A 91,913-nucleotide genomic window follows, 5' to 3' on the forward strand; every position below is an offset into this window, starting at 1 on the left:
ACGCAGCACCCCGTTCGGGTAGTGAAGCGCACCCCGCACGCCCGCCAGGCGCCCGAGGCAGGCCACACTACCCCGAACCACCGACCACCCCCGGCTCCCTCGCCCGACCTGGGTGGCCCCGAGACGGCTATGGCGCCTCGGGGCCACCCCCAGACGACCAGAGCCCTCAAAAGCCGATGGGGGCGACAAAAAGCCGATGAGGGAGACACGCACCAGACAAACCCCCACCCAACCCCCCGGGAAGCGCCCCCTGCCCGGCCCGGCAGGCCGCCGCCCCCACCACACCCCCCGCACCACTGACGGCGAGATCATCGAAGATGCCCAGTTGGTGGCCAGCGAACTGGGCACCAATGCGATCCAGTGCACAAAACCCCCATCAACGATCTCGGCCGCCCGCGGATGCCGGACAATCGACGCCGGTTCCGGGTTCACCTCGGCGAGCTGGATTCGGACCGCCATCCCGCATGTTCGGCGTGCAGCCCCCGCCTCCCCGCCCGAAAAGAAGTCGCCATGATCGAAAAACCGTGCGAGAATCCCCCGGCTTGTCACCATTCATCCCGCATACGACCGGAAATCCGTATTCCGACATGAGCCAACCATTCCAGCAGCCACACCCGGCCCCACCCCCCGCTGGCACCGGTCCAGCTCCTGGTTATCCTCCCCCCACATCTCCGCACCGTCCCTGGGCTCTCCCGGCCGCGCAGCTTCCGGGGCCGCCTCCCGCCGGGTACGGAGCCCGGGCGGGTGCCTACGTGGTGGACCTCCTTCTGGTGGTGGCGATGTTCCTCATCGTCTTCTACGGGGGCATGTTCCTCGTGATCGACCTGACGGGCGCCCAGGGCCAGCAGATGGAAGACGCACCGGAGCCGGCGATTGCCATGGTCCTGCTGATCCCGGGGACAATGCTGTTGGCCTTCGCCTACTTCTGGCTCATGCACGCCCACTCGGGGCGCACCGTGGGCAAGCTCCTGTTCGGCATCAAGGTGATCTCCATACAGACCGGCGAACGGCCCTCCCCAGGCCTGGCTGCCGGCCGGGTGCTGGTGCACTGGGGGCTGAGCTGGGTCGGCTGTGTCGGCTGGTTCCTCGACGTGCTGTGGCCGCTGTGGGACGAACCGTACCGCCAGGCCGTGCACGACAAGGCGGTCCGCACCCGTGTCGTGCGGGTGCGGGGATCCCAGACCTGGGATCCACCGCCGTACCCGCAGCCCCCGGCAGCACCACCCCAGTCGCCCCCGCAGGCGCCGGCGCCACCCCGCTAGCGGCACGCCGGCCCCGCGGATCGGCGCGCCCCGTGGGGCCGCCGGTCAGGAAGATGCGCCGGTTGGGTGGGACCCCAGTGTGGTCAGGACCTCCCGGGCCACGGACCGCGCTCTCGTGGGGTTGTCCCAGAACACCATGTGGCCAGCGTCCTCCACCGCGACCAGGGCCGCGGCCGGGTTGGTGGCCGCAGCCTCGGCGGCCCCCTCGGCGGTGACCACCGGGCTGTCGGCCCCGTACACCAGCGTCGTGGGCGCGGGCACGGACGGCCAGGTCGCGAAAAAGTCCTCGGTTTCGAACCCACGGTGGGTGGCGTCGATGGATTCCGGGTCGCAGCTGGCGAGCCAGCGGGCGCGCAGTTCCCGCTCCCGTTGGGACCACCGTGGCCAGGACTGGGCGACCTCGGCCGCGGTGGTGCCTCGTTGGGCCTGCTGTAGCTGGCTGCGGAACATCTCCAGTGTGGTGGGGTAGGGGCCGCGGCCCGGCCCGCTCATGGGCGGGTCGACCAGGATGCTGCCGCGCACCGAGGTGGGCGCTCGAGCCGCCGCGACGGCGGCGATACGGGCGCCCAGGGAGTGGCCGAGCACGATCGGACGGTCCAGTTCCAGACCGGTCATGATCGCGTCGACGTCGTCGGCGTAGGCGTGCAGGGTGTACTCGGGTGCGGCGTCGGACAGGCCACGTCCGCGCAGGTCCACCACGATCGGCCGGACGAGGTCGGTCAGCTCGCGGGCAACGAAGTCCATGCTGATGGCGGGGCTGGTGATGCCCGGAAGTACGAGGAGGGGCACACCGTCTCCGCCGTAGTCGAGTAGGTGCAGTCGCAGGTCACCAGAACGGACCCACCGCCCGGTGGCGGGAACGTCGGCGAGATCGGCGAGGGCCTCCTGGGTGAGCAGGCGGTCAGTCATGGCGGTTCCTCCGGAACGCGGGGTGGCGGGTCAGGCGGTGGTGAGCGCGGTGAGGTAGGAGCACGCGTCGTCGAGATCGATGACGTCGCCGTACTTGGCCTGGATGTCGAACAGGTTCGCCTCGTGGGGACCTTGGGCACGATCGCCCACGCACGCGCGGGGCACCAGCACCGAGAATCCCGACTGAACGGCGTCCACGGCGGTCGCGCGCACACAGCCGCTGGTGGTGGCACCGCAGATCAGCACGGTGTCCCGGTTGAGTCCGGTGAGCATCGCCGCGAGCGCGGTGCCGAAGAACGCGGATGGCCCCTTCTTCACCAGCAGTGGGTCGGTGTCGTGGATGGGTAGGCGTGGGTCCAGGGCGACCGCGTCACTGTTCTCGGTGAGTGCACGCATGCCGCGTGCCTTGTCGAGCCAGCGCACCGTGTCCCCGGCCAGCTCGGCGGGGGTGTAGGCGATCGTGGTGTACAGCACCGGTATTCCGGCGGGGCGGGCGGCCGTGATGAGGCGTGCCGTGGCGGCGACGACGTCGGTGAGGTCGGCGCCGGACGGGTAGCTGTCCTCGGTGAAGCCGCGGGCCAGATCCACCACGACGATGGCGGGGCGGCTACCGCGTCGAACGTCGCCGCCGAAGCCCGCGTGGGCGTAGGTGGCGTCCGTGTGGTGGCCGTGGGTCGATGTCTCCTCAGCCACGGTGGACCTCCCGGAAGTACCGGAGCTGCTTCTTCTGGGCGGAGAGCCGGCCCAGCAGCCACCCCTGGAGCACGCCGACGCCGAAGGCGGCCACGTGCGGGAGGTAGCGGGCGGCTGGCCCGAGGACGAGGCTCAGGCCGTCGAGCTGGTCTGTGGTCGTGGTCGCCGCGCTCGGTGGTGCTGCGGGGGCGGGGACGGCCCCCGTGGCGTCCTCGCCCCCCGCGGTGTCGGTGGATGTGACGGTTCCGGTGGCCGGTGGGGTTCCCGGCGCGGTGTCGTGACTGAGGAGTTCGGCGAGGTTCGTGGCGAACTGGGTGAGTAGCCGTTCGGAGACGAGGGCGATGGCTCCCTTCCCGAACTGTGCGATCTTGCCGCGGATGAGCAGGTCGGCGTCGATCGTGAGGAGCGATCCCTCCCCGTTGTCGGTGATGGCGAGGCGCACTTCGGCCTCGGCGTCGCCGCTTCCGTGGGTGTCGACGCCACGCGCCTGTGCGTGCAGGCTGCGGTTGGTGGCGTCGACGTCGAGGAAACGCACGGTTCCGGAGTAGCTGGCGGTGACCGGGCCGACTTTGACGGTGACGGTTCCGTGGTAGGTGTCCCCGTCGCGGCCGTCGAGGTGAGCGCCGGGGACGCAGCCCGCCACCCGCTCGACGTCGTTGACCAAGGCGAAGACCTGGTCCGGTGGGGCGTCGACCGCGACTGTGTTCTCTAGTTTCATGGTGGGTTCCTTAGGGTGACCGGGGCGTGTCGGGCTGGCCGTGTCCGGGATCGGCCGCGGCCCTGGCCGGGCCGGCAGGAGTGGTGGTGTCTGCTGCCTGCGTTGCGCTGGGTGCGGCGGCTGGGCCTGGTGCGCAGCGGCGTTTCCGCGCACAGTCGTCCACGGCCTCCACGATGGGCTGGTAGCCGGTGCAGCGGCACAGGTTGGCCGAGACCGCGGCCCGGATCTCGGATTTGGTGGCGTGGGGATGTTCGGTGAGGAAGCCCTCGGCGAGCATGAGGAAACCGGGGGTGCAGAATCCGCACTGCAAGGCGTGGTGTTCGGAGAAGGCACGCTGGAGGTCGTTGGGGGCCTCCGGGCTGCCCAGCGACTCCACTGTGCGGATATCGCGTCCCTCGGCTTGGACTGCGAACATCAGGCAGGCGCGTGCGGGCGCTCCGTCGACGAGGATGGTGCAGGCGCCGCAGACGCCGTGTTCGCATCCCACGTGGGTGCCGGTCAGCCGCAGGTCGTGCCGGATGGCATCGACAAGGGTGCGGCGGGCGGCAACGAGGAGTTCGTGGTCGTGGCCGTTGACGGTCAGGGTGATCAGGTGCTGCTCGCTCATGGGCGGGCCTCCAGGGCTCGTTGCACCGTCTGCGGTGTGATGGGCGTGGCGTCGAGCTCGATGCCGGTGGGCCGGAGTGCGTCGTTGACGGCGTTGAGTACCGCGGCCGGGGCGCCGATGGTTCCGCCCTCCCCGACACCTTTGGCGCCGCTCTCGGTGAGCGTGCAGGGGGTTTCCAGGTGGTGGATCTCGACGTCCGGGATCTCGGCGGCGGTGGGGACCTTGTAGTCGATGAAGCTGGCGCAGGACGGTTCACCGTTGCTGTCGTAGGTGATCTGCTCGAAGAGGGCTCCGGCGATGCCCTGGGCGATGCCGCCGCGACACTGCCCCTCCACAATCTGGGGATTGATCGTGACGCCGCAGTCCTCCACGCACAGGTACCGCAGAATCTCCACCTGCCCGGTTCCGGGGTGCAGCTCCACGACCACGGCGTGCGTGGCGTTGGCGAAGGTGCCGTCCCCGGCAGGATCGAAGCTGGCTTCGGCGGTGAGACCGGGCTCGGTGTCCTTCGGCAGTAGGTCGGCGCGCAGGTAGGCCACCGTGGCGATCTCGGAGAAGGGAAGCTTCCTGCTGTGGTCGTCGCGTTGACGCACCGCACCGTTGTGCAGCTCGACGTTGTCGGGCTGGGTCTCCAACAGGTGTGCCCCGATGTGCAGGAGTTTCGCACCGAGCCGGTCGGCGGCCAGCGATGCGGCGCTGCCCCCGATCGTCACCGAGCGGCTCGCGAAGGTCCCCCAGCCGTAGCTGACGCGGTCGGTGTCGCCCTGCTGGAGCTTCACCCTGGCCACGTCGATACCCAGGCGACTCGCGACGATCTGCGCGAACGTGGTCTCGTGGCTCTGACCGTGGTTCATGGTGCCGGAGGTGACGACGATCCCGCCGCTGGGGTCCATCCGCACCTGGGACAGGTCGAACCCGGGAACCACGGTCATCTTGCGCTTGGCGAAGGCATCGCTGGCGTATCCGGTGCGCTCGTTGAAACAGCAGTAGCCGATCCCGAGAATGCGCCCCGCGTCGGCCAGCTGTTCCTTGCGCTCGTACCAGCCCTCGTCCCGCACCAGCTGTTCACACAGGTTCAGCGACTCCAGATAGGTGCCGGGATCGTAGGTGACGGCGTTGACCCCGGTGTAGGGGAAGGTGGTGATGACGTTGCGCCGCCGGATCTCAACCGGGTCGAGGCCGAGCTCGCGGGAGGCGCGCTCGAACAGCCGCTCCATCACCATCACGTACTGGGGGCGGCTGACCCCCCGGTAGGGCGCGCTGGGAGCCTTGTTGGTGGTGACCGCCCGCCCCCGCACCCGATAGGCCGGGACCCGATACACCCCGGGCATCTCGGCGGAGGCCATCAGCGGCTCGATGCCGGCGGAGAACGGGTAGCAGGAGTAGGCACCCATATCGCAGACGATGTCGGCGTCCAGGGCGAGGATGTGCCCCTCGGCGTCGAAGGCGGCGCGGGCGTCGTAGCGCTGCTCCCGGGCGAGGAAGGCCGCACTCAGCGCGTCTCTCCGGTCCTCGATCCACTTGACGGGGCGTTCCAGGCGTAGGGCCGCGGCCGCGGCGGCGATCTCCTCCCGGCCGACCACACACTTCTGCCCGAAACCACCCCCCATGTCGGGGGCGAGCACCCGCACGGTGCGCTCGTCACGGCCCAGGCAACGGGCCAGCACCGTGCGGACCTGGTGCGGCACCTGGGTGCAGGTCTGCACCATCAGCTGTTCGTCCCGGTCGTCCCAAGCGGCAACGACCCCGCGCGTCTCCAGCGGGAGCGCGTTCTGTCGGCTCGAGCTGGCTTCGACGTGCACCACGTGGTCGGCGGCCGCGAAGACATCGTCGATGCCTTCGGTGGCGAACAGGGACACGTCCAGCAGGGTGTTGTTGGGGGCGTTGTCGTGCACGAGCGGGGCGCTGTCAGCGAGGGCTTGGTCCGCGGAGACCACGGCCGGGGCGGTGTCGTAGGTGACCCGCGCGGCCTCCACTCCGTCCTCGACGGCGTAGGGGTCCTCGGCAATGACGATGGCCAGGGGCTCGCCGACGAATCGCACCCGGTCGCGGGCCAGCACCGGCATATCGGTGGGTACGAACTCCGCGGCCGGGCGTTCCAGGATCGCGGTGATATCGCCCAGGTCGAGGTCGACGGCGCTGAACGCGGCGATGACACCGGGGGTGCGCCGGGTCGCGGTGAGGTCGAGTTCGGTGACCGTGCCGGCGGCAACGGTGCTGCGTACGAACTGGGCGTGGGCCATACGGGGCAGTGCGATGTCGTCAACGAAACGGCCGCGGCCCGTGAGCAGGCGGGGGTCCTCCCGGCGGCGAACGGAGGCACCCACCCAGGTTCCGTCGCGGTCGAACCGGGGCTCGGTGTGGTGCGGCGCGGTGGTGCTCATCGGGCAAGAGCCTCCTCACAGGCGCGTTCGATCAGGTCCCGGGCCAGGTTCCGGTGGTAGGCGGCATCGCCGTTGGGGGTGTCGGGCGGGTCGATCTCGGCAGCAGCCGCGGCGGCGCACTCGGCGAACAGGTCCACACTGGCGACCTCGCCCCGCCGGAGCACCTCCTCGGCGGCACGGGCCCGGACGGGAACCGGGGCCACGCCGCCGAGTGCGACCCGGCCGCCGCGCACGGTGTCCCCGTCGAGGTCGAGGTCGACCGCTGCGGCAACGGTGGCGAAATCCCCGTGGCGTTCGGCGAACTCGGTGAGGGCTGCACGAGGTGCGGGCCGCGGAAAAGTGACCTCGGTGATGAGCTCGTCGGGTTCGACCGTGGTGGTGTAGAAGCCCAGGAACAGATCCGCGGCGGCGATGCTGCGCTGGCTGCCGCACGGCCCCCGCACGGTGACGCTGGCGTCCAGCAGCACCGCCAGGAGGCACCACTCGGCCGTGGCGTCCGCATGGGCGAGGCTGCCACCGACCGTTCCCAAAGCGCGGATCGGGGTGTGGCCCACCCAGGACATGGCGGCCCGCAGTACCTCGAACTCGGGCCCGAGCTGCCGCCCTGCGGTCTCCACGGTGTGGTGGGTGGTCAGGGCCCCGATCCGCAGGGCGGAGCCGTCTCGGGTGATGTGGTTGAGCTCGTGCAGTCTCCCGATGTCCACGAGATGCCGTGGCCGAGCCAGGCGGAAGTTCATCATCGGTACCAGGCTCTGGCCACCGGCGAGAACCTTGGCGTCCGCGCCGAGTTCGGCAAGCAGCGCGGTCGCACCGTCAACGTCGCGGGCTCGATGGTAGGCGAAGGCAGCTGGCTTCATTTCGGCTCCTCGGCCACGGGGTCACCCCGGTGTGGCGGGGCGGCCCGTGGTGTGCTGTCCCGTGCTGGTTAGCGAACGAACTGGTAAGTGAAGGACTCGGTGTCCTCGTCGCGTAGCGGCGTGCCACGCCACAGCAGGTCGTAGGAGATCGCCGACTCTCCGTGGAAGTCACGTAGTTTCGCGTCGCGTTCGCGCTGCCGCGGGCCGTCGTGCAGGTGGTACAGCTCCATGTTGCGCAGGGAGGCGTCCTGCACCATGGCGGCGCGCGTGGCGCGTCGCGATACGTAGCGCATCAGGGCGTCCGGGGCGTGCGCCGCGGTAACGGCCCCCAGCTCCTCCGCGAGGACGGCGGCATCCTCCATGGCCTGCGAGGCCCCTTGGGCCTGGTAGGGCAACATCGCGTGGCAGGCGTCGCCCAGCAGGGCCACCCGGCCGTCCACCCACACCGGATCGGGGCGGCGATGGTACATCGCCCAGGCGCTGACAGTTTCGGCCTTCGACAGCATGGCCGACACCCGGTCGTCCCAGCCGGGAAAGGCATTGACGAGTTCGTCCGCACTGGCCGGAGCGGACCACTGCTGATCCAGCCCCGGAGTGGCGGGCACGATGGCGACAATGTTCAGGTAGGCGCCGCCGCGGATCATGTAGTGCACCAGGTGCCGGTCCGGCCCGTACCAGATGGTGCTCTGAAAGCGGTCCATCAACCAGCGGGTGGCGGGATCCGCAGCGATCCGGTCTCCGGGGATCAGCGCCCGGTAGGCCATCTCGCCGGAGAACCGCAGCGTGTCCGGGAACCCCGCGGCGTCGCGTACCCGCGACTGGATACCGTCGGCGCCGATCAGGACGTCACCAGGGATCCGCTGGCCGTTGCTGGTGACGGCGGTGGGTCGTTTTGGGGTGCTCTGGTCGATCTCAACGACCCGACTACCGGTGCGCACCTGCACCACCGGCCCGGGCCCCTCCGGGGCGAGGCAGGCATCCAGGATGACACGGTGCAGGTCGGCGCGGTGATAGTGCCAGTACGGTGCGTTGTACTCCCGTTTACACCGGTCTCCCAGCGTGGTCTGTCCGATGACGCTGCCGTCTTGCCAACGGCGGCGCACCTGGTCCTGCGGTTCGGTGTGGATCGCCTCCAACTGCTCCCGCAGCCCCAGCCGCATCAGGATCCGGCTGGCGTTGGGAGCGGTCTGGATTCCCGCGCCGACCTCCCCGAGCTGGGGGGCCTGCTCCAGCACGGTTGCCTGAATCCCCTTCTGGCGCAGCGCGAGGGCGGCGGTCAGGCCGCCGAGACCGCCTCCCGCGATCGTCACCTCGTGGGACTGGCTGGATGGCATTCTTTCCTCCAAGCGATCTGCACGAGCCGGCCCGCTGCCGGCCCAACTGCGAGGTGCGGTGGGCCTATCCCTGGTGAATCAGCTGGTCGCCTTCCCTGATCCAGGAGATGCGCCGCAGCGCAACCGAGAACCCCCAGGCGAGCAGGGCAGGCAGGAGCACGTGGAACATGGCGATCAACGCGAGCAGCTGGTAGCTGAAGCCCATGGTGGTGATCGTCATGATCTGGCCCACGAGCCCCGCTGTTCCCATTCCGGCTCCGGCGGCGTTGTTCTCCATACCAAAGATGATCACGGCGAACGGAGCGAGGATCGCGCCGGCGAGCGTCGGGGGAATGAGGATGCGCGGGTTCTTCAGAATGTTGGGCACCTGCAACATCGAGGTACCGATTCCGAGGGAGGCGAGGCCACCCCAACGGTTCTCCCGGAAACTGGCCACGGCGAAGCCGACCATCTGCGCGCTACACCCGATGGTAGCGGCGCCGGCCGCGAGGCCTCCGAGATCCAGCATCACGGCGATGGCGGCGCTGGAGATCGGAAACGTCAGCGCGAGCCCCATCAGCACGGCGATCAGCACACTCATCACGAGCGGTTCCTGCTCGGTCGCCCAGTTGATCATCCCGCCGAACTGGCGCAGGCCACTGTCGATGGCGGGGCCGATGGCCCAGGCGAGCGCGAAGCCGACGAGGATAGTGACGGCGGGCGTCACCACGATGTCCAGTTTCGTCTCTTTGGAGATCAGCTTTCCGACCTCCACGGAGAGCACCGCGGCGAGGAAAGCGCCCGCGGGGCCGCCCAGCTCGGCACCGGCAGCGCCCGTGGCGGCTGCCGAGAACAGCACCAGGGGTGGGGCGTTCAGCGAATAGGCCACGGCCACGCCGATGGCCGGACCGAGCATTCCCATGGCCAGGGTGCCGGCGTCGATCAGGAATCCCGCTCCGGTCTGCTCCCCCACGGTCTGGATGATCAGCCCGATAATGAGGGACGAGAACAGGCCGAGCGCCATGTAGGACATGGCGGTGATGAAGTAGGTGTGCAGCGAGGGACGCACACCCTTGGTTTCGAGAAAGCTACGCATGCCTTCCCCCGATCGGTTGGTGTACACAGCAGCTCGGGTCGTGGCCCAGGGACGTGCCGGGCCACGATTCAGCCACCCTGTGGCTGGTTGTCGTGTGTCGTCACGGGGGCTTCATCGCCGCCCTGTTCTCGTCGCCGAACCCGCCGGTGTGGCCTCCTCCCGAGACGGGCCGGGCTGGTGTCGCCGGCCCCGCCGGGCCTCGACGGCGGGGGCGGCGGGGCGGATCCGCCCTATGCGGGGGACACCGCCCCACTGAGGAGGTGTCCGGCATCCGGCACGGTCGTGGCCACACCGAGCTCGCGGAGCACGCTGAACGTGGTGGCCGTGGCCGCGGAGAGCACCGGAACGGGCGCCTGGTCTTCGATCCGTTGGATCACGGGCAACGACGGCATCTGTACGCACGCGGAGACCACGAGCGCCTCGGCGCGCCGCAGATCCAGCCTGCGCCAGTGCTCCTCCAGGTCGGCCGGATCCAGTCGGGCGACCGCAAGGTTGTCGGGAACCTCGAGGCTGAGCGAGTCAACAACCTCGAATCCCGCGTTCTCAATGTAGGTGATAACCGTCCTGGTCAGCGGTTTCAGGTACGGCGTGAGGATCGCGACCCGACGAACCCGCAGGGCGGACAGCGCCGTGAGGAGTGCGCCGGCGCTGGAGACGACGGGCGCCGTGGCGTTGTGGGTGCGTAACACCGTGGAGATCGCGTCCTCGGCGGTGCAGTGGTAGCCGGGGCCCTGCGCCATGATCGCCACCAGGCAGGCCGAGGTCACGATGTCCGGGCGGGCGTCGGCCAGCTCCGCTGCCGCCCGGTCGCTCTGGGCGTTCATCTCCCGTAGCTCCTCGGGCGTGACCTGGCGCATCCGGGTGCGCGCACTGTGGAACGTGAAGCGTTCCTCCGGGTGCAGGGTCTCCCGGGCCCGCAGCATGCGGGGAATCTCGGTCTCCATGGTCAGGTTCGAGCTCGGCACGATCATGCCGATGCGGTGATCCGGCACAGCTGTCTCCTGTCCTCTCCGGCGCCGGTGGGAACGTGGCCTCAGCGGCGCCGGGCTGGGCGCATCTCGGGTACGACGATGTCGCCGTCCCGCACGATCGGCTCGTCGTCGAGGAAAAGGCTGCACCCGCGCATCGGGATATCGAAGTGGCACGGGGTGTCGTTGGGGCCGCCCAGCTCGTTGTTCGGGCCGATGGAGAACATGACGTTGCCGTAGAACGAACGCAGCTCCATGCCCATGCCGCCGGGAAACTGGGTCAGCCCGTGCCACTGGGCACGCTCGTCGAGTCCCCAACCCACGTGCGACATGCCGTAGCCGCGGGGATCCTCGAACGAGGCGATGTAGGAGGCCAACAACTCCGCGTCCAGACCGCCACGGATGTCGGTGATGAAGCCCTTCTCGATCGTGAGGGTGACCGGGCTCTGTACATAGGTGTTGAACGGCAGCAGCACGTCCCCCGGCGAGAGCACGATGGTGCCGTCCACGCCGTCGTCGGCGCCACCGGTGAATACGAAGGCTGCCGGCCAGTGGTCCCAGCGGCCGGGGATGTCGGTATACCCGTACTCGCTCATGGTCGGGTAGACGCCGAGCTGATAGACGACGTCGGTGCCGCCGGGGCTGGTGATGCGCATGGTCTGGGCTTTGGCGAGGATCTCGGCGCCGACCTCAACCCGCTCCCTCAGCTCGCGGGTGGGCATGAGGCGCCCCAGGAGGGGAGCGGGTTCGACGACCGTGAGGATGCGCGTATCGGCGTCCTGAATGGCGAACTGTTCCTTGCTGAACAGGAGAAAGGTGAGGTCGATCAGCATGTCGGCCTGCTTCAGGGCCTCCACGGCGACCGGGTTGCCTGCCAGCCCGGACTCGCCCACCGCCCAGGCTCCGGAGGTGTCGCGGGCCGTGGGCAGGCGCATATGGAAGGTGTTGGCACCGAGCTCCTGCGCGGCGAACAGGAAGGCGTCGGCGTAGTCGCTGCGCTCGGCGCCGCGGGAGAGTACCGCGAGTGTCTCTCCGTCACGGACCCCGCTGAGCGTGAGCTGGCGAACGCAGAGGTCGTTCAGGCTGTTCTGGTCCATGAGTGCTCCACCACAGATTTAGTCCGGATGCTGATAATCCGTACTCGGACTATCCGGACACCAACTATCATGGACGAGCTTGGGCATCGTCAAGGGTGTGGCACGTTGAATTGTGATTCCGTTCACGTTGCGCGCGTGTGTCTCCCCCACCCACAGCGGTGTCACACCACGGCCGAGGCCCGGAAGAACCACCGTGGACCCCGCAGGCGATACCTCCGCACACACGCATCCGCACTGCCACACCGGCGGACCGGGGACCAGGCAGGTGGCTGTATCGGGCGTCGTCCCACCCGGAAGACGGGTACATTCGCCGCAGCGTGGCCTGCCGCCGAAGGCCCGAACCGCACGGAAATCCGGAAGGGAAGCGAACTGTGAACGGTGACGACCGCAGCGACAGCACCGCCGTCGAAACCGGCAGGACCGCGGACCCGGGCACCCCCTCCACCCCACCGGAGCTGATGGCAGCTCCCGGGTACCTGGTGCGGCGGCTGTACCAGGCCTACATCGCGGTATGGGCCCAGACCGTGGACGCCACCCTGACCGGCCCCCAGTTCGCGGTACTGACCGCGATCCGGCACTACCCCGGCGTGGATCAGGGGTCCCTGGCCTCGGTAACGGCGCTGGACCGCTCCACCATGGCCGACATCTCCCGCCGTCTCGAAGACCGCGGGCTGATCCGCCGCGAAACCTCGCCCACGGACACCCGACGCAAGCTCCTCCACCTCACCGAGCACGGCGCCACAGTGCTCACCGAAACCAACCACCGCGCCCGCGAACTCGACGAGCGCCTCCTCGCGGGCTACCCGCCCGAGGCGCGCGAACAGCTGATGAACCAGCTCACCCGCCTCGCCCACGACTGGGAAGACCTGAGTCAGCGATAACCGCTCCGGGCAGGCCCCATCGGACTACCACAGCCCCGGGCGAACCTTCCCAATTCGCCGAACCTCCGAAAACCCACGGTTACCGCCGCTAACCTTGCGTCATGCCTGATTCCCCCCACGAGGCCCTGCACCAGGTGATCCGGGATCACGCCGAGGTACTCGGCCGCCTCTACACACAGGTGTTCGACGAACCACCGCCCGTCCTGGGCGCGGCGACGGTACTGAACGTGGACCTCACCGAGGTTCGACCCATGATCCGCTACCCCGACACGGTGCTGCACTATGCGGGCCCGCCCGAACACATCGTGGTCGTGGAGTCCCAGACCGACCCGGATCCCGAGAAGTGGGACGCGTGGCTCTACTATCTCGCCTACCTGCGCACCCGCTACGGCTGCGACGTGACAGTGCTGGTACTGAGCCCTAACCAGAGCACGGCCAACTGGGCACGGCAGCCGTTCCGGATCGGTCCGGCACGTCGCCCCACCAATGTCTTCCAGGCCATCGGGCTGGGGCCCCAGGACATTCCGACGGTCGCGGACGCCACCGAGGCGGGACGGGACGTGGTCTATGCGATGTTCACCGTGCTGGTGCACCGCTTGGACCCGGCCCCGGAAAGCGAACTCACGGCTCTCGCCGAGGCGTTGGCTACCATCGATATCGAGACCGCGAAGTCGCTGGCGCTGTTCACCGATGCGGGGCTGGGCGCCACGGTCGCCCAGCAGATCTGGAGGAGTCTCATGCACACCCAGGAGTTCGACTACCAGTCCGGGCTTGCCGCCGAATACGAGGCCCGCGGGGAAGCCCGGGGTGAAGCCCGGGGTGAAGCCAGGGGGCGGGCCGCGGATGTACTGCGAATTCTGGAACGCCGCGGGGTAACCGTGCCGGAGGAGGTACGCGCCCGCATCCTGGACTGCCAGGACCCCGCACAGCTGACCACGTGGCTCGACCGCGCACTCGACGCCCACACCGCCACCGACCTCTTCGCCTGAGCGCTCCAGGCCACCGCCGGCACGAGACCGCCCCGGCCGGTCACTTCCTGAACCCGGTAGTGAACCTGCGGGCCGTGGCACAGTGCAGCCAGCACCGGCGCCCAACCACCAGGCACACGGCACGGGCAATCGCCCGGTCTCGTCCTGGCCGCGGCCACGCCGAACCCAGACCGGATGCCGGCCACGCATCCGGCGAGCCCGAGGATCCCGCCACCCTCCCCGCACCCGCGGTCCGCATGCACGGCGTGCTGGCCGTATCCGGCCATCGTGATCAGCCTCCCGGCGCCACACGGGGGAATCGCTGTCGGTGGATCCGTGCACCGACAGGAGGGGAATCGCAATGCACCGGCAGGGCCTCGGAGCACTCGTCCACAACGACCAGTGGACCCACCTACTCCGAGCGGGGGCGACCCGCTGGTTCGACCCGGGCGAGCGACTGATCCGCCAACACGACCACGACCGGACCGTCTACCTGCTCGTCGAGGGAACCGTGAAGGTCTACACCCACCGCCCCGACGGGGCCGAATCCCTCCTGGCACTCCGCGGCCCCGGGGAGTCCCTTGGCGAATTCGCCGCGCTGTCCGGACTTCCCCGCACCGCCACGGTCGCAGCCTCCGGCGGCCCCTGCCTGACCCGAGCCCTGCCCGCGGACCGGTTCCGGGAGATGATTCGCGAACTGGCCCTGGACCAGGTGCTGTGGCAGCACATGGTTCGTCGCCAGAGCGAGAGCGACTCCATGCGGGCGGTGGTAGCGGGACTTCCCGCGAGCCGACGCCTCGCGAGTGCGCTGGTGTGTATGGCGGGCATGCTGGGCCTGGACGTCACCGGGTGGCCGAACCGGTGCGCCCCCGAGCGGAATACCGCCCCCAGGGGCACCGTGTTGCAGTTGGGACTCTCCCAACAGGAGCTGGGCGAATGGATCGGCCTGTCCCGTGCTTCGGTTGCCGCCGAACTCTCCCGGATGCGCAGCCAGGGCATCATTCGCACCGGGCGCCAATCCATCGCGGTACTGGATCTGGACCGGCTGTACCGTCTCGCGGCGAGCGAGAGCTAGACCGTACTTCGGGGCAGGTTTGTGGGCCGGGTTGTTGGTCGGGCGGCTTCGGTGGGTGTTGTCGGGGGCGATGGCCGTGTTGCTGCTGGTGTGAGCTTGGCGGACCCTTCTCCCCGAGGGTGGGGGTGGTGTCACAGTTGGGTCAGCGCGGCGATCCGGGTCCGGATCCGTGCCGGTGTTCCCGGGCGGCGCCCCGGGAGTTGTGGTGTCGGTACGTACGCACCCGCACGCGCCGGGGTGGCCGCCGGCGGCGTCGCACCACGGTAGTCACCCGTGGCGTCCTGTTCCGGGGCGCTCCCCAACACGACGCCCAGCGGACTGTGGGTGCGGTGGGCGTGGGGCGCAGGGCATCGGTGCCGGGGCCTGGGGATCGTGTCGGGGTGGGGTTACGGAGATTCCGGCAACTCTGGGTGCTCCCCAGCGCATGGGGCGCCGGACGGGCCGCTGGGGAGCAGTAGCGCAGTGGCACTGTTGGGGCGGGCAGCGGGCACTGTCAGCACGGCGAGTAGGGGCGATGTGTCGAATTCTGGACAGAGTCCACGTGCGATAGCCACCAGAGTCGGGCGGGACCGCACTGTGAACCGACCGAGGAGCCATCGATGGACACGTCCGTCCGACACAGCACCAGCAGCTACATGCCCACCTACCGCGCCGTTCTGGCTGTGGACGCCGAGAAGTACAGCCGGGCCAGCTCCCGGCACCAGCGTCTGCTCAACCAGTGCCTGCTGGACTCACTCGGCGAGGCCTTCAACCGCAGCGGTCTGGCCGAGCAGTGGCGTACCGCCGCGTTTCCGCAGCACACCGGAGACGGCTACCTGGTGGGGGTGGAGCCGCCCTATCTGCCGTTGCTGGTCTACCCGCTCCTGGACGAGCTGCAAGCAGTCCTCGCCGCGGCACAACCCCAGCTGGCCGCCGAAGACCGGTCGCTTCGGCTCCGTCTACGTGCCGCGCTGGGCATCGGGCCGCTGCCCGACAGCGGCGGAACCGAAGCCGGTGACGGAATCGGCACCCCCATGAACGAAACCCACCGGGTACTGGACTCGCCTGTGCTGCGGCGGGCCCTGGACGACTCCGACCCGGACACCACCTTCCTCGCCGCGGGGCTGACCGGACGTGTCTACGACGACGCGGTCCTCGGCGGCTATGTGGCCCTGAACCCAAGCCTGTTCCATCCGGTAACCGCCGAGCTTCCCGACAAGAACTTCCGTGCCGAGGCGTTCATTTACGTCCCACGCCCCTCCACCCGCCCCACCCAGACCGACACGGACGCCGATCAACCACAGCCGCCCGGTGCTACGACGGCCGCCGGCCCCTCCCCCATTCCGGGCGAGGACGGCAGCGCCGCAAACACGGGCAACACCCCCGCGGCCCACACCCTGAACACGGTGCGCGACGTCTCCGGGCGGGCGGTCCAGGAGGCCCACGCCGGCGGCAACATCAACCTCGGGGACCAGACCAGTGTGGACACGCAGAACAACCTCGGTGGGATCACCGGAAACGTCGGCACGGTCGTCAACGGGACCGCCACCAACGTGAACACGGGCAGCGGCCACCAGGTGAATCACCTCGGCCCCAGGCACGGAACCGCACCCAGCGACGAGGGCGACCAGCCTACCCGCGACGGGGAATAGCACCGCCCCGATCGCACAGCCCGGCCGGCCACGTGCCGGTCCGACCGGTCCGGTGGTGCCGTGTGTCGCGTCGCCACCGGACGAGCCGCTTGTCCCCGGTGAGCCCAAGGAGACGTGTGCATGGCCACACACCCCGGCACCCATCCCCCACCACTGACGGCGGACCCCCGCGACCCACGACCGACCGTGGGCACGCACGTCCAGGGCACTGCGGAGAACGTGAACAGCGGCTCCGGGACCCAGGTGAACCTCAACGTGTCCCTGGCAGACATGCCCGAAGAGCAACTGCGCGAGTTGCTGAGACTCCCCGGAACCCAACGACGCCGCCGCCAGGACGGGGTACTGACCGCGCAGGACGTCACCTGGCACACCACGCGTTTCGTCGCTCCCCGCGGATTCCCCGCACTGTCAGCCGACACGACGCCCGACTCCACGACGCTGTACCTCACCGGACCGTCCGGCAGTGGCCGGTGGGCCGCGTCCCTGTACTGGCTGACGTGCACAGGCGCCACCGGGGCGGGAATCCGGCAGGTGCGAGATTCCGAAACCGAGGACGGGCCCCAGGAGCAGTTCTTCACCGAGCCTCCGGAGGAGGGAGAACTACTGCTGCTGGATCTCCGCGGCGTGGGCTCCACGCGGCTGTCCCGATTGGCCACGGAGCTCCCCGGATTCCAGCGCGAGGTCCAGTCCGCCAACGCCCGCCTCGCGATCGTTCTGCGGCCCGAGCAACAGGTGGTGCTGGGGCCGGAGGCATCCGGCCGCACAGTCCATATCCATGCTCCGGACGCAACCGCAGTGGTGCGCTCCCACCTGCGGCACGGGGGGCTTCCGGCGGACGAGACCGTGCTGGCCTCAGCGGAGGCCCAGCAGCTGTTGGTGCAGGCCACCGCGGGACAGGCCGCCGAGCTCGCCGAGCTCACCGTGCAGGCACACATCGCTCGACACGGCCGGGCCGGCTTTGCGGAATGCTTCACCGAGGCCCAGGCATCCTTCCAGGACTGGAGCGAAGCACTGCACGAGCTGCTGCACCAGCACAGCTCCACCACCGAACGGACCGTGCTCCTCGCGGCCGCGGTGTGTGCGGGCATGCCGCTGGAACAGGTGCACCGGGCCGCGCAGGGTCTGCTTGCCCAGGTGCGGGCTCCTGACGCGGAGGAACCGCCACCGCTGGAGCGGGCCGGGTTGACCACACTGCTGCGCCGCCTCGGTGTCACAGTGCACCCCAGCCGGCGTGTGTCCTTTCCCAAACTCAACTACGCGGCGGCAATCCGGCACCGGTTCTGGGATGACCATCCGGACCTGCATCCGGTATTCGTGACGTGGCTGTCGAGTCTGGTTCGGGACACGGCGTGGCCGCAACGCGATCGCAACACCATCGCGGGCCGTCTCGCCGAGATGTGCCTGCGGGGTGACCGACTGGACCTGGTACTGGGCCTGGTCCAGAGCTGGACGCCTGCTGCCAAGGACAACGAGTCTGGGCACACGTCCGAGCCGGAGGCGGTGCTCCTCCTGACTTCGGCGCTAACCGATCCGACAGCCGGGCGGGAGGTACGCCGCCAGCTCTACCAGTGGTCACGGGATCGGGATCTTCCCGGTGCCAGAGCCCGAGTGGCCACACTCGTGTGTGCCCGGGTGCTGCACCATAGTCACCCCCGGCAGGCCATCGTCCGACTGTTGCACCTGGCGCGTGCCGACAGCCAATCCGCGAGGTTCGCGGAACAGGAGCTCGTTGACCTGGTGCGGGATCCCCCGTCGCGCTGGCTGGCGCTGCGGCAGCTGACTCACCGGGAGACCCCCCGTCCCCGGGACTGGGAGCTGTTTGCGCGGATCACCGCGCCGGAGGTGCTGGCCGCGGACGGCGGTGCCTTTCCTCGCTGCACGCGGGAACGCGATGCCTTTCTGACCTGCGCGGAGCGGGCGATGCGCACCGACCCGGAGGCGGCACGACTGCACACCCGCCGATGGCTGGCGGCAGCCGCCACCGACTCGCGATGGCGCCACATGCTCGATCTGGTGCTGCGGGCTGGGCGCACGGCGGGCCGTACCGATGTCCTCTACGCCACGGCACGACGCTGGGTGCTGGCGGCGCCCGACGCACAGACACGGGCCGAGCGTAGGGAACCTGCCCTGTCCCTCATCGGGGAGCTGCGGTGCGGCCGTTCCCGTCCGGACCGCAGCGAGGCCGGTTCTCGTGATGCACCCACACCACAACGGTAAGGAGAGTCTGCGATGACGGTACGTCTTGGCATGGCGATCGGAGCCGCGACGGCCGCGGTGGTGCTCGCCGCGCTCCTCGTCGGCTGGTGGGCCCTGGTGGGCGTGGCCGGCCTCCTCCTCGGCGGCGGCCTGGTCTGGGCCTCCCGCTCGACCAGCCCACCACCACAGCCGGAACCACCACCGGCGCCTGCCCCACCTCCGGTGGCTGTCGAACCGGAGGCGCGGGAACGCCGGAAACACATCGTGCGGCACCCCGTCCCCAGTGCCCGCAGTGACTACCATTTTCTGTTCTCGGCGGTGGTGTGTTGGTACGGGGAGGCCCGGGACGACACGTCGGCCGGAGCGGCTGCGGTGACCGCGGTCCAGGAACAGGTGCGCACGTTTCTTGGGAACGAGCAGCCCGAGGAGTACGAGACGGTACAGTCCCGGCTCGCTGCCGCGCTCGACGACATCCGCTGTGCCCATCCCGACATCCGCGGGCTCCGGGTTGTGGACGTGCGGGTGGAGCTGCCCACGGCCGATGAGCAGAGGCTGGAACAGCTCAGCGAGGTACGCAAACGCAAGGCAGCCCGTGAGGAGGAGCGGGAGCTGGAACGTCTGGAACGCGCGTATCTCGGGGATGACGCCCTGGCCGATCCGGGGCGGGCCGTGGTCTGGTGGCTGGCCCGAAACCCGGACCGGGTCGACGAGGCGGTTGGCAACATCAGCACCCTCACGCGCCTGTCCTCCGCAGCCACGGGCCACGAAATCCCGGACGTGTACCGGGACCTGATGCGCGAGACCGGCGACCGCGACTCCCGACCCCCCGATCCCGCACTCTCCGGGCTGTCCTGGCTGGCTCCGGACCCGCACCTCGAGCACACGAGTTCCGGCGACAGCGAAGCGCTTCGCCCGGGGTGGGGCTCCGCGGACACGGATTCCGACACAGTCGACGCCCCACGCCCGGCCCCTCGCGGAGACACCGACACGGGCGAGGCACCCGAGGGCGGCTCGGTCCCGCAGCTGTGGCGCGACTGGGAACGGGTGCTGGAACACGAGTGCACGGATCGGGACGACGAGAGCCGGGAGCGCTTTCTGGATGAGGAAGTGCAGCGTATCCACGGTCGGGGACATGTCGCCCTGGCCGCGTGGCTGCGGCGACGCTTCGACATCCCCGACATCCTGGAGGACCATCGCGAACCGGACGATGCCCCGACTTCCGGCGAATGGGACCACGAAGCGCAGACGCCGAATCCCAGTGACCTAGCCGTGCAGCCACCGGGGGGCGTAGGCGACGCGGCCTACGTTGGCTTCGCCGACGCGATGCCGGAACCCACACAGGCACACCGTGCGCAGACGGCCCCCACGTCCGATCCGCTGCCGCAGACCTCGGTGGAGCCACCGTCGCGGCGGGAAAGCCACCCCCACTCCGCACCCCCGGAGCCGTGAGCGAGATGTGGGCTGCTCGGGCCGTTGTCGCAGGCAAGCCGGAGCCATCGGAGTCCACGGGCCACCGCCGAGGTCTGTGAGCAGGCCCCGGAGGTGGGAGACGCGCGGATGGCGGTGCGGCCCCGCCCTGGTGTCCGGAACGCGGGAATGGACACACCCGTGGGGACATCCCCAGGGCAGGGGTCCGCAGCGCGCAGTGCTGGCGGGGACCCTACGCCTTCTTCTTCGTGGACCGCTGGAACCTCGAGCGGATCTTCTTGACGCAGCGCTCCCGGAGTTCCTGCGTCAACTCTCGCGTGGAAACGTAGGCGAGGCGCCGCTTCTGGAGTGGCACTGACTCGGGGTGTTGGTCCCCACTGGCCGCGATGGCACCGAACACGGCGTGTGCCGCTGCCCGCGAATCGACCTTCGGCACGGGGTCGGGTGTACCCACCCGGCCCTCTGGGAACTCCTCCAGCACCGTCAGATCCCCGACAACGCGAACTCCGAGAGAGGCGATGGTCTCCGCGGACTCCGCCCCCAGTTTGGCTGCCCGCTGCACAGCCCATTCAGGGGTGGGAATCACTGCTTCGTCCCGGGGCGGTTGGTAGGCAGTCTTCATGGTGCGTACCGCACCTCGACGGACGTATGGACCATAGAGTCGCTTTCGCCAACCGCTCCCCTTGAACTGTATGTTGAAGTTCCGCAGCAGTTCGGTTTCTCCGTAGGACAACGAACGGTTTCCCTGACTCTCGTCTGGAACCAGGAAATTCTCCGGAAGGTCGAGAAGGTTCTCGAAGCTACGCAGAAGCATTTCGCGATCGGAGTCGTCGATCGCGATGACGGTCGTGTTCTCGGGGCCGACCACGCGAGCCCAGCGTTCGACGAGTTCTGCCTGGTGGTGCCGCCGCCAGAAGGTCGGGCTCGGCCAGGTGTAGGGCGGCTTATTGAAGAGTCCGTCCAGCCATTCTTCGTAGCCGACCCGAAGGCCGCTCTGCACGTACTGTTGCCACTGGGCTGGGAGAACCTTGGACAGGGGCCGCAGGGTCACGACAATATGGACCTGGTCTCCTCCCATATCCTTCACGATGCGCCGAACCTTGCCGGCTTTGGCTTCGGAGAAGAACTCGCTACTGATGAGGACCCGCTCGTCGGTGACCCCCTCAACCTGGCGCACGAGGCGTTTCCACAGGTTCTTGTCCTTGTGGACCTCACCGAACATGGGGGGACGTCCGGTCACCTGCTGAACCGCCTTGGCGGGCTGCCTTCCATTCCCGACGTACCGCCCAGTACCCATATATCGGAGATTGTGTTCCGGAAGCCGGTCCAGCGCGAGCTTGAATGCTCCCTGGATTGCGGTTGTCCCGGTCTTGAATGGACCGATATGCAGGAATCTCGTATTACTCGGAAGTCCACCTATTTCTGATCCCAATTTCTCCCTCCGGGGACTGGGGGCGGAGTGGAACAACACCTGGAATCCACCTTCTTCCCCACGCCCCAGCGCAGGACCGGAGGGGTTCGGTAGATTCTTACGAGACCGAGGATACCAGCACCAAAACGACGGAGACACTGGCAATACTGACTGATATCACCACGACCCGGACACTTTTGCAGCATGAAGACACAACCATGAATCCACACGAAAAATACGTTCGCGTATCGTTTCAATATACGTTCTGAAACGTACTTCTCGAGCGAACCGTCGTTCCCGATCCCACCTGCGGTTACGGTGAGGCGCCGCACGACGGCCCGGGTGTGCGGCTGTGACGCCTCGGTACTACCGCGCGGACCAGCCGGACCAGCGGTGCACCGTCACCAGAATCATCGGACCCACGGGGGGCTGCTGCCGGTACTGGGCGTAGCGGGCGATCAACCAGTCCAACGCGTCGTGCCAGGCGGTACCGTCCAGCTCGACCCGCGCAGTACCGTCGGCGCGCGCCCACCACAGCTGGTCCCAGTCTTCGGTGTAGTCGTCAACGAGCAGGGACACCCGGGGGTTTTCGGCGATGTTCGACAGGCGTTTGAGGTTGTGTGTGCGCTTGGGCTTGTGGTCGATACCGATCGCGATGGTGTCCGTGTCCTCGTGCACGGCAAAGGTCACCGGGACCACATGGGGCTGCGCATTGGCGTCGGTCGTCGCCAGCCGCGCCACCCGACTGTCGGCAAACCGGTCCCGAACCTGCTGCGCACTCCACCACATGCCCCCACGATCCCACATCGTCAGCGGGGGCGGGACGGCGCGGAGGCCCGGGAGGCGCCGAGCGTCCAAACCGGGTATACCCGCCCGGCAGATTCTCTGGGGTCTGGCTGTGTGTCCCTGACAATCCGACCCCAGGCTCTCCGGGCTCGGTTCCAGCCGAGGGAGGTCACTGGCCGAGCCCGGAGGCGCGGGCGTCTCAGTCCCGCGGCGGGGTGAGCAGCCCACGCCGGTAGGCCGGGACCAGACGGGGCGGGACCCGTACGGTGCGGCCGTTCAGTTCCAGCGGGACGAGTTGCGGGCGCTGCGCGGCATTCGCGGAGCGCCGTTTTCTGGTGTTCGCGCGGGACATGCGGCGCTTGGGGACGGCCATGCCGGGCCTCCTCGATGTGGTATCGGCAGTGGGTGCCGCTGGTGGGGGTTTCTGGAGCTCTGGGGCTACGCGGGACGTCCGTACCGGCGGTTGAACCGCTCGACCCGCCCGGCGGTGTCCACGACACGGCTCTGGCCGGTGTAGAAGGGGTGGCTCGCCGACGAGATCTCCACGTCGACCACCGGGTAGGTATTGCCGTCTTCCCAGTCAACGGTGTGTTCGCTGGTGGCGGTGGAACGGGTCAGAAAGGAGTAGCCGGCGTTGCGGTCCCGGAACACGACCGGGCCGTAGGGCGGGTGAATGTTCCTACGCATGGATGTTCCCTTCCCTGGTGCTGCGGTGCGGGCGCTGCTCAGCGTTCCTCCCGGAACTCGACGTGCCTGCGGATTCGGGGGTCGTACTTGCGCAGGACCAGCCGATCCGGTGTGTTGCGGCGGTTCTTGCGGGTGACGTAGGTGTATCCGGTTCCAGCCGTGGATCTGAGTTTGACGGTGGTTCGGGTCTCGTTTCGTTTCATGTGTGGCTTTCACTCTGGTGGTGGTGCGACGGGTCAGGACGTTTTGCTGGTCGTGGCCGGGGTGGACGGGTAGGGCAGCAGCGCCATTTCCCGAGCGTTCTTGATGGCCCGGGCTACGAGGCGCTGTTGTCGGGCGGTGATACGGGTGACCCGGCGGCTGCGGATCTTTCCGCGGTCGGAGATGAACTTCCGCAGCAGCGCGGTGTCCTTGTAGTCGACGTAGTCCGCGTCGCCCAGTGGGTTGGCGAAGCTTCGGCGGGACGCCCGCCCACCAATACGTCCGGTGTACTTCTTCGTCATGGTTGCCTTTCCGGAGGTACGTCGGCGAAGGGGTCGCTGGGGAAACTCGTTCCGACTTCCTCGTCGGTGAGTAGGCAGGAGTCGAGGCGTGCCACCAGCTCCTCGGCATCCAGGTCCACGCCGGTGAAGGCGAGATGCTGCCGGCGGTCGCCCACCTCGGGGCACCATTCCAGGGAGACGGAGGCGCGCCGCATCTCGGGAACCATCTCCCATGCGGCCTCGGGGAGGGAGGCCAGCCACGGGCCACCGCTGTGCACGGAAATGAGGTCACTGTGGGAGTCCCACACGAGCAGTGTGTCCGGCTGGCTGGCGATCCAGAACCGGCCGCGTCCCCGTAGGGAGCGGGCGACGATGTCCTCAAGGGCGTTGTGCAGCCGCTCGGGGTGTAGGGGCCGGGTACGGGTCCAGGTGACGGTGCGGACTCGGCCGGTGTGACCGGGGGTGTACTGCGCCCAGGCGGGGTTCGTGCGTTGGGTGGCGGCCGCGGGATCGAAGCCGTGTGTGGCGACCTCGGCGAGCTGGGGGCCTGGGGCCAGGATCGCGGCGGCCGGATTCAGCTGTTCCAGAAGGGGCCCGGAGACCACCGGGTCCGGGAGGCCGGTGGCGACTACCACGTTCGGGTACTCGATCTGGCGAGCCAGCACCTCGGCGACGGCACGGTCGTCGTTGTGGGCGATGTCGAGACCGCGCTCGTCGAGCTGCTCGTGGGTGGTGAGGTCGTTCGACACGTACTCGGCGTCCACGGCGGTGAGCACGGTTCCCAGTTCCAGGTTCTCCTCCAGGCTGATGGCCTCGGCGACGGTGTGTGGTTCCACCGAGTCCCAGGTCTCCACGACGCACAGCTCGTGTTCGCTCTCGGTGGCCAGTCGTCGCAGCAGTGGGATCAGATCCTCACGCAGGGTGCAGGAGGCGCAGGCGTGGGCGAGGTCGACCGGAACGCGGTCGCGGATGCCCCACCGGTCGCGGGTGACGCGGTAGACAAGCCCGTCGTCGATCTCCGCGAAGTCGTGGTGGACGCCCACGGACCGCGGAACGGCTGTGAGCAGAGCGTCCACTGTGCCCTGCCGTGCCGTCCGATGCAGTCCGGAAACCACCGCCACCCGCAGCGCGCTGCCGCGTTTCACGGGTTCATCCCTCCTCAGATTGATAACGATAACCATTATCATACGTCAGTGGTGACGGCGAAATGACCAGCCCCGAGGTCGGCCACGACACCAGCAACGACCAGAGCTGACAGAACAGGCAGAGCAAGCAGAACAGGCACTACACTCCACTCCGGGACCAGCCCATCGGTGGTTCCTGACCCGCATGGGTTGGGGATAACCCCCCAGACGCCGGAGCCGCCGCAACTCCACCCCGGCCAGCACGCGCACCGAGGTACGAGCGTGGGTCAGGGCCAATGCCGCGCCGATCCCCCCGTTCACTGGAGGGAACCGGCAGGATGGAGCCATGCGGCACTTCGACCTGCTCATCATCGGCTCGGGCTCGGGCAACGCCATCCTGGACGACCGGTTCGCGGACTGGGACGTCGCGATCGTGGAGAAGGGGGTCGGTTCCACCGGAGCGTTTGGCGGCACCTGCCTCAACGTCGGCTGTATTCCGTCCAAGATGTACGTGCACACCGCCGACGTGGCGTCCAGCCCGGAGGAGGGGACGAAGCTCGGGGTTCAGCTGACCTTGCAGGGGGCGTCCTGGCCACAGATCCGGGATCGGATCTTCGACCGGATCGACCCCATCTCCGGTGGGGGCTGGTACTACCGCGCACACGAGAACGAGAACGTCACCCTGTACGACGGCACCGCCCACTTCACCGGGATACGAGAGATCCAGGTGCGCAGCGGAACCGACACCGAGACCGTCACCGCGGACCGCGTGGTGGTCGCCGCCGGCAGCCGCCCCACGGCCCCCGACATTCCCGGGCTGGCCGAGGTCGGCTACCACACCAGCGACTCGGTGCTACGCCTGGACGAGCTTCCCGAACGGATGACCGTGTTGGGCACCGGCTTCATCGCCGCAGAGCTGGCGCACGTGTTCTCCGCACTCGGGGTCACCGTCACCGTGATCGGACGTTCCGGGGCACTGCTGCGCTCCCAGGACACCGATATCTCCCGACGGTTCACCGAGCTCGCCGAGCAGCGCTGGGACGTGCGGCTGCACCGACAGACCCGCCTGGCAGAGCGGGACTCCGACGGCACCACTGTGCGGCTACACCTGGACGGCCCCGGCGGGCCCGAGACCGTGGAGACCGACCTGCTCCTGGTGGCCACCGGGCGCCGCCCCAACTCCGATCTTGTGCACGCCCACGCGGGCGGGCTCCACCTCACCGAGGACGGTCGTATCCAGGTGGACGCGACCCAGGCCACGCATGTGCCCGGTGTCTGGGCACTGGGAGACGTGAGCTCGCCGTACCAGCTCAAGCACGTCGCGAACCGGGAGGCTCACACCGTGCAGCACAATGTGCTGCACCCCGACGCTCCGATCAGTACCGATCACAGCGTTGTCCCGCACGCCGTCTTCTCGCATCCCCAGATCGCCTCAGTGGGGCTCACCGAGCAGGAAGCCACACGCCGGGCCGTTCCATTCGTCACCGCCACGCAGGACTACGCCGACATCGCCTACGGCTGGGCATTGGAGGACACCAGCGGATTCGCCAAGATCCTGGCCGACCCACACACGCGTCACCTGCTGGGAGCACACATCATCGGCCCCCAGGCGCCCACGCTGATTCAACCACTGATCCAGGCCATGCAATTCGGTCTCGACGCCGACACGATGGCGCGGGGACAGTACTGGATCCATCCAGCCATGCCGGAGCTCGTGGAGAACGCCCTGTTGAACCTCCCCCGGTGACACCGGTGACCGGCCGGCCCCGTGTCCGCACCGGCCGGACATGGCGTGAATGCGGACCGGCACGAACCCGCGCCTGCCCCGGCCACGAGTGCAGCCGGCTAGGCTGGACGTACCAGCTACCCGTACCGCACCGAGGAGCACGGCGATGCCCCGCCAGCTGACCTGCCCGGACTGCGCGGAGGAGGACAATCTCTCCGGGGAGCGCACTGAGGACGGGATCCACATCACCTGCGAGGCATGTGGGGCGCGGTGGCCCCGGGACACGCCGCACACCTGCGCGACCTGCGGTGGCGACGACATCCACATGCGGGGCCAGGCGGTGACCCAGTACTCGCGCGGCACCCAGCTGTCCATCGTGGGCATGCGACATATCCCGCTGTGTGCCAGCTGCGACGCCGAAATGCTGGCCCGCGCCAACCAACAGAAACCCGTGCCCGGGCAGTATCGTTCCGCCGCGGCGGGCCGTGCGGACGGCGAGGGCTCCAGCACTTCGATCCTGCCCACCTGAGGCCACCCGCGATCGCGGCCACCGCTGCCTCGAGGACGCCGGTCATCCCTGGCCCCCGATAGCCGGCCGGCAGTGCCCGCAGGGCTGGTAGCCGGCGGCCCGCGCCTCCGGGAGTGTGCGGAATTCCCGACGGCCGGCCGTGGGAGTCTGCCGTGCGGCGGGGCAGGTGGGGTGACACACCACCGTGGTATCGGCGTTGGCCAGGTAGTGCACCCCCCTCCGGGCGAGAGCGTGCAGGTACTCAAGATCCACACCCTCCGCGGCGAGGAGATGCTGTTTGGCGTGCGCACCGAAGATGTACTGTCCGGTGGTCCCGTCCGCGCGGGTCACGCGATGGCAGGGGATCAGCAGCGGCACCGGGTTCGTGGCCAGGGCACTCCCCACAGCACGGACCGCCCGTGGCCGTCCCAGCTGGTGGGCGATCCAGGCGTAGGGGCGCAGCTGGCCGCGTGGGATCTCCCGGGTGGTGCGCAGGACCGCTGCCTGGAACGCGGTGAGCCCGCGTAGGTCGATCTCCAGTCCGGATGTGGCGCCGCTGCGTAGCGCCGGAGCAAGTCCCGCCGGGGGACGTGCTCCCGGCAGCAGTGGCCGGCGGAAGCGCTCCCGGAAATCGTCGGCTGCGGACGCGCCGGCGGGTCGCAGATAGGCGATCCCGTGATCGGTGTAGGCCACGAACACGTCTCCGAGTGGACCGTCCACGGTGACCCAGCGGGCGGCGACCCGGTCGAGCAACTGCGGCGGGGCATCGGTTGTGAGCTCGGCGAGGCCCTCCAGGAGTGGATCGTTACTCATTGCGCGTCTCCTTCGGTCAGTTCACGCAGCCGGCGAAGCCCCCGCGAAACGTGCGACTTCACGGTTCCCTCGGGCGCGTTCAGGATCTCGGCGACCTCACGTGTGGACAGGTCGAGTACGTGGCGCAGCACCACCGCCTCCCGTTGGGCGACCGGCAGGTGGTTCAGCAGCCGCGCCAGCTCGGTGGTGGTTTCGCGCTGCTCCACGGTTCCGGGCACGTCCTGACGCGGATCGGCTTCGTCCACCCCGTCGTCGGGGAGCCGGTCCGGGGGTGGCCGATGTGCCTGGCTGCGGGCGCGGTTGCGCCACAGGTTCATCAGGATCGTCATCAGCCACGCGCGGCTCATCAGTTCGGCCCGCCGCTCGGCTGTGTAGCCTGCGGCTGCCCGGTAGGCCCGCAGGAAGGTGTCAGCGGTCAGGTCCTCGGCGTCGGGCCAGCGTCCACACAGCCGCAGCGCCGCCGAAAACACCAGCGCACGGTGTGTGTCATAGAGACCAACGAACCAGTCCTCGACGGTGTCGGTGTTGGCACGGTTCCCGCCGGCTTCTGCGATAGCACTCACACCCCTACCAACCCGGTTTGCTCCTGCCAGGTTGCACCCTGTTCGCGTACCCGTCGGCCTACGGCCCGTTATACGCGAGGTGGCCTCGGATCCGGTGCGGAACTACTGCTCCGGGCAAGGCGATTCGTCGGTTAGCATCGAAGCCGATGGCGGTGCCACGGCACCGTCGACAGGGAGGGTTCGCATAGCGGCCGAGTGCAGCGGTCTTGAAAACCGCAAAGTCCATAGCGGGCTTCGTGGGTTCGAATCCCACACCCTCCGCCCACAACCAGCATCGACGCAGCTCAGGCCCGGTGCCACCTCCGAGTGGCACCGGGCCTGAGCCATGCGGTCACGTCCGGCCGGAGCCGGTCAACACCGGGAGGAGACTAGCCGTCTCCCCCGGTGTTCCCCCAGGGTTCCCACGGCTGTGGCCGCTCGGAACCGGGTCTAGGGACCTGTTTCTTGGAGTTGGAAGCGAGGTTGGACCTGGCCCGACGACGTTCACCCCGTCCCCGGTCCCACTGGCCGTTGTGCAAGGGAGGACGCTCTCCCCCGCGAGGGAACGGGATGCGCCCCAGGATCACCCCGGCCCCCACCATTCCGTTGGCCGTCGTGCGGGGGAGCGCCCCCAGGGCGCGACGCCGCCGGCGGCCAACGGGCCTGGGCGCGCGGCCGGCGTCAAGGGCACCCCCGCGATGGGACGCACTCCCCCACACCACGGCCAACGATCGGGGAGGCCGTCCGCCCTGGCAGTGCCCCAGGGTGGGGGACAGTGGTCCACTGCACCACAGCCAACGGGTGGGTGCGAGTGGTGCCCTCGGACCTCGCCTGGGCGGATCGGCGCGCATCAGCGCAGCCAGCAGCCCCCATACGGCACCGGAGCGTGCGTGGCCTGTGACCACGCCCACCGGGGCTGCCCGACCAGCACCCCGCCCCGCAGACCTCCCAAACAACACACCTAGGACGTCTCGCCGCGCAGCCGCTGGAGTGAGGTTTCCACGTCCTCGCTGGTCGCGGGCCGATTGTAGGGGAGTTTGGACAGCAGAATCGCCATCCCACACGTGTTGGTGAGCGCGGCGAAGGTCAGTCCAGCTCCGATGAACGCTGCCACGTACTTCGCGGGTTCCCAGGCAATCGACGCCAGTACCGAAACGAGCACGATCAGGCCGGCCACGAGGCGTACCTGCCGCTCCAGACTCCAGCGCTGCTCACCGTGCACCACGGGACCGCCGGCCGCGGTCCAGGCCCCCATTCCGCCGTTGAGTACCGTGGCCGTGCTCAGCCCGGCGTCGGCGAGCCTGGTTCGGCACTGTTCGGCCCGTGCCCCGGACTGGCAGACCAGAACGAGGCGTCCGCCGGCCTCGCTGACGATCCGGTCCAGGTTCGCGGTGAGCTGGTCCATCGGTAGGTTGATCGCACCCGGAATGTGCGCGGTCTGGTACTCACCGGGGGTGCGGACGTCCACGAACAGGTGTGTGCGGTCACGGTCCGGCTCCGTGTCCAACAGCGCCTGGGCCGTTGCCGCATCGACGGCGTTTTCCTGATTCTCACGCATGGCTGCTCCTGGGCATCGGCTGGGGGTTGTGGTCCGACACGGGCGACGTGCCGGGACCCGAAGAACCGCGTGGCGTCATCCGGGACACGGACGGTTTCCGCGGGCGCCGGCGATGTCGTCGCGTTGGCGCGTGGTTGCGCCCTGGTTCGGGGGCGGCACCGGGCGCCCCGGCACGTGGACCACCCGGGGTCGTGCGCCCCACGTTCCCGCACGCGCGGCGCAGCCACGGAGTTCCGGAACGTATCGACGGTGCCCGGCGCTTCGGTCTCCGCTGGTCTCCACCCTGGTCATTGTGCATAGTGACAACTCCGCATGCCGCGTGTGCATTCCCCAGATCTGGGGACGTGGTGGATCCGGCTCGGGGCTCTGGGACATGTCGCCGCCGGCCCTGCCGCCGCACACCGCTCGGCCCCCCACCCCGACCCCACCATGACCCAAATCACAGCCATGTGTTACGAGCGGGACACACAGCGCAACGACGCGGCAATGCCGGCGGGGCATGCTGGCGGGCATGGGTGATAAGCAGCGGGACCACCACGGCGCGGAACACCAGGCCGGGCTGCGCCGGGAACTGTTGGAGCTGGCAGCGATCTTCTGTGCCGGGGGTGCGGCGCATTTCGTGGTACTGAGCCTGGGGCACCGGGAGTACGGAGGCGTGGCGCTGGTCGCGATCGGGGCCGCGCTGCTCGGGGGACTCCTGGGATACCGGTGGTGGCGGGATCGGCGGGCCGGGACGCAGCGCGATCCACAGTCCGGGGATGCGCTGTGGCGCATCCGTGTGGGCGTCGCTGACGTCCCGGGGGGATTGGCCGCGCTCACGGCACGCCTGACCCGTATCGGGGTGGACATCCGGGTGGTGCATGTTCACCAGGGGTACCGGGAGGCGGTGGACGAGTTCGTTGTGACCTGCCCTCCGGGAATCTGCGCACCGGACCTGCGCACCGCCGTGGCGCAGGCCGGAGGGCGCGATCCGGTGGTGGAACCCGCGGATGCCCACCATCTGAGCGACACCACAACCCGCGCCCTGGGGCTGGCCAGTGCCCTGCTGAGCACCCGCACCTCCCTGGAGGACGCGCTGACCAGTATGTCCGGGGCACGGCGGGCCGTATGGCAGCCGGAACCGCCCACGTACCTCCAGCGGGACGAGATGGCCGGTACCAGCATGTGTCTGAGTGCGCCGGACGGGGGCGTGCTGGTCCTGGAACGCGAGGGGCTTCCGTTCACCCCGGCGGAGTACGCCCGCTGCACAGCGCTGGTGCGTCTGGCGACAGCGAGCGGAGCGCGGACACCGGAGCAGCAGCCGCGCACACCGGCGCTTGGCTGGCGGGATTCACCCGTGGAGTAGCTCTGCGATCTCGCGCAGGCCGTCCTCACCCCCGTATCCCGCCTGGCGTGCGCTGTCCGCGTCGTAGTACACGAGCACGATCGTGTCGTCGACGCGGAAGTAGGCGGTGGTGAACTCGGGCAGGTAGGCCGACTGCGTCCCCGGGCCGTCCCAGGTCACGATGTTCTCTCCGTGGAGCTCATCCGCTTCGAACTCCCACAGTGTGGTGTTGGCCTCGGCTGCGTCGCCGAACCGCAGCACCTGGTAGACGAATTCTCCACCGCCGGTATCGCGGTCGGCGGATGGGCCATAGTGGCAGGACACGCCGTGCGGAATGCGCGACTCGTCGTCGGTCGCGACGGGTGGCTCGGGAGGGCCGGCCTCCCGGCTCTCCGATGCGGGCAGGTACTCGGCCAGGGAGAGCTCCACCTCGTCCCCCACTTGGTGGCCGGAGACCAGGTCCGTGATCGCTCCGTCGCCGAGGCGGTCACACGTGGCGATATCGTCGGTGACGGTGAGTGTGTGCTCGGCCACCGTGTCCAGGAGGTCAGCGGCAACCTGGTCCGTCCACTCCTCCATCTCCGCGGGGGTCATCCCCTCTGGGCCCTGGTACCACAGGTCGAACCACACGTTGCGCTCGTGGAACAGGACGTGGCTGTACCCGTCACCAGAATTCGCCGCAGGGCTGCCGTCGGACTCCTCCCCCTCGGACCAGTCGGCCCGAATCTGGATACCGCCGTCGCCGAGCCCGATCTCGGTCAGGGTTGTCGCCACACCGTACTCGGTGTCCTCGCGGGCCCTCTCCGTAAAGAAGTCGTACCAGTCCGCGCGGAAGTCCTCCAGCCGCTCGCCGTCCTCCACCAGTTCATCCGGGTCGATCCGGGTCAGTTCAACCCCGAACCCGACTGCGCCACGATCGCCGATGGACTCCCGGTATGTGCATTCCAGGGTTTCCAGCGCCGGAAACTCGCGGATACCGGCCTCGTGGTGTTGCCAGTACTCGGGCGGCCCCGGCTGCCAGCGCGTGTCCCACTCCCCCGAGTCATCCAGGACGGGTGGTTCGGTCACCGCCCCTCCGAAATCCAGATCGTCACATCCGGGAAGTGCGGCGTAGTGGGGGCCGCCGTCAGCCGCACTCACCAACCACACCACGCTGGTGACTATCGCCACCAGTAGCGCACCTGCGGCCGCGATGAGGCTGATGAGGAGCCCGCGGCGTCGCGCGGGCGGGGCAGGAACGGAGGGCGGCATCGATTGAGGAGGGGGAGCATGCATACGGTGTCGGTACCCCGATGGTCTGTTACGAACCGAACGGCCGTCCCGATCCTAACGATGCCGCCGATCCCCTCCTGATGCGGTCCCGAGTGCCGGCGGCTATCCCACGCCTGCGAGGCACACGGTGCGCAGCAGGCCCAGGCCAGTGTGGTGCCGCCCGTCTCGGTCATTCCCGGGGCGAACCTCCGGGGCACCCGTCGACCCGCCGTCGGGGTGAATGGGCGGAGCGGCCGCACCGGCACCACCACCCAGCCGGAGAGGAGCGCGGCCGCGCGGCTCGCGGTCAGATCCCCATCCCCGGAGGAGCCTCCGGCGGTTCACTCGCTGGCTGTGTCACACCGCCACGCCGCCACGCCGTGCCCGCCGGGTCGCGGATGCTCCGCGCCGGCGCCCGACCGGGCCGGGGTCCGTGGGTGCCCGTCCGTGGACGTCGCGTCAGTCGGGCCAGCCCTCCGCGCATTCCGCGGGAGCCTGTTCCGTGTGCGGACGCAGTTCGAAGTACACGGTGCGCCGGCGGAGAAGTCGGCTGGACAGCGGAGGCCCGAGCCGCTGCTGCACCGGAAACTTGACCGTGAGTAGCCGGGCGGCGCGTTCGGCCTCGGTTCCCCGCAGGCGCGTGGCCTCCACCCGGATGGGTGCTCCCGTTCGGGTGCCGTCCGCCGAACACGGGGTGAGGTCCGCCAGCGGGTGGCCGTCCAGACGCGCGGCCGCACCCGCGTCCTCAGCAACGGCGAGGAGGACACGGTCATTGTCGAGCGCGATCCGGGTCAGGTCGTCCACCGAAGTGACACCGTCCGGATGGTAGGTGGTCAGCATGGCCAGCTTGTGCTGGCGAAGTGGCTGGAAGAGCGTGGCCACGGACATCCGCATCCCTTTCGACCTGTACTTGGGTCCCTCCCCAGTCTTACCGAAGATGTGTCCCATGTCACGTACATCTGTGGCGTTCCTCGCCAGAGTGCGGCAGATCCACCCATATGTAGCTCGAAGCCCGGCCCAGATCCCGGCAAACCCCTGCCGACGCCGCGCCCCCGCACGTTCACCGCACGCTGATCGCGCTACCCCGGTGTGGCCGGCACTCCACCCGGCCCCCCTTTTTGCCCTGGCGACTGCGGAATGCTGCCCCGTAGAACTCGGACTCGGCCGAACACGACGGTTTCCCGCCGCAGAATCCGACTTTTCCACAGGCAGAAGGACGTGGATACGTGTATCGGCCGGAAATCCACAGGGTTATCCACAGATCGGTTCAGCAGGTCAGCCAATAGCCAATCGTGGGATCAATCCCCATAAATCAGACAGAACACGCATCCGTGGTCCGAACATGCGCGACCGTCAGCCACACGAGAGCACACCGCATGCATGTCCGGTCACCGGTCACCGGACACCGACCCAACCAACCCCCCGCACGCGGGCGGCAGCCGGCCGACAGTTCACTCGGGTAGCGCGTTTCCGCCACCCGAACCCACCGAGGTCCCGATCCCCAGTTCGACACTGCGCCCACGCAGGTACCCGGCACGCGCCCCGGCCCGATGGTGAGTCCGCTCCGGTTTGGTCGGGTTGAGCTGCCCGAACCGCTCCTGGAACTCCTCCTGCACCCGATGCACGTCCTCACGCAACACCAGCTCGGCCCCGCGCGAGGACGTCTCGGCCTGCTCCTCGCCACCGGCGTCCGTACGCTCTTCCGGGTCTCCGGCACCGTCGGCCCCCTCGCGCAGACGCGCGCGGAACTCCTTGATCCGTTGCGCCACGGCAAACCCGTAGGCGCGGAGAAAGGACCGGTAGTAGCGGCTGCGTTCGGTCGCGAGCTGCGAACGGTCAGTATTACGCAGGGCCCGAATACTGGCGATGTGCTCACGCGCGCAGAACCGCGCCGAGGACTCCATCCGCATGCTGATGGAGGGGAGAAGGACACGCAGTGCGTCCAGTGCGGTGTTGGTCCCCACGATGATGAGCGTCCGCTCGGTGCTCGCCGAGGTATTGCCGCGCACGGCCGCCTGGCAGCCATAGGCGGCAGCAACGGCACCGAGCGCCTTCACCCGCGCTTTCCCGTGCCCGCCCACACCGGACACCGGAAAGTCCATCCGCGAGATCGCCTCCGGTTCCTCCCCCCGCTCGGCGCGGGCCTCCGCCTCGGCAATGGCGTGCCGAGTCATGAGTTCCGCAGCCTTCGCGGTGAAGGCCTGACTCTCCTCGTCGGTTACCGATGGGTCCTCGGCCATCCGCAGTAGGCCGCGGACCCGATCAACCATCTTTTGCCGCGTTGCGTTGTTGGGCGTGTCAGTCGACATGGAGCGTGTGGCCCCCCGTGTCCGGCTCCGGCCGCGGGCATGCGGCACCGCCCCCCGAGTCTAGTTCGGCTGCGCCGGGGACACCGACGCCACCCCGTCCACTCAAGTCGACTTGTTTCCGGCAACCACGGCGATGATGCCGAGCAGGAGCCACAAGACCGCACCCACTCCGACGCCGTACGCGAGGGCTCCGAACAACCCGCTGATCAGCGCCCCACCGAGTGCCGCCGAGATGTATGTCACGAGGGCCACCCCGGCGCCCCCAAGCCCGGCGGGCACCGCGGCGACCTGCCACGGATGGTTCCCGGCGTAGCGTCGGGCGCGTCGATCCCCCTTGCCACTGAGGAACATCCACGCACCGCCGGCCAGGGCAAAAAAGAAGATGCCGGTCATCGTTCCCTGGGAGATCGCTCCCAGCACGCCGTCGGACAGGCTCGTCAACAGGCTGATCGCGCCTGTCACCCCGCCCGAGAGCAGGGCTACCCCCCACGGCCAGTTCATCGTCGCCGAGGCCACGGCCGGGGACATCCCTGAGTTCCCGCGCTCCAGCGTCATATCTGCTCCTCACCTCGTGAGCGGATCCCCACGTCCGGGTGGGCCATGTGCTTGGCCTCCTCCCAGCGTGCCGCACGGCAGCCCGAATTGCATCGGGTCTGTGCCCTGACATACCCCTGAGGCCCGATCCCCACCACCCGGTCAACGTGCCGGATGCCGCGGAAGTGCCCACTCCAGCCAAGCACTGGAACACACATGCGCTCCCGCGTCGGCGCAGCGCTGCCGCGCCTGCGGATCGTCGGTGACGACCACCACGGTTGTGGCGTCCGCCACTCGGGCCGCCTCGACCACGGCCGCGGCCCCGGCCCCAAAGCCGTCCGTGGGAGTGCCACCAGGGGTCGATACGACCTCGACCTCCGGGACCTGTGGCGGGGGTGGCTGCTGCTCCCCCGACACGACCAGGCGCACCCGGGGAAACCAACGTCGCAGCTCCCACCGTCCCACCTCGTACGGCAGGGCCTCGGCAGCCAGCCCCGTACTCGCCAGCGTCGTCAGGTGCCGGTGCAGCGTGGCCGGGCCGCCAGCGTGGCCGGCCCCATTCCCTGTCGAACCGTTGGCGCTGGCCGTGGGCGCCACCGCGTCCACCACCAGCACCATCCGGGCGGGCAGCAGACCGCGAAGCTGCGGCCACACCCCGGCGAACCCGGGATGCAGCGTGCGGTCGGTAACCGTGTCGAGCGTGACCCACTCCACCGCGGAGCTCTCCCCATTTCCCGGGTGCATCGGTGGGCACCCGGGCAACCGCGCCAGCACCGTGTCGTAGCTCCATCGCCCGTGGTCCTGGCGATGAATCCCGACCGGAGACAGCCAACGGCCCAGTTCGTCCGGCCCCCAGTCGGCACCGGCCTGTTCCGCCCGGACCTCCTCGGTGAACTCCCGCACCGCCGCGTACATGGAGCTCTCCGAGCTGTCCCGCGCGCCTCCGGGCACGCCCCAGGTCCCACCCTGGTGACTCCACCACACGCGCCGCTGCAACAGGACGCGGTCCCGCCCGGCCGCATCCGTCCCATACAGGAGCAGCCCCGCCGCACCGTAGCGACCCCACCTGCGGGTTCCGTCATCGAGAACGACCCATCCGTCGCCGTCCCCGCGTGCCACGTCAACCACCTCCGTCCGTACCCACACTGACCGAGACCGGCCACCGGCCGAGCGCCCCGACCGCACCCCATCCACTAGGATTGTCCGGCGATGGCCAGAATGGCGCGCTCTGCCGCTTCGCTTCCGCTGTACACCCTCGACCTGGCGAGGCGGTACTGGGCACCACTGCTGTTCGTGTATCTGCTGGGAACCCTCCTGCACGGGCTCATGCTGCGCGGGATCGTCTGGCTGGGTCTCCAGAACCAGACTCTCGGCCTGCTCGCGTTCAGTCTCGCAGTACTCGTGACCCTGGCGACCACAATCGTCATGTTCCTGATGCTGCGCCCGGGACTTCCCGTGCTGGACCACGAACTGCTGGAACGTTCCCGCCGGGCCCGCGGAACGGGGGCCGACCAGCGGCCGAACGTCAACGAGCGGGAACGGCGCATCGTCGACGCCGTGGCCATGTCGCTACTGCCCTTCCTGATCTTCTACAGCGCCTGGGGGCTGTTCGCCGAGGAACTCCGCGCCTACGCCGCCCGGGCCCAGGTAGAGGCGGGACTGGACGGCTACGTGGCCATCCTCGACTTCAACCCGCTCGGGGTGCCGTTGCTGGTCCTCGCGGTGGCGTTCCTGTGCCGCACCGTGTGCGAACAGTTCTACTTCCGCAACAACAGCAAGGCGCTGGGTATTGCAACGGCGTTCTTCGAGACGGTGTTCGCGTTCTTCTTCGTGGTCACTGTCGTCGAGCTGGCGAGCACCCTCTGGGAGTGGCTCGGTCAGCGCCTGGTCTGGGTGGAGGCCACGGCGATGTTCCACACCCTGCTGGAACAGCTGGCGGAGCTGACCGCACTGCCCGTCATTGACCTCGTCCTGGGCACCGCCGCGGCCGTGGTCTGGACCTGGGAGCTACTCAAGGACGGGTTGATCCAACCACTGCTGTGGCTGACCATCGCAGCGGTCGTGTTCGGCGCCGACGTCGACCGCACCGAGACCCTGTTCCGGCCCGGGAGCAGGGCGCAGCGCGTACACGACGCCGCACTGGCCCGTACACCGGGCGTGCTGCTCCAGCTGGGGGAACGGGCCAGCCGTGGCCTGCGGGAGAAGTATCTTCCCTTTCTGAATGCCTTCCGGTTCATTCTGCGCACGAGCCCGATCTACTATCTGTCGTTCTGCCTGTACTACGCACTGTTGGAACTGGGATTCAGCTGGCTGGAGCGTGGCGTGCTGCTGGCGGTGGGTCCCGCGGACTTCCTCGGCTGGTGGTGGCCGTGGTTGGCACCGCTCAGCATCGCCGTGGACGCGCTGCACGAGGTGCTGCGCGTGTGCCTGCTGGCGGCGACGTTTGAGGTCGTGCTGCGGAGGATGCTCGACCGGCAACCGGGACAGCGGGCCCGGCCGGCCCGGATCTGAGCCGGCGGTTTCCGGGCCAGCCGCCGTGGCTCGGCAGTGCCCGTTGACATGCCCGTGAAGTGGGCTGGTGGGTTGGTGGGCTGGCACTGACGCTGTTGATGGGGTGCTCGGAGGTCAGGACCACACCGATACTGAGTGGGCGCCGCTTGCCCCGCTGAGGGACACAGCCCAGCCGTTCTGGGACCGGAACAACACGGCGCGCACGGGGTCACCGCCGAGACAACCGCCAGGCGGGCACCGGGTCGTACCAGCCAGAAAGCTCCGGCCTAATCCTCGAACTCACGGTAGGCGAACGAGGCCGCCACCGGACGTGGCGGGTTGGCGTCGAGATCCACGCCGTCCTCGGTGGGATCGTTGTCTACTGCCAGCTCCTCGAACTCCTCCAGCACCTCGGACAGATCGCCCGGGTCGGCGCCCGGCTCGATATCCAGCTCTGGGTCGTGGGTGGCGACCTCAATCTCGAACCTTAGATCCTGCACCGCCTCCTCGGGGACCTCGAAGCTCGCCGCGAGGAGTTCCTCCGTGCCGCCCGGGATCGGGCTGAAATCCCCGGTGGCGCAGCTGCCACCCCCGGTGGTGCCGGCGTCTTCCCCTTGGTCGAAGCTGTAGAGCTGTTCCCAGGTGCGCCCCTGGTCGTCCTTGGCCCGGAACCAGCAGTGCGAGTACAGCCGTTCCCCCGCGACGTCGTCCTCCGGTGTGACCAGGAAACCCACGTCCACGCGCCGGACACCGGGCTGCGGCTCAGCCTCGGCCTGGGCGCCGAGGAACTCCCAGTGGGTGCCCGCCAGTTCCACGGACGTGCCCTCCACCAGCGGAGCCGCTGGGGGGATTGTCCCGGCCTGGGACAGGTCACGCTGTTCCAACCACCACTGCCCGCCCAGGGTGAGGGGCAGGAGCACGGCGATCCCGAGCATGAACGGTATGTGAGTGCGTTGCCACCATGGCGGCATCGCTGCGCGGGCTGTGGATGGCCCCGGGGGGTACGGCGGGCTACCCATGGGTGCATGACCGCCCCACCCGGAACCGGGGCCGGGCGGGGCTGGCGGTCCGGGCCGGGCGGGTGGTGGCGGATATCCGGACGGTGGCTGTTGACCCCCGGGTGGGCCTCCGGGGGGTGGACCGGGCCGCCCGGGATACCCGGGGGGTGGTGGCCCGGGCGGTGGACCTGGCGGTGGGTGGGGTGGGCGCGCCGGGGGATGCCCACCGGGGGGTGGCCCGGACTGCGGTCCGGGCCCCCACGGGCCCGGGTGGGGCGGCCTGCCTTCGGGTGGGGGGTAGGGCTGGTCAGGCACCCGCGTCCACCTCCTGGTCCTCGGCCACTCCACCGTCCGGGGACGTGTCTGTGTCCTCGACTTCGATCTCGTCGGCCGCTTCGGCGACGCGGTTCGCGAGCTGTTGCTCATCCAGCTGGAGGTCCACCACGGCCTCGGCCGACAGGCGGGCGTCGAATCCACCGGCGATCACCCGCAGCGTGGGGTCGTCGAGGTGCTCTTCGGGGATCTCGAAGTAGAAGGTCTGCTGTTCGGGGATACCCGGGTCTAGTCGGGGTGGTGAGCTGGGCTGCATCTCTGCGGCCAGTCCGTAGGCGTGCCCGCCGGACTCCAGGCGGACGGTGTGGACGGTCGCCAACGGCTCCGTGGTGGCCGTCAGCGTGACCGGGACCACCAGCCACACCCCGTTCGCCTCGTAGCGTTGCCCGTCATCGGCTCGGAGCCCGGTTGTGCGAAGCGCGTCCGCGAACCGTACCTCGCCAACGTCCATGGTGAACCGGACCGCGTCCACTTCCTCCGCGGCCGTTCCCGTGTAGGAGATGGGTTCGGTCTGCTCGGCCGAGGACAGGGTCAGCCCGCGGGCCAGCCCGATCAGCACCAGCAGCACCACGCTGCCCAGGACGGTGACCAGGATCCGGAGCCCTCGTCCGCGCCGTGTCGACTCCGCCATCCGGGCTACTCCCCCGCCACCGGGAGGACGTACTGCCCGGCTGCGGTATCGTCCGGATTCCACCAGCGCTTCTGGTCGTCGATGAATCCCGCACCGTACTCGGCGTCCTGAACCACCAACCGAATCTCGTCGACGGTTTCCACCTCCTCTGGGACATACCAGACCAGCCGCACGTCCTCCGTGGAGCGCGGCTGCACCAGGGACACGGCCCCCGCCTCAACACGCCGTTCCAGCAGCAGCTCCGCGGACGGGTCCGGCGCATGGCCCCCCGGAAGCAGTTCGAGGTCGAGCAGGCTGTTGAGAATGGTGGAGCTGCGGACCGCCTCGTCGTCGTGCAAGGCGAGCTCACCGTGCACAACAACCTGCTGCCGAACGCGCCCGAACGATTCTTCGTGCTCCAGTGTGGCCTCGTGGGCGGTGAGTGTGAACAGGTCATTGTCGATGGACTCCCCAGGTTCGGCGGGCAGCCTCTCGCCCGCAGCGAACCCTCCCTGCGCCCAGATCCCCCCGCACAGCACCCCGACCAGCGTCAGGAAAACCGCGCTGGCGACCACGATCCGCACCGGCACGCCCGAACCGGCCCGCGGCTCGGGTGAGGGAGAAGATCGCTGATGAGCCACGGGGGAAGTTTAGGACACCCCTCTTGCCCGGAATGTCATTCGTCCGGTATCGGCCAGATCCCGACCCCGGGTGCCGCCCGCATCGGCCCGCTGGTGTGGACACGGGGTTTGCCAGTGGTCCTCGGGGCGCTAAGGTCAGTCATGACTGAGCACCTCGTGCGCTGGGCCACCGCAGAGTGTTCCGTCTCCCCCAACCCAACTCCCCGTGACCTGGCTTGGAGTAGACAACAATGAAGGCGAATCGAGTCGCTGTGGTCGCCATCGGTGCCGTGCTCGGGATCGGCGTGACGGCCTGTGGCAGTGCGGATGCTGGAGACGGTAGAGAGATCTCCAACGACTCGTTTGCCGAGGAGGATCGCACCTGGCCGTTCATGCCACCGGAGGGAACGGTGTACTGCGACGAGAACGGCGCCGTGTTCTTCCGCACCGAAGGCAACGACTACGCGGTCAACGAGGCCGCCCAGGAATCGGGAGACTACATCGACCCCGCCGAGATCCGCCGGACCGGGGAGGAAACCGACGAGGGCATGGTCACCGGCGAGGAGCCACTGGACGACGTCATCGAGGTGGGCGAGGAGCTGTGCGACTGAGCTGACCGGGGCGCCCGGCCGCGCCGGCGCGTGCCCGGCGGGCGCCGGGACCGCGCGGTGCCGCACCGTAAGCGGGGTCTTCGGCTGCGGCACCGCGGGTGGAGGTCCCAGCGGGAGTCGGTTATTCGCGAACGGTGAGTGTGACCATCGTCCAGGACACCGGGGGCAGCTCCACGCCGAGCCCGTTCGCGGTCAGGTGCACATCGGTGTTGGGGCGCAGGGATACGCGCTCGGGATCGTCGGCGGTGTTGGTGGCGTAGACATCCCCGTCCGTCGCGTACAGCGACACACACGAGCTGACTTCCACGGCGTCCAGTCCCCGCAGGGTGGTATCGACGCGCACGGCCTCGTCGACCGCGCGGTTCACCAGGAACAGCGCCAGGGCACCCGATTCCTCGTCGACGGTGGCGACCGCGTCCACCACCGGAACGGCTCCGTAGCGGTCGGTGTGGCGGGTTGGGGACACGGGCTCGACCCGCAGCACGTCACCAGCGGCGTTCGCCGACATCGCGGCGAAGGGATGGAAGATGGTCTGTTTCCAGGCCCGGCCGCCCGGTTCGGTGACGATGGGGGCGATGACGTTCACCAGTTGGGCCTGGCAGGCGGCGGTGACGCGGTCGCTGTGTCGCAGCAGGGACATCAGGAGGTTGCCCACCACCACGGCGTCGGCCAGGTGGTAGTGATCCTCCAGCTGTCGGGGCGCCTGGGGCCACCGTTCCCCGGGCTGCGGCGCGGGCACGGTCGCGCCGGGGCGTTCCGGTTCCCGATACCACACGTTCCACTCGTCGAAGGACAGCTGGATGCGCTTGTTGTGGCCCAGGCGCGCCCCGACACTGTCCGCGGTGGCGACCACCTCGTCGATGAAGGCGTCCATATCGGTGGCCGTGGCGAGGAAGCTCGGGAGATCCCCATCGTGCTCCTCGTAGTAGGCGTGGAGGGAGATGTAGTCGACGACGTCGTAGGTTTCCTCCAGCACGGTGCGTTCCCAGGCGCCGAAGGTGGGCATGCCGTGGTGGGAGCTGCCACAGGCCACGAGTTCAAGGTCAGGGCGTAGGATCCGCATGGCGCGGCCGGTTTCCGCGGCCAGCCGCCCGTATTCGAGCGCGGTCTTGTGGCCGATCTGCCACGGCCCGTCCATCTCGTTGCCCAGGCACCAGATCGGGATGTGGTAGGGATCGGTGGCTCCGTGGGCGATCCGGAGGTCCGACAGGTGGGTTCCGCCGGGGTAGGTGCAGTACTCCAGGAGGTTCACGGCTTCGGCGAGGCCACGGGTCCCGAGGTTGACGGCCATCATCGGCTCCACCCCGGCTTTGTGGGCCCAGCGCATGAACTCGTCCAGCCCGAACTCGTTGGTTTCCACCGCCTGCCAGGCCAGGTCGAGCCGGGTGGGGCGCTGGGCGCGCGGGCCCACGCTGTCCTCCCAGCGGTAGCCGGAGACGAAGTTCCCACCGGGGTAGCGGACCGTGCTCACCCCGAGTTCGCGCACCAGGTCCAGCACGTCGGTGCGGAACCCGTCCGGGTCGGCGGTGGGGTGGTCCGGTTCGAATATGCCGGTGTAGACGCTACGACCGAGGTGTTCCACGAAGGAACCGAAGGTGCGGCGGTGCACCGGGGCGATTCGGAAGGCGGGGTCGATGGTCATGGAGGCGTTCAGCATGGCGATTGGTCTCCTCGGTCGGGATGGCTGTGGCTCGGGTGGGCTGGGGTTTTGGGGGCCGGCCCCGCCGTCCGGGCCGGATGTCGGCGGCCCGGACGGCGGGCGTGTCGGCTGGGGAGTGTTTTTGGAACGCTTTCGGGTCAGGGAGCGGCGCTCCAGGGCGAGACCGCGCAAGCCGAGGTGCGAAAGGCATCCTGGCGAAGCCGCCCCAGGAAGGAGCGGAGACGCGATCCCGAAACGGTTCAGAACACAGGACCTAGTCCACGTAGGGCCAGCCGTCCGCGGTCCAGTGCAGCTCGCGCAGTGCGAGCCGGAAGTCGAAGTCGTCGCCCAGATCGGTGTCGTAGTAGTGGTAGGCGAGGAGGCCACCATCGTCGGTGACCGACTGTCCGCCGGATCCGGTGATGGTGCCCTCGTCGGCCACGAGGACGGTGGCGCCGCCGTCGAGCATCGGGACACCGTCGGCGTCCACGTAGGGACCGGTGATGGCCTCGGAACGACCCACCGCGATCTTGTAGTCGCTGTTCACGGTGCAGCAGTGGTCCAGAGAAACGAACAGGTAGTAGTAGTCGCCTCGCTGCACGATGGTGGGGGCCTCGATGGCGTTGGTGCCGTCGCGCCGGTCGGCGAGATGCACCATCTCGGCGTCATCGGCCACGGTTCCGGCGGGCCAGTCCAGCTCGACCATGTGGATACCGCTCCAGAACGAGCCGAAAACCATCCAGTGTGTGCCGTCGCTGTCCGCCACGATTCCGGGGTCGATGGCGTTGTAGTCGTCTTGGGGGAAGCTCTCCAGGATTTTGCCGTGGTCCTCCCAGGCGTAGTCGGGGTCGCTGGGGTCGAGTGTGGCGTTGGTGGCGAGCCCGATCAGGGAGCGGTTCGATCCGAACGTGGAGGCGGCGTAGTACAGGTAGTAGGTACCGTCGTCTTCGTAGACCTCCGGTGCCCACAGGGTTTCCACGCCGGGGATCTCGGTGGAGATCCAGTCGGGGATCTCCTCCCAGACCGTGTCCTGGTACTCCCAGAGGATGCCGTTGCGGGAGGAGCGGATCTGGATGGTGCCGTCGTTCTCGTTGGGATTTCCGGTTCCGAAGACGTACCAGTCGGCGCCGTTGCCGCGGTCTCCGGGGACGAGCACGGGGTCATGCACCCGTAGTCCCGCGGTGAAGGTGGGGTCGTGGTCGGGGAGGTAGCCCACCAGGGGGAGTCCGGGGTTGTTGGGGGGACGTTCCATCGTGCCGTCGGCTCCGGTGCCTGCTGTGATTAGCGGCGTGGTCACGGCGAGGGCCGCCAGTGCGGCGAGTGCACGGAGCGGGCGCTGACGCTGCCGCTGACGAACAGTGTGGTGCATGGTGGTTCACCCCTTGATTCCGGCACCGGCGATTCCGGTGACGATCTGGCGTTGGAACAGCAGGAAGACGATGAGCAGGGGTAGTGCGCCGATCACGGCGGCTGCCATGGACGGGGCGTACTGCAAGCCGTAGTCACTGGCCACAGTGCCGAGTCCGACGGGGATGGTCATCAGGTCCGGGTCCTGGACGACCACGAACGGCCACAGGAAGTTGTTCCAGGCGCCGATGAACACGAAGATGCCGACGGCGGCGAGGATCGGTCTGGACAGGGGGAGGATGACGCTGAACAGAACCCGCAGGTGGCCGGCCCCGTCCATGCGGGCGGCGTCCTCGTAGTCGCGGGGGATCCCATCGAAGAACCGTTTCAGGATGAACACGAAGATCGGGGTGACCACCTGCGGCAGCGCGATCCCCCAGTAGGTGTCCACCATGTTGAGCTGGGTCATCAGGATGAACTGCGGCACGATCACCGCCTGGGGTGGGATGAGGATGCCGCCGATGACGAGTGCGAACACCCAGGCCCGGCCGGGGAACACGCACCGGGAGAACCCGTAGGCGGCCAGACAGCACAGCACCAGGGTGAGTAGGGTGACGAGGCTGGAAACCACCACGGAGTTGAGGATCCACCGCAGCACTTCGCCACGCCCGAGCACCTGTGCGACGTGCTCCAGGGTGGGGTCTGTGGGGATCCATCGGGCGGGGATGGCGTTGGTTTCACCCTCGGGTTTGGTGGCGGTGGACAGGGCCCACAGCAGCGGGGCCAGCCAGAACACCGCCGCGGAGATCGCGACGAGGTACAGCACCAGGCTGCCGGTGGTGACACGGCCGAACGGACGCCCGGGAATGCGGTGGGGGGAACGCCCGCGGGTGGTGGAATGCTGGTGGGGGGTTCGGTGTTCGGGCATCCGGATCAGTCCTCGTTTCGGGTCAGCAGGCGGAACTGAAACACTGAGATCAGGCCGATAATCACGAAGAAGACCCAGGCCATGGCGGATGCCATCCCGATCTGGAAGTTCACGAACCCGGTCTCGTAGACGTAGTGGATGATCGTGCGGGAGGCGAAGTTCGGACCGCCGAAGTGGCCACCCAGGAGGTAGGCCTGGTCGAAGATCCGCAGCGAGGCGATCATTTGCAGCACGATCACCAGCACGGTGGTTCTGCGTAGCTGGGGCAGGGTGACGTGCCAGATGCGCTGCCAGGCTCCGGAACCGTCGATCGACGCGGCGTCGTAGGTCTCCCGCGGGATTCCCTGCAAGGCCGCCAGGTACAGCACGAAGTTGAAGCCGACGGTCCACCACACGGTGGCAATCACGATCGCGATCAGTACCGTGTTCTCGCTGCCGAGCCACTCCGGCTGTGGGAGGCCGAGGGCACCGAGATACTGGTTGATGATGCCGAATCCGGGCTGATACATGAAGCCCCAGATCTCGGTCATGACGGCGACGGGCAGTACGAAAGGCGCGAAGAACGACAGTCGTAGGAACCAGCCGGCTCGCCGTGCGTGGTCGGTGAGCAGGGCCAGCGCCAGACCGAGGATGACCAGGGGTGGGACGCTGATCAGGGTGAACAGCAGAGTGATCCACAGGGACTGCCACATCGCCGGATCGGTGAGCACTGTGGCCCAGTTGTCCAGTCCCACCCAGGAGGTTTCGCCGCCGGCGAGGCTGCGGTTCGTGAAGCTGTCCACGAACATCGTGAGGGACGGCCACAGCAGGAACAGGGCGTAGCAGGCCACGAACGGCAGCACGAACCACAAGCCGGCCCAGGAGGGACGGCGCCGTCGGGGTCGGGGGCCGGGCGTGCCGGGTGGTTGTGGGGAGGCCGGGGTGGCGGGGTGCGCCTGCGGGGGTGTGGGGGCTTCGGCCGAGGTCGCCATGGCAACTCCTCGCTAGACCGGGGCGGGGGTGGTGACGAGGGAACGCAAGCTGCGCCGGAACTGGTGCAGGGCGTCCTTGGGTGTGGCGGTGCCGGCGTGGATGCCGTTGAGGGCCGCGGCGGCCTCGGACTGGAGTTGGCTCGCTGATCCGCTGAACCACGCCTCCGGTTCGAACTCGGTGTTCGCGGCCGCCTCGGCGTAGTGGACGTGCGGTTCCAGGGGCTGGTATTCCTCGCTGCGCACCACCGGCTGGTAGGCGGGAATGTGTCCACCGCCCTCGCCCCAGCTGAGGCTGTTGCGCACCATCCAGGCGGCGTAGGTGAGGGCCGCGCGGGTGCGGTCCCGGTCCCGGTTCTCCTGGTGCGGAAGCACGAAACAGTGCGCGTCCCCACGGGTGCGCCGGTTGCCGAAGAAGTTGGGCATCTGGGTGGCCGAGTAGGGGGTGCCGGTCGCCTCGAAGCTGGCGATCTCCCAGTTGCCCTGAAGTAGCAGCCCTGCCTGGAGGTTGTCGAAGTTGGAGGTGGCCCCTTGGCCGTCGGCGAAGCGCGGTGCCAGACCTTCCTCGGACAGCCGGTACAGCGCCTCGAAGGCGGTGTAGGCGGCCTCGTCGTCGAGGTGGAAGTCATCGTCGGTGAAGGAGAGCTCACCGTCCTGCTGCCGGAACATCGCCCAGAAGATCGGCCAGCTGTAGGTGGTGTCGAGCGACACCGCCATATCGCCGGTGACCTGGGCGATCTCCCGGCACATGTCCAGGAACTCCTCGAGGCCGTTCACCTCGGTAAGCCGGCCGTCCCCGTCGAGCAGTCCGGCTTCGGCGCAGATCTCGGGGTTGAAGTACTGGATGTGGGTGTGGGTGTCCAGTGGGATCGCGTACAGCTGTCCGTCGTGGAAACACTGTTCCCACACGTTGGGGAGGAACACCGAGGCGTCGATCCCCGCCTCGGCCAGGAGCCCCTCGTCGACGGGGTCGAGGAGTCGGCCCGGGGCGAGGCTCGCCAACCGTGACAGGTGGACGGTGGCGACGTCCGCGGCACGGCCACCGGCGGCGGCCATCGCCACCTTGGTGTAGAAGGGGGCGCCCCACTCGAACGTGGTGGCCCGAAAATCCAGGTCGGGATGTTGCGCCTGGAAGTCTTCGTGCATCTGGATCATCCGGTTGCCGTCGCCGCCGGAGAACAGATTCCACTGGCGAAGCCGAACCCGGGTGTCCAGGACGGCATCGGCGGGAGTGCACGCTGCCAGGCCGAGGCCGGCGAGGACGAAGGAACTCTTCAGGAAACCCCGCCGGGCCAGTCCCGAACCCGGCTGGGTGGGTGACGCGTCGCGCATGCTGCCTCCTACGGCGGTTCTGCGCGGTGGCCGGATACCCCCGCCCCCAGGGGCCCGGATTCGATGTGTCTCCCCGTCGTCAGTGCGGTTGTTCGTCGTGCGCTGCGCTGGGTCGTGGTGGCCGGTGTCCTCCCTGGGATTCTCGGGGTCGGGGTTTCGGGCCGGAGCGGGTGGCGCGGCGGCTACACCTGCCGGAACTCGATGCCCGCGAGTTCGCAGACGAGGCGCCAGCCGGCGGCATGATGCCCGAGGTTCATCACCAGGTGATGGGTTCCGCCGGCGCGAAGCCAGGCGTCCATGCAGGCTCGCACCCCGCTCGCGGGGCGGAACTGGCCGTAGGGCATTTCCAGGGCGGGCAGGTGCTGACTGTCCAGGATCTCGCCCTCGCTGACCACCAGCCGAAAGTGGTCGCCGCCGAGACAGACCAGCGACGCGACGGTGGCCGGCCCGGGCTGGATCCGGAACCGCACCGTCGGCGGGTCGTCGAGGCCCCCAATGTCCAGTGGGCGTTTGATGAGCTCCACGGGTTCGTCCGTGCGGGCCACGCGCCAGTTTCCCTCCCCCATATGGCTCATCAGGATGGAGTCGGTGGGAAAGTCCATCGCGTACATCTCGGTGAAGTGCGCGTCCCCGGCGAGCTGGTGCCCGGCATACACCAGCGCGGCGGCGGGAACGTCGCCCTCTCCGGCGAAGCCGTATCCCCGGGCCATGAGGTTGGAGGCGGCCGCCATGGGGAGACGCGAAAACCGCCCGTCCTCGCCGAGCGCATCGAAGTGGGTGGAGTAGGCGTCACACCCGTGGTGGCGCAGCAGCCGCTCGATCGCGATCTGCATGCGCGCGTGATCCTCCCGCTCGGTGACGCTGAGTTTCTCGTCCACCCGGAACCGGTCGTCCTCGGCCGCGATCAACCCGGTCACGGACTCCGTGTCGCAGTCACCCATGGTCCGGTACAGCTGGCCGGGCGCGATCACGTGCACCTGCGGCCCCAGCACACGGATCAGTGCGGACTCATCCACCCGGGCATCGCCCATCCCGTTCATCGGGTAGCCGAAAATGCCCACGCGTAGCCGGCGCCAGGCACTGACGGTGCGGGCGGCGCGGGCCCACCGGTCCACCCGGTCCCGGAACTCGGGACTCTGCCAGTCCTCGGTGATGACCTCGAACGGCACACCGGCGCGGACCATGGCGTTCGCGGTGTCCTGCGCCCCGTGAATGCCCTGGTTGTAGGTCATATCGGCCATGTCCCAGTCGGGGCTGACCGCCGGGTCGGGCTGGATGTTGGCCAGGGCCAGGGGAATCCGTGCTTCGCCCAGGGCGCGGGTCACCCGCAGGGAGGGGCCGTAGGTGAGCATCACCACCAGAACCCCGTCGAGTCCCTCGTGTTCGAAGCGGCGCATCACCCGTTCGGCGTCGGCGCGGCTGCGCGCGGGAGTGTCGAGCACGAGTTCGGCGACTCCGGAAAGCTGGTCGGCAACGCGCTGGGTGTACTCGGCCTGGCGTTCGGTGATGCCGGGAAGCATGTCGTCGTACAGTTCCTGCATGATGCCCAGCACGCCGATCCGGGGACGCTGCGCGGGGGTCTGGGTCACTGGTTCCTGCCTTCCGTGGGGTCGGAGTGCTCGGTGCGCTGCCCGTACACGTTCTGGTAGCGGTGGTGTAACGCGGCGATGTGCTCCGGGGGCAGTGGCTCCACCTGGCCCTGTTGCCGGGCGAGGTGGATGGTGCGGGCCGCGTCCTCGCACATCACGGCGGCTTTCACCGCGGCCCGGGGGGTGGGGCCGATGGTGAACGGCCCGTGTTGGGCCATCAGCACCGCCGGTGAGGGGTGGCCGGACAGGGTGTCGACAATGCCCCGTCCGATCTCGTCGTTACCGATCATCGCGAAGGGCCCCACCGGGATCTCTGCGCCGAACTCGTCGGCGATAGCGGTGACGGCGCACGGTATGGGCTCACTGCGGGCGGCCCATGCGGTCGCGTAGGGACTGTGGGTGTGGACAATCCCGCCGACGTCGGGCATGGCGCGGTAGACGTAGCCGTGCGCGCCGGTGTCGCTGGACGGGGTGGCTCCGTCCTGCTGGGGGGTTCCGTGCAGGTCGGTGAGAACGAGGGTCTCCGGGGTGAGCGCGTCGTAGGAGACACCGCTGGGTTTGATCAGCATCAGCTGGGTCCCGGGGACGCGTGCCGAGACGTTTCCGCTGGTCCAGGCCACGAGGCCCCAGCGCACCAGTTCCTGGTGCAGCGCGCAGACCTCGCGACGCAGCGCCTGTACCTCTGCGTCGTTGCTGGTGGTCGGGGACGTCATGTCACCTCGTTTCGGATCCGGCGGAGTTGACGTAGCGCTTCCGTGCCGCCACGTCCGAAGTGGTCGTGGAGTTCGGTGTAGATGCCGTAGAGATGGTCGTAGGCGTCGGAGCGTTCGGGGTCGGGCTGGTACACCGCGGGTTCCAGATGGCCCATCGCCGTGGATGCGGCGTGGATGTCGGGATAGGAGCCGGCGGCGACGGCGGCGTGGATGGCCGAACCGAGGGCCGGGCCCTGTTCGGACCCGATCAGGCTGATCGGGCGGCGCAGCACGTCGGCGTAGGTCTGCATTACGAAGGGGTTGCGGATCAGACCGCCCGCAGCGATGAACTCGTGGACCGGAACCCCAGCGGCGGTGAAGGCCTCCACGATCGTGCGGGTTCCGAAGGCCGTGGCCTCGACGAGGGCGCGGTAGATCTCCTCGGGTCGGCTTGCCACGGTGAGACCGGCAATCACCCCGGACAGATCGTGGTCAACGAGTACCGAGCGGTTACCGCTGTGCCAGTCCAGAGCGACGAGTCCGTGCGCGCCCACGGGAGCGTCCACGGCGAGTTCGGACAGCAGCTGGTGGGGGTCGATTCCCCGTTCTGCGGCCCGGGCTGCGTAGTCGGCGGGGAGGGCGTGGTCGACGAACCAGCCGAAGATGTCGCCGACCCCGCTCTGCCCGGCTTCGTATCCCCACAGGCCCGCAACGATGCCGTCGCGCACGACGCCACACATTCCGGGCACGTGGGCGAGGTTCTCGCTGTTCATGACGTGGCAGGTGCTGGTGCCCATCACCGCCAGCATCTGCCCGGGGGCTGTGGCCCGGGCGGCTGCGGCCGTGACGTGGGCATCCACGTTGCCAACAGCGACGGCGATTCCCGCGGGCAGCCCGGTCCAGGCGGCAGCCTGCTCCGTGAGGTTCCCGGCGCGCGCGCCGAGTTGGGAGAGCGGAGCGTCGAGCTTCTCGCGGGCAAAGTCCGCGAACTCGGGCTCCAGTGCGGCGAGGTACTCGCGGGTGGGCCAGGCGCCGTCCTGGTGAATTCCCTTGTATCCGGCCGTGCAGATGTTGCGGGTTTCGTGCCCACACAGCTGCCAGACGATCCAGTCCGCCGCCTCGATCCAGCGGGCGGTGGTGCGGTAGATCTCGGGATCCTCCCGCAGCACCTGGAGAGCCTTGGCGAACTCCCATTCCGCGGAGATCCTGCCGCCGTACCGGGGCAGCCACGGCTCGGCGCGCTTGGCGGCCAGGTCGGTGATCTCGTCGGCCTCGGGCTGGGCGGCGTGGTGTTTCCACAGTTTGGGGTAGGCGTGGTGGCGGTCGGCGAACCGGTCCAGCTCGCACAGGGGGGTTCCGTCGGCGAGGGTCGGCAAGCAGGTGCAGGCGGTGAAGTCGGTTCCGATACCGATGACCTGGTGGGGCGACACCCCGGCTTCGGTCAGGGCCGCGGGGACCGCCCGGCGCAGCACCTCGCGGTAGTCCTCGGGGATCTGGAGTGCTGTCTGTGGGGGCAGGGCGGTGTCGGCGCCAGGGAGGCGCTCGGAGACCACCCCGTGTGCGTAGGGGTGGACGGCACTGGCCAATTCGGTTCCGTCAGCGACCCGGACGACAACGGCCCTGCCGGACAGGGTGCCGAAGTCGATGCCGACCACAACGTCACCCACCGTTTTGTTAACGCTCACATTTACCCACCTCTCCACGTTCTCCTCGGTTTCGCGGTCAGCCGTTGGTCGTTGCTGCCCGGGGGTGCGGGACCCCCACACTGCTGCGCTGCACGAGCTGGGTCGGGACGGTCACCTGTTGGGCGTTCGGTTCGGACGCCGCGAGATGGTCCAACAACAGTTGGATACTGCGCCGCCCCACGGCCGAGAAGTCCTGCCACACAGTGGTCAACGGCGGGCTGAAGTAGGCGGCCTCGGGAACATCATCGAAACCGACCAGGCTCACATCCTCGGGAACATCGATCTTGGCCTCATCGAAGGCGCGGAGGACCCCAAGCGCCATCTGGTCATTGCCCACGAACACGGCCGAAACCTGGTCGATGCCGCGTTCCACCAGCTGGCGAGCGGCGTGATATCCCGACCGGGGACTCCAGTCGCCGCGAAGCAGCGGGGGTGGCGTCACCCCCCGCTCGGCCAGGGCGGTCCGCCAGCCGGCGACCCGTCCCTCCGCCTCCAGCCAGTCCGCGGGGCCAGCGATATGCCACACCGTGGTGTGCCCCATCTCCAACAGGTGCCGGGTGGCGGCCGCGGCACCTCCGGCCTGGTCCACACACACCACGGTGTGCCCGGGAGCATCCCCGCCCTCGACCACGACGATGGGCAGCGAGGTGGGCAGCTGCGCGAGGGAGTCCACCGCACTGCGCTGCGGAGCGATTACGATGAAGCCCTCCACCGCCTGTTGGCCGAGGAACTCCACCGCCTCATGGACGGTCTGCGGCGTGATCGTACGCAGGCTGACCATGCTGACGAAGTAGCCGGCTTCCCGAGCCGCGTGTTCGATACTGGCCAGGGTGCTCGCCGGCCCGTAGAGATTGGTCCCAAACGCCACAACCCCGAGGACCCCGCTACGACGGGTCACCAGGGCTCGCGCGGAGGAGTTGCGTTGGTACCCCAGCTCCTCGATCGCGGCCTGCACCCGGGCCTGGGTGTCCGGCCGCACGTTGGGATGGCCGTTCAGTACCCGCGACACCGTCTGGTGCGAGACACCGGCCACCCGCGCCACATCCGCCATAACGGGTGGTCGCGCCTCAGCCTGCACCATCGGACACCTCTTCTGTGACCCAGATCAATCCCTGGAATGGCGTGACACACATTGTTAACGCTCACATAAGCGGGTGTCAACACGCGATAGCTATCAGGTGCCCCGACGCCGCAGCGGCGCTACTCGTTCCAGCGAGGACGACGACGCCCGTTGAGATGCCAGGCCAGCTCCACTTCCGCCGCACGTTGGGCCTCCCGGGCCTCCTCCCGGGCGGCACGCGCCCGATCCAACTCGGTGCGAACATCCCGAACCGTACGCAGCGCATGGCTACCCAACTCGGTCAGCGGCGTCACCAGGGTGTCGATCTCCGCGAGACGCCACTCGCACAACAGCCACTCGGGTTTATCCACCGTCAGGTCAACCGCGTCCACCTGCCGGTGCAGCTCGGCGAGCACCCTGCTCATGGGATGCAGGGCCTCGTCCTCCTCGGCGATACCTTCCGCCCGGGCCAGACGGCTGCGCACCTCCTCCCGCGTCCCCGGCAGGGACTCCCGCAGCCGCTGCACCGTGGCCTGACGCTCGATCGGAACCGCGTAGGCGGCCTCCGCCCGGGCACGGTGGTCGTCAATCTCGGGCAGCACCGACTCGGCCTGGCCCGGATCACCGGCATCCAGGGCCCGGCGGGCACGATCCAGCTCGGCCCGGGCCTGCTCGGCGTGTTTCCCACCCTCGGCGAGGTACTCCGCGAGACCGGCCCACACCCCCGGCGCGCACTGCTCGGTGAGCGTGGCCTGACACGCCGCGGCCTCCTGCCCGCGCGTGTCCACGGCGTCCAGGCTCTTGGCCAGCTCCGCGAGGCGGGTTTCCACCTCGGCACTGCGGCGGCGGAGCGCGTTCAGATCATCCCGGGTGGCGGAGAGGTCGCGGATCAGCTCCACCAGGTTGGCGTGCGCAGAACGCAGGAGACACTCCGCGACGAGGCGCTCCACCTCCTCGAGACGCTCGGCGGCGATATCGGCCGTGTTGGCCTCCGTGGAGACGGTGTAGCCGGCGGCCTCACCCCGCCCCAGGGCCGCGCGCACCTCCCTGACCAGCTCATGCGCCTGCTTCAGCTGATCCGGAACCTGTTCGGCCGCAGCCAGTTCCGTGGTGAGTCGCTGCTCCTCGGCCCGCAGCTCCGCATACACCGCCCGCAGGTGTTCGCCATAGTCCCGCCACGGCTCCAGCCCATCGGGGGACGTGTCACCGGGGTGCTGCCTGTCCAGGGCAGGTTTGACCAGCTCCGTTCGGCGCTGAAGCAGCTCCTCGGCGCGGGCCAAGACCTGAGGGGCGTCGCCGAGGGCCTCCGTGTCCTCCGGGGCGGCCAACGACCCTCGCACCAGTTCGATATCGCGCCGCGCCGTTTCCGTCAGCTCGTCGAGTTGAAGCGCCGTCTCGGCGATCCCACCGCGCAGCTCGTCGAACCGGGCCTGAAGCTCCCGCTGCCGTTGCCTGCGCTGGTTGCGGTGCACGGCATACCAGGCCCCGACCGCCAGCATGGATGCCAGCAGCGCGATCGCAAGCATCACCACGGCACGCCACCTCCCGGATCCGGCACTAACGCACTCGGTCACTCGGACGGGGCCGCCAGGCCGGAGGTTTCGTCGGACTCCCGACAATGCCGGCACCACACGCTGCCGGTACGCACCATATGTCCACCTATGATGCCGATGATTCCCGAATACCGTATGTGCAATCCGTACTGCATTCCGCGATTCCGCGCTCACTAGCCGTGCAGTGAACGGGCAGGGTGGGTGGAATTGAGGTGGTTATCGCGTCTCGGGGGCGCCCCCCGGGCTATGAGGGAGGGGAAAGGCCGATGGGGGTGCTAGGTGTGGGGGCATGGCCAGCCGCGGGGGCGGCGACCGAAGGTCGCCGCCCCCGCGCGGGTCGAGCCGTGGCGCCGAATCAGCGGCCTGCTTCGGCGCGGGCCACGGCCCGGTGCAGCTGCGCGGCGCCGTAACCGGTGACGGTGTCGCCCCAGCCCGGCTTGGCCTCGGACCCCACGGAGGCGCGGACCTGGCGCAGGGCCTCGGCGGTCTCGTCGCCGTAGTGGCCGTCCACCCCGAAGCGCGGCAGCTCGCCACCGGCGTAGGTGATGCTGGCCTGAAGATACTTCACCAGCTCGCCTCGGTCTCCTTTGGACAGTCCCACCAGCATCTCTTCTCCCCCTACTCCCCCGCCATCGGCGGGCATTCCGCTCTGTACCCACACCCGAAGGTCACTTCCGGGACAGGCCGTGGACTGCCCCGGAAGCCCGCCGTGCCAGGTCTGGTCCAGGTGCCGCCCGGACCGGCGGCACGCCTCGTCGTACAGCGCCCGGATCGTGGACCTGGCCGCCGCGGTGGCCTCCCCGTCCGAGCCGATGAAGCACACCCCGATGTGCGAGGTGTTGAAGCCCGACGCGTGCGCACCGGTCACCAGCCATCCCCGCCCCTCGTAGGCCCTGCCCTCCCGGTCCACCAGGAAGTTGTAGCCGATGTCGTCCCAGCCCCGGCCGTCCATGTGGAAATCCTGGATCGCCCGGACACTCTGGGTGGGTGGGCCCGCGCTGTAGTGCACCGTGGCCCCGACCCGCGACGTCCACGTCGTCGTGGTCCGGGACCGCGGCGCCCGGGCGCCCCAACGGTTTCGTGATCGAATAGTCACCATGTGTGTCCTCCTCTGGACAGACACGACCACCGGCCGGCGAACCGGCAGGTTCGTAAGAGGGGATCAGCCTGCGACGGCTGTGATGATAGCCGCGAGAGCCGCCGCTACGGCCGAAAATGAGCTAATCGGCAGCGCATAGCGCCACCGGTCGATCGCATCGAGTCGCACCCGGTGGCGTTCCTGCTCGCTGCGCAACGCCTCCTGGGCCTGCTCGATCCGGTCCATACGTGCCACCGCGGATCGCACCTCGGCCTGGATCTCCCGAACCGCGCCGTACACATCCCGCGCCGTGATGACGCCGGAGAAGGGGTCGTTGTCGGTACCGATCCCGCTCACCCGATCCGCTGGGCCTTGAGGTAGCTGCTCGAGGCCAGGCGAGCCATTTCGGAGCTGGCCGTGAGCTGGGACCACAACAGGGTCAGACTGCCGGGACCCTGCACGACGAAGGATTCCCAAGCATGACTACGTAACTGTCCTCCCTGGTGATTTCCATAATGGGCGTGGGTATCCGGTGCATGTGACGCATGCGTCATCCGCGTTGACCGTCGATCTGCGTGGTCAGCATCGGGGCCCGCGGTGCGGCGAATGGAGAGCCGCGGCATATCCGTCTCCCACGCGACCCGGATCCCTTCAGACTCGCTGGTTCCCAGAAAATCCAAGACCGCGGTAACCTCCCACACCCCTTCGTCCAGCTCCAGGGTTAGATCCGCGTCCGGCAGCGGGGTGTCACTGTTGGTGCGCTGCTCATGACCATCCTTGAACACGAAGATGGGGGCATGGGCGTTCAGACGTTCGGCGGTGACGCGCATTCCGGCGCGCCAGGGAAACGGCATGACATTCTCCTCTCACAGTGCGACGGTCATAGGTTGGGCGAGTCGTAGCTCCGTGCCCGCCGGGTGTTCCTTGTGGATTCCGTTGATGCCGCGGGAAACCAGCAGCGTCTGCACAGCGCCCGAATCGTTGTCGGAGACGACCTCGTGGACCCGCATCGCTTCCCCGGCGCAGAGAATGTCGAAGGGGAAGTCGTCTGGGTGCTCGACAGTGGTGATCCATGGCGGTCCCGTCAGTGTCAGCACCCGCACCTCCTCCACATTCGCGTCCGCCTCGTCCAGAAGCAGGCATCCTGCGGTGTCGGCCCGGTCCGGGGAGGCGGACCCGGAACTCGCGGCGTCGGCAACCTGCGCCACCAGCCAGGGCTCGCCGCTGCTCGCGTTGAAGACCACCTCCCAGTGGTGCAGGTTGATACGTTCCTCGTAGCCCTGCACGAGCAGCTCGATCGGCCCGGGCGGCAGCCACTCCGGCGGGTTGAGCACCTGGAGGCTGTCCCCACAGTCCCGGGTGGCCACGGTGCTGATGAGTTGCGGATTCGCCGTCAGGTCGATGCGCACCGTGGGATAGCGCGCATCGTCGTGGGTGCCGAGATGCACCCGCCACCCCGCCTGCGCGGGCAGCTGGTCGGCGGTGTGCACGTTGAGCTCCACCGACTCCTCATAGGTTCCCACCGCTTCGGTTCCCAGGGGGCCGTCCGTGACGGTGACCCGGTAGTCCTCCCCAGCCCCGGAAACGACGACATCGTTGCGAATCGCCTGGTCGTCCTCAACAGGCTCGAACGGGGCGCTGACATGTCCTGCCGCATAGTCCACGGCCAGCCCCACCGACTGGGTGACCACGGCCAAGCCACGCACCTCGGTTGTGAAGGTGGCGACGGGTTGCGCCCCCTTGGCCCCCACCGCGCCGGACAACAGCACTGGGGTGGTCACGGCAGTCGTCACGGCCCGCTTGACGGTCGTCGCCGTCCCGACGGCGAGAAACTCGGTCGTGGCACCGGTCACTCCCACAGAGGCGTCCACGTCCGCGGAGGCCAGCACCGGGACCATCGAGTGTGCCCGAACCTGGGGAGCCGTCGCCGGCCCCACCGAGCCGCCACCGGCCTGTACCACCAGATGGGACAGGAAGACCGGGGCGGGGGGTGGATCTCCGGCCTGCTCGGCCAGCTCCATGTCCATGACCGCGAGGGTCTGCGCCCCCGCGATCCGATCCACGAGCAGGCCGTGGTCAACCTGGAATCGTTCCACGGCCTGGGCGGTCTCGTTACCGAAGACGCCGTCGGCCCCCCAGACCGGAAGCTCGTAGCCCAAATCCAGCAGGGCGTTCTGGAGATCCGTGATCGGGGTGCCGTCGAAGTCCGTGTCGGCGTCGTCGAGCCGGTACAGCCTGCTGTGCCGGTACCGGTAGGCCCCGAGGTGGGCGGTGTCGGCCGGCGCGACTCCCTGCCAGGTGTACACGGCACCGCCCGAGGTATCGTGCTCCGGGTAGGCCCGGATCACAATGTCGGAACCGTCCCGGTGAACCTCCAGCCGCACCCACTCGGCAACGCTCTGAGCCGTACCCGAGAAGGTGTAGGACAGCAGGCCCCCGGACAGTGCCGTTTGGGCTCTCAGTTGCAGGGTTCCACCTGCGCTGGCCCGCGCCAGGAAGTGGGTATCCCCCACGGTCAGCAGGAGACGGGCCTCGTCGTCCGTCTCCGGCATCGGCGGAATCCACGCGTAGAAGCGCACCGTCCACTGCTCGTCGGGCAGCCCGAACTCCAGCAGCGGGGTGTTGCCCAGGTGGGGGCCGCTCTCCAACCGAATCGTGGAAAGGTGCTGCACCGCGTGCTCGGCCGAATAGGCGGCCCGCTCCGGTGCGAGGATGTCCAGCTGTCCGGCCCGCGCGGTCGCCGCCAGAGACCCGGAACTGGGGGTGGAACCCGCCGTCCCGGACAGCGAGTTCTCGATCGTGGCCATATGCCCCTCCTAGGACTGGTTGACCAGGGCGATCGCTCCCGGGTCCACCGTCAGCGTTCCGGGGCCGGCGAAGTACTCGTCGGTGGATGTGCGCAGCGCACCCAGCCACACCCCGTCGGTGTCCCAGAGGCCGACCCAGTACACGGTCACCTCCGCGGGAACGTTGAAGGTCACGGCCTCAGCCAGGGTTGCCGTACCGTCGGCGGCGTTGGCCCAGGTGATCGCCTGGCGGCTGTAGGAGCCCCCGGAGATCTCCCCTGAGCCGTCATCGGGCTCGTTCTCGGTGGAGTGCAGCGAGGCGCTCACCGCGGTGTCGACGCCAATGCCGTTCAGGAGGCGGTTCCGGAACTCAACACTCAAACTCATTTCTTCTCCTTCGGTTACTGGTTGTCCACCAACTGTGCGCCGCGGTTGTAGATGGACCGCAGCGTCCGGTACGTGAGGCCGAACTCCTCGCGGGACTCGTAGAGCACACCGCCGTCGACTTCGGCGGCCTCACGCACCAGGTCCAATGGCCCGTCCGGGGCCTGCGGCCCCATGGGCAGGGTTTCGTCCGGATCACCCACGATCCGCACCGGAATGTCCGCCTCGGCGCACAGCCGTTCGATGCGGCGCGCGGCCGGTTCGCCGGCATGCCCCCGCATCGCGGCCACCATCGCGCTGGTACTGGGCCGGTCGGTCCCCCAAACGGTGACGTGACCCAACCCCAGGTGCTCGGAGACGTCCTCGTCGGGCACCCACCACTCGTAGGCCCACTGGGTGACGGGGGCAGCCGGCACGTCCGCGGTTCCGGACAGCACCTCGTCCCCGTCCACGGACACGCTCCAGGCGGCCCCGGCCCCCTCCGGCGCCACAGTGAAACGCACGTGGTGCGGTTCGTCGTCGAGCATCCACAATGCGGGCGCGCTCGCCAGGACTGTGGTCTGTTCGGCTTCACCCTCCGCATCGGTCCGTACCGATACGCCTACCTCACGGGGGGACACGGTCGGATCCTCAAGGAGGTACCACGTCACCTCGGTTCCCCCGGAGGTCTGGGTGGCGATCGTGACGTTGTCCTGCCCGCCTCGGCCCACCCGGATCATGTCGGCTGCCCAGCTGGAGGTGACCCCGGGTACGGACCCTGATGCGATTCCACGGTCCTTGTCGGTGCGTACGGTTTCCTCCAGCCATGGGGCCAGCTCGGCCTCCTTCCACTGCGGGGTCATCCTGTGGACGCTGCCGGTACTGTGATCCCGTTCCGCCCACCGCATCCGGCGTCCCCCGGGAACAGCGGACGCCCCTCGGCTCCCCGCCGACTCCGGATCGTCGAGGATCCAGTAGGCCACGGGTCGGTGCGCCTGGATCACACGCCGCAATGCCGTCTGGAGTGCGGAGTGCTGCTGGTCCAGCCGACGCAGAATTCCGGCGGCCTCGATCGGCACCCAGCGGTCGTTTCCGGAGAGGTCCCAGCGTGCTGGCCAGGCCGACACTTCCCCGTGGAAACGCCACACGATTGTTTCGCCTTCGGTACGAACTCCGACCCGCAGTGGGGTGTTGCGTCCGATCAGTCCGTAGTACGGGGACCGGGGATTTCGTGGGCTGTAGCGGCCGTGGCGATTGTTGAGCACCACGGTGCACTTGCCGGGGTCCACGGTGTCACCCTCGTCCGGGCGGCCACGCACGATCGCGATATCCTCCCGGGTGCGCACATCCCCGGTGATATCCACCCAGGAGCCGTCGATTCCCAATTCCACCACGAGGGCCAGCGGAAACAGCGCCATGTCCTCCACCCCCTCCTCACAGCCCGGCCTGTCGGGTCATCTTGCGGATCATGCGCTTCATCTCTTCGTCGGCGCCGGTCACGTCCAGCGACACCCGCTGGTCGGTGCCGCCGGTGTGCCGTACCGAGGCGCCCACGTTGGCGGGGATGGTGTCGGTGACGTCGCTGAGGGTGCGCCGCAGCTCGGGCAGGCTGCCTTCGATGCCCCGGCTGAGCCCGCCCATAATGTTTTCGCCGGCGCCCGCCAGCAGCTTCCGGTCGACCCGGGCGGGTCCCTTCCAGTCCGGGATCATGTCGGTGACGCCGCTGAAGGTGTTCTTCAGATTGCTGATCATGTCTTTGACGCCGTCGATCAGACCGTTGATGATGTCCCGGCCCGCGCCCAGCAGCAGCGATCCGAGGTTGCCGATCGCGGAGGTGATCCGTCCCGGAATGTCACGGACGAAGCCCAGGAACCGTTGGATCTGCGCGGAGGCGGCGCTGGCCATGCTGGAGAAGAACCCGCCGACCATCGCGGGGATGCGTCCGATCCCGCGCAGGAAGCCGAGCACGGCCTGCACGCCCTTGTCCACCAGGTCCTTGGCCCACTCGATGCCCGTGTTGAACGCCTCGACGATCTGGTCCCAGTGGCTGATGATGATGCCGAGCGGATGCCAGTTCAGGAAGAGGTCGAGCAGCCACTGCAAGCCGGAGGAGACGGCGTCCCAGATCCAGTCGACCGCATTCCAGAACAGGTCGACGATCCACTCCCACACCCCGGCCAGAGTGTCCTTCACCCATTCCCAGGCGGCCTTGGTCGCGGCGACGATCTCGTCCCAGTAGTAGATGATCAACGCGACCACGGCCACAATCGCGGCGACGATCAGTGCGATCGGCCAGATGGAGATCAGCCAGGCCGCGGCCACCTTCAGCGCGTGCAGCATGGCCTTAACGCCCATCATCAGCCACGCGGCGATCATTTTCGTAGCAGAGACCAGGGTTGCCACCACCATGCGAGTGATGGCCGCGATCACCTGCCCCGACGCAATCAGGAAGCGCTTCCCCATCGTCAACGCGGAGGTACCGAGTGTCCGCAGTTTCGCGCCGATCTTCTTCATGTTCTCGCCCGACATCGCGGACAGGACCACCCTGAACCCGGCGGCCATGTTCCGAGCGAACGTCATCCCCTTCGCGAAGCCCTGGATGGCGTTTCCGCCGTTTTCCAGCGCCTTTCCGAAGAATTTTGTCTGATCCTCGGACAGGCCAATCTTCTCTCCATACTCACCGACGACCCCACTCGACTTCTCCAGGGCGCCACCCAGGGACTCGACGGTGTCCGCCGCGGTCTTCCACCGATCCGAGGAGTCCTTGGTCTTCTCCGAGGCCTGGTTGGCCGCCTCCTCGACCTCCCCGGCGGAATCCGCGACCTTGCTCAGGTTTTCTTCCAGCTTCTCCGCACTGCTCGCGGCACCACTTAACTCACTCTCCATACCCTCCAGAGCCTCTGCGGAACGTTCGATCGTTGCCGTAGCCATCATCTACCACCAAACAAAAACAAGAAGGGATTCATAGATTGGCGACATTGACATCAAGAAACTCGATCTCGCTTTTCATTAGAAGTCATTGGAACAAAACAAAATCAGCTATGATATTCACAATTTCCGCAGCCGCCATCACTGCCATTGTGGGATGCGGAAACAACTCCGCAGACGCCGATGACGATGAACATGGCCCCCGCACCGGAATCACCGAAGTCTTTACCGAAGAGATCGACGGAGAGGAGGTCCCCTGCATCCGTTGGACTGGAAATGACGAAGGCGGCCTGTCCTGTGACTTCGAGGCGCCGTATCGGGACACCGAATCTCAGCCCGAATCCGGTGAGGAACGAGAATCCGAAGAATCCCCAACCACCGAACTGACGGAGTAGCAGCATGCGTACACCAACCGCTTTCGCCGGCCCCCTCCTGACCCTATTGCTCCTCGCCGGATGCGGAAACAACTCCGCAGACGCCAATGATGACAACACCGGCCCGGAGTGGGGACACACCGACGTTTTTACCGAAGAGGTCAACGGGGAGGAGATCGTCTGCGTAAATTGGGAGAGCGGTGATTCGGGCGGCCTCACCTGTGACTTCGCGCCGCTGCATCAGGACACCGAGAATTCGGCGGACTCCGAGGAGTCGGAGGATACGGCGGAGGCCGGGGAGACCGGGGATGCAGCCACGGAAGACCCCGCCACCGAGCCCGCACCCGAGCCCGCAGAGTAGCCGGGGGCAGGCCCGGGCGGTGTCGCGGCTGTGCCGGGGGCAGGCCCCGGCACCGCGGCACCGCCCCGGCTACTGCGCTGCCTGGCTGGTCACGATGCGGAAGGTGGCCGTAACTCGGGTGAGGTCGGGGCTGTCCGGGTCCCGTTCGGCGTGGCCCTCGGCGAAGGCACACACCACCACCCGCCACGGACCGTCCAGCTCGAGAGGCTGGTGGTCCAACAGCTGGGTGACCCGGTCGGCCACCTGCTTGGCCTCGGCCAGCCCCGGCTGCTGGGACCAGACCTGAACCGTGTGGGTGCACTGGCGACCGAACGCACCGTGGGTGTTGTCCGGCTCCTCGGTGGCCGCTCCGAGGAGCACGTGCGGGTAGGACGGCTCGGGCTCCACGTACTCGTACACCTCGGCCCCCAGGTCCGGCGCGGACTCCAGGCGCTGCCGAATGGCGTCCTGGATCGCGAGGAGGGGGGAGCGTGCAATCGTGCTGGGCATCAAACTCTCCTAAGGCAGGGAGGGACAGGACCACCCGGGATTCGAACAGTGTTCGAATCCCGGGCTCGGCGGTTCTACCCGGTTTGGGATCCGCCCAATGCGGTGTTGATGCGCTGAACGGTGGCCAGCTGCTCCTGCCAGGACTGCTCCCTGCGGTCCCACCGCGGGATGAAGTCCGCTGGCTTGGCGGCCCGGCCCCGCTTGCCCCGGTTGGCGTTGGCGACAGTCGAGGCCACGATCGCTGCGTGCAGGTCCGCGCGTTCGGGCCCCAGTGGACCGGTCACCCGCTCGTAGGCCATCCATTCCGAGAGTTCCCGGGAGCTGATCCGCCCCAGCAGCTCACCGACGGTCATTCCGAGGTGGGCGGCTAAGCGGAAGCAGAACCTTCGCTCGGGCCGCCCGCGGATTCCCCCGTCATCTCCTCCGCATCGTCCTGCCCCATCCCGGACAGCTGCTGTGCCCGCTCGAACAGGCGCTGGAGCACGGCTCCGGACTTGCGGCCGAGTTCGGAGATCTCATCATCGGTGAACAGGCGGTTGTCGTTCGCGTCCACCAGACACAGGGCCAGCAGCCGCTCACGCAAGGTGCGCAGCGCCTCGGTTCGCACGTTCACACTCTGGCCCTTGGAGGCGATCATGGTCGCCTCCAGCCGACTGCGTTCGGCGCCGCTCAACCCGCGCAGGCGCACGGTGCCGCCCCACTCCGGGACGTGGATCTCCTCGGTGGGCAGATCCCCGGCGGCGAGAATCGCCGACTTGTCCAGCAGACTCATCAGGCGTCCCCGTTCACGGTGGTGAGTTCCGGCTTACCGGTGACCTTGAGCGTCATCTCCCCCTCGATCTTGTCGTCGTGGGGCATCTCGGCACTGAGGTTGGTGAGGATGGCCTGGAACTGCCAGGCGTGCTGATCGGGATCGGGGAATACCACCTGGTAGGTGCGGGGCCGGGCGGCGTCGAAGTCCTCCTGGAGGACGGCGTGGGTCGGCTCGCTCGGGTCGTAGTTGAACTCGATCTCGACCTCACCACCGTCCTTGAGGCCACCGACGAACTCCATCCAGCCGCCGGGGCTGTCGTGCGAGGTGACGTCGACGGTTTCCCGCTCCATCTCCGGTCCGGTGATGCTGGTGACGTTGGCGAGGACGGTGAAGCCTTCCGGGTCCTCACCGTCGCCGCGGCGCAGCTGGCTGCCAAGTGCGTTGAGTCCAGGCATGGGGACTCTCCTGTTCTGATCGCTGGATTGGGTGTTTCGGATTCCGTCGACCGGCGCGGCGCCGGTCGGTTCGAGGCCGAAGGCACGAAACGGGCCCGGGTGGTTGGCCCGGGCCCGTGGGGACTTTCCTTCGACACAACCACACAGTAGCGTTTGTTTGCGCAGTACGCAAGAACTACGCACTACTTTTTGCATCGAGGAGGTCCAGTGCGTCCCCGACCCGGTACAACGGGGCACCGCCACTGCTGCCCCGTGCGGATAGACGCCCCCGGTGTGCCCACCCGCGCACCATGGCGGCCGTGACGGGACGTTCCGGCCGGGAGGTGATGCGCGCCAGGTCCGCGGCCGTGGCCAGAACCTCGGCGGCGAGACCGCGCAGCTGGGCCCGCTGTTCCTCGGTACTCCAGGACTCCCCGCAGGCCCGGCACACGGCACTGGCTTGCCCCCGAGGTGCGTAGACCCGCTCGCCGCAGGTACACACGGCCGCGAGGGCCTGCTCCTCGGGAAGATCCACCTGCCGCCGGGCCTGCTCCACCGCGGCACAGATCTCGTCGGTGGCCTGTCCGCCGTAGCTGGCCCGGCGCAGCCAGGCCATGTGCGAGCGCAGCCACCGGGCCATGGTGGACAGCCGGTGCTTCGGCAGGCTGCCGCCCCGATCCTGGTGCACCGCCTGACACCAGGACGACAACGTGTTGCGGAGCACTGCGGCGGCCTCGCTCGCCCCCAGATCCACCGGGAGAGCGGGCGTAGTGCCGCGTGCGGTTCGTTCGGTCCGGTTCCGGCCCATGCGTGCCTGCTTGGCGACCGCGGTGTCGAGTTCCGCGGCCAGCCCCGGGGCGGTGTCCACCCCGTAGACCTGCTCCAGATCCTGACTCAGGCGCTGGACACAGGCGGGGCAGACCGTAGCGTTGTCCCCGGTCGCTCGCTCGCAGGCCTGACAGGGTGCCCCACTCATGCCGCGGTCCTCTCGGTCTCCTCGGGGTTCTCCGGGCGGTAACACAGTGCGGACAGGGGCACCCCCAGGGCCTGGGCCAGGGCACGGATGTGCAGCCGGCCGCTGCGACGCCCCGCCTCGATGTCGCTAAGTAGTTGTGGACTGATACCGGTCGCGCGAGCCAGGGCAACCTGGCTCTGTTGGTCTTTCTCACGCAGCGCCCGCAGCGCATGTGGATTCACCATGCAGGCGAATCTAGAGAGGAGCACGCGTTCTACGCAAGCACTTACGGCAAAAACTACGCACCCGAAGTGAACCAAAACAGATCGACTACACTGCGTCAGATCGCCTCTGACGTCGGGTTTTCTTCAATCTTCTCGACCGGGCCAGAGCAAACAATCGCTTGCAGATGCGTAGGAATGCGTGGAGACTCAAGGCATGGATACTCCCGACAGTCGCCGCCGAGCCGGCGAGATCATCGAGACCGCCCGCGCGCGGGCGCGGCTGAGCAAGCGTTCCGTTGCGCAGCAGGCCGGGATCAGCGAGGTGTGGTACCGCGCCGTCACTACCGGGCTCCGCGACGAGCAGCCCCAACAGGCGAGCGACGAGGTGTGGCTGAAGCTGGCCCGTGCCTGCGGGGTGGACCCGGAGGAGGTGTTCACCGCCCTGGGACGGGATCTGCCGCAGCAGCCGGCCCCCACGCCGGTGCCGAACGGCTCGCTGGACCTACGCGACGGTGAGGACCTCACCTGGCTTCCCCGCCCGGACGGGACCCTCGTCTACCGGATGACCACGGCCGACGGTTCCGGCTCGATGATGCCGGCCCGGCCCGACACCCCGATCCACGAGGTCGCCGCCCAGCTACGGCGTCGGATCGACCTGGTGCGCCAGCTCAGCGACGGGGAGCACTGACCGGGATTCCGGGTTTTGTTCCCCCCCGAAATATGGCATCCGTAACCTGGACCACACGTGACGGCTCCGCGTACGACCACGGTGCTTAACCGAACGCCGTTGTCATCGAGAGCGAAGGTTCCCCCCGACTGATGGTCGACATCGTGATGGATCCGGACCCCGACCCTGCTGATGGACCGTTAAGCCTGACCTGGGACGCGAGTGGACACACCGTGTTGGTCGTGAACCCGAACAGCAACGCTCCGGAGCTGCTGAGTGCGGCGACGGACCTTGGCCTGACCGGCCCGGAGCAACAGCGCCTGCGGGCTGCCCTCGACGGCCGCTCGTGACCCCCGCACCCAGCCCGGGCCGCTCGGTCCGACGCGACCCGCGGCCGCACGGCTCAGCTCCCGCGCCAGATGCCCATCGGTCCAGGTCACCACGGATGCGACCACCTTCGCGCCGTGCTGGTGAGCGAGACTCGCGCCCGCCCACCAGCACGGCCCCCACAGGCTGCTGCGCGGGTGAGTGTCCCGCCGGGGTCTCGACCCGCGCCGGAAACCACCCCCGGGGCCACATCCGGCCACCCCATCCCACGGGGCCTCCCGTCGAGGCCTCCCGGACTCCGGCCGGATCCCGGTGGTGATCCTCCGGCGGGGCCGGGCATCGTCGGTCCGGCGCCCGGTTCGCACACCGTTCGTGTTCACCCCGACACAGGGAGCCGACCAGAACCTGTCCCGTCGTTGCCTCAGTCGCGTTCCAGAAACGGGGCGAGCAACTCCGGCACCGCTTCGTCAGCCAGGGCGAGCCCCCCGTGCAGGTCCACATCCACGGCGTGGAACACACCTGCCTCCGCGGCGGTTGTCGCTCCGAGCGTGGCGAGTCCCAGTCGGCGTTGGAACGGGGACCGGCGCACCGTCCAGCCGATGACGGCGTCCCGGTTAAGTGCCACGGTGGCGCGTGCCACCACGCCGCGGCGCAGGTACACCTGCCGCGTTCCCAGGCCATATCCCAGTCCGCGGTAGCTACTGACCGCATAGGTCACCGCCGCCACCGCGACCAGCAGCACCAGCACCGCGGCTCCCCACCAGATCGCGGCGGGCAGCTGCTGCGGCGTCGCCACCACCGCGATCGTGATGGCGGCGGCCAGCAGCACCACCGCAGCGAGCACGACCGCTCCCGCACGCACCAACCGACGCTTGAGGGCCGCGCGCGGATGTGCGGTCAGCTGGCGCGAGAAGTCCACCCCCGGCAGCGCTGCTGCGGCCACCCGGTTCGCCTCGGCCCGGGGCATCTCGGGAGACAATGCGCTCTTGGGAACCAGGCCACCGCCCTGGCCGCCCTGGCCGCTCTCCTGGTCCAGTCCGGAGGCGACCGCACCCACACTCGCCGCGCCGAACCAGCGCAGCGGCAGGTAGTGCTTCAGCCGCACACCGCGCAGGCGTCGCTCCTCCACCGACACCGAGGAGAGGTTCAGCAGTCCGCGGCGCACCCGCAGCGTGCGGTCCGGCTCGCGGGTGAGACGGTAGCCCCACCAGGATTCCACCTGGAGCGCGAGTGCGACCAGCGCGCCGAGAGCGAGAACACCGAGGGCGAGAGCAAGCGCGGTGAGGCCGACGGGGACGCTGGCACGGTTCGTCTCGATGTCCAACTGGTCCAGGATCCAGGTGATGGGGAACTGGGCCGTCGAGGCGGCCAGCCCGCCGAGCACCGAGTAGGAGAGCGCGGCCGGCCCGGGCGCGGCGGCGCCGTAGCCGAACCATGGGGTGCGCATCCGAGCCAACTCGCCGCGTTGGGGCAGGTCACTGCCCGCGGGCTCCTCGCCCGCAGGTTGACGCTGTGCCGCCTCCTCCACGGCCGGTTCGTCGTCCTGATGCAGCAGGACACGGCGCAGCCAGTCCCCGTCGGCGACGGTGACACAGGTCAGGGTGAGTTGGTCGGAGCCGGAGGTGACGCTCTGTCCGGTGCCCACTGTGACCCGGCACAGCCCGAAGGGACGCGCCCAGATGGGGCTGGCTACGTCGACGCTGCGGATGCGTTCCCGCGGCAGGGACCTGTGGGCCCGGGACAGCACACCGGAACGCAGCTCCATGCGCTCGGGGGTGACCTGGTACTGGGTACGCCGGTATCTCAGAATGTCGAATCCGATGCCGCTGCCCACGAGCAGTGTCGTGGCCAGCACGACCAGCAGGCCCCACAGCCAGCTCGGCGCGGCGATCCCCACGATCACGGCGAGGACCAGGCCCGGAATCCCGAACAGCGTGACCAGCACGACGACGCCGGCCCACACTGTGAGTGGGCTCAAGCGGTGCCAGGCGGGGGCGGGATGGGTCTCGGTGGTGGTTTCCTCGGTCACGTCGCGTCTCCCGGAACGGCCTGCGTGGCGTCGGTCAGCTGTTCGGCGACCTCGGCGGCGCGTTCGGCGTCCAGGCCGTCGATGCGGAGGGCCCCTGCGGCGGAGGCGGTGGTGACCGTGACGGTGGACAGTCTGAAGGCACGTTGGACCGGGCCGCGCTGGGTGTCCACGGTCTGGATCCGGGACATGGGGGCCACCCGCCACTCCTGCCACAGCCAGCCGGCCAGGGTGTAGACGGCGTCGTCGGTGACCTCCCAGCGGTGGACCCGGAAGCGCCACTGCGGCATCACCACGACCACGCCCAGGGCGACGATCGCCACGGCGGCCACGAGTGCCCACAACCAGTTGAGAGCCGCCACATCGAACAGGGTGGTCAGGACGATCGTGGGTACTAGTGGCAGGAGCACCACCGGCACGGCTACCAGGGCCGCGCGTACGGTCCAGTAGCTGATGGCGCGGCGCTCCACCCGGTGTCGGGGTGGTCGCAGCCGGAGCCGTGGAGGGGTGGTTGGCGCTGCGGACATGGGCAGGTCCCCCTGTTGTTCGTGGAGCCAGCGATTGTCGGGACGGACACGGTAACCGCTGACTCCACGATCTCATGGGAGATGCTTGGGAGCGTTCCCATCGTGCCGGGCTGGCGCGGGAAGGGGTGGATACCGTGCGTATGGACCCCACAGTGCCGGTTCGTGATCTGTGAGAACGCTCTCAGCGCCGGTGGCATGACCCAACAGTGACGTAACTGTAGGGTTGATACCCATGCCACGTCTGGTTTACCCCACACAGCGTGGTTACTGACTGACCTTCCCGTCCGTTCCGCTGGCGTCGGTCTGACCGACACCGCCGGTTCCGTGGCAGCGTCGCCGCACGGACGGGCCCGGCCCCGTGTGCCGCGTGACATCCGCGGCCGGGGCCCGCGCTGGGAGCCGTACCCCACCAGCGCGTCCGACGTCCGAACTGTTCGACGAGCGACGCTTCGCGCGTCGCCATGCCGAGATTGGTTCCATGTTCTCCTTGCCGACGCCTGTGCGCCGACATATCTCCCGTCCCTCGATCCCCCCACTGCGCACCCTGCGCACCGAGATACTGGCCGGTCTCGTAGTGGCGCTGGCCCTGATCCCCGAGGCGATCTCGTTCTCGATCATCGCCGGGGTTGACCCCAGTGTGGGTCTGTTCGCCTCGTTCCTGATGGCGGTGGTGATCTCCATCGTCGGTGGACGCTCCGCCATGATCTCCGCGTCCACCGGGGCCATGGCCCTGGTGGTGGCCCCACTCTCCCTGGAGTACGGGCTGGGCTACCTCATCGCGGCCGTGATCCTGGGCGGGGTGTTCCAGGTGACCATGGGAGCACTGGGTGTGGCCCGGCTGATGCGGTTCGTTCCGCGCTCGGTGATGGTGGGATTCGTCAACGCCCTGGCGATCCTCATCTTTCTCGCCCAGGTTCCCGAGCTTCAGGACGTTCCCTGGATCGTCTACCCGCTGGTACTCGCCGCCCTCGCGATCATGGTGCTGTTTCCCCGGATCACCCGCACTGTTCCGGCCCCGCTGGTGTCCATCGCCGCGTTGACGGCGTTGACCATCGGGGCGGGCCTGGCCGTGCCCACGGTGGGCGACAAGGGTGAGCTGCCGAGTGCGCTGCCCACCCCCGGCATCCCGGACGTGCCGTTGACCCTGGACACCCTGGCCCTGATCGCCCCCTACGCCTTCGCGTTCGCGCTGGTGGGGCTGATGGAGTCGCTGATGACCGCCAAGCTCGTGGACGACATCACCGACACCCACTCCAACAAGACCCGCGAGTCCCTCGGGCAGGGTGTCGCCAACATCGTCACCGGCATCTTCGGCGGCATGGGCGGCTGCGCCATGATCGGACAGACCATGATCAACGTGAAGAGTTCCGGGGCGCGCACCCGACTGTCCACCTTCCTGGCCGGGATCTTCCTCATGGTGCTGTGCCTGACCTTCGGCCCGTGGGTGTCCCAGATCCCGATGGCGGCGCTCGTCGCGGTCATGGTGATGGTGTCCTTCACGACCTTCGACTGGCACTCGGTGGCTCCGACGACCCTGCGGCGAATGCCCGTGAGCGAGAGCCTGGTCATGGTGGTGACCGTGGTCGTGGTGGTCGCGACACACAACCTGGCGATCGGTGTGATCGCCGGCGTACTGACCGCGATGGTGCTGTTCGCCCGCAAGGTCGCGCACCTGGTGGACGTCTCCTCGGTCACCGACCCGGACGGGGGCCACGTGGTCTACCTGGTCACCGGGGAACTGTTCTTCGCCTCCAGTAACGACCTGGTGTACCAGTTCGACTACTCGGGCGACCCCGAACACGTCATGATCGACCTGAGTCGGGCCCACATCTGGGATGCCTCCACCGTGGCCGCGCTGGACGCAATCACCACCAAATACGCCGAACGGTACAAGACCGTGGAGATCGTGGGGCTGAACCAGCGCAGTGCCGCACTACACGACCGGCTCAGCGGGGAACTCGCCGGGAGCCACTGACCCGGCTCCGCACCCGCGCACCCTGATGCGCGGCGTCTACGGGGCGGGGCCTCGCCGCGATCGGGCGTGTCGGCCAGACTGGTCGGCACGCCCGCGATGTTTCGGAGGCCCGCGTGGACACGATCACCGCCGTGCAGCAGCTTGCCACCCCCTGGCTGGACCGGGTGATGCTCGCCGTCACCTACCTGGGTGACGCCGAGACCTACATCCTGCTGCTGGCGGTGATCTACCTGGCCGTGCACCCCGAGCTGGGCCGGCGGGTCGGCGTGTACCTCCTCCTCAGTTCCCTGGTGAACACACAGCTCAAGGGGCTTGTGGACACGCCCCGTCCCTTCGAACTGGATCCGGAAGCAGCACGCAGCGAGGCGGCGGTGGCCACCGCGGGCGGGGCCAGTTTCCCCAGCGGACATGCGCAGATGAGTGCGACGTTCTGGGGCTATCTGGCGCTGTGGGTGCGGCGCCGTTGGCTGTGGATTCTGGCGGCGACGCTGGTCGCCCTGATCTCCGCGAGCCGGGTGTACCTGGGGGTTCACGTTCCGGTGGACATCGCGGGTGGGCTGCTCCTCGCGGCCGTCGTCCTCGCACTGGCGCTGCTGGTGGACCGCTACCTCGTGCCGGTCCTGGCCCGGTGGCCGCTGTGGCTGCTGCTCAGCCTGGGGCTCACGGCGCCACTCGCCGTGCACCTGCTCCTGACCACCCACACCTCGGGAATGTATATGGGCGGGCTCGCCGCCCTGCTCACCGCCCCACTGGTGATCCACCACCAGGTCTGTCCCACCCTGGCACGGCGCCTGGCGGTAGCCATCCTCGGAATCGCGCTGGTGGTACTGGCCTGGCTCGGCTTGGGACTGCTCCCGGATGCGGTGCGCCAGCATCCCGCCGGCGAGTTCCTGGAGTTTCTGCTGCTGGGTTACGTCGGCCTGGCTCTGGCTCCGTACCTGGCCCGGCTGCTGTCTCTGGCTCCCCGCCCCGAACCGGGGTAGTCCAGGACGCACCCCGGCGCAGACACCACCGATCGGGCCCCGGGTTGCCTCAATCCCGCCAACTGCGCACCACCAGACCGAGAGCCACCGTGAACCCGGCGCCCACCGTGACCAGGTAGGCCCCGTACCGGCGCCGGTAGCGGGACCCGGCCAGCCCGAGGGCGCTCAGGACGAGCCCCGCCGCGAGGATTCGGGTACCGCGCGCACGACTACTGGCCAGCACGAACGGAACGAGGCCGGCTCCGGACACCCCGGCCTGGGCCGCGTAGACCTTGTAGGGAATCCCCGCCAGCGGCTGGTGCCGCACCGCCCGCGGACCCTCGTCCCGGGTTTGTTCGGCGACGGTGCGGCGCATCCGAGGGGTGGTCAGGGGCTGCGGCGGTATGCGGCCGCGAGTGGCCAGACCGTAGGTCAGTGCCCCGCCGGCTACGCTGCTGGCCGCGGCGATTATCGACAGCCGCACCCCGGAGGGCGGATCGGCGACGCACAGCGCGGCCAGAGCCACCTCCGGGAGCAGTGGCCAGGACACGGCCTCACCAGCGGACCATCCAGCGACCAAAGCCGTACCCGCATGCGATCCTGCCAACTCGGCGACGCGCTGCCGCAGCGCGGAGTCATGGGGCTGTGTCATGAGGGGCTCCTTTGTCTCCATGTCGACAGCGCCGGCGAGCACAGGCCCACGACGCGCCACGGTCCCCGCGGACATGCTCGGCTTCGGGGCAGTGCACCGCTGCGGGACCGCTCGCAGACTACCGGGTGCCTTGGAACGCCCGCCGGTGCTCGGTCGGGGACACCCCCACATGGCGGGCGAACTGGTAGCGCAGGGTGTTTCCCGTTCCCAGACCGCTGCGTTGAGCCACCTGCTCCACAGACAGGCGCGTGGTCTCCAGCAGGGACTGGGCGCGTGCGATGCGCTGGGTCAGCAGCCACTGAAGCGGCGTACTTCCGGTCGTGTCCCGCAGCCGGCGGTGGAGCGTGCGCACGCTCAGCCCGGCCTGGCGCGCCAGATCGGCCACGGTGATCGGTTCGTGGAGCCGCCGCAACGCCCACTGCAAGGCCGGGGTCAGACTCGAATCTCGGGGTTCGGCCATGGGTGAGGGCACGAACTGGGCCTGGCCGCCCGGCCGGTGCGGCGGCATGACCAGGTGGCGCGCCAGCTCGTTGGCGACGTGCGCGCCCAGGTCCAGCCGCACCAGATGCAGGCAGAGGTCCATACCCGCGCTGAGGCCGGCACTGGTCAGCACGGTCCCGTCCTCGACGTAGAGAACCGAGTCGTCCACCTCGATCTCGGGATAGCGCTGGGCCAGCAGTGGCACGTGCACCCAGTGGGCGGTGGCGCGGCGCCCGTCCAGCAGTCCGGCGGCCGCCAGCGCGAAGGCACCGTTGCACAGGGAGGCGATCCGAGCCCCGGCCCGGTGGGCACGAACCAGGGCCGTGGTCAGCTCTGGTGGGACCTCCCGCGTACCGTCCATGCACTCTTCGGGAACCCCCGGCACGATCACGGTGTCCGCCGCGGCGACGGCATCCAGGCCGTGGTCGGGGTGCAGCACGAGACCGGCCGCGTTCCCGGACGCATCGGGTTCTGGGCCACACAGCCACAGCTCGTACCAGGGGTCAACCAGGTCGCTGTGGTCCACCCCGAAGACGGCGCAGGCCATCCCCACCTCGTAGGTGTCCCACATGGACACCGAGCCGGGCTCCACCACAGCAACCGCAACCGTTCCCACACCCACCCCACCAGACTACGGCAGGAATTTGGTGACTACCGGCATTCCTGCCACTGGTGCAGCGTCGTCGGAGCATCGAATATGGGCAGTACACACCAACGAAAGGGAACACATGATCGACGTATCCGGAACCTCCTGCGCCGTGATCGGTGGCACGCACGGAATGGGACGTGCAGTCGTTGACGCGCTGCTCGACGGGGGCGCCGAAGTCATCGTGACCGGCCGCAGCGCGGACAACGTCGCGGCGGTGCGCGCCGAGCTGGCGGACCGAAAGGGCGCGCACGTCCTCCAGGCGGATGTCACCAACGATGCGGACACGGCACGCCTCGGTGAGCTGGTTGCTGACACGGTTGGGGCACTCGACTTCCTGCACGTCAACGTGGGGATCGCCGAGGTGGCACCGTTCGAGGAGGTCTCCGCGGAGTCCTACGACGCGATGTTCGCCGTGAACGCCAAAGGTGCGTTCTTCTCCGCGCAGCGCCTCAGCCCGCTGATGCGCTCGGGCGGCGCGATTGTGTTCACCACCTCGGTCACCAACCAGGCACCCTCGCCCACGATGAGTGTCTACGCCGGCACCAAGGCGGCGGTTCGCGCCTTCGCCGAGGTGATGGCCTCGGAGCTCCTACCGCGGGGCATCCGGGTGAACACGGTCTCCCCCGGGTTCATCGAGACTCCCACCATGGGCTTCGCGTCGGCCTCGTCGGAGGAACGCGCCGCCCTCATGGAGATGGGGGACAACCTGACCCCGATGCGCCGGCATGGCACCGTGCGGGAGATCGCGGATGCGGTGCTGTTCCTGGGGTTCGTGGCGACGTTCACCACCGGGGTGGAGCTTCCGGTGAACGGCGGATTGGGGCACGTCGCGGCGGCGGGTGCCTGAGAGGCATCCCCGGTTCCGGCTCTGGGGCCGCACCGGGGTGGTGGCTCCAGAGCCGTGTTGTGTCCTGGCCCATGCGTCAGTGTGCGGCCGCCCCAAGGTCCGGGGCGGCCGCACTGCCGGGCCGTACCGTCAGGCGCACTGTCACGCCTCACTGTTCGGGCGGATCCGGCCACGCCCAACCAAACGAAGTGAAACCTGTTCTGGATTTCCTTAGCCGCCCGAGCGGCTCCCGCGCCTGCCACCTTCCGAACCCAGCGAAAATGCTGGACATGGAGGGAGATCCGGACACCACAGGAGCGCCAGCCCCGCGGGAATGAAACGTGTTCTCCCATAGCTATTGAACTCACCGCTATCGCAGTACATAATGTGACAATCCTCATTGTCAATGAGGTGGATCACTGGCGATCCGTCCCAGCGAACCGGCGTGGCTGCCTGGGGGGAACAGCGCGCCACCAGGACATCGGCACCAACCCTGGAGTTTTCCCTCATGACCGACACAACCGTCACTCCCGACGAAGGCGGGCACGTCAGCTGGAAGCGGTTCGGCGCCTTCGCCGGCGTTGGCGCGGTAGGCATCGGCGGTGTACTGTTCGCCCTCGCCAACGGAGCGATCGCGGCTCAGTTCGTCGTCTCCGACCTAACCTTCAAGGTTTCGGCCGATGAACTCGTCGGAACCGGGTTCGAACAGTACGGCGGGATCAACGCCGACCGGCACGACGAACCCATCCCGATGGCGACCGCCGCGATCCAGGAAGCCGAACTGCATTCCATGTGCCAGTCGGTACTGATCGACGACGAGCTGCCCGGACTTCCGGCCGTCACCATGAACCTGACCGCCGGCACCGGGGGCAGCCCCGTCGAAGCCGAAACGCTGCTTGTGGACATGCACCAGATGGCCGGGGACGCCGAGTTCGAGAACATGGACATCGGCGTCAACGCCCCCGACATGGACAAGGGCCCCGACGAGGGACAGAAGATTCCGGGCATGTTCGGCATGCAGTCGGACACCATCAACGTCTCCGGACTGGAGCAGGAAGCCACCGCCACCACGGCGGGCTCCTTCGTACTCAACGACCTCAGCCTGAACGTCGGATTCGGCAACAACGAGTGCTTCTGAGTCCGTGCGGGGGCGGGGTGTCGCCCGCCCCCGCACCCCCCGACCAGACGGACAAGGTGACCTAGTGGCAGCGCCCGACCAATCCCCCACGCGTCGACGCAACGTGCTGGTGCGCGCCTGGCTGCGCTGGCGCGCCTGGCGCCGCAGCCGCCCGTTCTGGGGTGGCCTGCTGATGATCATCGGCGGTGTCGAGCTCGCGCTCCTTCCCCTCGGCCCACTGGAGATCGGGGTGGCGGGCGTCGCCCTGGCCGGTATGCCCACCTACATGCTGGCCCTGTTCATCATCGCGCTGGGACTCATCGCCTGGTTCACCCCCAACCAGAAGAACATCACCGGCCTCCTCGGCGGCATCTGCGCCCTGGGGTCTCTCGTCCTGTCCAACCTTGGCGGACTGTTCATCGGCGCCCTGCTCGTCATGCTCGGCGCGGGCGCCGTGTTCGCGTGGAACCCGGGCCAGCGTGCCCCACGGCGCCGGCGTCGCGGCCGCCGCCGGGCCGACCCCTCCAGTACTCCCGCCCCCATTACCCCCGAACCTCCCCAGCCCGACCAGCCCGACGAGGACGGTGGCTCGGCCCCCGCCAACCGGCAGGCCGAAGCAGCGCCCCCCGCCTCGTCCCCCTGACGGGCCGATCCGCTGCACCCCGGCACCGGATCGGTTCCGCGCCCCTCCGGCCTGCCCCCAGGTCTCGGAGCGGGCGTGATCCCCCGGCCGGCAACGGGGCCGGCCATAACCCGCTCCGGCTCTCCGGAACGGGGCCGGAGCCCCGTCAACAGGAGGCACCATGCGCGACCATGGCCGAACCCTGTCCCCAACCCGTATCCCCGGCATCGCCGCGGCCGCGGCCTCAGCATGCGGAGTTCTGGTGCTGGCTGCCGCCCCCGCGCACGCCGACTCCGGCTCCACCACAGTGGAGCCGGCGGGCCATCACCTGCATGCCGTGCAGGTGGGAAACGGCTCCTTCGAAACCGACGCGCCCGAGGTCAGTTGTGCGGTGTCGGAATCGCAGCGCTCCGCGTCAGACCCGGTGGAGGTCAACCAGATCCCGGAGGCTCCCGACAACCACAACCCGGACGGGAGTGTGGGTGGAGAGCTATCCGCTCCGGTCTTCTCCGACTGTGACGTGGACATGTTCCTGGTCGGCGCCGACGTGACCACCACACCCGGCACCTGGAACATCGAAGCCCAGCACGGCGAGGACCCAACCATCACCCTGACCGTCGCCGAACACGGCGAGCCCGGGGGTATTCACGTCGACGTCACCGGCCTGACCACCTGCGACCTCCAGGTTGCGCCCGGTGGCCCGGTGGACATCGAGGGCGAGTGGATCCCCGGTGACCCGGGCGTGTTGGTATTCGACGAAGCCCCGATCCCGATCAACGAAACCACCGGAAACTTCGGCTGCCCGACCAGTGACGAGGCACTGTTCAGCGCCGAATACGAGATCCATAACGAGACCGATCCGTCGCAGCCGGTGACCATCACCGACTAGTCGCCAATCCCCGGCCCGGGCCGCACATCCCCCCGGTGTGGCCCGGGCCGGCCAGACCGGGGTGGCATCGTGCCCGCCAGCCCGCGGGCACGATGCCACGGACCGAGCACGGCCAGGGCCCCATCGGCTTTTCCTCGCCTCCATGCACTGGAGGTCCACCCCCAGATGCCAGAAGCGCCACAATCCCACCCCCACACGGAGACGGTCTACGCACCGGCATACACCAGGATCAGCACCACCCCGATCCCGCCCAGCGCGACGAGGGCGGGCGAGGGCCGGAGGTCGACCCAGTAGGCGCGGCCGGTCTGGGCATCACCGGACATGGGACGTCACCAGCCGTTCCGAACAGGTGGGAACACCACGGGCTCGTACGCGGGTTCCGACACAGCCTTCGCCCCATCCAGTTCCTGATCCTCGAGGGCAGCCACGTGGATGGCCATCTGGCCGTCCCGGGATGGGTTAGCCGCTCAGCTCCGCCAGCGTGTCGGTGAACCCTTCCCAGGCCTGTTCGGTGTCGTCGGTCTCGGCGTGCGGGCGACCGAACCAGTCCACGAATTCCACCAGGTCGCTCAGGGCCCACCGCAGCGAGAACAGGGCCATCGCCGACGGGTCCGGCTTGCGCCCGGTCAGCTGGGCGTAGGTGTCCAGGTCCTGCGGCTCGGCGGCCACCAGCCACAGGTCGCGTTCCGGGGGAGCGAGCCCCACGGTGTCCCAGTCCACGAGCAGCTGACGTCCACCGCTGTGCAGCAGGTTGCCCGCGTGTGGCTCCCCGTGGGTGACGACGAGTCCCGCCTCCGGGCGGGCTGCGGTCTCGGTGAGCCGGTCCAGATCCGCGAGCTTGGCGCGTACGGCCTCGGCATGCTCGGCCAGCTGCTCCCGTGCCGGTTCCGCATAGGGGCCACCGGACCAGGCCACGTCGGTGGAGTCCAGGGCCTGTTCGAGGCGATGGCGGCCCGGAATATCCGCGGGAATCTCCGGGGTGGACTCCGGCGGGGTGGTGCCGTGCAGCGCGGCGAGCATCTCGATCACCTGCGTGCGGTCCTGCGGGGGTAGCGTCTCCCCGAAGAATCCGGCCTCCCCCGAGGTGAATGGGAACACGCTCACCGCATAGCGCTGGCCCAGCGGCACCACGGTCGCACCCTCGTGGGTGGGCAGCGGGGCGACCACGAAATCCAACCCGCTGGCCGTGCCCAGCACCGCGGCGGTGTCCATCGCGCGGTGCAGCCCACGACGCACCCCGTCCCGACCGCTGACGCCATGGCCGCAGTGTTCCTTGTGGTCCAGGTCCGCGACCGTCACGAAACGTCGCTGCCCGTCCGCGGCGGTGACGGTCCAGTGATGGTCGCCGAACCCGACCGCGGTGTAGTCCAACTGGGCGGCGATATCTCCCCACTCCGCCAGGGCCGCACGTAGCTGCTGTTCATCGAGGTCATCGGGGTGTTCGTGCATCGTGGAAACGCTAGCAAGCCACAGGACCGGCCGCATCTCGGTATCCGTAGCGGGCCACCCAGTCTGCGGGAGGACGTGGGTTCACGCTGTCCAGATCCCGAATTCCGTGTGGAGGTGGCGATACCGGTGACGAACCGCATGTGGGACGTGCGATTCCGGCACCCCAACGGCATGCGTCTGTCGCATCACCGAACGGAATTCTGCTTTAGCACATCTTTCTGACCTGCACATATTTGGTGATCTCCATGATCATTTCGACACAGTCTTCGTTTTCAGCGAACACACCGAAATCTTCACGCACAGGTGACACATCTGCACACACAGGTCGCTACGATGACGCATTATCACGTCTTGCACCGAGGACTCGATTAGGGATTCTGTTGGCCAATGATGATCTTGTAGTCCTGGCAATTTCCGGAGTTCAACGGTTCATTGAGGAGTCCCGACGCACAGCTGACCTGGCTGCCGGCAGTGAGATCGTGGCGCAGTTCGGCCGCGAGGCCGCCAGCCACCTCACCACCGCGCATCACGCCACGCTCGTGTTTCCCCCAGCACTTCCTACACCCGACGCTCCACAGATCACGGACGGCGCCCCCAACCGGATCGTGGCGCTCGTTCCCGCGGGCCAGGGCGCACCGGCCGCCACCGACACCGAACGACACCTCCACCAGCTGTGGACCGGTTGGATCGAGCGGACCTTCCGCGATGTGCCCGCGCAGCCGGACCCCGGATGGCCCAAGGTTCAGTGGGCTTGCGCTCCGGCCGGGGTGGGCGACTACCCACAGCAGTGGGACCTTGCCAACCGGGCCCTGGCCGCCCGGAAGGAAGCCCGGGACTTCCAACAGTCCCTCACCAGGGGCAGGAACCCCTGCGAGCTCAGCCCCCAGTGGCCCGAGGCATCCCTGCCCCCGAACACGCCACCCCGACACAGCGCCGGGGACCCAGCCCGGACCACCCGCACCAACATCGACCAGCTCAGCGTGACCGGATGGGTGAAGCGCTGCTGGCACCAGCGAAACGGGGAACATTCCCAGCAGTCCGGCTTCCCCGCCACCAACGCCATCGCCTCTGCGCCCTACCGCGCGGCCCTGCTGGAGCAGTGGAACCACGACATCAGCGAGGCCGCCCGAAAACTGCACGATGCGGTCGGGACCGTGCTCGGCGAGGAGCCCTACTCCGAGTATCCGGTGCCCGGCCTACCCGGCCCCTACACCGACCCTGTCGCCGAATGGCTGCGCGCCGGGGCGGGGATCTGGGTGTACCCGGAAACCTGGCACCGACAGCGCCTGGAACGCCGGTACCGGAACGGTAGCTCCGATCCCGAATTCGCTGATGCCGTGACGTGCGGAAAGCAGGCTGCCGCCCGGCTCATCGAACTCAGCACGACCATGACGCCCCCGCAGCCCATCCCGGCCACCCACCTGGCGGTACTCGTCCAGGACCTCGACTCCATGGGGGACTTTCTGAAGGGGCACAGCCCCGGTCGCGACGGTTCCCGGGTCACGCCGGGGGTGGACGGCCACCGGGACGTCTCACAGCTCCTGCAACAGGCGGCTGGCCAGCAACGAAGAACCGTGAACAGTGTCGAGAACCTCGGCAGTGTTGTGTATGCCGGTGGGGACGACCTGTTGGCGCTGCTCCCGGCGCGCACGGCACTGCGGGTCGCCCAGCAGTGTCGGGACGGCCTGCCGCCAGCGCTTCCCACGGTCAGCACCGCGCTGCTGTTCTTCCACCATGCGAGCCCACTCCAGGACGCCCTGGTACGTGCCCATGAGGCTCTGGAACAGGCCAAGAGCCGGGACGGGAAACACGGTCTGGCTGTGGGCTACGTCCAGCCGTCCGGCTCGGCCGCCACCTGCGTCACGGCGTGGCAGCCCACGCCCGATCAGCCGACCGGAGCGGAGCGGCTCCGCCTGTTTCCCGCCGCTACCGTTCCGGCACCCAGCCACTCCACGCCGGATCACCCCAACCACCCTGCACCGGCCCTCGACGCCCGGCTTTCCCCGAGGCTGGTGGCGGATCTGGAGCGCAGCCGGGACGGCCTGGACGCCTTGGAGCAGAGCATCGCAGGACAGGAGGTGCGGCGCCTGGTGGCACGGCACGTACACGGAACGCGGCCGCTGTCCCAACAGGAGCACCGGGACGCTGCCGCCGAATTCAGCACGGCCCTGGAGCAGCTGAGCCGGACGGGCCAAAAGATCGACTGGGCCACCCCCGCCCGGGTGGCGGCGTTTCTGGGGCGGGAGGCACGATGAGCAGCACATCCACAGCCGTGAGCACCTGGCTCGCGCTGCGCCCACAGGACAGTGTGCACGTTCGGGACGGGCGTCCCTTCGTCGGTGGCACGGGCGGCAGTGCACACACGGTGCGTCCGGGACCCACAACCGTCGCCGGGGCGATCGGTGCGGCCTGCCACCAGGCCGGCGCGCACCGGAACCCGGCGGCCGTCCGCGGCCCACTCCTCGCTGAGTTCGACCCCGAGCAGGGATGGCGCAGCTACCTGCCGATGCCGCGGGATCTGGTGCGCACAGATACCAACAAGGCCAGAACCGACACCACCGACGGCACCGACCAAGCCCTACTCCAGCGCAGGCACCTCCCCTCGGACAGTGCCGCCCCCTGGGCCGGTGTGGTCACCGACCTGCACGAGAAGCTCACCCTTCAGGGACGCCAGCCCCTGCATCCACTGCACCTCCACAACGTGCCCGGGAAGACCGAGCCCATGACCGGCTGGGGCAGCAGCGCGCTCCTGCGGAATTACCTGCACGGGGACACCCTCACGCCCGGAGCGTCGAAACCCGTCCCCGCCAGCGAATTCCGGTATGGCGCCACGGACCCGCTGGTTTCGGAACGGCGGCTGGGGCTGGCGCTGGACGACCATCGGATCGCCCGCACGGGAATGCTGTACCAGACCACGCACTGGCGGCTCCAGTACGACTGGGCATTCCTCGCCGAGGTGGAGGATTTGCCCTGCGCGGACGAACAGCTGCCACACGCGGTGGGCTTCGGCGGCGCGGGCCGCCTCGCCGAGCTGGAGCGCATCCCGGGGATGCACTGGCCCGACGCTCCTCTGGCGTTTCCGGACGGGCAGCTGCTGTTGTACCTGGCCACCCCGGCCGCCTGGGCTGAGGGCTGGTTGCCGCCGATCCCGGCGGAGGTGAGCATTGTCGCCGCGGCTCTGGGCGATCCCCACGTGGTCTCCACCGCGACGGCGGACCCGAACCGGCGCCAGCGGCTCAGTGGTACCCGGCGATTCACCACCGTCCCCGCGGGCTCCGTGTACTGGCTGCGGTTTCCCAGTGCACAGGCGGCCGTGGACTGGTCCCACGATCACCACGGGCGGGCACTGGGCCCGGCCGTTGACGAACGACTCGACACCGCCGGATTCGGCATCGTCCTGACAGGAGTGTGGTAGTGCAGACTTTCCTGCTGTACCTGTACACCGAGTCCCCACTACACGCCGGCGCCGCCGACGCCGACCGGGGAATCGACCTCCCCATCCAACGGGAGGCCGCCACCAACTATCCCGTGGTCTGGGGCCAGAGCCTCAAGGGAGCGCTGCGGCGCAGCATCAACGAGGCGCTACGCCGCCAGGAGCACGATCTCCTGAACAAGGACGATGTCACGTGGCTGTTCGGCCCGCCTCCGCGCAGCGGGGGCGACGACGTGGACCAGGACCCCGCGGCAGGCAACCTCCTCGTGGGGGATGCGCAGCTGGTGGCGATGCCGGTACCCACCCTCCAGCACACGTTCGCTTGGGCCACCTCCGGACTCGCACTGGGGCGGCTGGCGCGAAAGTATCAGGGGCTCAAGGGATCGCCGCAGATCCCCGAGGTACCCACTCCCCCACCAGGGTCGGGCTACACATCGACCTCTCGCTGGAACAGTGCGAAAGCGGAGGGCAAGGGCCATGTGCTGGGGCCGTGTGTCGTCCCGCTGGAGGAGCACCAGGCCGTAGGTTCGTGGTCGCAGCGTATCGGCGCAGATGCCCTGCCCACTCCGCACGAGGGGCAGACCACGGACCCCTTCTCCTATTTCCGCAGCCAGCTCAACCAGGACCTGCTGGTAGTCGGGGATACCGCCATGTCCCAGCTGGTGCGGGAGTGCACCGAACACACGGTTCGAGTCCAGCTGAACGACGAGACGAAGACCGTGGAGCACGGGCCGTTCACTGCGGAGTACCTACCGACGGACTCAGTCCTCGCCGCAACACTGACACTGCGCAGCAACGCAAGCGGCGCGGATGACGACGGCACCGTTACGGCATTGTACGCGGAACAGCTCCGCACTGCTCTTGATGGAACCTCCTGGCAACTCGGTGGCGACGAGACCATCGGAAAGGGACAGCTGTGGTCCCGACTGATCGGGGACAAAGATGAATGAACTCCAACGCATTGACCAGGACAAGTCCCGGGCCGCACACAATATCCTCAGTCAATCTCACGGTGTGGACGCGGAGACTCGGTCACGCATGCGTCAACTGCCGGCGCGCTTGCGCGCCAGTGGCCTGGCTGCCACGTACGCCTTTCTACGATCCAAACAGGGAAACGAAAAGGCTGTGGAGCGGGCCTATCGAGACCTGGTGATCGGTATAGCCCACCACCTTCGAGATCTGGGGCTCGTCGACTTCCCGGAAAACCAGGACGACCCTGGGATGATTCTTCAGCAGCGTTTCGCCAACGCGAATACCGGCACGTACGCCAGAATGTCCGCTGAGGTGGACGAGCTGGCCATCTGGCTCAGCCGATTGGCCGATGCACTGCACAAGGAACCCGAGCTTTCCGGAGAGTCGTGATGGGCGGGGCGGAGACCGGAGCCGACACCGGACGAAGCCAATCAGTGTCACTGAGTCGACCGGGAGAGTCTTCCGAAGACGAGGAGCTGATGGGACCGCTCTCCCCTGCTATTACCGAATTCGAAGGGACACAGAATCAGAATTCTGAAGGCAATTCAAATTCCAAAAATCAGGGTGGTAGGTCTCGGACCCTAAAGTTCAAGCAGCTTCATCAGGATCAGCGCCGGACAGGAACTACGGCGAACCCCCTGATCGTCCTGCGCCGCACCGCCTTTCCGGAAACACGCACCGAACGGGGAGACGCCCCGCTTCACTGCTGGGCTAGCAACATGAGTCTGGGCTTGGCCCATGGTTCCGAGCTGCTGGCGGCCGTACACGCCCGCCGGGAGGCCTACCTTCAGCGGTGCGCCGGCGGGCAGTCCGCGAGTTCCACCGGCGAGGGTGGCGGCCCGCTCACCGTGCTCCGGCTGCTGCTGCGTACGGAGTGGCGTATCGCGGTGGGGCTGGGCTTGGAGTACGGGATGTTGGAGAGTGGGATCGCGCTGCACGGCACCTACGGGTTTCCGATGATCCCAGCCTCGGCGTTGAAGGGGGTGGTCGCCGCGGCGGCTGGTAGCTCGGGCGCGGCCGTGACCGAGCAGGTGCGGATTCTCGGGGGGCCGCTGGTCGGATCCCGGCCGGAGGGCCAGTCCGCGGAGGATGCGGAGCTGGCGACGACCCCACGCCGCGGCTCGGTCGTGTTCCTGGATGCCCTACCAGGGCCGAGTCAGTCCACAGGCAACGGCAGCACGACCGGTGTGACCGTGCACCGGGATGTGGTGACACCACACCAGAAGCCCTACTACCAGAGTTCCCTACCGTCCTTACGGAAGGACCGGGAATCCGCGTCGCCGAAACCACCGGCGGAGCACCACCAGCCGGAGCCTGCTCCGTTCCTGTCCCTGTCCGGCAATTTCCACGTGGACCTGCTCGGCCCCGGGCCGGATCTGGATCGGGCGCGGGAGTGGTTGAGCCTCGCTGGGGACGAGTTCGGGATCGGGGGGCGCACCACCGCCGGGTACGGCTATTTCCACATCGAGTCCCGGGGGTGACCATCGCGGGATGACCGGTGATCCCCAGGTACCCCCGCTGCTGCCACCAGCCGCCGCAGACACCTCGCGTCCCCGTCCGGCCCGGGCGGGGACGCGTCCCCCGGCCCCACCCCTGTTGGCCTTTCGGAGAGGACTGCCATGCCCTGGACCACCCTCACCCTCACCACGACCACCCCCGTGTTCAACGGCCCCGACGGCGTACTGCGTGTCTCCTCGCTCCGTGGCGCCCTGCGGTACTGGTTCCGGGCGCTCGTGGGGACCCGGATCGGCAATGATCCCGAAGCGCTGGGTGAACTGGAAGAAGCCGTGTTCGGCGGCACCACGGCCCAGTCCCGGGTGCAGTTCCGGCTACCGAAGGCCCCGGATCCGGTGCAGCGCTCGAAGAGTTCACCCAGGCCCGAGACGTGGCGCTCCAAACCGTGGGTCGGCTACCTCCTCGGTCAGGGGCACACGCAGCACAACAATGGGGGGAACGACATGACGCCCACCCCTCCGGGCCGAGAGTTTTCGCTGAAGATCCGCTGGGCTCACAGTGCCCGTTCGGGACGGACGGCCGAGGACGAGGCGATCAACAGCCTGGTGATGTCCTCCCTGTGGCTGTTGTGCACCTTTGGTGGAATTGGGGCCCGCACCCGGCGCGGCTTCGGAGGGCTACGTATTACCGACAGCGATGGTGCACTCCCGGGACTGTGGAGCGAGGGTGAGCGGGCACGAACCCCTGGGCTGGAGTTCTACCAGCAGCTGGAGCATCTGGGGCTGTGTGCCGAATCAGGCAGCCCTGCCGTGGCTCGTCCCTACACCGAGGCGCTGCGGGAGAGCCTGGAGCACGCGGCCACGCTCACCCCGAAGGCGCAGGCGGACAGGGCGGATCCAACACGGCGCCCCTGGTATCCCGTGCTGAGCCCGGAGTACACCGCGGCGGGCATCAGCGCCTACCAGCACGAGACCTGGGAGGGGCTGGCGGAGCATGTGGGGCGCCAGTACCGGCTGGCCCGGGCGACAAGATCCAACAGGAAGTCCGAAACGCGGTACGAACCCAAGGTGAAAACTCCCGAATACATTGCCTTGACGGAAGGGACATCGCAGCCCCCCTTCCGGCTGGGGGCCTTCGGACTTCCGGTGAACTTCAAGGACCCCTACAGCGTGAACGCCGAAACCGCGCAGAATGCGCCCCTGCGTCGCGCGTCTCCGTTGTGGTTCCGGTTCGTGTCCAACGTGGAGGGTACCCAGTGGCGGCTGTTTTCTTTTGCGTTCCACAACAGCTACTTCTCCGGGGAGCAGGAGGGTGGGAACGGCCCTCGGGTCGTGGCGCGGAAGGGGTCGACGCAGCACGGTCCCAAGCGCACGGTCCCGGATACGGAGGTGGAAAAGCACACCCGTGACTGGATCACGAGGATGGCCAACCACGAGGCGCCCTTCCCGGATGCCAGTGCAACGGAGGAGTCCAATACCTAGCCGCTGCGGGCGGGGAGTTTGGTGGTCTTGGCCCGGGCCTGCCGGCGATCAGGCCCGCCCCACCGCGCTATGTCACCGGCCCCGCACCCACCCCACCCCCATCGGCCTTTCCAGCCCACCATCGGCCTTTCCTCGCCTCCATGCGCTGGGGGTTCACCCCGAGACGCCAGGGCCGCCACAATCCCACCCCGGCGCGGCGGCTCAGCCCCGGCCCCGGTCCACCCTGCGTTCCGCCGGCCTCGGATCGGGCCTAGGCTCGGCCCCATGGGTATTCACGACATTGAGGTACGCGCGCTGGATGGAAGCCCGACTCGGCTGCCGGAGGGGCAGCTGCTGCTGGTGGCGAACGTGGCGTCCAAGTGCGGGCTGACCCCGCAGTACACGGGGCTGGAGCGTCTCCACGAGCGCTACGCCAATCGGGGCTTTTGCGTGGTTGGGGTTCCGTGCAACCAGTTCATGGGGCAGGAGCCCGGCAACGCCGAGGAGATTCAGGAGTTCTGTTCCACTACCTACGGCGTCACCTTCCCGATGCTGGAGAAGTGCGACGTGAACGGCGAGCAGCGCCATCCGCTGTTCGTGGAGCTCACTGCCGCACCGGACGCCGACGGCGAGGCCGGTGACGTGCAGTGGAACTTCGAGAAGTTCCTGGTGTCCCCCGCCGGGACGGTGGTGGCCCGGTTCCGTCCGGGAACGGAGCCCGAGGATCCACAGGTGGTGTCTGCGATCGAGGCGAACCTGCCCAGCTGACCTGACCCGAGCAGTAGGCTCGCGGACGCGGCCCCGCACGCACCACGGCCCCGCAACGGAAGGGAGCGTCTGTGAGCACACTGCTGTCCTCCTTCACCTGGGAGGAGCTGCGGCACCGCACCAGCGCCAAGTGGCGGGCCTACGCGCCGGACGTGCTGCCGATGTGGGTGGCGGAGATGGACACCCCGCTGGCTCCCGCGATCGAGGAGGCGCTGGTCTCGGCGCTGCACCGGGGTGACACGGGGTATGCGGACGCGGGCGCGCTTCCGGAGGCGTTCGCGTCCTATGCGCGGCGCAGTTACGGGTGGCGTCCGGAACCGGAGCCGATGCGGCTGGTTCCGGACGTGATGCGGGGTGTGGTCGAGGTGGTGGAGCTGGTGACCGCTCCGGGAGACCGGGTGGTGGTGCACACCCCGGCCTACCCACCGTTTTTCTCGTGGATGCGGCGGATCGGCCGCACCGTTGTGGAAAGCCCGCTGGCCCGCGGCTCGGACGGGTATGAAGTGGATCTGGATCGGCTGGAGCGGGACCTCGCTTCCGGTGCGGAGGTCCTGCTGCTGTGCAATCCGCACAATCCGACCGGGCGGGTGTTCACCCACGAGGAGCTGCACCACATCGCGGATCTGGCCGAACGGCACCAGGTCCGGGTTCTGGTGGACGAGATCCACGCGCCGCTGACTTTCCCGGAGGCCCGGCACGTGCCGTTCGCCATGCTGAATTCCCCTGCCGCGGCCGACTCGGTGACCTTCGTGTCGGCCTCCAAGGCGTGGAACCTGGCCGGGCTGAAGGCCGCGTTGGCGGTTCCCGGATCGGCGGCACAGCCCGTGGTGGCCGAGATCGGCGTGGAGGTGTCCATGGGGGCGGGCCTGCCGGGTGTGCTCGCGTCGACTGCTGCGTTCGAGCACGGGCAGGGGTGGCTGGACCAGCTACGTGGCGAGCTTGACGCCAATCGGCGCCTGCTGGGTGATCTGTTGGCCCGGCACCTGCCGGAGGTGCGGTACGACCTGCCGCAGGCGACGTATCTCGCGTGGCTGGACTGCCGCGAGCTCGGGCTGGGGGACGATCCTGCGGCCGTGTTTCACGAGCGGGGACGCGTCGCGTTGTCGCCCGGCCCCGGTTTCGGCGCGCCGGGCACCGGCTTCGCCCGCCTGAATCTGGCCACCGCACCGGAGCGGATCACCGAGGCGGTGCGGCGCATGGTGGCGGCCGTATAGGCATCAGTGAGCCGGACGTTTCCGCACGATGCCGGATGCACCGTCACCGCAGGCGGCGGTCTGCTGTCCGGGCTCGGGGCCACCTCAGCCGTGGGGGCGCAACACGTAGCCGACATAGCCGTAGCTGGCACCGTGGCGGCGCCGCAGGTCGATCTCCCGGCGCAGGGCTTCTGCGGCCTGGGCGGTGAGGGTGTCGGCCGGGTCCACCCGTGCGATGCGGTGTTCCAGCGGGGTGTAGTACTCGGTGAACCAGTCACGGTCCGGCAGGAGATAGGTGGCCGTGACCGTGTATCCGGCCCAGGTGGCCGCGGCGACATTGTCCGCGGTGCTGCGCAGCGGATACAGCTCGTCCCAGAATTCCCGCGCCGCTGGGTCGGGATGGTCCACGATCCAGCCGCATTCGGTGACCACGAGCACCCCTCCGGGGGCGATGAGGCGTTTCCAGGAGAGCAGGGCCGTGTCGAAGCCGATGTTGTACGCCGATCCTTCCGCCCACACCACGTCGAAGGAATGGTCCGGGTAGTCGAGGTCGCGCATGGACCGGTTCTCGGGATGGATGCGCTGGGCCAGGCCGGCCCGTTCGGCGGCGGAACGTAGCTCCTCAAGGAAGGGCTGGTAGATGTCCAGCGCGGTGACCTCGGCGTTGGCTTCCCGGACGAGGAGGAGTGTGGCGGGGCCGGGTCCGCATCCCAGGTCCAGCGCTCGGGGGCGTTCCGGGAGGGGATGGGCCAGCTCCATCAGGGTGCGGGTGGTCTCCGTGGAGCCTGGCCCTTGGCGGGTCAGCCCCTGGTGCAGCTTCAAGGCGGCGTGCAGGGCCGGATCGGTGACGTCGAAATCGAAGGTGTGGCGGTACTCGGACGGGTCACTCATAGGTGATGCTCCCCAGCGTGGTCGGGAGGTGCGCAGGGCAGGGGTCGACTGCGGGACACCGGGATCGGCGTTCCCGAGGTACCGCGTCCACGGACCGCACTTTTCCCGTGCCTACCCCGCGGTGGGGACGGGACACGCCGTGGCGAGGCTCAGTCGATGTCCGGAGTTGGGTCCGGAGGGAGGACGTGGCTACGACCATCGTCTGCACGCCAAGCGGGTTCCGGGATCGAGCGCGGGGACGTTAGCACGGCCACACGGCCCTGGACCACGGGTTTGTGGCGGCGACGTTACCGCGATGGTGGTTCTGGGATGCGTCGACAGACGGTGGGGTTATCCGCGGGGAGGCTGCCGACCTGCACCGCTTGGGAGCGTTCTCAGGCCCGGGCTAGGCTACCCGCGAGTTGCCCGGATTCGCCCGTGTGACACCACGAGGAGGCCCCGATGTCCGAGCCCAACGCGTTCATGAAGCGTTCCCCGGGGGACGCTCCCCCCGGGGACTTTCCGCCGGATATTCCCACGGATCGGCCCACGCCCGCCCGCGCCTACGGGATGCATCTCGGGTCCAAGGACAACTTCGAGGTGGACCGGGTGTTCGTCCAGCAGGCGCTGGAGGCCTTCCCCGGGTGTGTGGACATCGCGCGGCAGAACCGCCAATACCTGTACCGGGCGGTGCGCTATCTGGCTCGGGACGTGGGCATCGACCAGTTCTTGGACCTGGGGTCGGGCCTGCCCACGGACAACAACGTGCACCAGGTCGCCCAGCAGTTCCAACCGCAGGCGCGGGTGGTGTATGTGGACATCCCAGGGACGGGGTGGCCGTCGCCGCCAGCGTACCGACGCGTCCACCCCCTCGCACTGGGATACGGCGTCGGTCACCCCACCGGCTGCGCGACTTCCTGAAGTTCCGTGGCCAGGACCTCGGGAACTCGAGCCCGGAGGTTGGCACCGGTTCCGGTGTATTCCAGCTCCAGAACCTCGCCCTCCTCGTACGCACGAGACACCAGGTCTCCGCGGTGGTAGGGGACCTCCACTGTGATCTCGCTGTCCAACCGCGGAAGCGCCGTGGACAGCGCCTCGACGAGCTGTGGGATACCGGCCCCGGTCCGGGCCGAGACCTCCACGACGGAGGGCTCCTGGGTCCGCAGGCCCGTCAACACGGTCTCGTCACTGGTGTCGGTCTTGTTGATGACCACGAGCTCGGGGATGTCCTGGGCCTCGATGTCGGCCAGTACTTCCCGTACCGCACTGATCTGCTGCGCGGGATCGGGGTGGGAGCCGTCAACGACATGCAGGATGAGGTCGGCATCGGCGACCTCATCCAGTGTTGATCGGAACGCCTCCACGAGCTGGTGTGGCAGGTGGCGCACGAAGCCCACGGTGTCGCTGAGGGTGAAGTGGCGCCCGTCGGGTGTCCGGGCCTGGCGAATCTTGGGGTCCAGGGTCGCGAACAGGGCGTTCTCAACCAACACGCCGGCGCCCGTGAGCCGATTCAGCAGGCTGGACTTTCCCGCGTTGGTGTAGCCGGCGATGGCAACGCTCGGGACCTTACGGGTCCGGCGCCGGTCCCGTTTGACGTCCCGGGCGGTGGCGAACTGAGCGAGTTGACGACGTAGCTTTGCCATCCGGGTGTTGATACGCCGCCGATCCACCTCCAGCTTGGTCTCACCGGGGCCACGCAGGCCGACGCCACCGCCCGCGCCACCAGCCCGACCGCCGGCCTGCCGGGACAGGGAGTCGCCCCATCCGCGCAGCCGGGGAAGCAGGTAGCTGAGTTGCGCGAGCTCCACCTGGGCCTTGCCCTCACGGCTACTGGCGTGTTGGGCGAAGATGTCGAGGATCAGGGCGGTCCGATCGATGACCTTGACCTTGATGACGTCCTCGAGCTGCCGGAGTTGTCCCGGTGCCAGCTCCCCGTCGCAGATCACGGTGTCCGCGCCGGTACTTGCCACGATCTCGCCCAGCTCGTTCGCCTTGCCTCGGCCGATGTAGGTGGCTGGGTCGGGGCGTCCTCGACGCTGGGTCACGCCTTCGAGGACCACAGCACCGGCGGTCTCGGCCAGCTGCCGCAGTTCGTGTAGGGAATTGTCAGCGTCGAGCTGGGTTCCCGAGGTCCACACCCCGACCAGCACAACCTGTTCGATTCGTAGGGAACGATTCTCGACCTCGATGACGTCTTCGAGCTCCGTGGAGAGCCCGACGACTCGGCGCAGCGCGTGCCGTTCCTCGAGTTCGAGGTCACCCGGCTGGGGCTGGGTGTCATCGATGGTGTCGTTACTACGCAAAGCTATGTTCGTATCCAATCGTTGTAACGCCGTTGTGGCGCGAGTTCTTCCCTGGGATCGTGCCACGGGAACACGCTACGGGCACCCGAATTTCTGGGGCCGCGGCGGCCACCACGGCCCGGGGTGTCCCGTGTGCTCCTGTTGGCGTTCCTGTCGATATCTGTACCAACGCTCCACCCAGGGCCACTGTTCCCCAGGCCACAGTCCGGATCGTCGCGTTGACCGTCTTGGCGACGCACCGGTAACGTTAATTCCACATCACAGAACTTGATTTTGTATAGCGGAAGGTGTTGGTACTCATGGGCGCCACCAACGGGATCGAGGTCACCGGCCCCCGCCACGACCGCTACTCAGAGATCCTCACCCCGGACGCGCTCGAGCTCGTGGCACAGCTACACCGAGCCTTCGAGCCACGCCGGCAGGAGCTGTTGAGCGCCCGCCGGCGTCGCCAGGCGGAGATCTCGGCTGGCGGGAGCCTCGACTTTCTCCCCGAAACCAAGGACATTCGCGAAGACCCGAACTGGCGGGTCGCCGACCCGGCCCCAGGAATCACCGACCGCCGTGTCGAGATCACGGGTCCCACCGACCGCAAGATGACGGTCAACGCCATGAACTCCGGCGCGAAGGTGTGGCTCGCCGACTTCGAGGACGCCAATACCCCGCTGTGGGAGAACATGATCGAGGGGCAGCTCAATCTGCGGGATGCCCTGGACCGCCAGGTGGACTTCACCACCCCCGAGGGCAAGAGCTACCAGCTGCGGCCCGATGAGGACCTGGCGACCATCGTCGTTCGCCCCCGCGGTTGGCACCTGGACGAGAAGCACATCCTCGTCGATGGACAGCGGGTCGCCGGCGGCATCGTGGACTTCGCGTTGTACTTCTTCCACTGCGCCCGGCGCCAGCTCGACAAGGGCAAGGGACCCTACTTCTACCTGCCCAAGATGGAGAGCCATCTCGAGGCCCGGCTGTGGAACGACATCTTCAACCAGGCCCAGGACGCTCTGGGTATCCCCCGCGGCACGATCCGCGCCACGTGTCTCATCGAGACGATCCCCGCCGCCTTCGAGATGGAAGAGATCCTCTACGAGCTGCGCGAGCACTCCTCCGGTCTGAACGCCGGCCGCTGGGACTACCTGTTCAGCATCATCAAGACCTTCCGGGACCGCGGCAGTGAGTACCTGCTTCCCGAGCGCAACGCGGTCACGATGACCGCCCCCCTGATGCGGGCTTACACCGAGCTTTTGGTGAAGACCTGCCATAAGCGTGGTGCACACGCCATCGGCGGTATGGCCGCCTTCATCCCGAGCCGTCGGGACGAGGAGGTTAACCGGACCGCCTTCGCCAAGGTGCGGGAGGACAAGACCCGCGAGTCCGGCGACGGCTTCGATGGTTCCTGGGTGGCCCACCCCGATCTGGTTCCGGTCTGCCGCGAGATCTTCGACGCGGTCCTGGGTGAGTCCCCGAACCAGATCCACAAGCAGCGCCCGGACGTGTCCGTGTCGGCCAGCGACCTCCTGGCCGTCCAGGACACCCCCGGCGAGATCACCGAATCTGGGTTGCGCAACAACGTCAGTGTCGGGCTCCAGTATCTGGCCGCATGGCTCGGCGGGAACGGCGCCGTGGGCATCTTCAACATGATGGAGGACGCCGCGACCGCCGAAATCTCCCGCTCCCAGATCTGGCAGTGGATCCACTCCGGTGTCGCGCTCGCGGACGGGCCCACGGTCACCCCCGAGTTCGTGAACCAGGTGATCACCGAGGAACTTGACGCGATTCGTTCCGCAGCGGGATCCTCCTTCGACGCCGCCCGCTTCGACCAGGCGGTCACCCTGTTCAAGCAGGTGGCCCTGGCCGACGAGTACGCCGACTTCCTCACCCTGCCGGCCTACGAATCCATGCCCTGACCCGAGGCGACCCCATCTGCCTTGGTGGGTGTGGGGGGGGGGGGCGGC

The 91,913-nt window shown here is 68.5% G+C and carries 90 protein-coding genes and 1 tRNA gene; 33 read left to right on the forward strand and 58 right to left on the reverse strand.

The window, feature by feature from the left end; genetic code table 11:
• Window positions 1–587 precede the first annotated feature (587 nt).
• The gene (locus tag RIF23_RS04895) at window positions 588–1,262 is read left to right on the forward strand and encodes an RDD family protein (protein WP_310911088.1); all 675 of its coding nucleotides are present in this window, start codon (window positions 588–590) and stop codon (window positions 1,260–1,262) included.
• A gap of 45 nt (window positions 1,263–1,307) precedes the next feature.
• On the opposite strand, the gene RIF23_RS04900 is transcribed toward RIF23_RS04895, so the two are convergent.
• From RIF23_RS04900 to RIF23_RS04945, 10 genes are all read right to left on the reverse strand, one after another.
• On the reverse strand, window positions 1,308–2,171 hold the full coding sequence (locus RIF23_RS04900; protein ID WP_310911089.1) for an alpha/beta fold hydrolase: 864 nt from the start codon (window positions 2,169–2,171) through the stop codon (window positions 1,308–1,310).
• A 30-nt stretch (window positions 2,172–2,201) separates the two neighbouring features.
• Window positions 2,202–2,864 carry an isochorismatase family protein gene (locus tag RIF23_RS04905; RefSeq protein ID WP_310911090.1) on the reverse strand — a complete coding sequence of 221 codons (663 nt, stop codon included), beginning with the start codon at window positions 2,862–2,864 and terminating at the stop codon, window positions 2,202–2,204.
• Window positions 2,857–3,582: an SRPBCC family protein gene (locus RIF23_RS04910; protein ID WP_310911091.1), complete on the reverse strand. Its 726-nt coding sequence runs from the start codon at window positions 3,580–3,582 to the stop codon at window positions 2,857–2,859. The genes RIF23_RS04905 and RIF23_RS04910 overlap by 8 nt, the downstream gene beginning before the upstream one ends.
• A gap of 10 nt (window positions 3,583–3,592) precedes the next feature.
• Window positions 3,593–4,189, reverse strand: a complete 597-nt coding sequence (locus RIF23_RS04915) for a (2Fe-2S)-binding protein (RefSeq protein ID WP_310911092.1) — start codon at window positions 4,187–4,189, stop codon at window positions 3,593–3,595.
• The gene (locus RIF23_RS04920; RefSeq protein WP_310911093.1) at window positions 4,186–6,573 is read right to left on the reverse strand and encodes a xanthine dehydrogenase family protein molybdopterin-binding subunit; all 2,388 of its coding nucleotides are present in this window, start codon (window positions 6,571–6,573) and stop codon (window positions 4,186–4,188) included. The genes RIF23_RS04915 and RIF23_RS04920 overlap by 4 nt, the downstream gene beginning before the upstream one ends.
• Window positions 6,570–7,430, reverse strand: a complete 861-nt coding sequence (locus tag RIF23_RS04925) for an FAD binding domain-containing protein (protein ID WP_310911094.1) — start codon at window positions 7,428–7,430, stop codon at window positions 6,570–6,572. The genes RIF23_RS04920 and RIF23_RS04925 overlap by 4 nt, the downstream gene beginning before the upstream one ends.
• 68 nt (window positions 7,431–7,498) lie before the next feature.
• Window positions 7,499–8,764: an FAD-dependent monooxygenase gene (locus RIF23_RS04930; RefSeq protein ID WP_310911095.1), complete on the reverse strand. Its 1,266-nt coding sequence runs from the start codon at window positions 8,762–8,764 to the stop codon at window positions 7,499–7,501.
• Window positions 8,765–8,828: 64 nt separating this feature from the next.
• Window positions 8,829–9,839 carry a PTS transporter subunit IIC gene (locus tag RIF23_RS04935; RefSeq protein ID WP_310911096.1) on the reverse strand — a complete coding sequence of 337 codons (1,011 nt, stop codon included), beginning with the start codon at window positions 9,837–9,839 and terminating at the stop codon, window positions 8,829–8,831.
• Window positions 9,840–10,069: 230 nt separating this feature from the next.
• The gene (locus tag RIF23_RS04940) at window positions 10,070–10,831 is read right to left on the reverse strand and encodes a maleate cis-trans isomerase family protein (protein WP_310911097.1); all 762 of its coding nucleotides are present in this window, start codon (window positions 10,829–10,831) and stop codon (window positions 10,070–10,072) included.
• Window positions 10,832–10,872: 41 nt separating this feature from the next.
• Window positions 10,873–11,904, reverse strand: a complete 1,032-nt coding sequence (locus RIF23_RS04945; RefSeq protein ID WP_310911098.1) for a M29 family metallopeptidase — start codon at window positions 11,902–11,904, stop codon at window positions 10,873–10,875.
• A gap of 371 nt (window positions 11,905–12,275) precedes the next feature.
• Here RIF23_RS04945 and RIF23_RS04950 point away from each other — a divergent pair, with 371 nt between their 5' ends.
• The 6 genes from RIF23_RS04950 to RIF23_RS04975 all read left to right on the forward strand — a co-directional run bounded on the left by RIF23_RS04950 (window position 12,276) and on the right by RIF23_RS04975 (window position 20,104).
• Window positions 12,276–12,785: a MarR family winged helix-turn-helix transcriptional regulator gene (locus RIF23_RS04950; RefSeq protein WP_310911099.1), complete on the forward strand. Its 510-nt coding sequence runs from the start codon at window positions 12,276–12,278 to the stop codon at window positions 12,783–12,785.
• A gap of 101 nt (window positions 12,786–12,886) precedes the next feature.
• Window positions 12,887–13,774, forward strand: coding sequence for a hypothetical protein (locus RIF23_RS04955; RefSeq protein ID WP_310911100.1), 888 nt, complete (start codon window positions 12,887–12,889; stop codon window positions 13,772–13,774).
• 340 nt (window positions 13,775–14,114) lie between these two features.
• Window positions 14,115–14,828, forward strand: coding sequence for a Crp/Fnr family transcriptional regulator (locus tag RIF23_RS04960; RefSeq protein ID WP_310911101.1), 714 nt, complete (start codon window positions 14,115–14,117; stop codon window positions 14,826–14,828).
• A 599-nt stretch (window positions 14,829–15,427) separates the two neighbouring features.
• Window positions 15,428–16,459, forward strand: a complete 1,032-nt coding sequence (locus RIF23_RS04965; protein ID WP_310911102.1) for a hypothetical protein — start codon at window positions 15,428–15,430, stop codon at window positions 16,457–16,459.
• Window positions 16,460–16,579: 120 nt separating this feature from the next.
• Complete coding sequence (locus RIF23_RS04970) at window positions 16,580–18,676, forward strand: hypothetical protein (protein ID WP_310911103.1); 2,097 nt, start codon at window positions 16,580–16,582, stop codon at window positions 18,674–18,676.
• Between the two features lie 12 nt (window positions 18,677–18,688).
• Complete coding sequence (locus RIF23_RS04975) at window positions 18,689–20,104, forward strand: hypothetical protein (RefSeq protein ID WP_310911104.1); 1,416 nt, start codon at window positions 18,689–18,691, stop codon at window positions 20,102–20,104.
• 211 nt (window positions 20,105–20,315) lie between these two features.
• On the opposite strand, the gene RIF23_RS04980 is transcribed toward RIF23_RS04975, so the two are convergent.
• From RIF23_RS04980 to RIF23_RS05010, 7 genes are all read right to left on the reverse strand, one after another.
• Complete coding sequence (locus tag RIF23_RS04980) at window positions 20,316–21,323, reverse strand: hypothetical protein (RefSeq protein ID WP_310911105.1); 1,008 nt, start codon at window positions 21,321–21,323, stop codon at window positions 20,316–20,318.
• Between the two features lie 537 nt (window positions 21,324–21,860).
• Window positions 21,861–22,283 (reverse strand): TIGR03668 family PPOX class F420-dependent oxidoreductase, encoded by a 423-nt coding sequence (locus RIF23_RS04985; protein ID WP_310911106.1) that lies wholly within the window; start codon window positions 22,281–22,283, stop codon window positions 21,861–21,863.
• A gap of 196 nt (window positions 22,284–22,479) precedes the next feature.
• Window positions 22,480–22,653 (reverse strand): 50S ribosomal protein L32, encoded by a 174-nt coding sequence (gene rpmF, locus RIF23_RS04990; protein WP_310911107.1) that lies wholly within the window; start codon window positions 22,651–22,653, stop codon window positions 22,480–22,482.
• Window positions 22,654–22,718: 65 nt separating this feature from the next.
• Window positions 22,719–22,967 carry a type B 50S ribosomal protein L31 gene (locus RIF23_RS04995; RefSeq protein ID WP_310911108.1) on the reverse strand — a complete coding sequence of 83 codons (249 nt, stop codon included), beginning with the start codon at window positions 22,965–22,967 and terminating at the stop codon, window positions 22,719–22,721.
• Between the two features lie 38 nt (window positions 22,968–23,005).
• Window positions 23,006–23,170 carry a 50S ribosomal protein L33 gene (gene rpmG / locus RIF23_RS05000; RefSeq protein ID WP_310911109.1) on the reverse strand — a complete coding sequence of 55 codons (165 nt, stop codon included), beginning with the start codon at window positions 23,168–23,170 and terminating at the stop codon, window positions 23,006–23,008.
• 33 nt (window positions 23,171–23,203) lie between these two features.
• Window positions 23,204–23,470 carry a 30S ribosomal protein S18 gene (gene rpsR / locus RIF23_RS05005; protein ID WP_310911110.1) on the reverse strand — a complete coding sequence of 89 codons (267 nt, stop codon included), beginning with the start codon at window positions 23,468–23,470 and terminating at the stop codon, window positions 23,204–23,206.
• The gene (locus tag RIF23_RS05010) at window positions 23,467–24,576 is read right to left on the reverse strand and encodes a CobW family GTP-binding protein (RefSeq protein WP_407659395.1); all 1,110 of its coding nucleotides are present in this window, start codon (window positions 24,574–24,576) and stop codon (window positions 23,467–23,469) included. Before RIF23_RS05010 ends, rpsR begins: the two co-directional genes overlap by 4 nt.
• 343 nt (window positions 24,577–24,919) lie before the next feature.
• On the opposite strand from RIF23_RS05010, the gene RIF23_RS05015 reads away from it, so the two are divergent.
• The gene (locus RIF23_RS05015) at window positions 24,920–26,320 is read left to right on the forward strand and encodes a mycothione reductase (protein WP_310911112.1); all 1,401 of its coding nucleotides are present in this window, start codon (window positions 24,920–24,922) and stop codon (window positions 26,318–26,320) included.
• Between the two features lie 145 nt (window positions 26,321–26,465).
• Window positions 26,466–26,828: a hypothetical protein gene (locus RIF23_RS05020; RefSeq protein ID WP_310911113.1), complete on the forward strand. Its 363-nt coding sequence runs from the start codon at window positions 26,466–26,468 to the stop codon at window positions 26,826–26,828.
• 42 nt (window positions 26,829–26,870) lie between these two features.
• Here the strand turns inward: RIF23_RS05020 and RIF23_RS05025 are convergent, their stop codons facing one another.
• Together RIF23_RS05025 and RIF23_RS05030 are read right to left on the reverse strand one after the other, a co-directional pair.
• Window positions 26,871–27,620: a methylated-DNA--[protein]-cysteine S-methyltransferase gene (locus RIF23_RS05025; RefSeq protein WP_310911114.1), complete on the reverse strand. Its 750-nt coding sequence runs from the start codon at window positions 27,618–27,620 to the stop codon at window positions 26,871–26,873.
• On the reverse strand, window positions 27,617–28,183 hold the full coding sequence (locus RIF23_RS05030) for an RNA polymerase sigma factor (protein ID WP_310911115.1): 567 nt from the start codon (window positions 28,181–28,183) through the stop codon (window positions 27,617–27,619). Before RIF23_RS05030 ends, RIF23_RS05025 begins: the two co-directional genes overlap by 4 nt.
• A 173-nt stretch (window positions 28,184–28,356) precedes the next feature.
• Between RIF23_RS05030 and RIF23_RS05035 the strand changes: the two genes are divergently transcribed.
• Window positions 28,357–28,444 (forward strand) — tRNA-Ser (locus tag RIF23_RS05035).
• A gap of 679 nt (window positions 28,445–29,123) precedes the next feature.
• Here RIF23_RS05035 and RIF23_RS05040 read toward each other — a convergent pair.
• The gene (locus tag RIF23_RS05040; protein ID WP_310911116.1) at window positions 29,124–29,720 is read right to left on the reverse strand and encodes a rhodanese-like domain-containing protein; all 597 of its coding nucleotides are present in this window, start codon (window positions 29,718–29,720) and stop codon (window positions 29,124–29,126) included.
• A 511-nt stretch (window positions 29,721–30,231) separates the two neighbouring features.
• Here RIF23_RS05040 and RIF23_RS05045 point away from each other — a divergent pair.
• Entirely contained in the window at window positions 30,232–31,065 is an 834-nt protein-coding gene (locus RIF23_RS05045; protein ID WP_310911117.1) for an ACT domain-containing protein, read from the forward strand.
• Here the strand turns inward: RIF23_RS05045 and RIF23_RS05050 are convergent.
• The 5 genes from RIF23_RS05050 to RIF23_RS05070 all read right to left on the reverse strand — a co-directional run bounded on the left by RIF23_RS05050 (window position 31,051) and on the right by RIF23_RS05070 (window position 36,257).
• Window positions 31,051–32,214 carry a hypothetical protein gene (locus RIF23_RS05050; protein WP_310911118.1) on the reverse strand — a complete coding sequence of 388 codons (1,164 nt, stop codon included), beginning with the start codon at window positions 32,212–32,214 and terminating at the stop codon, window positions 31,051–31,053. The genes RIF23_RS05045 and RIF23_RS05050 overlap by 15 nt on opposite strands.
• A 540-nt stretch (window positions 32,215–32,754) precedes the next feature.
• Window positions 32,755–33,183 (reverse strand): PPOX class F420-dependent oxidoreductase, encoded by a 429-nt coding sequence (locus RIF23_RS05055; protein WP_310911119.1) that lies wholly within the window; start codon window positions 33,181–33,183, stop codon window positions 32,755–32,757.
• Between the two features lie 563 nt (window positions 33,184–33,746).
• Window positions 33,747–34,565, reverse strand: a complete 819-nt coding sequence (locus tag RIF23_RS05060; protein ID WP_310911120.1) for a DUF2786 domain-containing protein — start codon at window positions 34,563–34,565, stop codon at window positions 33,747–33,749.
• Between the two features lie 141 nt (window positions 34,566–34,706).
• The gene (locus RIF23_RS05065; RefSeq protein ID WP_310911121.1) at window positions 34,707–35,159 is read right to left on the reverse strand and encodes a hypothetical protein; all 453 of its coding nucleotides are present in this window, start codon (window positions 35,157–35,159) and stop codon (window positions 34,707–34,709) included.
• A gap of 141 nt (window positions 35,160–35,300) precedes the next feature.
• On the reverse strand, window positions 35,301–36,257 hold the full coding sequence (locus RIF23_RS05070) for an NUDIX hydrolase (RefSeq protein ID WP_310911122.1): 957 nt from the start codon (window positions 36,255–36,257) through the stop codon (window positions 35,301–35,303).
• Between the two features lie 90 nt (window positions 36,258–36,347).
• Between RIF23_RS05070 and RIF23_RS05075 the strand changes: the two genes are divergently transcribed.
• Window positions 36,348–37,649, forward strand: a complete 1,302-nt coding sequence (locus RIF23_RS05075) for a hypothetical protein (protein ID WP_310911123.1) — start codon at window positions 36,348–36,350, stop codon at window positions 37,647–37,649.
• A gap of 266 nt (window positions 37,650–37,915) precedes the next feature.
• Here the strand turns inward: RIF23_RS05075 and RIF23_RS05080 are convergent, their stop codons facing one another.
• The 3 genes from RIF23_RS05080 to RIF23_RS05090 form a co-directional block, all read right to left on the reverse strand.
• The gene (locus RIF23_RS05080) at window positions 37,916–38,599 is read right to left on the reverse strand and encodes a hypothetical protein (RefSeq protein ID WP_310911124.1); all 684 of its coding nucleotides are present in this window, start codon (window positions 38,597–38,599) and stop codon (window positions 37,916–37,918) included.
• A 334-nt stretch (window positions 38,600–38,933) separates the two neighbouring features.
• Window positions 38,934–39,590, reverse strand: coding sequence for a hypothetical protein (locus RIF23_RS05085; RefSeq protein WP_310911125.1), 657 nt, complete (start codon window positions 39,588–39,590; stop codon window positions 38,934–38,936).
• A gap of 5 nt (window positions 39,591–39,595) precedes the next feature.
• Window positions 39,596–40,159, reverse strand: coding sequence for a hypothetical protein (locus RIF23_RS05090; protein ID WP_310911126.1), 564 nt, complete (start codon window positions 40,157–40,159; stop codon window positions 39,596–39,598).
• 281 nt (window positions 40,160–40,440) lie between these two features.
• Between RIF23_RS05090 and RIF23_RS05095 the strand changes: the two genes are divergently transcribed.
• Entirely contained in the window at window positions 40,441–40,800 is a 360-nt protein-coding gene (locus tag RIF23_RS05095) for a hypothetical protein (protein WP_310911127.1), read from the forward strand.
• A 121-nt stretch (window positions 40,801–40,921) separates the two neighbouring features.
• Here the strand turns inward: RIF23_RS05095 and arfA are convergent, their stop codons facing one another.
• The 17 genes from arfA to RIF23_RS05180 form a co-directional block, all read right to left on the reverse strand.
• The gene (arfA, locus tag RIF23_RS05100) at window positions 40,922–42,457 is read right to left on the reverse strand and encodes an arabinosylfuranosidase ArfA (protein WP_310911128.1); all 1,536 of its coding nucleotides are present in this window, start codon (window positions 42,455–42,457) and stop codon (window positions 40,922–40,924) included.
• 256 nt (window positions 42,458–42,713) lie between these two features.
• A complete protein-coding gene (locus tag RIF23_RS05105; RefSeq protein WP_310911129.1) occupies window positions 42,714–43,808 on the reverse strand; it encodes an arabinan endo-1,5-alpha-L-arabinosidase in 1,095 nt (364 codons plus the stop codon).
• Between the two features lie 6 nt (window positions 43,809–43,814).
• Window positions 43,815–44,714, reverse strand: a complete 900-nt coding sequence (locus RIF23_RS05110; RefSeq protein WP_310911130.1) for a carbohydrate ABC transporter permease — start codon at window positions 44,712–44,714, stop codon at window positions 43,815–43,817.
• Between the two features lie 5 nt (window positions 44,715–44,719).
• Window positions 44,720–45,685, reverse strand: a complete 966-nt coding sequence (locus tag RIF23_RS05115; RefSeq protein ID WP_310911131.1) for a carbohydrate ABC transporter permease — start codon at window positions 45,683–45,685, stop codon at window positions 44,720–44,722.
• A 12-nt stretch (window positions 45,686–45,697) separates the two neighbouring features.
• Window positions 45,698–47,014, reverse strand: a complete 1,317-nt coding sequence (locus RIF23_RS05120; protein ID WP_310911132.1) for an extracellular solute-binding protein — start codon at window positions 47,012–47,014, stop codon at window positions 45,698–45,700.
• A gap of 182 nt (window positions 47,015–47,196) precedes the next feature.
• Entirely contained in the window at window positions 47,197–48,555 is a 1,359-nt protein-coding gene (locus tag RIF23_RS05125) for an L-fucose/L-arabinose isomerase family protein (protein ID WP_456085733.1), read from the reverse strand.
• 44 nt (window positions 48,556–48,599) lie between these two features.
• Entirely contained in the window at window positions 48,600–49,316 is a 717-nt protein-coding gene (locus RIF23_RS05130; RefSeq protein ID WP_310911134.1) for an L-ribulose-5-phosphate 4-epimerase, read from the reverse strand.
• Entirely contained in the window at window positions 49,313–50,950 is a 1,638-nt protein-coding gene (gene araB / locus RIF23_RS05135) for a ribulokinase (protein ID WP_310911266.1), read from the reverse strand. Before araB ends, RIF23_RS05130 begins: the two co-directional genes overlap by 4 nt.
• A gap of 67 nt (window positions 50,951–51,017) precedes the next feature.
• Complete coding sequence (locus tag RIF23_RS05140; RefSeq protein ID WP_310911135.1) at window positions 51,018–52,061, reverse strand: LacI family DNA-binding transcriptional regulator; 1,044 nt, start codon at window positions 52,059–52,061, stop codon at window positions 51,018–51,020.
• 119 nt (window positions 52,062–52,180) lie between these two features.
• On the reverse strand, window positions 52,181–53,569 hold the full coding sequence (locus RIF23_RS05145; protein ID WP_310911136.1) for a hypothetical protein: 1,389 nt from the start codon (window positions 53,567–53,569) through the stop codon (window positions 52,181–52,183).
• A 379-nt stretch (window positions 53,570–53,948) separates the two neighbouring features.
• A complete protein-coding gene (locus RIF23_RS05150) occupies window positions 53,949–54,692 on the reverse strand; it encodes a peptidoglycan recognition protein family protein (RefSeq protein WP_310911137.1) in 744 nt (247 codons plus the stop codon).
• 63 nt (window positions 54,693–54,755) lie between these two features.
• The gene (locus tag RIF23_RS05155; RefSeq protein ID WP_310911138.1) at window positions 54,756–55,028 is read right to left on the reverse strand and encodes a hypothetical protein; all 273 of its coding nucleotides are present in this window, start codon (window positions 55,026–55,028) and stop codon (window positions 54,756–54,758) included.
• Window positions 55,025–55,525 (reverse strand): hypothetical protein, encoded by a 501-nt coding sequence (locus tag RIF23_RS05160; protein ID WP_310911139.1) that lies wholly within the window; start codon window positions 55,523–55,525, stop codon window positions 55,025–55,027. The genes RIF23_RS05155 and RIF23_RS05160 overlap by 4 nt, the downstream gene beginning before the upstream one ends.
• Before the next feature lie 12 nt (window positions 55,526–55,537).
• On the reverse strand, window positions 55,538–57,478 hold the full coding sequence (locus RIF23_RS05165) for a peptidoglycan-binding domain-containing protein (protein WP_310911140.1): 1,941 nt from the start codon (window positions 57,476–57,478) through the stop codon (window positions 55,538–55,540).
• Window positions 57,479–57,487: 9 nt separating this feature from the next.
• The gene (locus RIF23_RS05170) at window positions 57,488–57,844 is read right to left on the reverse strand and encodes a phage tail fiber protein (RefSeq protein ID WP_310911141.1); all 357 of its coding nucleotides are present in this window, start codon (window positions 57,842–57,844) and stop codon (window positions 57,488–57,490) included.
• Window positions 57,845–57,858: 14 nt separating this feature from the next.
• On the reverse strand, window positions 57,859–59,238 hold the full coding sequence (locus RIF23_RS05175) for a hypothetical protein (protein ID WP_310911142.1): 1,380 nt from the start codon (window positions 59,236–59,238) through the stop codon (window positions 57,859–57,861).
• Window positions 59,239–59,254: 16 nt separating this feature from the next.
• Window positions 59,255–60,754: a phage tail protein gene (locus RIF23_RS05180; protein ID WP_310911143.1), complete on the reverse strand. Its 1,500-nt coding sequence runs from the start codon at window positions 60,752–60,754 to the stop codon at window positions 59,255–59,257.
• A gap of 107 nt (window positions 60,755–60,861) precedes the next feature.
• Between RIF23_RS05180 and RIF23_RS05185 the strand changes: the two genes are divergently transcribed.
• Both RIF23_RS05185 and RIF23_RS05190 read left to right on the forward strand, forming a co-directional pair.
• Window positions 60,862–61,143: a hypothetical protein gene (locus RIF23_RS05185; RefSeq protein ID WP_310911144.1), complete on the forward strand. Its 282-nt coding sequence runs from the start codon at window positions 60,862–60,864 to the stop codon at window positions 61,141–61,143.
• Between the two features lie 4 nt (window positions 61,144–61,147).
• On the forward strand, window positions 61,148–61,483 hold the full coding sequence (locus RIF23_RS05190) for a hypothetical protein (RefSeq protein ID WP_310911145.1): 336 nt from the start codon (window positions 61,148–61,150) through the stop codon (window positions 61,481–61,483).
• Window positions 61,484–61,552: 69 nt separating this feature from the next.
• Here RIF23_RS05190 and RIF23_RS05195 read toward each other — a convergent pair whose 3' ends face one another.
• The 6 genes from RIF23_RS05195 to RIF23_RS05220 form a co-directional block, all read right to left on the reverse strand.
• Window positions 61,553–61,972, reverse strand: a complete 420-nt coding sequence (locus RIF23_RS05195; RefSeq protein ID WP_310911146.1) for a DUF3168 domain-containing protein — start codon at window positions 61,970–61,972, stop codon at window positions 61,553–61,555.
• A gap of 74 nt (window positions 61,973–62,046) precedes the next feature.
• Window positions 62,047–62,325: a phage tail assembly protein T gene (locus tag RIF23_RS05200; RefSeq protein ID WP_310911147.1), complete on the reverse strand. Its 279-nt coding sequence runs from the start codon at window positions 62,323–62,325 to the stop codon at window positions 62,047–62,049.
• 14 nt (window positions 62,326–62,339) lie between these two features.
• Window positions 62,340–62,744 (reverse strand): hypothetical protein, encoded by a 405-nt coding sequence (locus RIF23_RS05205; protein ID WP_310911148.1) that lies wholly within the window; start codon window positions 62,742–62,744, stop codon window positions 62,340–62,342.
• Window positions 62,744–63,181: a phage tail tube protein gene (locus RIF23_RS05210; RefSeq protein ID WP_310911149.1), complete on the reverse strand. Its 438-nt coding sequence runs from the start codon at window positions 63,179–63,181 to the stop codon at window positions 62,744–62,746. The genes RIF23_RS05205 and RIF23_RS05210 overlap by 1 nt, the downstream gene beginning before the upstream one ends.
• Before the next feature lie 175 nt (window positions 63,182–63,356).
• Entirely contained in the window at window positions 63,357–64,136 is a 780-nt protein-coding gene (locus RIF23_RS05215) for a hypothetical protein (protein WP_310911150.1), read from the reverse strand.
• A complete protein-coding gene (locus RIF23_RS05220; protein ID WP_310911151.1) occupies window positions 64,133–64,360 on the reverse strand; it encodes a helix-turn-helix domain-containing protein in 228 nt (75 codons plus the stop codon). The genes RIF23_RS05215 and RIF23_RS05220 overlap by 4 nt, the downstream gene beginning before the upstream one ends.
• A gap of 193 nt (window positions 64,361–64,553) precedes the next feature.
• Here RIF23_RS05220 and RIF23_RS05225 point away from each other — a divergent pair, with 193 nt between their 5' ends.
• Both RIF23_RS05225 and RIF23_RS05230 read left to right on the forward strand, forming a co-directional pair.
• Window positions 64,554–65,027, forward strand: a complete 474-nt coding sequence (locus RIF23_RS05225; protein WP_310911152.1) for a helix-turn-helix domain-containing protein — start codon at window positions 64,554–64,556, stop codon at window positions 65,025–65,027.
• A 131-nt stretch (window positions 65,028–65,158) separates the two neighbouring features.
• Window positions 65,159–65,356, forward strand: coding sequence for a hypothetical protein (locus RIF23_RS05230; protein ID WP_310911153.1), 198 nt, complete (start codon window positions 65,159–65,161; stop codon window positions 65,354–65,356).
• 398 nt (window positions 65,357–65,754) lie between these two features.
• Here the strand turns inward: RIF23_RS05230 and RIF23_RS05235 are convergent, their stop codons facing one another.
• Both RIF23_RS05235 and RIF23_RS05240 read right to left on the reverse strand, forming a co-directional pair.
• Window positions 65,755–67,362, reverse strand: a complete 1,608-nt coding sequence (locus tag RIF23_RS05235; protein ID WP_310911154.1) for a PH domain-containing protein — start codon at window positions 67,360–67,362, stop codon at window positions 65,755–65,757.
• Window positions 67,359–67,886 (reverse strand): PH domain-containing protein, encoded by a 528-nt coding sequence (locus RIF23_RS05240; RefSeq protein ID WP_310911155.1) that lies wholly within the window; start codon window positions 67,884–67,886, stop codon window positions 67,359–67,361. Before RIF23_RS05240 ends, RIF23_RS05235 begins: the two co-directional genes overlap by 4 nt.
• Before the next feature lie 478 nt (window positions 67,887–68,364).
• Here RIF23_RS05240 and RIF23_RS05245 point away from each other — a divergent pair, with 478 nt between their 5' ends.
• Both RIF23_RS05245 and RIF23_RS05250 read left to right on the forward strand, forming a co-directional pair.
• Entirely contained in the window at window positions 68,365–69,861 is a 1,497-nt protein-coding gene (locus tag RIF23_RS05245; RefSeq protein ID WP_310911267.1) for a SulP family inorganic anion transporter, read from the forward strand.
• A gap of 113 nt (window positions 69,862–69,974) precedes the next feature.
• Window positions 69,975–70,844 carry a phosphatase PAP2 family protein gene (locus tag RIF23_RS05250; protein WP_310911156.1) on the forward strand — a complete coding sequence of 290 codons (870 nt, stop codon included), beginning with the start codon at window positions 69,975–69,977 and terminating at the stop codon, window positions 70,842–70,844.
• A 49-nt stretch (window positions 70,845–70,893) separates the two neighbouring features.
• On the opposite strand, the gene RIF23_RS05255 is transcribed toward RIF23_RS05250, so the two are convergent.
• Together RIF23_RS05255 and RIF23_RS05260 are read right to left on the reverse strand one after the other, a co-directional pair.
• Window positions 70,894–71,475 carry a hypothetical protein gene (locus RIF23_RS05255; RefSeq protein WP_310911157.1) on the reverse strand — a complete coding sequence of 194 codons (582 nt, stop codon included), beginning with the start codon at window positions 71,473–71,475 and terminating at the stop codon, window positions 70,894–70,896.
• 118 nt (window positions 71,476–71,593) lie between these two features.
• Entirely contained in the window at window positions 71,594–72,526 is a 933-nt protein-coding gene (locus tag RIF23_RS05260) for a GlxA family transcriptional regulator (protein ID WP_407659396.1), read from the reverse strand.
• Window positions 72,527–72,683: 157 nt separating this feature from the next.
• Between RIF23_RS05260 and RIF23_RS05265 the strand changes: the two genes are divergently transcribed.
• The 4 genes from RIF23_RS05265 (at window position 72,684) to RIF23_RS05280 (ending at window position 76,058) form a co-directional block, all read left to right on the forward strand.
• A complete protein-coding gene (locus tag RIF23_RS05265) occupies window positions 72,684–73,451 on the forward strand; it encodes an SDR family NAD(P)-dependent oxidoreductase (protein ID WP_310911159.1) in 768 nt (255 codons plus the stop codon).
• A gap of 487 nt (window positions 73,452–73,938) precedes the next feature.
• Complete coding sequence (locus RIF23_RS05270; RefSeq protein ID WP_310911160.1) at window positions 73,939–74,568, forward strand: DUF6230 family protein; 630 nt, start codon at window positions 73,939–73,941, stop codon at window positions 74,566–74,568.
• Window positions 74,569–74,632: 64 nt separating this feature from the next.
• Window positions 74,633–75,190: a DUF6114 domain-containing protein gene (locus tag RIF23_RS05275; RefSeq protein WP_310911161.1), complete on the forward strand. Its 558-nt coding sequence runs from the start codon at window positions 74,633–74,635 to the stop codon at window positions 75,188–75,190.
• Between the two features lie 160 nt (window positions 75,191–75,350).
• Window positions 75,351–76,058: a hypothetical protein gene (locus tag RIF23_RS05280; RefSeq protein WP_310911162.1), complete on the forward strand. Its 708-nt coding sequence runs from the start codon at window positions 75,351–75,353 to the stop codon at window positions 76,056–76,058.
• A 459-nt stretch (window positions 76,059–76,517) separates the two neighbouring features.
• Here RIF23_RS05280 and RIF23_RS05285 read toward each other — a convergent pair whose 3' ends face one another.
• Window positions 76,518–77,543, reverse strand: coding sequence for a phosphotransferase (locus RIF23_RS05285; protein ID WP_310911163.1), 1,026 nt, complete (start codon window positions 77,541–77,543; stop codon window positions 76,518–76,520).
• A gap of 344 nt (window positions 77,544–77,887) precedes the next feature.
• Here RIF23_RS05285 and RIF23_RS05290 point away from each other — a divergent pair, with 344 nt between their 5' ends.
• The 8 genes from RIF23_RS05290 to RIF23_RS05325 all read left to right on the forward strand — a co-directional run bounded on the left by RIF23_RS05290 (window position 77,888) and on the right by RIF23_RS05325 (window position 86,809).
• On the forward strand, window positions 77,888–79,762 hold the full coding sequence (locus RIF23_RS05290; protein ID WP_310911164.1) for a Cas10/Cmr2 second palm domain-containing protein: 1,875 nt from the start codon (window positions 77,888–77,890) through the stop codon (window positions 79,760–79,762).
• Window positions 79,759–80,922: a type III-B CRISPR module-associated Cmr3 family protein gene (locus tag RIF23_RS05295; protein WP_310911165.1), complete on the forward strand. Its 1,164-nt coding sequence runs from the start codon at window positions 79,759–79,761 to the stop codon at window positions 80,920–80,922. Before RIF23_RS05290 ends, RIF23_RS05295 begins: the two co-directional genes overlap by 4 nt.
• Window positions 80,922–81,890 (forward strand): type III-B CRISPR module RAMP protein Cmr4, encoded by a 969-nt coding sequence (cmr4, locus tag RIF23_RS05300; RefSeq protein ID WP_310911166.1) that lies wholly within the window; start codon window positions 80,922–80,924, stop codon window positions 81,888–81,890. The genes RIF23_RS05295 and cmr4 overlap by 1 nt, the downstream gene beginning before the upstream one ends.
• Window positions 81,883–82,302 (forward strand): type III-B CRISPR module-associated protein Cmr5, encoded by a 420-nt coding sequence (gene cmr5 / locus RIF23_RS05305; protein ID WP_310911167.1) that lies wholly within the window; start codon window positions 81,883–81,885, stop codon window positions 82,300–82,302. Before cmr4 ends, cmr5 begins: the two co-directional genes overlap by 8 nt.
• Before the next feature lie 329 nt (window positions 82,303–82,631).
• Window positions 82,632–83,393: a type III-B CRISPR module RAMP protein Cmr6 gene (gene cmr6 / locus RIF23_RS05310; protein ID WP_310911168.1), complete on the forward strand. Its 762-nt coding sequence runs from the start codon at window positions 82,632–82,634 to the stop codon at window positions 83,391–83,393.
• A 138-nt stretch (window positions 83,394–83,531) separates the two neighbouring features.
• The gene (gene cmr1, locus RIF23_RS05315; RefSeq protein WP_310911169.1) at window positions 83,532–84,848 is read left to right on the forward strand and encodes a type III-B CRISPR module RAMP protein Cmr1; all 1,317 of its coding nucleotides are present in this window, start codon (window positions 83,532–83,534) and stop codon (window positions 84,846–84,848) included.
• 264 nt (window positions 84,849–85,112) lie between these two features.
• Entirely contained in the window at window positions 85,113–85,595 is a 483-nt protein-coding gene (locus RIF23_RS05320) for a glutathione peroxidase (RefSeq protein WP_310911170.1), read from the forward strand.
• A 71-nt stretch (window positions 85,596–85,666) separates the two neighbouring features.
• Window positions 85,667–86,809, forward strand: coding sequence for a MalY/PatB family protein (locus tag RIF23_RS05325; RefSeq protein ID WP_310911171.1), 1,143 nt, complete (start codon window positions 85,667–85,669; stop codon window positions 86,807–86,809).
• Between the two features lie 84 nt (window positions 86,810–86,893).
• On the opposite strand, the gene RIF23_RS05330 is transcribed toward RIF23_RS05325, so the two are convergent.
• Window positions 86,894–87,679, reverse strand: coding sequence for a class I SAM-dependent methyltransferase (locus RIF23_RS05330; protein WP_310911173.1), 786 nt, complete (start codon window positions 87,677–87,679; stop codon window positions 86,894–86,896).
• 441 nt (window positions 87,680–88,120) lie between these two features.
• On the opposite strand from RIF23_RS05330, the gene RIF23_RS05335 reads away from it, so the two are divergent.
• On the forward strand, window positions 88,121–88,579 hold the full coding sequence (locus RIF23_RS05335; RefSeq protein ID WP_310911174.1) for an SAM-dependent methyltransferase: 459 nt from the start codon (window positions 88,121–88,123) through the stop codon (window positions 88,577–88,579).
• On the opposite strand, the gene hflX is transcribed toward RIF23_RS05335, so the two are convergent.
• Complete coding sequence (gene hflX / locus RIF23_RS05340) at window positions 88,552–89,961, reverse strand: GTPase HflX (protein WP_310911175.1); 1,410 nt, start codon at window positions 89,959–89,961, stop codon at window positions 88,552–88,554. The two genes, RIF23_RS05335 and hflX, sit on opposite strands and share 28 nt — an antisense overlap.
• A 299-nt stretch (window positions 89,962–90,260) precedes the next feature.
• Here hflX and aceB point away from each other — a divergent pair, with 299 nt between their 5' ends.
• Window positions 90,261–91,865 carry a malate synthase A gene (gene aceB, locus RIF23_RS05345; protein ID WP_310911176.1) on the forward strand — a complete coding sequence of 535 codons (1,605 nt, stop codon included), beginning with the start codon at window positions 90,261–90,263 and terminating at the stop codon, window positions 91,863–91,865.
• The last annotated feature ends 48 nt before the right edge of the window (window positions 91,866–91,913 follow it).

Source organism: Lipingzhangella rawalii (genome assembly GCF_031628175.1).
GTDB lineage: Bacteria > Actinomycetota > Actinomycetes > Streptosporangiales > Streptosporangiaceae > Lipingzhangella_A > Lipingzhangella_A rawalii.

Bases quoted from the DNA above. Each gene is read 5' to 3' on its own strand.
- RIF23_RS04895 (WP_310911088.1), top strand. From the start codon at position 588: ATGAGCCAACCATTCCAGCAGCCACACCCGGCCCCACCCCCCGCTGGC.
- RIF23_RS04900 (WP_310911089.1), bottom strand. From the start codon at position 2,171: ATGACTGACCGCCTGCTCACCCAGGAGGCCCTCGCCGATCTCGCCGAC.
- RIF23_RS04910 (WP_310911091.1), bottom strand. From the start codon at position 3,582: ATGAAACTAGAGAACACAGTCGCGGTCGACGCCCCACCGGACCAGGTC.
- RIF23_RS04915 (WP_310911092.1), bottom strand. From the start codon at position 4,189: ATGAGCGAGCAGCACCTGATCACCCTGACCGTCAACGGCCACGACCAC.
- RIF23_RS04920 (WP_310911093.1), bottom strand. From the start codon at position 6,573: ATGAGCACCACCGCGCCGCACCACACCGAGCCCCGGTTCGACCGCGAC.
- RIF23_RS04925 (WP_310911094.1), bottom strand. From the start codon at position 7,430: ATGAAGCCAGCTGCCTTCGCCTACCATCGAGCCCGCGACGTTGACGGT.
- RIF23_RS04930 (WP_310911095.1), bottom strand. From the start codon at position 8,764: ATGCCATCCAGCCAGTCCCACGAGGTGACGATCGCGGGAGGCGGTCTC.
- RIF23_RS04935 (WP_310911096.1), bottom strand. From the start codon at position 9,839: ATGCGTAGCTTTCTCGAAACCAAGGGTGTGCGTCCCTCGCTGCACACC.
- RIF23_RS04945 (WP_310911098.1), bottom strand. From the start codon at position 11,904: ATGGACCAGAACAGCCTGAACGACCTCTGCGTTCGCCAGCTCACGCTC.
- RIF23_RS04955 (WP_310911100.1), top strand. From the start codon at position 12,887: ATGCCTGATTCCCCCCACGAGGCCCTGCACCAGGTGATCCGGGATCAC.
- RIF23_RS04960 (WP_310911101.1), top strand. From the start codon at position 14,115: ATGCACCGGCAGGGCCTCGGAGCACTCGTCCACAACGACCAGTGGACC.
- RIF23_RS04965 (WP_310911102.1), top strand. From the start codon at position 15,428: ATGGACACGTCCGTCCGACACAGCACCAGCAGCTACATGCCCACCTAC.
- RIF23_RS04970 (WP_310911103.1), top strand. From the start codon at position 16,580: ATGGCCACACACCCCGGCACCCATCCCCCACCACTGACGGCGGACCCC.
- RIF23_RS04975 (WP_310911104.1), top strand. From the start codon at position 18,689: ATGACGGTACGTCTTGGCATGGCGATCGGAGCCGCGACGGCCGCGGTG.
- RIF23_RS04985 (WP_310911106.1), bottom strand. From the start codon at position 22,283: ATGTGGTGGAGTGCGCAGCAGGTTCGGGACCGGTTTGCCGACAGTCGG.
- rpmF (WP_310911107.1), bottom strand. From the start codon at position 22,653: ATGGCCGTCCCCAAGCGCCGCATGTCCCGCGCGAACACCAGAAAACGG.
- RIF23_RS04995 (WP_310911108.1), bottom strand. From the start codon at position 22,967: ATGCGTAGGAACATTCACCCGCCCTACGGCCCGGTCGTGTTCCGGGAC.
- rpmG (WP_310911109.1), bottom strand. From the start codon at position 23,170: ATGAAACGAAACGAGACCCGAACCACCGTCAAACTCAGATCCACGGCT.
- rpsR (WP_310911110.1), bottom strand. From the start codon at position 23,470: ATGACGAAGAAGTACACCGGACGTATTGGTGGGCGGGCGTCCCGCCGA.
- RIF23_RS05015 (WP_310911112.1), top strand. From the start codon at position 24,920: ATGCGGCACTTCGACCTGCTCATCATCGGCTCGGGCTCGGGCAACGCC.
- RIF23_RS05020 (WP_310911113.1), top strand. From the start codon at position 26,466: ATGCCCCGCCAGCTGACCTGCCCGGACTGCGCGGAGGAGGACAATCTC.
- RIF23_RS05025 (WP_310911114.1), bottom strand. From the start codon at position 27,620: ATGAGTAACGATCCACTCCTGGAGGGCCTCGCCGAGCTCACAACCGAT.
- RIF23_RS05040 (WP_310911116.1), bottom strand. From the start codon at position 29,720: ATGCGTGAGAATCAGGAAAACGCCGTCGATGCGGCAACGGCCCAGGCG.
- RIF23_RS05045 (WP_310911117.1), top strand. From the start codon at position 30,232: ATGGGTGATAAGCAGCGGGACCACCACGGCGCGGAACACCAGGCCGGG.
- RIF23_RS05055 (WP_310911119.1), bottom strand. From the start codon at position 33,183: ATGTCCGTGGCCACGCTCTTCCAGCCACTTCGCCAGCACAAGCTGGCC.
- RIF23_RS05060 (WP_310911120.1), bottom strand. From the start codon at position 34,565: ATGGTTGATCGGGTCCGCGGCCTACTGCGGATGGCCGAGGACCCATCG.
- RIF23_RS05065 (WP_310911121.1), bottom strand. From the start codon at position 35,159: ATGACGCTGGAGCGCGGGAACTCAGGGATGTCCCCGGCCGTGGCCTCG.
- RIF23_RS05075 (WP_310911123.1), top strand. From the start codon at position 36,348: ATGGCCAGAATGGCGCGCTCTGCCGCTTCGCTTCCGCTGTACACCCTC.
- RIF23_RS05080 (WP_310911124.1), bottom strand. From the start codon at position 38,599: ATGCCGCCATGGTGGCAACGCACTCACATACCGTTCATGCTCGGGATC.
- RIF23_RS05085 (WP_310911125.1), bottom strand. From the start codon at position 39,590: ATGGCGGAGTCGACACGGCGCGGACGAGGGCTCCGGATCCTGGTCACC.
- RIF23_RS05095 (WP_310911127.1), top strand. From the start codon at position 40,441: ATGAAGGCGAATCGAGTCGCTGTGGTCGCCATCGGTGCCGTGCTCGGG.
- arfA (WP_310911128.1), bottom strand. From the start codon at position 42,457: ATGCTGAACGCCTCCATGACCATCGACCCCGCCTTCCGAATCGCCCCG.
- RIF23_RS05105 (WP_310911129.1), bottom strand. From the start codon at position 43,808: ATGCACCACACTGTTCGTCAGCGGCAGCGTCAGCGCCCGCTCCGTGCA.
- RIF23_RS05110 (WP_310911130.1), bottom strand. From the start codon at position 44,714: ATGCCCGAACACCGAACCCCCCACCAGCATTCCACCACCCGCGGGCGT.
- RIF23_RS05115 (WP_310911131.1), bottom strand. From the start codon at position 45,685: ATGGCGACCTCGGCCGAAGCCCCCACACCCCCGCAGGCGCACCCCGCC.
- RIF23_RS05120 (WP_310911132.1), bottom strand. From the start codon at position 47,014: ATGCGCGACGCGTCACCCACCCAGCCGGGTTCGGGACTGGCCCGGCGG.
- RIF23_RS05125 (WP_456085733.1), bottom strand. From the start codon at position 48,555: ATGCAGGAACTGTACGACGACATGCTTCCCGGCATCACCGAACGCCAG.
- RIF23_RS05130 (WP_310911134.1), bottom strand. From the start codon at position 49,316: ATGACGTCCCCGACCACCAGCAACGACGCAGAGGTACAGGCGCTGCGT.
- RIF23_RS05140 (WP_310911135.1), bottom strand. From the start codon at position 52,061: ATGGTGCAGGCTGAGGCGCGACCACCCGTTATGGCGGATGTGGCGCGG.
- RIF23_RS05150 (WP_310911137.1), bottom strand. From the start codon at position 54,692: ATGGTGACTATTCGATCACGAAACCGTTGGGGCGCCCGGGCGCCGCGG.
- RIF23_RS05160 (WP_310911139.1), bottom strand. From the start codon at position 55,525: ATGCCGTTTCCCTGGCGCGCCGGAATGCGCGTCACCGCCGAACGTCTG.
- RIF23_RS05165 (WP_310911140.1), bottom strand. From the start codon at position 57,478: ATGGCCACGATCGAGAACTCGCTGTCCGGGACGGCGGGTTCCACCCCC.
- RIF23_RS05170 (WP_310911141.1), bottom strand. From the start codon at position 57,844: ATGAGTTTGAGTGTTGAGTTCCGGAACCGCCTCCTGAACGGCATTGGC.
- RIF23_RS05175 (WP_310911142.1), bottom strand. From the start codon at position 59,238: ATGGCGCTGTTTCCGCTGGCCCTCGTGGTGGAATTGGGAATCGACGGC.
- RIF23_RS05180 (WP_310911143.1), bottom strand. From the start codon at position 60,754: ATGATGGCTACGGCAACGATCGAACGTTCCGCAGAGGCTCTGGAGGGT.
- RIF23_RS05185 (WP_310911144.1), top strand. From the start codon at position 60,862: ATGATATTCACAATTTCCGCAGCCGCCATCACTGCCATTGTGGGATGC.
- RIF23_RS05190 (WP_310911145.1), top strand. From the start codon at position 61,148: ATGCGTACACCAACCGCTTTCGCCGGCCCCCTCCTGACCCTATTGCTC.
- RIF23_RS05195 (WP_310911146.1), bottom strand. From the start codon at position 61,972: ATGCCCAGCACGATTGCACGCTCCCCCCTCCTCGCGATCCAGGACGCC.
- RIF23_RS05200 (WP_310911147.1), bottom strand. From the start codon at position 62,325: ATGACCGTCGGTGAGCTGCTGGGGCGGATCAGCTCCCGGGAACTCTCG.
- RIF23_RS05205 (WP_310911148.1), bottom strand. From the start codon at position 62,744: ATGAGTCTGCTGGACAAGTCGGCGATTCTCGCCGCCGGGGATCTGCCC.
- RIF23_RS05210 (WP_310911149.1), bottom strand. From the start codon at position 63,181: ATGCCTGGACTCAACGCACTTGGCAGCCAGCTGCGCCGCGGCGACGGT.
- RIF23_RS05215 (WP_310911150.1), bottom strand. From the start codon at position 64,136: ATGAGTGGGGCACCCTGTCAGGCCTGCGAGCGAGCGACCGGGGACAAC.
- RIF23_RS05220 (WP_310911151.1), bottom strand. From the start codon at position 64,360: ATGGTGAATCCACATGCGCTGCGGGCGCTGCGTGAGAAAGACCAACAG.
- RIF23_RS05225 (WP_310911152.1), top strand. From the start codon at position 64,554: ATGGATACTCCCGACAGTCGCCGCCGAGCCGGCGAGATCATCGAGACC.
- RIF23_RS05230 (WP_310911153.1), top strand. From the start codon at position 65,159: ATGGTCGACATCGTGATGGATCCGGACCCCGACCCTGCTGATGGACCG.
- RIF23_RS05240 (WP_310911155.1), bottom strand. From the start codon at position 67,886: ATGTCCGCAGCGCCAACCACCCCTCCACGGCTCCGGCTGCGACCACCC.
- RIF23_RS05245 (WP_310911267.1), top strand. From the start codon at position 68,365: ATGTTCTCCTTGCCGACGCCTGTGCGCCGACATATCTCCCGTCCCTCG.
- RIF23_RS05255 (WP_310911157.1), bottom strand. From the start codon at position 71,475: ATGACACAGCCCCATGACTCCGCGCTGCGGCAGCGCGTCGCCGAGTTG.
- RIF23_RS05260 (WP_407659396.1), bottom strand. From the start codon at position 72,526: ATGTGGGACACCTACGAGGTGGGGATGGCCTGCGCCGTCTTCGGGGTG.
- RIF23_RS05265 (WP_310911159.1), top strand. From the start codon at position 72,684: ATGATCGACGTATCCGGAACCTCCTGCGCCGTGATCGGTGGCACGCAC.
- RIF23_RS05270 (WP_310911160.1), top strand. From the start codon at position 73,939: ATGACCGACACAACCGTCACTCCCGACGAAGGCGGGCACGTCAGCTGG.
- RIF23_RS05280 (WP_310911162.1), top strand. From the start codon at position 75,351: ATGCGCGACCATGGCCGAACCCTGTCCCCAACCCGTATCCCCGGCATC.
- RIF23_RS05285 (WP_310911163.1), bottom strand. From the start codon at position 77,543: ATGCGGCCGGTCCTGTGGCTTGCTAGCGTTTCCACGATGCACGAACAC.
- RIF23_RS05295 (WP_310911165.1), top strand. From the start codon at position 79,759: ATGAGCAGCACATCCACAGCCGTGAGCACCTGGCTCGCGCTGCGCCCA.
- cmr5 (WP_310911167.1), top strand. From the start codon at position 81,883: ATGAATGAACTCCAACGCATTGACCAGGACAAGTCCCGGGCCGCACAC.
- cmr6 (WP_310911168.1), top strand. From the start codon at position 82,632: ATGAGTCTGGGCTTGGCCCATGGTTCCGAGCTGCTGGCGGCCGTACAC.
- cmr1 (WP_310911169.1), top strand. From the start codon at position 83,532: ATGCCCTGGACCACCCTCACCCTCACCACGACCACCCCCGTGTTCAAC.
- RIF23_RS05320 (WP_310911170.1), top strand. From the start codon at position 85,113: ATGGGTATTCACGACATTGAGGTACGCGCGCTGGATGGAAGCCCGACT.
- RIF23_RS05330 (WP_310911173.1), bottom strand. From the start codon at position 87,679: ATGAGTGACCCGTCCGAGTACCGCCACACCTTCGATTTCGACGTCACC.
- RIF23_RS05335 (WP_310911174.1), top strand. From the start codon at position 88,121: ATGTCCGAGCCCAACGCGTTCATGAAGCGTTCCCCGGGGGACGCTCCC.
- aceB (WP_310911176.1), top strand. From the start codon at position 90,261: ATGGGCGCCACCAACGGGATCGAGGTCACCGGCCCCCGCCACGACCGC.